A 95,042-nucleotide genomic window follows, 5' to 3' on the forward strand; every position below is an offset into this window, starting at 1 on the left:
CCTCGGGCCAGGGCTGCGGGGCCGCCGGGGAGGGTCGGGTCCGGGGACAGCGCCGGGGAATCCGTGCCGGCTCTCGTGGCCATGCCGGTGAACAGGTCCTTCAGGGCGGTCACCGAGTCGATCGCCGGGGCCCAGCCGAGTTCGGTCTCGGCACGGTGGCTGGACATCAGCGGCACGTTCAACGCCAGGTCGACCCAGCCGGTGTCGACCGGTTGCAGCCGCGCCCGCCAGGTCAGCGCCGCCGCCGCGCGCAGCACCGGCGTCGCCACCGGCACCGTCCAGCCGTGGAAGTGCCGGGCCACCAGCTCCGGCGTCAGCACCGGGTCGGCCGCCACGTTGAAGGCGCCGCTCGCATCCCCCAGAACCGCCCGGGCGTACGCGTCGGCCACGTCGTCGGCGTGCACCGCCTGCATCCGCAGTCGCTTGTTCGATGGCACCAGCGGAATGCGGCCGTACCGGAGAAGGCGCACCGGCGCCAGCGGGCCGAGGAAGTAGCGGCTGATCTCCGTACCGGCCTCCCGCTGGAAGATAAGCCCCGGGCGCAGCCGTACCACCCGGAGCTTCGGGTGCTCCCGCTGTACGCCGTCGAGCAGCGCCTCCACCTCCGCCTTGTCCCGGCTGTACGACGACGTCTCCACCCCGGTCGCCGGCCAGTTCTCGCTGACCGGATGGTTCTTCGGGCCGGGCGCGTAGGTGCCGACCGATGAGGCGTACACCAGGGCCGGAACGCCGACCCGGACGGCGGCCTCGATCACCGCGCGGCTGCCGCCGACGTTGGTCCGGTAGAGCGTGCGGCGGTCGTGGCTGGGCTGGATCTGCCAGGCCAGATGCACCACCGCCCGCGCCCCGGCGAAGATCCGCACGAGCTGGTCGGCCGCGCCGGGCGCGCCGATGTCGCAGGAATGCCACTCCACGTCGGCGTACGGCTCACCGGCGTCCGGCCCGGGCAGCCGGCGCGCGACGCCCACCAGTTCCGCTTCCGCCTCCCGCCGCAGCCGGCGCAGCACGGCCGTCCCCACGTTGCCGGTCGCTCCCACGATCACGATGCGCATGTCCGGTGCGGTACCCGCTGAACCGGGCAGCAACCGCTCACGGACGGGGGTTCGTACGCACCCAGCCCTTCTCCCGATCTCGGCGACCCGACGTGGCGGCCAGGCAGCGCGGGCAGACCCAGCCCTCCGGGTCGGCCTCGGTGAGGACGTCGGTGCCGGAGTAGTCGAACGGCACGTGCGGGAAGCGGCGCAGGCGGGTACGGCTCAGCGGCAGCCCGCACAGCGTCTGGTTCTGGCCCGGCAGCCAGGCGTGCACCTCGCCGCCGGGCCGGCGTACGCCGTCGGCGCCGGGGACATCGCGGGAGGCCGCGACGGCGGCGGTGCTGGTCACTCGCATGGTTGCCTCGGTTCCCCAGGCGGGGAGGTTCACGCCTCGCGTCTGGCGCGTCACCTGGTTCGGGAATGAAGATCGACAGGCGGCGGAAGCCGCGAGCTTAGGGCGGGTGGGTTCCGGTAACCTGAGCGGGCGGGCCGCTAGCTCAATGGCAGAGCTGTGGACTTTTAATCCATAGGTTCAGGGTTCGAGTCCCTGGCGGCCCACTCCGTTCCAGCCAGCGGCCCTCTACTGGGTCGCTGCTGGTGATTCCGGCCGGTACAGCAGCGGAGTACAGCGGCGGCCCATCGTGAATCGCGCGCTTTCGGCTCGGTCGCCGGTCCACGCTAGGTGCGGATAGGCAGGCCCACACCGCGATAGCGACGGCCAACCACAGGCGCGGGCTCAACTCCAACTGGGACGTCCCTAGGCGATCCCGTCACGAGTTGTGTCGGATTGATGACGCTGCATCACCGGAGATGGCAGAATGATCTTCGTCTCGCCTATCGTTCAACCCGATCGATCGGCGCGAAAGAAGGAAGATTGCATGGATTTGAGCGAGTTAGCGCAGGCTGGAGCGGCGACCGTTGTAGCGGCGATGACCACCGATGCTTGGGGGCAGGTGCGGCTGCGGTTGGCCCGTCTACTGGCCGGCGGTGACGACCAACGCCAGCATGAGGCCGCTGCGGATCTCAGCCAGGCCCGCGAACGCCTCATTGGGCTCGACGATGATGAGCGAACCGCCGCAGGGGTAGAAGCAGAACTGCGTGGCCAGCTGCGAGAGCGGCTGCGTAGCGACCCGAACTTTGCAGCTGAATTCGCAGTATTGGTCGAAGAAATTGGGCGCCATATTCCAGCAGCTGCACCCTCTACCATTAATCAGCGCGGCGTCGCCAGCCGAGGAGGAACGGTGATACAGGCCGGCAGGGATGTTAATGGGATCCCCCCGAGATAGGCCCAAGGCCAGGCCGGTGACCCAATCCCAGCCCTCACATCAAGTGCATTTATAGCCACTCTCGGGAGGACGAAACCCTTGCACGACCAGCCGCATGGCCAGTGGCCCATACAGCAGGTACCGGCCTCGACCGACACTCCGGTGATTCCTCCCGACCCCCCGCAGAGCTCGCCTATCAGGCAAGAAGCCGAGGTTGCATATCCCGAACCTGTAGGCGTATTCGCGAAGCCGTTCACGCCTAACGATGCGAGACCTCCTTACCAGTCGGCTCAGGTACACGGCTCACATTCCCGCCTTTATCAGGCCGGCAGAGATGTTAACCTCACTGAACAGAAATTGCGCTGGTTGCCGCTGGTCCCGATTGGCGAGGAGGTGGAGTCCTGCACTACAGCCTTTTACCCACCACGACGCTATGACGAGGCAGCCAGAATATTCGCGCGTTCTGAATGCGGTGTGACGGTACTGTCTGGCCGACCCGGCACCGGCAGGCGCAGCAGCGCCCTGACGCTCTTGTCAGACAACGGCGCACAATACGTGCACGAGTGCCTGACTGATTGGACTCCAATACCGCGCACTGACGTGTTACCTAAAGAGCCCGAAGGTCGCTACCTACTCGACCTAACTAACGAGCCGACCGAGATACCGGAGCAGTTCGGCCGAACTCTGATGGCTTATGGGCGCGTACTAGCGGAACTGAACGCCCGAATGGTGATTTTGGTAACCAATAAGCTATGGCAGGCGTGCGCGAGCGACACTGTGAGCATCACGGTCGAATTGGCACCGCCGTCAGTACGAGGCGTCTTGAACGCACACCTGCAAGCTTTTGGCGACCACCTTAAGTGGCTCGACGACGACGCAACGTTGCGAGGGCTCGTCGATGAGCTCGAAGTTGGCGAGTCCGGCCCGCGAAGGGTGGCCGAGCTAGCAGCGATCGTAAGCCGCTACACTCCTTTTGATGAGCCGGCCGTAGATCAGATTCGGGAAGCGTTCCGTCACTGGAAGCACTATCTCGACCGGCAGTTTGCCGAGTACCGAGATGCAAGGGGCGTAGATGCTGGCGCCCTTCAGGCTCAGCAGATGGGGGCCGCTCGGGCCCGAGCGCTGCTAATCGCTGTTGCAGTCCTGGATGGAGCCCCTTCGGAGGTAGTGCTGGACGCATGCGATGAGCTACTGAAGAAACTCAGGGCGAATCCCTCCGCTCGGGATATCCTTATCGGGCCGGAACTTCAGGATCTTATCGACAGGATCGACGCTGAACTTGTCGGAGACACGATCACCATCACACGCAAGTCTCCCGGGCTCGATAAGGCGGTGCTCGAACGCGTCTGGCAACAACGCCCACAATTGCGTACCCCGATCCGTAGTTGGCTGGAGTCGATCACGACCACGGGCGCCGTCGCCAACGACCACCTCGATCGCGTGGCGGATGTGCTGGTCCGGCTGGCTGCTGACCTAGGGTCGTTGGAAACCCTGGATATCGTTCAGAAGTGGTTGACTCAAAAGTCCCGGCATCGCACCTTAGCTATCACCATTCTCGAACGTTTGGCGATCAGCAACGAGGTCGGCTCAGTTGTCCGCAGGCGTCTCTATGATTGGGCAAGCCGGAAGAGCGGCGTGGACATCCTCACAGGAGTCGCAGAGGTTTGCGCGGGGCAGCTCGCCCACCACAGCGTTAAGGCCGCCCTGTCTCGACTGCGACTGCTAATCGGCCATGAGGTTATCGCCGCCCGTCCTGCGGCGGCTCAGGCGCTCAGGCAGCTTGCCGTCAACGACGAGTTGGGGGACGAGGTCGTGACAGTGGTGTTCGACTGGTTCGAACGCCAAGACCGCCGAGCTGGGGCCCTCGGCCTGCTCGCCCTGATTGACCCGGAACTTGAGCCGTCTACAACGGAGCTAATCCGATCTATCGCTTCAGCCCCAGAGCGCGCACAAGCCTTGCGGGATGCATGGTCTGCTTTGATCTCCGACAGGGCCACCGGGGCAGCGGCGATGACCGTTGCGGAGAACTGGTTTGCTGCTGCCGACGCCGGTGCACTCGACCCTGAGGTCGTAATAGCAATTCTAGCTCCCATCATCCGGAACAATCTCTCCAGCGACAGCTTTAAAGATTTCGTCACCCAGGGAAGCTCTTCGGAAACCCGCAAGAACCTGATCGTGTCGCTTGTCATGGGCTCCTCACCGTCTATCATCGACGCAAGCGCAAACAAACAGTGATATTCAAGCGACCATGGTGGCGAACAGCAGGGCGCTGGCGCACCCATCACTTCGCCACGTGCCTGCGCTCCGACTTGCCCGGCGCCGTGTTTCATGCAAGGTTTATCACCAGTTGGCACGCGGGTGGCGACGCTATGCGTCTTATCGCCGAGCCGTTCCTACGTAATCAGATCAGCACTACGGCCGCAGCCGTCGCTCGCCGCTACTCGGTTGATCAACACTCGGCCGCTTTAGACGAGATTCAACTTGCTGTGGGAATCCTCCACCTACAAGACGATCGCCTTGGCACGGTCGAGGCCGAGACAGTTGTGAAACTAACCGTCGACGACGAGAGTAGAAAGCTTCAAGAAACTCGCCTCTCTCAACAGCGCCTACACCAATTACGCGTCGAACTAGAAAAAGCTTACTCGGCGGCCTTACGCGATGAAATATTTACCGACGGCCACACAGCCCTCTCTTGGCTAGTTATCCGGTTTCCAGAACTGGCCACCGTCGGACCTGGTGAGGTCATCTCGACCATAATTGAAGAAGCAAGGTTGAACGGTCGACAGCCCGAAAATTCATCCGCCGACGAGCGCCAACAGGCAATGGCCGATCTCGTCACCTGGCTGGCCAGCAACGACACAGATGGCCCGCGTACTGCACTTGGCGCCCTCGACTTCGTGCTAGAGAAACTAGGAGAAGACCGATTACGCCAAAGATTAAGGGCGTTGAGAAACCAAAACTCCGGCAACGTTGAGCCCGGCGACCAGTATAATCTGGGAAGGACGACGACGCCTGAATGAGCAATCGAGGCATGATGCTCTGTGAGCCCAGCCTCTCCAAGTAGCGATCCTGGCTACTGCAAGCTGCGGTCGCCATGTTCTGGTTGGAGTAGCGGTCATCAGCAGCCCTGCTCGGCGCCGACCCGCGACTGCTGGAAACGGCCAGCCATCTGCACGCCAGCGGTTCAGCGGCGAGCGCAGAGCAAAGGTGCACGGTCAGCGGTCGAGTGCCTTGCCGAGCCGCTTGAGGGCGCCGCGAGTAGCCGCCGAGGAGACCACCGTGTAGATCTCCAGGGTGATGACGAACTGGGCATGCCGGAGGATCTGCACCGCCACCCGGGGGTCCGCGTCCAGGTCCGCCAGGAGCGAGGCACAGGTACGCCGGGCATCCCGCACTGTTATCCGTCGGACTCCCGCCGCATCGCACCGCTGCTCCCAGAAGCGGTTGAAGTTGCGCGGCTCAACCGGCCTTCCGTAGCGGGTGGTGAAGATCAGGTCCGACGGCTGCCAGGCCGGGCCGGCGGCGTCCCGGGCGGTGGGCTGGGCGGCGCAGCGGCCGCCGAGCGCCACGGTGCAGATGCCCGGCAGCGGCCGGGTGGCATCCGAGGCGGCAGTCTTCGTTTCCCGGTGCAGCAGCTCGGCACCGACCCGCTGGAGCTGCCGATCGATGGTCAATTCTCCCTCGTCGAGTCGACATCTCAGGTAAACCCCAACATCTCGCCCTTGCGCAGACCGAGCGCCAGGACCAGGACGTACGCGGCGTAGGGCGGGTCGTCGTCGACGCGGGCCGACTCCAGAAACCGTCGCGCCTCATCGCTCGGCCATGCCTTCCGCGTGCGCTTGCGTACCGGCGGCAAGCTTCACCAGGGACGCGACGTTTCGGCTGATCAGCCCTTCGTGATCGTTGGGCACAAGCTGGCCACAGTTGACGCTGACAAGGGCTGTCAACCGCTACAAGGCAACGACAAACCTCCCCCAGGTCAGGACACCGATCCGCCCGATCTGAGATGATCCATCGACCACCGGAGGGGTTTAGGGTTCAAGTCCCTGGCGGCCCACTCCCTTGCAGCTCAACGGCCCCATTATGTGGGCTCGATCTTGGCTCAGCGGTTCGCCCAGGACGAGGCGCGGTCCATTTGCTCTGGAGGTGGTCATGCGGACCGTCAACTTCACCCAGCTAAGGCTGAACCTGGCCGCTGAACTCGACAGCGTCATCAACGACGCCGAGGAAGTGGTGGTGACCCGCTCGGGCCACGAACCGGTGGTCATCGTCCCGCTTGCCGAGTACGAAGCGATGAAGGAAACCGAGTACCTCTTTCGCAGCCCGGCCAACGCCGCCGCGCTGCGCCGTTCGATGGAGGAGCTCGAGAAGGGCGATGCGGCTGACTAGAACCAGTACCTCAGCCACACGGGCCAAAAGCTGGTCGAGCTCATCAACGACCTCATCGCGGACGTGATGCAAGGTTCGAAGCCCTGCCGGCCCACCACATACCGTCTCCCGGGTCCTCCGGGGTCGAGCCGAGTCACGGGCGCCGCGGTCCGCGGCCCGGTACCGCTGGTCGGATACTGGCCGTGTGACGGAGGAACTGGCTAGCAGGTCGACGCGCTGGACGATTCACAGCGAGCGGGTAGTGGACGGCAGCCGGCGCTCCCGGTTGAGCATCGCCGACGTGGAGTTGCCGGACGGGGTCCGCTTCGAGCAGTACGTGATCCGGGCGCCCAGGTCGGCCATGGTTGCCGTGCTCGACGGCCAGGAGCGCCTGTTGCTGATGCGGCGGCACCGGTTCGTGTTCGACCGATGGGTGTGGGAGCTACCTGGCGGCTACGTCGATGAGGGCGAGGACGCGGCGACCTGCGCGATCCGCGAGGTCGAGGAGGAAACCGGCTGGCGCCCGGGCGCCGTGGAGCCCTTGGTGTCGTTTCAGCCTTGGGTGGCGACCGCAGACGCGGAGAACTTGCTGTTCCTTGCCCGAAATGCGGAGTACACCGGCGCTCCGGTTGACGTCAACGAGACCGAGCGCGTGGCCTGGGTTCCGCTGGAGGAGACGCGGCAACTCGTGTCCGAGGGTGAGATCGTTGGTGCCGGAACGGTGATCGCCGTGTTGGAGCTGATGGCGCGCAAGGCTCGGGGTGAGCTGTAGTCAGCGCCGCTGGCCGAGCGCCGCGTCGACCCGGGTAATGAACTGCCGTACTGCCGGCTTGCGGCGGTGGGGCGCCAGACCGGTCTGCAGATCGCGCAGGTAGCGGACGGCGCGAGCCGACCGTAGTTGGGTGGTCAGGGTCAGGGCTTCCGCGCCGACGGCACTCGCACGTTCCGGCTCGCCGTGGCGAGCGTGGACGCTGGCCAGCAGGGCGAGGTTGAAGGCTTTGCCGCGTACGTAGCGCTCGTCCATCTTGAGTGAGCGAGCGGCGAAGCGCTCGGCTCGGCGGTGTTGACCGAGCGCGTGGAAGCAGTGGCCGAACTTGGCCGACAGGTACGCCTCGTCGAAGTAGCCGAGCCACTGAGGATCGCTGCTGCGGTCCGCTCGGTCGAGGGTTCGCTCCGCTTGGTGAAGCGCGGTCGCGCAGTCGCGTTCGTGAAGGGCGACAGCGTGGGCATGCGCTTCCATGACCAGCGCTTCGGCAGTCAGCGCGGTGAGGCCGGCGCGTTGTGCTGTCTGCCGGGCGGCCCGGGCGAGGTCGACCCCGGTGGCGGCGTGCCCGAGGTAGGTGGCTTGATGGCTCATCGCGGCGAGGATCTCGGCACCAAGGCCGGCGTCGGCGGCCGTTCGGGCGAGGTCCAGGGCATGCGTGAGGTACCGCTGGGCGAGGCCGTGTTCGGCCATGTCGTACGCCTGCCACCCGGCGAGCTGGGTCAGTTCGGCAGCCGCGGCGAGCAGTCTGCGGCCGGTCGCCGGGTCGTACCGGCCCTCGGTCACCAGGGGCGCCACCTCGTGGTGCAGGAAGCGGGTGACGTTGTCGCGGGCATGCCCGCCGCCGTACTGGTTGTCGAGTCGCCGATAAGTGGCGGTCATCTGCCGGATCGTGTCGATGTCGGGTTGACCGACCGTTCGTCGGCCCTCTTGCTCGACGGGCTGCGCCGTGGTGGCGGTGAACCAGCGTAGGGCGGGCAAGGTGTACGCGGTGGAGCTGAACACTGTCTGGCGAAGCAGTTCTCGACGGTTCACATCGCCTTCCCATAGCTGCGCGGCGGCCCGGACGTCCTCGCGCCAGGACCGGTTGGCCGGCACGTCACTGTGCCGACCGCGGGAGTGATCCGCCATGGCCGGGCGATATGACCGCAGGCAGGGCGCGAGGCCCAGCGTCATTCGAGCTTCGTCGGGCATGCCGCAGCCGTCGGCGATCCGCTCCAGCACGTCGATCGAGGTCACCCGTCGGCCGGCGATGATCCGGCTGATGTAGCCCTGCTCCAGGCCGACAGCCGCGCCGATGCGAGTTTGGCTCGCGCCGGTGTGCCGAGCGAGCAGCCGGAACACGGCACCGATGTCGCGGGCCGCCAGAGCCTTGTGCATGTCCTCGCGCGACCAGAGGTCGTCGGGTATCCGGAGATTTTCCAGCAGCACAACGGCTCCCAGCGTCGTCAGACGACTACCCATGGTGGTCAGTCAGGAGCCTACGGTCGGTGTACGGGCAGGGTCGAGTCCGCTCATGTCACCGTGACATGACCAGTCGACATGGTCACCGCACCCCACTCGGCGGGACCGTCTCCGGCATGGACTTCGACGTCGACGACTCGCCGGGCGGGATGTTCGTCTACGGCTCTGAGCCGCCGGTCAGGCTCGCCTTCCCGACCCTGCACGACAGGACGGGCTCGTGACTATCCGGGGTCGCCTGCGTCCGTTGGTGCGATGGCTGTTCCGGCAACCCGATCCGGCACCACCGTCCGGAACAGGGCAGCGGTACCAGGACGCCGAGCGCGCGGCAGCGCGGCAGCGCCTACTCGACCTGGCAGCGCAGCTAGGGCGACCGGAAGGCAACCGTGAGCCGGCGCAGGACGCGGCAGAGCAGCGATGAGCCGAAGGGCGGCCCGGACGACTCCGAGCAGACGACACGTCTCGTACGAGGACTACCTGGTCGCGACGGCACTCACTCTCGCCCGGAGGCACCGCCCTGTCTGGTGCTGGCGGAAGTGGCGACGGATCTGCCGCTGCGGAGCGGATCTGCCCTGCCGCGCCAGGCACCGAATCCCTATCAATCGTGGCCACTGGCCGGGAGAGGACGCGTCGTGAAGGACGACCTGGAGCAGGCGATCCTGGCTGTGCATGTCCGTGGGTACGACGGCATGTGCACCGGCTGCCGCGCCTGGTGGTCGCGGCTGTCGCCGTACCCCTGCTGGCAGGTGGAATGGGCGACCAGCCGACAGGCACGGACGATCACCGCCCGTTTCCTCGAGGGTGTGCGGTGACCACCCACGGCCCGGTCATGCCGGTCTGGAGCTGCGGAGGTTGCGATCTGCCCTGGCCCTGCCCGACACGGAAACGCGAGCTGCGCGCGGAGTATGACCGCGCTCCCGTGTCGCTCGCCCTCTACCTCGGCGCCTACCTGGTCCAAGCCACCGAGGACATGCCGTGGACGCCGGCCGGGGTGTTGCACCGCCGATTTCTCGGCTGGACGAGACAGGCCGACTAGGCCCGGCCGGCTGACGCCGATCGTGGCGTTGTCCTGGAAGAACAACGACAGTCAGCCGACCCCATCGCATGGATTCCCCTCGCTACGATGACGCCGCCGGCGTCGATAGAGGCGCCGCCACGGGGGAGGTAAGCGTCCACATGACACGCGTAAGAGCTGCTGTCCCGATCACCGTCCTCGCCGTCGTCGCCGCCGGGCTCACCGTCGGCTCTCCGGCCTCAGCCGCCACTTCCTACGATGTTCCGCTGAAGAGTTGGGCCTATCTCGACTCGCAGAGCCCCAGGGCGAAGTTCGTCGACGCGGACGTGAACCCGCCGGTCGGCACGTCCCGCGACGCGGCCGGCCGGACGCACACCTACCGCTCCTACTTCACGTACGACCTGAGCAACTTGAAGGGCACTGTCGTCCACGACTCGTACCTGTGGACCGTCGAGAAGACGGTCGCCGACTGCTCCGCCCCGGCGACCATCGAGGTGTGGCGGACCCGCCCGGTCACTGACAGCACCACCTGGCTGCGTCCGCCGGCCGAGGTCGAGAAGCTGCTGACCACCACGCGGGGGGCCGGCGCCTCCTGCCCGGCCTACCTGGGCCTGGACATGGTGGCCACGCTCAATGCGGCGCTGAGCCGGCGCGACAAGAGCATCACCGTGGAGATTCGGGTCGCCGCCGCTCAGGAGGCCGACGTGCGGACCGGTCGCACCTTCGCCAAGCCGGTGCTCAGTGCCACGGCGAACCATCCGCCCACCATCACGAGCCTGCAGCTGAAGTCCCCGGACCGGCCGTGCGGAACGCCGGCCAAGCCGTCGCCCGCGGCGCGGAACACGGTGTTCGCGGCCACCGCCAGCGATCGGGACGAGGGCGACTACACCACCGTGCTGTACGCGATCTGGCCGGTCGACCATCCCGATCAGCGTCGCGAGTTCCACGACTACTACGGCACGGACCTGAGCCAGTACGCCGACGGCACAGTCCTCGCCTGGCAGGCCCGGGCCAGCGACTACGACGACGAGGGCCCGTGGAGCAAGACCTGCTACATCGTCATGGACGTGACCGCTCCGGCGAATCCGCCGCAGGTCTCGTCGCGGACGTATCCGGAGGGCGACTCCCCGGGCGGTGGCACGGGCATCGAGGGGACGTTCCGCTTCGACGGGGCCGGCGACCGTGACGTGGTCTCGTTCGCCTGGCGTGACTCCTCGGGGTATTCCGGGCAGGTTCCCGCCCGGCGTCCGGGCGGCACGGGGATCCTGAAGTACACCCCGAAGCTGCGGTTCAGCACCGACCTCTACGTCGCGTCCGTCGACGCGGCGGGCAACCGCGGGCCCGAGAAGAACTACCGGTTCCGGGTCGCCGAGACCACGCCGTACGCCGAGGTCGTGGTGAACGGCGTCGGCCTGCCGAGCACGATCACGTTTGTCGCGTCGAAGCCCGAGACCACCGTGTTCGGGTATCAGCTCAAGGACGCCGCTGAGGTCCGTCTCCCGGCGGTCGACGGCAAGGCCACCGGTCCGATCACGTTCACCACAACGGGCCAGATCGAGATGGCTGTCCGCAGCTACGCCCGGAACAAGCTGATCGGGCAGGAGACGCTGAACGTCTGGGTCACCGACGCCCCCGGTGTCGAGTCGGCGGAGTTCAACCTGGACACCGACCAGGTCGCGGGCAAGGTCGGCACGTTCCGCTTCACCCCGCGCAACAGCGACGTCGTCGCTTACCAGTACTACCTAGACGACGAGTGGAAGACCATTTCGGCGGCCGAGGACGACACCGCCGTGCTGTCGTGGACGGCGACGCCGGGCTGGCACTCGATGGTCGTCCGGTCGGTGAAGGCGGACGGTTCCACGTCGATGGAGACCCAATATCAGTTCTTCATCATCGACGCGCGCCCGACCGCCTACGCGCACGACCTCTCCAGCTGGCCGCGCCGGGACGGGGTCGGCGTGCCGTTGAGCATCGAGTTCGGGAGCCAGCTGCCGAACCTGACCGGGTTCGTCTACCGGTTCGACGGCGGCGCCGAGCAGACCGTATCCAGCGAGGGCAACCCGTACGCCTACGTCACTGTCACGCCGCAGCACTCCGGCGACAACACAGTGGTCGTTCAGGCGGTGTTGTCGGACGGCACCCGATCGCCCGCCACCACCTACACGTTCCGCATCTGGTCCGGGCCTGTGGTCACACAGACGCCGGAGGGCGATGCCGTTGTCGGCCGGCCCGTGACGTTCACGTTCCGTCCGGGGCTGCCGGATGTCGTCTCGTACCGCTATCTGCTGAGGGGCGCCGAGGAGCAGACGATCGCGGCCGGTCCCGACGGCACCGCGACTGTCACGTACACGCCGGGTTCGTGGGGCTACGACGACGTCCGGGTCACGAGTGTCGGTGCGGACGGCACCGAGTCGGAGCTGCGGATCGCGGCCTTCAGCGTCCGGGACAACATGGTCAGCGTGTACAGCACCTACGACTGGTCGCGGAAGGGGATCGGCTGGACCGGTTACTTCTACTTCCACACGCAGCTGTTCGGCGAGGTGACCGAGTACCACTACCGCGTCAACGACGGCCCGGAGCAGGTCCTTCCGGCGAGCACCGAGGGCACGTCGACGCGGGTCGCGGTGCCGTTCGAACGCAACGGCACCAACACGATCCACGTGCGGAGCCGTACGGCGGACGGCGAGCTCTCGCCGGTGACGGCCTTCGAGTTCACCGTCGGCAACGCGCCGTACGTCGTGAGCGCTCAGTATCCGGACGGCACCTGGTCGGGCGGCGCCGGTGTTCCCGGCACCTTCGAGTTCAGCGGCGGCACCCCGGGAATCGTCTCCTTCACCTGGCAGATCGACGACGGACCGTCGACGGACGTGCCGGCGGACAGCCAGGGGAAGGCGTCGATCACCTACACGCCGACGCAGAACTACCAGACGTACACCTTGTCGGTGACCGGTCACAAGGCGGACGGCACCGACACCGATGTCACCCGCTACTACATCTACGTCGCCAACGGCGGCTGACGACGACGCGGTACGCGGCCGGCCCTTCTGGCGTCAGAGATCAGGACGCCAGAAGGGCCGGCACTGTCTGTCGATCGAGTGCCCCCACGCTAACGCTCGTTAGGTCTATGGTCAGCGACCATGATGAATGCGAATCGCAATCTGGGGCTGGGGCACGGCAGCGCGTTCGGCGAGCGTGGGGTGGCGAAGAGGCTCGGCACATTGGGCCGGCACACATCGCTGACCGGCCGGCGATTACTGGAGATCGGCTGCGGGGACGGCACGTACACGATGCGGCTGGTCGACGCGTTCGCGCAGATCGAGGCCGTCGACATCCAGCAGGATCGGCTGAAACTGTTCCGGGAACGGCTGGCCGGCGATCCGGCGGCGGCCCGGAAGATCAACGTACGGGAGTTGTCCGCCACCGAGCTGGACTACCCGGACGGCAGCTTCGACCTAGTCACCGCCATCGAGGTGGTGGAGCACATCGACGACCTGGATGCCGCCCTGCGGCAGGTCCACCGCGTGCTCGTGCCCGGCGGCCGGTTCGCGCTGACGACGCCCAACCGGTGGTTCCCGTTCGAGACGCACGGCTTCCTGATCCGGGGCCGGCGGTACCGGCCGGCGCGGGGCCCGTTCCTGCCGTGGATCGTGCCGCTACACCGTCGGCTCGCCGACGCCCGTTCCTTCACCGCCCGTGGCTTGTCCGCGCAGTTGCGGCGGGCCGGGCTGGAGCCGATGGCGGTGGACTACATCATGCCGCCGTTCGACAGGTCCCGCTTCGGGCGTCGCATCCGGCCGGTGACCGACGCGATCGAACGCTCGCCGTTGAAGTTCTTCGGCATGGCCCTGGCGGTGGTGGCTCGCCGACCGGCATGACGACGAGCGCCCCAGGTTTAGCGGGACTCTCGGTGGCTATGAGGGGAATCGATCCGCAGACCGACGATCGAGGAGAGAGCCGATGGCCAGCGGTGCGATCCCGTCCGACGATCCGACCCGCACCCTCGTCCACGCCCGGCCCGACGACCCCGGCCTCGCGCACCTCGCCATCGCGGGCGGCACCTACACGATCCTGGTCACCGGCGAGCAGACGGCCGGCCGGTACTGCCTGATCGACATGCGGGTTCCGCCGGGTGGTGGGCCGCCTCCGCACCGGCACGACTTCGAGGAGATGTTCACGGTGCTCGACGGGGCGGTGGAGTTCACGTTCCGGGGCGAGCAGACCGTCGCGCGGGCCGGGGAGACGGTGAACATTCCGGCGAACGCGCCGCACTTCTTCCGCAACTCCTTCGACCAGCCGGCGCGGCTGCTGTGCATGTGCACGCCGGCCGGGCAGGACGAGTATTTCCTGCGCGTCGGCGACCGGGTGGACGGCCCCACTTCGCCGCCGCCGGCTCTCACCGAGGAGGAGCAGACCGAGCGCCGGAACCGGGCCGCCGCGCTGGCCGCCGACTACCGCACGGAGTTGCTGATCGGCTGACACCGGCAGCACGCGAGCACCACGAAAGCAGCTCACCGCCGTGGCCGAGACCACGACGGTGAGCCGTTTCCGTACGCGAAGGTCAGCTCGCCGCGACGAGCTGGAACCGCTGGTTGGCCTGGCCGTTGCAGTCGTAGATCTGCACCTGCTGGCCGTTACCGGTGCCCCAGACGTCGAGGCAGCGGCCGGACTGGACTCCGCTGATGGTGCCGTTGGAGTTGACGTTCCACTGCTGGTTCGTCTGGCCGTTGCAGCTGTAGATCTGGACCGCCGAGCCGTTGCCGGAGCCGGCGGCGTCCAGGCACATCGAGCCGTACACGGTCAGCTGCCGGCTGGAGGTGTAGGTCCACCGCTGGTTGGTCTGGCCGTGGCAGTCGTAGAGCTGCACCCGGGTGCCGTTGCTCTGCGAGGAGTTCGGCACGTCGATGCACCGGCCGGACTGGTTGCCGACGATCCGGCTCGCGCCGGTGGTCGGCGGCGGCGTGGTCGGTCCGCCGGTCGGCCCGGCGGTCGGGGACACGGTCGGCGACACGGTCGCGGTCGGCGTGGGGTTGGGCGACGCGGAGTTGAGGACGTTGAGGACCGAGTTGTACGCGGCCTTCTTGTTGCCTCCGCCGTCGAACAGCAGCGGGCTCTCGTTGGAACGCCACGAGTCGCTGTCACGCACGCCCCACACCGTGATGCCGATGCAGCGCGGCACGTTGATGCACGCCTGCGTCAGACCGGCGTACTGGCTGGTCGAGGAGTTGGTGACGTCGACCTCGGTCAGCGCCACGTCCACACCGAGCGCGGCGAAGTTCTGCAGCGTGGTCTGGAAGTTGCCCGGCAGCGAGCTGCCGCCGGTGAAGTGGGTCTGCAGACCGACGCAGTCGATCGGCACGCCACGGGACTTGAAGTCCCGGATCATGTTGTAGACGCCCTGCGTCTTGCCGTACGACCAGTTCTCGATGTTGTAGTCGTTGTAGCACAGCTTCGTCGACGGGTCGGCCGCGCGAGCGGTGCGGAACGCGACCTCGATCCAGTCGTTGCCGGTGCCCTGGAGGTTGGAGCTGCGGCGGCTGCCGTCCTCGTTGAACGCCTCGTTCACCACGTCCCACGCGGCCAGCTTGCCCTTGTAGTGGGCCATCACACCGTTGATGTGGTCGATCATCGCCTGACGCAGGTTGCTGCCGTTCAGGCTCTGCATCCAGCCCGGCTGCTGCGCGTGCCACGCGAGGGTGTGGCCACGGACCTGGAGACCGCGCTGGGTGGCCCAGTTGTAGATCTGGTCGCCGGAGGAGAAGTTGAACTGGCCCCGGTTGGGCTGGAGCGCTTCCGGCTTCATCTCGTTCTCGGCGGTGATCATGTTGAACTCACGCGCCGCGATGGTGCTGTACGTCGAGTCGTTCAGCCGGTTCGCCGCGATGGCGGTGCCGAAGTAGCGGCCCGACTGTGCCGCGGCGGCACCGAGCGTGCTTGCCGCCGCCTGGGCCATGGTGGGCACCACGAGCGCGGCGCCGGCGAGAGCCAGCGCGCTGCTGACGGCGGCCAGCACCACACGGTGGCTGCGCCTCGGTAGATGTTTCATGACACTCCTCTGCATATCGGACGATGATGCGCTGGCGATGCCCCGCTTGACGCGGGCGGGAGCCGGGGGTGCGCCCGGTCCCGCGTCACTGCCCTGAAACTTTTCGAAGATGTACCGGTAACTTCCCTGGGAAGATATCCGCGACGGCACGATCGGTCAATGTCGATGTCGACGCGAACATGGACTCAACCGGCTGATCAGCGCGGGAGTCCATGGATGACCGTGCGAGCGAAGGGCGCCGAGAAGCGCGAGCACGACCGAAAGTTTCGGGGATCCGGTCAGTGACCGGCGGCGTCGTACCGCTCGCGGTTGGCGTGCACCTCGTCCATGTGCGCCTCGGCCCACAGCTTCATGCCGTACATCAGCTGGTGCAGCGACTGACCGAGGTCGGTCAGCTCGTAGGTGACAGTCACCGGCACGCTCGGCGTCACGGTCCGGGTGACAAGGCCGTCGCGTTCCAGTGAGCGCAACGTCTGGGTGAGCATCTTCTGGCTGACCCCGGCCAACCGCCGCGACAGCTCGGAGTAGCGCATGACCCGGGGTTCCGCGTTGCGGTCGGGCCCGTCGCGGCCGAGCGCGGCCAGGATCAGCGCCACCCACTTGTCGGAGATCCGGTCCAGGAGTTGCCGGCTCGGGCAGCCGGCGAGGAACGCGTCGTACTCCTCCCGCGCCTGCGCCCGCCGCTGCGCCGCCGTCTGCGTCGGCATCGTCCGCGCCTCCTACCCGGGGGTACCCAACGCACTCCGAAGTGCGTACTTCCCGATGGAAAGTTACCCCTCCATCGTGGAGCAGGGCATCCCTCACGACCAAGGAGACAGAACCATGGGTACGCGTACCTTCCGCACCGCAGTCGTCCGCACCCCGGGCGGACCCGAGGCCATCGAGATCATCGACGTTCCGCAGCGCGAGCCGGGACCCGGCGAGGTCCGGGTGGACGTCGCGGCGGCACCGGTCAACCCGGCCGACCTCGGCGTCGTCGGCGGCTTCTTCCACTCGCTGGGGCTCATCCACCAGCCGCACCACACCGGCCTGGGCTGGGACTTCGCCGGTGTCGTCGCCGCGGCCGGGCCGGGCGTCGATTTCGCCGTCGGCACCCCTGTCGCCGGGCTGGTCGGCGGGTTCGACCGCGACTTCGGCACGTACGCCGAGCAACTCGTCGTACCAGTGGCCGACCTGGCCGTCGTACCCGATGATCTGGACCTGGTGGCGGCGGCGACAGTGCCGCTCAACGGCCTGACCGCGGCGCAGATCGTCGACCTGCTCGGCGACCCGCCCGCCGGCGGCCGGCTGCTGGTCACCGGCGCGGCCGGCGCGGTCGGCGGCTACGTCGTGCCGCTCGCCCGGGACCGGGGATGGCGGGTTACCGGCCTGGCGCGGGCCGGGGACGAGAAGTTCGTGCGCGGGCTCGGCGCCGACTTCACCACCGCCGCCGAGCCGGGCTGGGACGCGGTCGCCGACGCCGCGGCGCTCCAGGACCGAGGGCTCGCGCTGGTGGGCGACGGCGGCGTGTTCGGCCGAACGCCCACCCGGCCGCCGAACGCGGTGTCACGGTGCGCGCGGTCGAGGTGCACGCCGACGGGACACGCCTGGCCGACCTGCTCGCCCGCACCGCCGCCGGTGAGCTGCCGGCGCGGGTGCACGCGGTGGTGCCGCTGGACCGGGTGGCGGACGCCCACCGGGCGGCGGCCGAGGGCGGGGTACGCGGACGCTACGTGCTGCGCCCCTGATCAGCAGCGCACCGCCACCCGAGCGACCGCACGGTCCGCGGCCTCGGGTGGCAGGTCGCTCCGGCCGTCGACGTCCAACGCCAGCAGGCCCTGATCCAGACCGACGAGCAACGTTCCGTCGACAGTGCAGCACGTCAGCGCCGGGTGATAGACGGGGATGGTGTGCAGCGCCCGTCCGGTGGACGGGTCCCAGATCCGCACCGTCCGGTCCCGGCTGGTCGAGGCGAGCAGATCCCGCCCGCCGACCCGCACCAGGCTCAGCCCGGTTACGGCAGCCGTGTGGCCGGTGAACACGTCCACGGGCTCACCCCACTCGGCGTCCCACAGACGGATCGTGTGGTCGGCGCTGGCCGACGCCAGCATCCGGCGACCCGCCACGACCAGGCCGCAGAGCGCGGTGACCGCGTCCTGATGTCCCTGCCGGGTCCAGACCGGCGTGTCACCACCGCCCCACAGCATCACCGTGCCGCTCTTGTCGGCCGAGGCGAGCGCCTCCACCTCGGGCCACCGAACCGTCGCGAGGGCCGTCACCCAGGCACGGGTGACGTGCCCGAGCAGGACCGCCCGCACGGTGCCGGTCTGCGGGTGCCAGAGCCGGATGGCCTGGTCGTCGCCGGCCGACGCGACGAGCGTCTCACCGCCGATGACGATCGGGCAGACCGCCGCCACCGGAGCGTGATGCTCGGTCATCTCCCCCACCAAGGCGCTGTGCCGCACACTCCAGGTTCCGACCGTGTTGTCGTCCTGGGCGGTGACGAGCAGCGGCTCCTCGACGTCGGCGACCGCGCACATCGCGTTCACCGGCCCGCCGGGTGTCGGGATCTCCCGCAGCCGCTCGCCCGTGGCGGCGTCCCAGATCCGCACCCGGCCGTCGGCACCGCCGGAGGCGACCAGGCCCGGTCGCTCGTCAGGGACCGCGCAGAGGCTGTGCACGGGCCCGAGCCGGTCCCGCTCGGCGACCGTGTCGGGTCGGCCGCCGGCCGGGTCCCACAGCCGCACGGTGCCGTCGTCACCCGCCGTCGCCAGCATCCGGTCCTTCGCCGTACGCAGCTCGCAGACCGCACGGATCCAGCTCGCGTGCCCCCGCAGGCTCGGCCGGCTCGTCCACGTCGGCACGTCCCAGACCCGGATGAGCCCGTCCTCACCCGTCGACACGAGCAGACAGCCCTCGTCGACCTCGACCGTGCACAGATCCGTGACCGGTCCACCGGTGGCAAGGACGTGGACGCATTCGCCGCTCTGCGGGTCCCAGAGCCGGACCGTGCCGTCGTAGCCGGCCGAGGCGAGCAACGTGCCACCCGGCGCTCGAACGGCGTAGAGCGTGGTCACCCAGCCGACATGTCCGGTGAGGGTCAGCGTCGGGCGCGTGTCGGCCGTCGGCTCCCAGACCCGGACCACGCCGTCGAAGCCGGTGGAGGCGAGCAGGTGCCGGCCGTCCGACGGGACGTACGTCACGGCCGTCACCCAGCCCGAGTGTCCGGTCAACGCGTAGCGCTGCGTCCCGGTCACCGGATCCCAGATCCGGACCGTCCGGTCGTCGCCGGCCGAGGCGAGCAGGTCGCCGTCCGGCAGTGGAATGACGCAGATGTTGCGGACCCAGTCGTCGTGCCCGCTCAGTTCGTGCCGACGCTGGCCGGTCCGGGGATCCCACAGGCCGACGGTCCCGTCGTGGCTGGCGGTGGCGATCAGCGTCTCGCCGCCGCCGGTACGGACAGCGCACAGCCCGCGGATCGTGTCGTTGTGACACGGGAAGACTCCCACGGCCTGGTTGGTCATCGGGTCCCAGAGCCGGACCGTGCCGTCGTCACCGGCGGAGGCGAGCAACCACCGATCGTCCAGCTCGACGGCCGCCACGTCGTAGACGGCCTGCGAGTGCCCGTCCAGCACGCTGCGCTCCTGCCGGGGCGGGGTGTGCGCCCAGCGCGCGCGGTACGGCGCGCCGTCGGCCTCGATCCCGCTGCCCAGTCCGTCGAGCCGGTCGACGACCGAGAAGAGGGCGGCGCGCTCGGCCGGTGCCGCCGCGACCGCGAGCGGCGTCCGGTGCAGCAGCCGCACCCGTGATCGGGACAGCGGCTCCAGCGGTCTCTCCATGTCGACGACCGAGAGCAACCGCTCCAGGTGCGCGTGCAGGAGGTAGCCCTCGTCGGCGAGGAGCCGCTCCACGAGCCCGGCGCGGGAGGCGTGCTGGGGCAGGGAGCGCCGTAGGTAGTCGGGCACCGAGGCCCATCCCACCTCGGCCGCCAGGTCCGCCCAGGCGGCGACCAGCCGTCGCTGGTCGTCCCGGCGTGACGCGCCGTCCAACAACGCGTCGTTGAGGGCCTGGTGGAACAGGCGGTACGCGGGCCGGCTGCCGCCACCGGTCTCGACCAGGAAGTTCGCCGCCGACGTACGGGCGAACGCGAGGAGTTCGTCCTCGGTGACCGTGCCGCCGAGCGCGGTCACCGCGATCCGCCAGAGCGACAGCGGCAGACCCGGCGTCTCGGCGTACGCCAGGGCGGTGAGGGCGAGCCGGGCGGAGGCCGAGCCGGCAGCCGGCAGCCCGGCCAGATAGGAGTCGAGCGCATGGGCCACTGTCGCGCTGAACGACACCGACGCCGGGTCGACGGGCTCGATGTCGCGCAGCGCGTGTGCCCGTGCGACGAGACCGGCCACCAGGAAGTTTCCCTTCGCCAGCTCGGCGATCCGGCGCGCCAGCGGGACAGCCGCCGCCGAGTCGCTGTACGGGTTGCCCGGTCGTTCCGCGCCGAGCAGTCGCAGGGTCGCCAGGGCGTAGTTCACCAGATCGGCCCCGGCGAAGTACTCCGGTGTGTCCAGATCCACCAGCTCGACCGGATCACCGAAGCAGGCGATCAGGTCACCCCGGTCGTCGCCGCGCCGGGTGCCGACAACCACCCGCACGCCGTACCGGCCGCACTCCCGGGCCAGCGGCAGCAGGACGTCGTCGATGACCTGCCGGGCCTGACCGGGGTCGGCCGTCTCGTCCAGCGCATCGATGACGAGCGCGAAGCGAGCCGGACGCCGCGCCAGCCGGTCCCGCACGGCCGGCATCAGATCGGCCGGCGCACCGGGCAGGTCGACGGCGGCCGCCCGGGCGATCTCGAGCGCCACCTCCAGCGCGGTCTTGCCCTTGGCGTGCACGGCGCAGGACACCGAGCCGACAGTGGCCCGTACGGCGGTGTCGCCGCCCGGCAGGCTGTCCCGGATCTGCTGGTCGGCCGTGGTCACCACGCGGCCCAGGACGGCGGACTTGCCGACGCCTGGCGAACCCGTGACGATCAGCGGCCGGGTGGCGGGCGCCTTCCCGTCGATGAAGTCGACGATCCGCCGGAGCGCGGCCGTACGACCCCGGAACCGCGCGCCGCCCTCGGTGTCCACGGCGACGCCCCGCGCCCGGGGCAGCCAGTGCCGGCCGGCCTCACCGTCGGTGCTCAACGTCCACCCCCAGGCCGATAGCGCGGCGTCGTCGGCGTCCTCGACCCGCCAGGCCGACAACGCGCCCAACGTCATCGCCGGCACCTGCTCGTCGACGTGGTGCAGCGTCACCGCCTGCCCCTTGCCCTTGCCGTCGGCCGTGACGACGACGCCGACCACCGCCTGGTACTCCGGGGACCACAACGCGCCCCCGCTGAACCCCTTGCTGAGCGGCCCGGCAGCGCCGCTGTCGATGGTGACGCGGCCGTACCCGCCGTCTTCGACGACGGAACCGGTCGCCTGCAGGCCGCCGACCACCCCGGCCGGGAAGCCGTACGCCCAGAAGGGGCGGTCGAGCAGCGGCTTGGGGGCGAGGCAGCGCAGCCGCGCCGGGGTGACGGTCGCCGGCACCGGCTCGACGAGTTCGAGCACCACCACGTCGACGTGCGCCGCCGGCATGCCGTCGTGCCGGCACCGGCGGACCTTGCGCCGGTCGAAGTAGGCGACCTTGGGCGCGCGCGGGAAGGCGACAGTGAGATCGGGGCGGAGGGTGCCGTCGGCGGCGAACGCCACGTGGTGGCAGGTGAGCACCAGGTTGGCGGCGATGACGATGCCGGTGCCGAGTGCCGTGTGCGGGTCCGCCTCACGGTGCAGGGCAACCGCCCACGCGCTCTCGTCCGGGGCCGTTGTCACGGGCCGAGCCGTCCGTCAGCGCCGTGGACCGGCACCGCGATCGGTGGGGCCGTCCGGCTGCCAGGCGAGGGTGACCTCGAAGTTCGCCTCTCCGGTCGCCTTCGCCACCACCCAGCTCGCCGTGCCGGTGGCCTTGATCCCGAAGCGCACCTCCACCGCGTCGGGAGAGACGGTCTTGACCTGTTCCAGCAATTCCCGGGCGGCGGCGACCGCCGGTGCCGCGGATTCGCGTACCCAGCCGGCGACGTCGCCGAAGCCTGCGGGCTGGAAACCGGGTGTCGGCTCGACTTCGATCAAGGCAACCGTTTCGTCGTCGACCTGGTAGCGGACCACCTCAGACTGCACGGTCACCTCCGTGACGTATTTCTGGAGAACAGGCAGGAGGGTTCGCGGCGGAGCAGAACTCCGGCCCTCTCGCCGGTCTGCCATGCTGCCCGCTGTCCTTGTCATTTCGCAATGGTCGGGTCGACCGACCGCGCCGAAGCCGCCGAACAGGCGTTTCAATCGAGGCGTCCACGCAGGACCGTTGGAGATCCACTACGCGGCCCTGTCGGCTTTCGTCAGCGAGATCGGTGACCTTGCGCGAGTCCGGCGCCGTCGGCAGAATCGGCCCGTGCGCCGGGGCCGTCCCCGTTGCCCACCTCGATCATGGCCACCCCTTCCGAGCCTTCGATCACACCGTCGACGCGGTGGGAGCTCGTGCCGCAGAGGAGCATCCGCATGCCGGAAAAGGAACTGACCCTCGTCGACCGGTGCATTCTTGTCACGCTGATGGTGAAGGCGGCACCTCTGCCGCAGGCTTACCTCAGAAATGTCGCCGGGATCGGTCTGAAGCCGGAGCACCGCCGTCGACTTGAAGCACTCGGCCTGATCGAGGTCACCGAGAAGCCGCGGATTGTTCTAGCTCTCACTGACGAAGGGTGGGAGCGGGCCACCGAGGAGTTGGGCGCAGAGCCGCCGAAGCGCGCAGGCACGGCGGGCGGAACGCTCTACGTGGCGCTCGACTTCCTGCGCCGGCTGATCGACCATTCCGGGACCCGCGCCGACGACCTGTTCCGGATGCAGATCAACCGGGACGAGGTCGTCGCGCCGCCGCCGGTGGCGTCGTCGGCGTCCCCGGCCGCGGACGCGGTCACGCTGATCCGGCAGGCGTACCACGAGCTGGCCGCCAAGCCCGGCGACTACGTCATGCTGGCCGATCTTCGCGACGCCCTCTCCGACCTGCCCCGCCCCGAGTTCGACGCCGCGCTCGTGACGCTCAACCGGGAGCGCGGCGTGCACCTGGTGCCCGAGTCCAACCAGAAGGTGCTGAAGCCGCAGGAGCGGGCGGCGGCGGTGACCATCGGCAACCAGGACAAGCATCTGGTCGCCATCTCGTCATGATCGGTGACGAGCAACGCCGTGCCCTGGCGGCGCTGAGGTTCAACTGGGCTCCGACCCCGGACGACGTCTGGAAACCCACACCGTTCCACGTGGAGGGTCTGCACCACGACGTCGTCACGACGGTGCTGGACAGCTTCGCGGAGGCTCAGGCCAGCACCGACTCCAGTCCGGTGGGCGTGGCCATCCTCGGCCAGCGCGGCACCGGCAAGACCCACCTCATCGGCACGGTCCGCCAGCAGGTGCAGGGACGCGGCGGCTTCTTCTTCCTGGTCGAACTGCTCGAAGCCCGGACGTTCTGGCAACGCACCGCGATCTCGATGCTGGAGGGCCTGGTCCGTCCGATGCCGGACGAGACGACCCAGCTACGGGCGTTCCTGCGCCGGCTGGCCGACGCGGTGGGTGCGCCCCGGACGGTACGGCGCGCGGTCGCCGGTGAGACCGAACTCAGCCGTCCGGCGCTCGACGCCTTCGTCGACCTGATCCGCAAGAAGGACCGGCAGATCGGCACGGAGTGCCAGGACACCGCGCGGGCCCTGGTGCTCTACGCGGCCGAGCAGTCAGCCGTGCAGGACATCGGCTACGACTTCCTCTCCTCGATGGACGAGGAGGAGCCCGGCCAACGGGCCGGGTGGGGGCTGCGGCGCAATCGTCGTGCGCCCCAGGAGGTGGTCCGGGACATCTCCCGGCTGCTCGCCGTCGTCGGCCCGACCGTGATCGCGGTGGACCAGATCGACCTGATGATCGCCCAGTCCGTGAAGGCCACGAACCAGGACGCCCGGGGCGAGGCCGACTGGCAGACCTCGCTCCTGCTCGAACAGGTCGCCAGCGGTCTGATGGCGCTGCGCGAGACCACTCGCCGGACGCTGTCCGTCGTCTCGTGCCTGCCGCACACCTGGTACAGCATCCGGCAGCAGGCGACGGACACCGTCCAGGACCGGTTCCGGGAGGCCGCCCCGCTCAAGGAGATCCCCTCCGTCGAGGTGGGCCGCGAGCTGGTCGAGAAGCGGTTCGCGGTGCTTTTCGAGGGACTCGGGTTCACCCCGCCGCACCCCACCTGGCCGGTCCACCCGGACGCGTTCCAGGAGGTTGTCGGCTTCACCCCTCGTGAGCTGCTACGGCGGATCGACACGCACGTCCGGGCCTGCCTGGCCGACGGCGAGGCGCGGGAACTGCGGCACCTGCTGCACACGAGCGGCGAGCGCGTCGCCGGGGATATCGCGCCCGCCACGGTCACCGGGCCGCCACCGGAGAGCCGGACGAACGGATTCGGCAAGCTCGACGCCCGGTACGCGGAGCTGGTCGCCGCCGCCGACACCGCCCTGTCCCCGCAGACGGAGGACGCCCGCGTCCCGCGCCTGCTCGAAGCCGGCCTGACCGCGTGGATCGCCGCGCAGGGCGCGGCAGTCGACGCGTTCAGCCTCGACCCGATCCCCGCCGGAACCAAGCCGGCGCTGCACGCCCGGCTACGGCACAGCCTGAGCGAGGACAGCGAGGACGAGGAGCACTGGTCGTTCCGGGCGATCTCCGCGCCGCACCACATCGCCGTGCTCAACCGGATCCGCAACGCGATCACGACCGCCGGACTCACCGAGGGGGTCGCCAAACGACGGCTCTTCCTGCTGCGCAGCGCGGAGTGGTCGGCCGGTGCCCGTACCCGTGAGGTGCTTGACGCGTTCGAGCGGGCCGGCGGTCGGCGGCTTCCCCTGGACGCGCCGGACGTCGCCCGGCTGGCCGCGCTCGAACAACTCATCCAGGACTACGGGCGGGAGACGCTGCGGCCCTGGTTCGCCGATCGCCGGCCGGCGTCCCACATCACCTGCCTACGGGAGGCACTGGGCGACTGGCCGGGTGCGCCGGAAGCCGTCCGGACCGAGGAGCGGCCAGAGGAGGCGCCGGACCGACCCCCGGTCGGGACGCCACCGCCGGTCACCGCTGCACCGCGCTCCGCCGGTCCCGTCCCGACGCCGCGCTCCGCCGGGCTCGACCCGGCGCCGCCGGTGGTCGCTCCCCTGCCACCGGTGGCGGGCATCGACCCGGAGCGGATGGAGATCGGCACTGTCACCGGGCGGCCCGAACCGGTCGGCCTCGACCTGGAAGCGCTGCGCCGGCACACAGTCATCTTCGCCGGCTCCGGTTCCGGCAAGACCGTACTGATCCGCCGCCTGGTCGAGGAGTGCGCCCTGCGCGGCGTGTCGGCCATCGTGCTCGACCCCAACAACGACCTGGCCCGGCTCGGCGAGACCTGGCCCGCCGCACCGCCGGGCTGGGGCGCGGACGACGCCCGCCGCGCGGCGGAATATCTGGCCGGCACCGACGTGGTCGTCTGGACGCCGGGACGGCAGGCCGGTCGGCCGTTGAGCTTCCAGCCGTTGCCGGCCTTCGCCGACGTGCTCGACGACCCGGACGGGTTCACCTCGGCCGTCAACGCCGCCGTCGCCACGCTCGCCCCGCACGCCCGGGTGGACGGCGGCACCGACAAGGCCCGGCTCGGCCGGGCCGTGCTGCGCGAGGCGCTGATCGGCTACGCCCGCAGCGGCGCGAGTGACCTGCGTGAGTTCACCGACGTCCTCAACGATTTACCGGACGGGGTGAGTCAGCTCGACAGCGCGCCCAAGCTGGCCGCCGGCATGGCCCAGCTGCTCAAGGCCGCCCTGATCAACGATCCGCTCCTGGGCGGCGTCGGAACGCCTGTCGACCCGGGCGAGCTGCTCACCCCGCCCCCCGGTCGCCGCGCCCGGGTCTCGGTGATCAACCTCGCCGGGTTGCCCGAGGACAATCAGCGGCAGAGCTTCGTCAACCAGTTGCAGCTCGCCCTGTTCACCTGGATCAAGCGTCATCCGGCCGGGGACCGGCCACTCGGTGGACTCTTCGTCATGGACGAGGCGCAGACGCTGGCCCCGTCCGGCGCCGTGACCGCCTGCACCCAGAGCACGCTCGCGCTGACCTCGCAGGCCCGCAAGTACGGGCTGGGGCTGGTCTTCGCCACCCAGGCGCCGAAGGCGTTGCACAACCAGATCCCCGGCAACGCCGCCACGCAGTTCTTCGGCCTGCTCACCGTGCCGGTGCAGATCGAGGCGGCCCGGGATGTGGCCAGGGCGAAGGGCACCGACGTCCCGGACATCGGCAAGCTGCGTACCGGCCAGTTCTACGCCGCGGTCGAGGGGGCCCGGTTCGTCAAGATGCAAGCTCCCATGTGCCTGACCTACCATCCCCGCAGCCCGCTGACCGCTGAGGAGATCGTCCGGCTCGCGACGCTCAGGTGATGTCGCGGCGCATCGGGACGACCACGGCGATCGCGGCTGCGGCGAGCGCGTACCCGGTCAGCAGCAGTGCGCCGGCCGCCGGCGGCAGGAGCGCGACGGCGTCGCTGCCGAGCTGCGCGGACATCGCGTCGGCGACGTACGTGAAGTCGGTGAGCGCGGCGGTGGCGCCGCCGGGCAGGAGCGGGTAGAGCGCGTTGACGCCGGGGATCATCATCAGTACGGGCTCGGCCAGGTACAGGTAACCGACCACGACGCACACGGCCGCGACCTGGTTACGGAGCAGCGCGCCCACGCCGGTGCCGACGAGCAGGTACACCGCCATCGCGACGCCGATGCGGGCGAGCAACGCCAGCACCGTGGGAGCGGGCAGGCCCAGCGACACGCCACGCGCGGCGGCGACTGTGAAAAGGGCCGCCGCGGCGGCGACGGCGAGCACGAGGCCGTAGGCGAGGCCGACGATCGCGTGGGTGGCGAGTTTGGCGGCCAGCACCCGCCCTCGGCGCGGCGCGAACATGAACGTGACGGCGGCGGTGCCGTGCCGGTGCTCGGACGTGGCCGCGAGGGCGCCGGCGGCGGCCGGCACGAAGGCGGTGAAGCCGAGGATGCCGAGGATGGACCGCAGGCCCTCCTCGGTGTGCAGGCCGGGCATCGGCGGGTCGAAGTTCTCCGGCCCGACGAGCGCCATGAGCCCGACCAGGCCGCCGCCCAGCGCGACGGCCGCGAGCAGCAGCCCGGTCCACATGCGGGTGGCCAGGACCCGGCGTAGTTCCGCTCTGATCAGGTTCATCGGGCCTCCGCCGTCTCGGTGGTCAGGTCGAGGAAGAGCTGTTCGAGGCTTGTGGTCTCGGTGACCAGCTCGTGGACCCGCACGCGATGGGCCGCGGCCAGGTCGGCGACGCGCGGCGCGTCCAGTCCGCGTACCCGCAGGCGGTCGGGCCCGGCGGCCTCGACGGACCCGGCGGCGGCCGCCAGCGCGGCGGCCAGGGCTGTCGTGTCCGGCGAGGTGACGAGCACCGTCGGCGGGCCGGTGAGCCGCGACCACGGCCCGGCGGCGACGAGTTCGCCGCGCCGGATCACCACCACGTCGTCGACCACCTGCTGGACCTCGTGCAGGACGTGGCTGGAGACCAGTACGGTGCGGCCCTCGTCGGCGAGGCGGCGCAGCAGCCCGCGCAGCCACGACATGCCTTCCGGGTCCAGGCCGTTCGACGGTTCGTCGAGCAGCAGGACGCGCGGGTCGCCGAGCAGCGCCGTGGCGAGGCTGAGCCGTTGCCGCATGCCGGTGGAGAACCCCCGGGTACGACGGTCGGCGGCCTGCGCGAGGCCGAGCAGATCCAGCAGTTCCGCGACCCGGCTGTCCGGGCAGCCGGCCATCGCGGCGTAGACGCCCAGGTGGTCACGGGCGGTGTGGCCGGGGTGGAACGCGTTGCCGTCGAACACCGCGCCGACGGTCCGTGCCGGCTGGGCCAGCCGGCCGTAGGGCTGCCCGCCGATCGTGGCGGTGCCGCTGGTGGGCGTCACCAGCCCGGTCAGCATGCGCATCGTGGTGGTCTTGCCGGCGCCGTTCGGGCCGAGGAAGCCGGTGACCGCGCCGGGTCGTACGGTGAAGGTCAGGTCGCGTACGGCGGTGACGTCGCCGTAGCGTTTGGTCAGGCCTGACGCCTCGATCGCCAGGTGGTCGCCGGTCATGGCCGGCCCCGCGTCGCACGCCCGATCGTCTCGGCGAGGCCCGGCGCGGCCGGGTCGGAGACCACCACCTCGTCGAACTCGCCGCCGGCCGCCGCGCGGTCCAGCACCAGGTGCAGGCCGGGCTGACCGCGCCGGGCCGCCACGAGCTGCCGGGGACCGCCGAACAGACCCCAGACGCCGATCTTGGCGAAGCCGGACACGGCGTACCCGCGCCGGGCGCCCCGGGCCAGCCGGATCGGCTCGTCCACCGGGGCGGCGTGCCGCACGGCGGCCAGGCGCAGCGCGAACCGCTCCCGCCCGACCCACATCCGCTCCCATCCGGTGAACCGGATGTCGATCACATCGCCGTTGAGCATTACGGAGGCCATCAGTCGTCGCCCTTCGTCGTGTCGGAGTCGTGCGCTGACGTGTGCGTGTCGCCGGGGGTCGCCGGGCGATCGGCGGGCATCAGGACGGTCGCCAGCAGCCGGGGGATCCGGCCGTCGCCGGGCCCTCTGGCGAGCAACGGGCCGACCAGCGCGTTGAGCCCGGCCGCGAACTCGTGCAGCTCGGCGTCGGTCAGGTGCAGTACGAGCTGCTGGTATCCGACCCCGTCGGCGACGAAGTCGACGCGGTCGCGGGCGAGGTAGCGGGAGAACTCGGACAGCAGGCTCGACACGAACGCGGTGAAGTAGCGCGCGTGGTCCTCCGGCGTGGCCGTGGCCAGGGCCGCCGGGTCCAGCGCCGCGCCGTGCGCGGGCAGCGCATACACCCGCTCGACGGCGCCGCGCACCTTGCGCTCCTGCACCACGTCGAGCATCCCGGCCTTCACGAGCGTCGCCAGGTGCCGGTAGAGCGTGGCGTGCGGGACGTCGGGCAGCAGCTCGGCCAGGTCGTGAGTGGTCACCCGGGTGCCCGCCACGGCACGCAGGACGCGGAGCCGCACCGGGTGCAGCGCCACCTCCGCCCACCGCTCCATCGACATCGCCATGACCGAACCGTATCACTATCGATAGTGATATAGGTAGGGAGTGGGGCGACCGGGCGCGAAAGCCGGACGATCAGACGGACGGACGGGTGTGGTGGGCCAGCACCCGAGCAAGGAGCCGGGTCAGGTCCGCCCGCTCGTCCGGCGTCAGCGGCGCGAGCAGGTCGTCCTGCACCTCGGCGAGTCGCTTCTCCAGCCGCCGCAACTGCCGCCGCCCCGCCGCGGTGATGGTGACGACGTTGCGCCGCCGGTCGGACGGGTCCGGGGCGCGGACCACGAACTCCCGCTCGGCGAGCTCGTTGAGGGCCGCCACCACGTCGCTGACGTGGATGCCGCTACGCCTGCCGAGCGCCGCCTGACTGGCCGGACCGAACTCGTCGAGCGTGGCGAGCAGCCGGAAGTGGTAGCCCCGCGCGTCGACCGCCGCCAGCCCGTCGCTCACCAGCCGGCCGGCGCGTACGGCGGTCTGGGTGATCAGCCAGCTCGGCAGGCCGGCCAGGCGGGTGGGTACGACGTCCGGCTCCGGGTTCTCCACATGCCCAGCCTACCCAAAAACGTTGGCACCCCCAACGATCTGCGCTATCGTTCGTCGCACAAACGTTAGTGACACCAACGATCGGAGCTACCGTGATCGAGCCGTTCCGTATCCACGTCCCCCAGGCCGACCTCGACGACCTGGCCGACCGCCTGGCCCGCACCCGCTGGCCCGACGAGCTACCAGGCGCCGGGTGGGACTACGGCATCCCGCTGGCCCGCGTACGCGAGCTGGCCGCGCGCTGGCGCACCGCGTACGACTGGCGGGCGGCAGAAGCCGAGCTGAACCGGTATCCGCAGTTCACCACCACCATCGACGGGCAGAACATCCACTTCCTGCACGTACGGGCCGCCGACCCGGACGCGCTGCCACTGATCCTCACGCACGGCTGGCCCGGCTCGGTCGTGGAGTTCCTCGACGTGATCGGCCCGCTGTCCGAGCAGTTCCACCTGGTCGTACCGTCGATCCCCGGTTTCGGCTTCTCCGGCCCGACCCGGGAACGTGGCTGGGACGTCGACCGCGTCGCCCGCGCCTGGGCCGAGCTGATGCGCCGGCTCGGCTACCGGCGGTACGGCGCCCAGGGCGGCGACTGGGGCTCGGTGATCTCCACCCGGCTCGGCGGCATCGACCCGGAACACGTCGTCGGCGTGCACCTCAACTACCTGCCCACGCCCCCGCCGCCCGGCTGGACCGGCGAGGCCGGACTGTCCGGCGAGGACCGGGACCGGCTCGCCCGGATCATGCGACTCAAGACGCAGCGGCACCCGCACCAGGTGCTCTACGCCAGCCGCCCGCAGACCGTGTCGTACGCGCTCAACGACTCACCCGTCGGTCAGCTCGCGTGGATCGCGGAGAAGTTCACCGAGTGGACCGACCCGGGATCGGCCGTCAGCGTGGACCGCATCCTCACCGACGTCTCGGTCTACTGGTTCACCGGCACCGCCGCCTCGTCCGCGCGGCTGGTGCGGGAGAGCGCGTTCGGTGGCCCGCCCGCGCCCTGCCCGCCCCCGCTCGGAGTCGCCGTGTTCGCGCACGACATCACCCGGTCCGTACGCCCGATCGCCGAGCTGACGTACACGATCCGGCACTGGAGCGAGTTCGACCGGGGCGGTCACTTCGCCGCGCTCGAGGTGCCGGACCTGTTCGTCGACGACGTCCGGTCGTTCTTCTGGAACCTGCGATGACGCCTGGGACGAGTCGCGGAAGTCCCCTGTCCCACCCTCACCGTCGTGGATCTGCACCTGGTGGTGGGCCGTGCCCTGTGCGCCGTCACCTGTGTCCTGTGCTGGGCATGCGTTGTGTGCCGGGGAGTCGAACCCCTGCGCCTGCCCTCGGCGCGCCAGGAGTGAGCCGGATTGCCCGCCGGCTCTCGGGGGCGTGCACGCCTCCACGTCGGCTACCTGCTCCGCGACTCGTCAGTCCAGCAGGTCGACCTCCCAGTTCGTCCGCTGGATCGTGGTGTCCACCTCGCGGATCTGCCGGGCCAGCTCGTCGGCCTGCCGGCGCAGCTCCGCCACCGGCAACGCCGGAACCATCTTCAGCTCCGACCGGAGCTGACGGTAGCCGCGCTGGCCCTCGCCCGCGGCGGCGTCCGCTGCCGCTGTGACCACGCCGTGCCGCAGGCGCAGCACGTCGCGACGCGCGAGCGCGTCGGTCAGGGTGCCACCGTCCACGACAGTCGCGGCGTTCGTCCGGTTGATCCGCCGGATCAGCGTCTCCAGCTCACCGAGCACCCCGGCCGCCTCGACGAGCAGCGCCGAGGCGTCCTCGGCGGGCGTCTCGCCCTCCTGGTAGCGGGCGCTCGCGGTGATGCGGGCACGGAGCTGTTCGGCGCGTCGCGCCGCATCCGCCCGCAGCGCAAGGGCCTCCGCAATCTTCATGGCGAGCAGTATGGCCACAGGGGATCACGGGTGTCGCCGCGTTTTCCGGGGGCGGTCCGGCCCGGGACGACCGGGCCGGACCGCCGCCGCGGCGTTCAGCTCATCGCCGCCGCGAACATCCCCGGCTCGTACGAGCCGCCGCGCTGGTGCACGAGCACCGCGAACCGGTTCGCCGCGTTGATCAGCCCGAGCAGGCACACCAGCGCGGCGATCTGGTCGTCGTCGTAGTGCTCGCGTACCCGCGCCCACGTCTCGTCGGACACGCCCTGATGCGCGTCGGCCAACCGGGTGCCCTCCTCGGCGAACGCCAGCGCCGCGCGCTCGGCCTCGGTGAACACTGTCGACTCGCGCCAGGCGGCGACCAGGTTCAGCCGGACCGCGCTCTCACCCCCGGCCACCGCCTCCTTGGTGTGCATGTCGATGCACCAGCCGCAGCCGTTGATCTGGCTGGCCCGCAGCGACACCAGCTCCTGGACGGTGCGCGGCAACGTCGACTGGTGGATCGCCAGGCCCGCGCCGGCGAAACGCTTCATGAACGCCGCCGAGACCGGGTTCTCGAACAGGTTGAATCGGGTCTGCATGGGTTGCGCCCTCTCTGCTTCGGTGGTGTCGGACGAACACGAGATGCCGGAGACCGCTCCGGCGTGACGGCGCCGGCGGGTGAGGACCACCACAGCGACCCGATGTCACACGGCGGTCGCGGGCGGCGTCTGGTGGGGAGCGCAGCCGGACAGCGGAGGAGCCAGTCATGGCGGACCAGGCCACCGAGGACTTCCTCGCGCACCGCAACCTGCTCTTCACCGTCGCGTACGAGATGCTCGGCTCCGCCGCCGACGCGGAGGACGTGGTGCAGGAGACCTGGCTGCGCTGGGCCGGCGTCGACCTCGGCGAGGTGCGGGACCGGCGCGCCTACCTGGTGCGCATCACCACCCGCCAGGCGCTGACCCGGCTGCGCACGCTCGGGCGGCGCAAGGAGTCGTACGTCGGGTCGTGGCTGCCCGAGCCGCTGCTCACCGCGCCCGACGTGGCGGACGACGTGGCGCTGGCCGACAGCGTGTCGATGGCGATGCTGCTGGTGCTGGAGACGCTGACGCCGACCGAGCGGGCCGTGTTCGTGCTGCGTGAGGTGTTCGACGTCGGCTACGACGAGATCGCCGAGACGGTCGAGCGGACGCCCGTCGCCGTGCGGCAGATCGCGCACCGGGCGCGCGCCCACGTCGCGGCGCGCCGCCCCCGGCGTACCGTCCCGGCGGCCGAGGCCCGCGACGCCCTCGACGCGTTCCGGCGGGCGGTCGAGACCGGCGACCTGGACGGGCTGCTCCGCGTCCTGGCCCCGGACGCGGTGCTGGTCGGCGACGGCGGCGGGATCAAGCAGGCGCTCGCCCGCCCGGTCACCGGCGGCGACAAGGTGGCCCGGCGGCTGGTCGGCGGCTGGTCCCGGATCGCCGCCGTGGCGTCGATGGAACCGGCGCAGGTGAACGGCTACCCGGCACTGTTGGTACGCCTCGACGGCGAGCTGGACACTGTCGTCGCGGTACGCCTCGACGACGGCCGGATCAGCGGCCTCTACGCGGTGCGCAACCCGGAAAAGCTGTCCCGCATGACCCGGGAGACCGCGCTGCGCCGGTGAGCGGGAATCCGCCGTCGCACGGCGGCCTGGACTGACTCCCGCCTCAGCGGCGCACGCCCACCCCGCCGTAGCCGTGCGACACCGCGGCCTGCGGCTCGCCGTCGGGCCGCCAGTCCGCCACCTTGACCAGGCCCGGATCGACGAGCTCGTACCCGTCGAGGAAGCGGGCCACCTCGTCGCGGGTGCGGGGCACCAGCGGGGAGCTGCTGCGGCGGTAGATCGCGGTGCCCTGCTCGGTGGGCAGCGTCGGCAGGCCGTCCAGCGTGAGGTGGGACAGCGCGAGCACGCTGCCCGGCACTGTGGCGTCGCGCAGCGTCGCCACCGCCGCGTACGGGTCGTCGGCGTCCGGCACGAAGTGCAGCACCGCCAACAGCAGCACCGCCACCGGCTCGCTCAGGTCGATGGTGGCCCGCAGCGTCGGGTCGGCCAGCAACTCGCCGGGCCGCCGCAGGTCACCCCGGAGCACCACGGTGCGGCCGTCGGTGGGCAGCAACCGCCGGGCGTACGCGACCGCCACCTCGTCGTGGTCGACGTAGACCACCCGGGCGTCGGGGCGGATCGCGCGCACCACCTCGTGCACGTTGCCCTGCGTGGGCAGGCCGGCGCCGATGTCGAGGAACTGGCGAATGCCCTGCTCGGCGGCCCAGCGCACGACCCGGCGCAGGAACGCGCGGTTGCTCTGCGCGGCGACGCCGGTGTCCGGGAAGATCCTCAGGACCTCCTCGGCGGCGGCCCGGTCGGCGGCGAAGTTGTGGCAGCCGCCCAGGTAGTAGTCGTACATCCGGGCGACATTGGGTCGGTTCTCAGCCTCCGTCACGCCTCGATGTCTAGCACTCTGCGCGACACACCGCTGACCCGTCGTGTCGACGATCCGGCCGATCCCGCCGTCCACCTGGTACGACGGTGGGACACGCCGTCGCGAGGAGGTACCGATGACAGGTGGACGGGAGACAGTGGAGGTCGAGCCGGCGGTGTTCCGCGCCGTCTACGACTCGCCCGCGTCGCTGCCCGGGCGGCACCGCTGGACCACCCCGGAGGCGGACGTACGCCGGCTGGAGAAGCTGCTGAACATGCCGGCGCGCAGCATCGGCGCCCCGCTGTGGGTCAGCGGCGACGAGCCGGACTGCCCGAAGTGCGGGCGGCGGCCGACCTGGTACGACATCGTCGCGTCCGCGCTGCACGGCGTGCACGACCGCACGATGATCGCCCGGGTGATCCTCGGCGAACGCAAGTACGTGAACACCGAGGTCCCGGACGCGATCCCGGGCGTCCACTGTGCCGACTGCCGCACCCCGATCACCGGGTTGCGCAGCTTCAAGTGCCACAACTGGGCGTACGCGTTCGAGGCGCTGGAGGAGGTCGTCGCCCGGATGTCCGGCCTGCCGGCTCAGTCGTCGCCGCCCGCCGCCTCCTGAGCGCGCCGTTCCGGACGGCGGCCGGGCGGAGCCTGCGGCTCCGGGCCGGGGTCGGGCACCGGCGGCATCGGCCGGTTCATCGGCCTGTCGCCGGTGACGCGGAGCTGTTCGCCGTGGTGCCACAGCTCGACCGCGTCGCCCGGACCGGCGTCCGGCAGCTCGTAGCGGGCCTCCCGCGGCGTGAGCGTGACCCGCAGCCGGTGCCCGTGCCGGCGCAGGTGGAACACCAGCCGGGTGATCCGCCCCGGTAGCCGCGGCTCGAACGCGAGCACGCCCCGGTCGTCGCGCAGCCCGCCGAAGCCCTGCGCCACCACCAGCCAGGCGCCGGCCAGGGACGCCAGGTGCAGCCCGTCGGCGGTCTTGTCGCCCAGGTCGGCGAGGTCCTGCAACGCGGTCTCGGCGAACAGGTCGTACGCCAGGTCGAGGTGCCCGACCTCGGCGGCGAGGATCGCCTGCGCGGACGCCGACAGCGACGAGTCCCGGACGGTCCGCGCCTCGTAGTAGGCGACGTTGCGCGTCTTCTCCTCGGCGGTGAACTCCCCCGGGCAGCGCAGCATGGCCAGCACCAGATCGGCCTGCTTGACCACCTGCTTGCGGTACAGCTCCTGGTAGGGGAAGTGCAGCAGCAGCGGATAGTCGTCCTCGCCGGTGCCGGCGAAGTCCCACTCCGGCTGCGCGGTGAACCCGGCCGACTGCTCGTGCACGCCGCGCTTGCCGTCGTACGGGACGAACATGGCGTCGGCGGCGGCGCGCCAGCCGGCCACCTCGGCGGCGTCGACACCGAGCCGGGCGGCCACCTCGGGCCAGTCCTCGGCGGCGTCGGCGGCGCCGCGCAGGTTGCGCCGGGCCATCAGGTTCGTGAAGACGTTGTCGTCGACCAGCGCGGAATACTCGTCCGGCCCGGTGACGCCGGTCAGGTGGAACGCGCCGGCGTCGTCGAAGTGGCCGTAGCCGTGCCACAGCCGGGCAGTCTCGATCAGCACCTCGGCACCGCACTCGGCGAGGAACGCGGTGTCGCCGGTGGCCGCGACGTACCGCAGGATCGCGTCCGCGATGTCCGCGTTGACGTGCAGGCCCGCGCTGCCGGCCGGCCAGTAGCCGGAGCACTCCCGGCCGCTGAGCGTCCGCCACGGATAGGTGGCGCCGGCCAGGCGCAGCTCGGCCGCACGCTCGCGGGCCTCGGGCAGGTGGGCGTGCCGCCAGCGCAGCGCCGAGCGGGCCAGTTCCGGCGCCAGGTACGTCAGCACCGGCAGCACGTAGCCCTCGGTGTCCCAGAGCACGTGCCCGTCGTAGCCGTTGCCGGTCAGCCCCTTCGCCGGGATGGTCCGGGCCCCGTCGGCGCGCCCCGACTGGAGCAGGTGGAACACCGAGAACCGCACCGCGAGCTGCAGCTCCGGGTCACCGTCCAGCTCGACGTCGGCGGTGGCCCACGCGGCATCCAGCGCCGCGCGCTGCTCGGCGAGCAGGGCGTCGAACCCGTCGGCCCGGGCCGCGTCCGCCTCCGCGACGACCAGGTCGGCCAGCTCACCGGGCGGGGTGCCGTCGACCTCCGCCCACTCGTACGCGGCGAACCGGGTGACCCGGATCCGCTCGCCGGGGCGTACCGGACCGGACAGCGCCAGCCGGAACCGGTCGGCGGTCAGCTCGGTGCCGGTGGCGATCTCGTCGGGTGCCTCGACCCGGTGCGCGACGGCGACGGCGACCCGCTGGCCGCTGCGCCCGGTCCGGTGCACGAGCACCCCGTCCAGGCCGTCGTCGCGGCGGATCTCGCCGGTGAGCGGGTCGTGGATCACCGAGGCGGCCCGGGGGTCGTCGGCACGTTCCGGCACCCGCTGGTTGGCGAGCAGGTCGGCGCCGATCCGCAGCCGTACCGGCTCGTCCAGCGGTTCGACAGCCCAGTCGACGGCGGCGACCGGACGGCGGGTCAGCGAGACCAGGCGGGTGCTGCGGATCCGGACACCCCGGCCACCCGGCGAGACCCATTCGGTCTCCCGCCGGACCACCCCGGCGCGCAGGTCCAGCTCCTGGTGGTGCCGCCGGATCGTGCCGGTGCGCAGGTCCAGCGGCTCGTCGCCCACCCAGAGCCGGATCAGGGCGGCGTTGGGCGCGCTGATCACGGTGTCGCTGCGTTCCGGGAACGCGTACCCGCTCTCCGGGTAGCTCAGCTCGTGCTGCTCGTGGAACCCGTTGAGGTAACTGCCCGGCATGCCGCACGGCTCGCCCTCGTCGAGCGTCCCGCGCCAGCCCACCCAGCCGTTGGCGAGCGCGAAGACCGACTCGGTCTCGCCCAGCCGGTCCAGGTCCGCGCTGGTACGCCGGATCCGCCAACCGTCGTCGCCGTGCGACACGTGCCCTCCCGAGTCCGAAGCCTGGACCGCCACCGAACCAGACCCGGCTGGGAGGCGGCTGGGACCCCGATACCCGTGGCGACCCCGCCCGCACCTGCGGGTGGCCGATCACACGGTGACGAGCACCAGCGTGGCGGCGGTGCCGAGCACCAGGAACGGCCCGAACGGCAGGTGCCCGGACCAGCGGACCCGCCGGGCGGCGAGCAGCGCCACCCCGGTCGCCCCGGCGAGGAGGAGCGCGAGCACCAGCCCGGCCACCAGCACCGGCCAGCCGTACCAGCCGAGCAGCGCGCCCGCGCCGAGCGCCAGCTTGGCGTCGCCGAGGCCGAAACCACGCCGCCCGAGCAGCAGCGTGGTCGCGGCGAAGCCGCCGCCGAGCGCCAGAGCGGCGACTGTGGCGCGGATCCACGGGTCCGCGCCCGTGCCGGTCAGCGCGGCCACCCCGAGCAGCGCCCACGCGCCGGCCGCGGCCGGCCAGGTGAGCCGGTCGGGCAGCCGGTGCGCCATCGCGTCCACGACCGTCATCGGCACCGCCCAGAGCAGCCACCAGGCGAGCGCCAGGCGCGCGGCGGGCACGCCGCCGGCAAGCACCGGCACGGCGACCGCCACGAGCAGCGCCACCTCGACCACGGCCGGGGCCGCACCGATCCGGGCCCGGCAGACCGGGCAGCGGGCTCCGGGCCCGAGCGCCGGCAGTGGCCGGTCCAGCCCGATCGGGGCGGAGCAGCCGTCGCACGCCGTCCGGTCCGGACAATCCGGGGGTACGGCGTAACGCGCCACCGCCAGCCGGAGCAGCGGTACGACCGCGAGGGCGGCCAGCAGCCGGACGACCGGACGGCTGGCCTCGGCCACCGGTCCGGTACGCCGTACCCGTTCAGTGGTCACGCCGGCTCCCCCGTCCGGTCGCCGCATGTTCCATGGTGGAGCACGCAGAGTGATTTCTCGTTCGCGCTGATGTGACGGGGGAGCCCGCAGCGGCGTGCGGCGCGACGCGCGACCGGCCGGGACCGGCCGCGGCGTGAGCCCTATCGAACCGGCGGGACGGATCGGACGAGCGGCCCGCTCCCCACCCATACCGGCGGCTCGTCGCCACCGCCACGGCGGGTACGGGTGAGCACACGCCCGCCGGCCCGGAGCCCACCGGAAGCCCGCTCGTCATCGTGACGACACACACCGGCCACCACCTCCCGTCTTCACTCACCGTGTTCACGTGAATTGCCTCTGTTGCATCGGCGGACGTGAGCTTATGCTCGCCCCTTGGGTACGACGCAACCCCCGATCAATTGGCGTCGGAGGAGTCAGGGCACAGAATCCGCAGCTATCAGTACAGGTCAATACGAGTGGCGGCGACGGGGGCCCGGAGCGACAGTTCCGGGTGCGCTTCCGCATGCCCGGAGCGGGTCGGCGTGATCGCCCCGGGCCGGCACCGAGGAGGGATCGGCGTTGCGCACACGGCAATCCCGCCGATGGGAAATCTACCTGCTCAGCCTCGCGCTGGCGGTCGGCGCGGCCGGCTGCGGCACCGAGCCGGAGGCGGCCAACCGACCGCTCACCGGCCGCGCCGCCGCCCCCGCCACCCATTCCGCCGAGGCGGAGAAGGAAGCCGAAAAGGCGGCGCTTGCCGCGTATTCCGGCTATCTCGACGCGTCCCGGGCGGCGAGCGCCCGAAGCGATCCGTCCCATCCCGCTCTGGCCCGTTTTCTGGCTGATCCGCTGCTGACCCGGGTGCGAATGGCAATTCTCGACGCGAAGGAGCACGGCGCGATGCGTACCGGGAAACTGGTCTCCGACCCCACAGTGGTCTCGGTCGACCTGACCGCCCGCCCACCCACCGTCGAGATCCAGGACTGCCTGGACGCGAGCGGCTACCGGCTCGTCTACGCCAAGGACCGCAAGGCCGTGCCGGGCACCCGCGGCGGGCGCTACCTCGCCACCGCCACAGCGGCCCGCTTCCCGGACGGCCGGTGGCTGATCAACGGCGGCGCCGCACATCAGGACCAGCCGTGCTGACCTGGGGAGGAAGGGGTGTCCCGGCCCGCCCGCCCCGGGCCGGGACGCTCCGCCGGGTGCAGCTCGCCGCCGGCCTCGCCGCGCTGCTGACGCTCACCGGCGCGCCCGCGCGTGCCGCCGACCCCGGTGGCTCGTGCCCGCCGGAACAGACCGACTGCGACGTGTGGGACGACGACCCCGGCACCCCGGGCGGCCCGGGCGGGCCGGGCGGCGGGGACAACGGCGGCGGCGGCAACGGCGGCGGCGCGCCGAAGTGCCAGTGGAACGGCCGCGTCATCCCCTGCTACAACGAAACGCTCGGCTGGTTCAACAACGCCGACGGCTGCTACTACAAGCTCGCCGAGCCGCAGAACGAGGCGCCCCCCGGCAAGCAGTGGTACCAGCTCACCTGCAACGGCGGCGACACCAGCCCGGGCAGCATGCGCCAGGAACTCCTGGACGCCCCGCCGCCCGGCTACGGCGCCCCGCCGGACCCGGAGGAGCTGGCCCGGCGCGCGCTGGCCTCGATCTCGCTGCTCCCGCCCCGGGCCTCGGTCGCGCCCCGGCGCAGTCAGGGACCCGGCCTGGTCGGGCTGCCGGTCTGGATGTGGGCCAGCCCGGGCGAGGCGTACTTCGGGCCGCTGTCCGCCGCCGCCTCCGACCGCGGGCTGACCGTGAGGATCACGGCGAAGGTGGACCGGATCGTCTGGCACATGTCCGACGACATCGACGTCACCTGCCACGGACCGGGCACGCCGTACCGGGCCGACGGGCCACGGGCCGGCTTGACCTCGCCCGACTGCGGTCTCGACGCCGGCTATCCGAAGGCCGACACCTACCAGGTCAGCGCCACCACGTTCTGGACCGTCGAGTGGTCCGGCGGCGGGGAGAGCGGCGTGATCGCCCAGAGCCGGTCCAGCGGCGTCATCCCGGTACAGATCAACGAGCTTCAGGTGGTGACCCGATGAGTGTGGTGGCAGCCCGCAACGGAACCCCGATGGAGGCGCCGGTCGCGCCGCCGAAGGTGGTCCGGCAGCGACGTGTCCGGCCCGGCCTGCTCGGCCTGGCGATCCTGCTGATCGCCCTCGGCGGGCTCGGCGCGGCGTTCGCGGTCACCTCGGTGCGCTCCACCGGCACGTACCTGGCCGTGGCCCGGCCGGTCGACGTGGGCCGGCAACTCACAGCCGACGACCTGGTGCCGGTGCGCGTCTCCGGCGGGCGGGAACTCCAGCCGGTGCCGGCCGACCGGATGGACGAGGTGCTGGGACTGCGGGCGGCCGTCCGGCTCACCCCGGGCACGCTGCTCACCGAGGCGCAGCTCACCGAGGCCCCGCTGCTCGGCGCCGGCCAGCAGCAGATCGCTCTCGGGCTGGAACCCGAGCAGGTGCCGGCCCGCAAGCTGAACCCCGGCGACAAGGTGCTGCTGGTCAGCACGCCGAGCAACGCCACGAACGGCTCCGACGCGTCCCGTGCCGGCGGAACCCGGTTCGAGGGCACCGTGATCGACACCGCCACGCCGCAGAACGGCGACGTGGTGGTCTACCTGGCGCTGACCGTGCGGGACGTGCCGGCGGTCGTGGCGCTCGCCGCCGCCGACCGGATCGCGCTCGTGCTCACCGAGGCGGCCTGATGGCGATCATCGCCCTGGTCTCGGCGAAGGGATCGCCGGGCGTCACCACCGCGGCGCTCGCCGCCGCGCTGAGCTGGCACCGGCGGCTCGTGCTGGCCGAGTGCGACCCGGCGGGCGGCTCGATCCTCGCCGGCTACCTCGGCGGGGCCCTGGACGGCCCGCGCGGCATCGGTGAGCTGGCGGTGGGCGAGCTGCGCGACGGCAGCCTGGAGCACACGTTCTGGTCCCAGCTGGTCGACCTGGACGCGCCCCGGCGCGAGCGGCTGCTGCTGCCCGGCGTGGTGGACCCGGCCCAGGCCGGCAGCGTGATCCCGCTGTGGCAGCGCTTCGCCGACTACTTCACCGGGCTGGAGCGCGGCGAACCGCCGTACGACGTGCTCGTCGACTGTGGCCGGCTCGCCGTCGGCGGTCCACCGTGGCCGCTGCTGCGGGCCGCCACCGTGGTGCTGCTGGTCACCCGGGCGACCCTGCCCGACCTCTCCGCCACCCGGGCCACCGCCCGGGCGATCGAACGGGACCTCACCGAGCACCGCGTACCGCCGGGCACGCTGCGGCTGCTCGTGGTCGGGGACGGGCACGGCACCAGCGAGATCAGCAAGGCGCTGCGGCTGCCGGTGATCGCCCGCCTGCCGCACGACCCGCGTACCGCCGAGGTGCTCGCACACGGCGGCACCGTACGCGCGAACCGGCCGTTGATGCGCGCGGCCGGCGCCCTGGAGGTGCCGGTCCGGGCGCTGCTGGACCGGCGGCGGGCCCGGCTCGCCTGGCCGGGCGCGACCACACCGCGCGCGGTGACCGCCCCGAGCGTGCCGGGGGTGTCCGGTGCGGTTTGAGCCGGTCTCCCACGACCCGCGCGGGCAGCAGCCCGGTGTCGTCTCCACGGTTCCGCCGCTGGCGCCGCCGAACGGGCGGCACCACGTGCCCGGCCCGCTCCCCGCCGCGCCCCCGCCACCGCCCCGCCCCCGGATCGACTTCGCCGTGGTCCGCGAGCTGCGCCGGGAACTGAGCGAACGGCTCACCCACTGGCAGCGCGGCCGCGAGTTCGACGCCGACGCCGAGGAGGTCGAGCGCGCCCGGCTGGCGGTCACCGTGGTCTCCGCGTACGCCGACTCGGTACGCCGGTCCGGCACGCCGATGGCGGCGGACGAGGAACGGCTGCTGCTCGACCAGGTGACAGCCGAACTCGTCGGGCTGGGCCGGCTCCAGACGCTGCTCGTCGACGACAGCATCGAGGAGGTGCACATCCTCGGCTGCGACCAGGTACGCATCACCCGGCACGGCGGCGGCGTCGACTGGGCCGAGCCGATCGCCGAGACCGACGACGAGCTGGTGGAGATCCTCCAGGCGGCGGCCCGCCGGGCGGGTGCCACCGAACGGTCGCTGTCCACCTCGAAGCCCACGCTCGACCTGCAACTGCCCGACGGCAGCCGCCTCGCCGCCGTGTTCCTGGTCAGCCACCGCCCGTACGCGGTGATCCGCAAGCACAACACGCTCGCGGTGAGCCTCGAGGACATCGCGGGCGGCCGGCCCGACCTGGACGAGATGATCGACCCGCTGCTGCGCGACTTCCTGCGCGCGTCCATGCGCGCCGGGCTGAACATCATGGTCGCCGGGCTCGCCGGGGCCGGGAAGACCACTGTCATCCGGGCGCTGATGGACGAGATCCCGGCCGACGAGCCGTACGTGCTGCTGGAGGAGAGCCGGGAACTGCTGCCGGCCCGGCGTGGGCACAAGCACCGGGCGGTGATGAGCTTCGAGTCCCGGGAGGGGCACGGCGAGCGCGGCGCGGACGGACGGCCGGCGGGTGAGGTCAGCATCGCCGACCTGATCCCGGTGTCGCTGCGGATGGGCGTGCTGCGGATCATCGTCGGCGAGGTGCGGTCCCGGGAGATCGTGCCGATGCTCCAGGCGATGACCACCAGCCGCGGGTCGATGTGCACCATCCACGCGCGTACCCCCTCGGGGGTGAGCGAACGCATCATCGAGCTGGCGCTGTCGCACGGCCGGGAGATGACAGTCGACCAGGCCCGCCGGATGGCCGGCAACGCGCTCGACCTGATCGTCTACGTGACTGTCGAGGACGAGACCGCGATCGGCGGGCGCAAGCACCGCTTCGTCTCGCACGTCGAGGAGGTCATCGGCGTCGGCGAAGGCAACCGGATCACCACCACGACCGTCTTCGGCCCCGGGCCGGACGGCCGCGCGGTCCCCCGCCACCTGCCCGAACGCATCCGCGAGCAGTTGCTGCGCGTCGGCTACGACGCCCGGCTGCTCACCCGGTTCGTCGAGGCCGGCGTGGGCGCGTGGCGGCGGCCCCGGCACACCCGCCTCGGGGCACGGCCGAACGGAGGCCCGGCGTGACGCAGATCGAACTGATCGCCCTGGTCTCCGGCGCGGCCTGCGTGGCCGGGCTGGTGCTGGCGGTGGTCGCGCTCGTCGGCACCCGCCGCCCACCGGGCCCGGCCCCGGGCACCGGGCCCGGCCTGAGCCGACTCTGGACCGGTTCCGGCGCAAGCCGCGCCGACCAGCGCCGCTACCAGCTCCTGCTCGGCGCCGCGGTGGTCGCCGGGGCGGCGGCGTTCCTGCTCACCGGGCTGCCGGTGGTCGGCCTGCTGGTGGCGCTCGCGGTGCCGGGCGTGCCGTGGCTGTTCGCGGTGGGCCGGGCCGAGCAGCGGGCCATCGCCCGGGTCGAAGCCGTAGGCGAGTGGACCCGCCGGCTCAAGGACATCTCGGCCACCGGCCAGGGGCTCCAGCAGGCGATCATCGGCACCATCGCCACCGCGCCGGAGGAGATCCAGGAGGAGGTACGCACGCTCGCCGCCCGCCTCCAGGCCGGCTGGCTGGCCCGCTCCGCGCTGCTCGCCTTCGCCGACGAGATCGCCGACCCGGTCGCCGACCAGGTGGTGGCCGCGCTGATCCTGCACCTCACCGACCGGGGTGAGCGCCTCGGCGACGTGCTCGGCTCGATCGCCACCGCCGCCTCGGCCGAGGTGGCGACGCGGCGCGAGGTCGAGGCCAAACGCACCCAGCCCCGGTTCGCGGTCCGCTTCCTCACCGGCATGACGCTGGCGACCCTGGCGTACGGGCTGGTGAACAGCGACTACATCCGTCCCTACGGGACGCTCACCGGTCAGCTCGTGATGGCGGTGCTCGGCGCGGCGTTCGTCGGCCTGCTGGTCTGGGTGCGGTCGATGAGCCAGCCGCCCCGGCCCGCGCGCTTCCTCCCGGCGCCCGATCCGGAGGAGGCAATCGCGTGATCCTCAACTGGCAGATGGCGATCGCGGTCCTCGGCGGGTGCGCGGTCGGGCTCGGGCTGTTCCTGGTGGTACGCGAGGCGCTGCCGGCCACCCCGGCGCTCGGCCCGGCGCTGCGCCGGCTGCACCAGCCGCCCGGCCAGGCCCCGGCCGCCGGCGCCGGACCGGACTGGCTCGGCGGGTTCGCCCGCTGGCTGCGCCCGCCGCACCGGCAGCTCGCGCTGCTCGACCGCACCCCCGAGCAGTACGCGCTGTCGGTGCTGCTCTCCGCGCTCGTCGGGTTCGCCACCCCGGCGGTCGCCTCGGCGGTGCTCTTCGTCGGCGGGGTGGCGCTGCCGCTGGCCGTGCCGGTGGTGGCCAGCCTGGGTCTGGCGCTCGGCGCCGGACTGCTCGGGCACCGCTCGGTCCTCGCCAAGGCCGACGCCGCCCGGGACGAGTTCCGGCAGGCGGTCTGCACCTACCTCGACCTGGTGGCGCTGCAGCTGTCCGCCGCGCACGGCCCGGTGCAGTCGCTGGAACGCGCGGCGGCGGTCTGCGACGGCTGGGTCTTCGACCGGATCCGGGAGGCGCTGCGGCTCGCCCAGCTCCAGATGCACTCGCCCTGGGACGAGTTGCAGGAGCTGGCCGACCGGATCGGCATCCCGGAACTGGGCGACGTGGGCGCGATCATGCGCTCCTCCGGCAGCGAGGGCGCCCAGGTGCACGAGACGTTGCGGTCCCGTGCCGACTCGCTGCGCGACCAGATCCGTACCGACAACCTGGCCCGGGCCGAGGGGGTCACCAGCAAGTTGGACATCCCCGGCTCGCTGCTGGTGTTCGTCCTGCTCGGCTTCGCCGTCTATCCGTTCCTCGCCCGTCTGTGAACCCCATCGAGAAGGAGACGACCATGCACCTCTACGCCTACCTGTACGTGGCGGTGAGCACCCGCCTCGCCGAGCTGCGCCGGGACTCCGAGCGCGGCGACAGCCCGGTGCCGACCGCGGTGATCATCTTCGGCCTGGTCGCGGTGGCCATGGCGGTCACCGGGCTCGCGCTGGCCAAGGCGAACAACTGGATGAACGCCATCCCGAACAACACGGCGCCGCAGGCCCCGTGATGCCCCGCCCCGCCCGTACGGTCCGGAGCCGGCCGGCGCCCGCCGGCCGGCCCGCCGGTCCGCCCGGTCCGGGGCGGATCGCCGCTGCTCTGCGCGCCCGTCTGGCCGAGGGCGAGCGGGGCGCCAATCCGGTCGAGCTGGCCGTGGTGATGCCGGTGATCCTGGTGATGCTGTTCGGCTCGATCCAGGTCGCCGTCTGGTTCGTGGCCCGGTCCACGGCGCTCAACGCCGCGCAGACCGGTGTGAACGCCCAGCGCACGATCGACGCCGGGCCGGACGCCGGCCGGGAGCGGGCGATCAGCTTCCTGCAGCAGTCCGGGGACTGGCTGGTCGACTGGGAGCAGACCGGCCCGACGTGCGTCGAGAGCGCCACCGCCGTCACCTGCACGGTGCAGGGGCGCTCCCTGTCGGTCATCCCGGGTGTCTCGTTCGCGGTCACGCAGACCGCGCACGGCCCGGCCGAACGCTGGACCACCGGATGAGCGCCGGGCCGCGGCGGGACCGGGGTTCCGTCTCGATCGAGGTGGCGGTGCTCGCGCCCGCCTTCATCGGGCTGATGGTGCTGGCCGGGGTCGCCGGGCGGACCGCGATCGCGGACGAGGCGGTGGAGTCGGCCGCGCACGACGCCGCCCGGGCCGCCTCGCTCGCCCGCAACGCCGACGACGGCGCGGAGGCCGCCGAGGAGGCGGCCCGGAACCAGCTCGGCTGGGCGGGGCTCAACTGCTCCGGTCCACCCCAGCTCGACCTCGCGGGCTCGGTGGCCGGTACGACGACGAGCTTCGCCGCCGCGTACGCAAGCGCCGCAGGCGTGCCGGCGACCGTGACGGTCACTGTGACCTGCACCGTCTCCTTCGACGACCTGAGCGCGCCCGGCCTGCCCGGCGTGCCGGGCGGCAAGACCGTCTCGGCGAGGTTCACCTCGCCGCTGGACACCTACCGGAGTCGCGGATGACCGGGCGGCGCGCGGCGGAGAACGGCCGGGTGAGTCTCTTCCTGGCCGTGGCGATGACCGGCGTACTGGCGATCATCAGCCTCGCCTACGACGGCGCCGGCCAACTGCGCACGCTCCAGCGCGCGGACAACCTGGCCGCCGAGGCGGCCCGCGCCGGCGGCCAGATGATCGACCGCGCGCGGGCCATCGAGGGCGGCCCGAAGCAGATCGACCAGGTCGCCGCCCGCGCCGCTGTCGCCGCCTACCTCGACGCGGCGGGCGGCGTCCAGGACCACGAGGTCGACTTCCCCGTGGTCGGCGCCGAGACCCAGATCCGGGTGAGCGTGCAGATCACCTACAGCCGGGACCTGCTGAGTCTGTTCGGCGTGCAGAACTCCGCCACCGTCACCGGTGAGGCCACCGCTCGGGCACTCACCGGCCCACCGTAGGAAGGGAAGGCCGCCATGGGCGCACCCCGACGCTCCCCCGTCCGCCGCGCCGGCCAGGTTCTCACCGGCCTCGGCGCCCTCGTCGTGCTCGTCGGCGTGCTGGCCGGCGGGCCGGTCGCGCTGCTGGCGTTCGCCGGCAACCCGCTGCCGGATCACCTGCCCACGTTCGCCGAGATCGGTACGACGTTGACCAGCCGCGACGACGGTCAACTGTTCCTGCGCGCGCTGGCGGTGGTGGGCTGGTTCGGCTGGGCCACGTTCGCGTTCTCCGTCGTGGTGGAGCTGCTCGCGGCTGCGGTACGCCGGCCGGCGCCGAAGCTGCCCGGCATGCACCGCCAGCAGAAGGCCGCAGCCGCGCTCGTCGGTTCGGTCGCGCTGATCCTGGCCGCGAGCCCGGCCGCGGCGAGCGCCGCCGCCCTGACCGCCCCGCAGCCGGCGGTCGCCGCTTCTGCCGTCACCGCGCCGAGCCGGGTCGCGCCGCCGGCCCCGGTCGCGTCGAAGGCGGACGACCCGGCCGTGTACCGGGTGGCGAAGGGCGACTACCTGGGCGAGGTGGCCGACCGCTACCTGGACGGCTTCGACAGGTACAAGGAGCTGGCCCGGCTGAACCGGCTCGCCGACCCGGACCGGATCCGCCCCGGCCAGCTCATCACGCTGCCGGACGGCGCGACGGACTCCGGCGCCCGGCGGCACGCCACCGGGCGGCTGGTGGTGACCAAGCCGGCCCAGACCGCACCGGTCAAGCCGGGTGGCGGCGGCGCGTCGTCGAGCGCGCCGAAGGCGAAGCCGAAGCCCACCCCGCGGGACGCGACGCCCACCGTGGAGGCGCCGGTCGGTCAGCCGCCGGCCATGTCGGCGGGCGCGTCCCGGCCCACCGCCGAGGAGGGCATCAACCGTCCGCTCGCCATCTCGGCGGTGCTGGCGGTCGCGAGCATCGTGGGCGCGCAGATCGGCGCGCTGCTGGGGTTGCGCAAGCGGCCGGTGGCCGCCCGCGCGGGTTCCAGCGGGCGGCACCGGCGGGACTGAGTCAGGGCAGCCGGGCCTCGACCCGGCCGGACACCACGCGGGTGGGTAGCACGATCTGGTCGTTCGCGGCCGGGCCGTGCACCACCTCGCCGCCGTTGAGCCGGAACGCGCTGCCGTGCCAGGGGCAGACCACGCAGGCGTGGCCGTCGATCTGCTGCACAGTGCCCTCGCCGAGCGGGCCGCTCTGGTGCGGGCAGCGCTCCAGCATCACCGTGACGTCGTCGCCGTCCCGGTAGAGGATCACCGAGACGTCGTCGATCTTCTTGGTGACCAGCTCGTGCCGGGGCAGGCTGCCCAGGTCGCCGACCCGGTGCCAGCCGTCGCTGATCAGGTGCAGCTCGGAGACGCTCTGGCTGGCCTGGGCACCCTGCTTGTACGCGAGGTGCCCACCCAGGTACGCCCCACCGCTGGCGGCGGACAGACCGAGGTAGGACAGCGCCCGGCCGAGGCCGTGCCGCCCGTTGAGGCGGGCCGCCAGCGAGCCGGCGTACAGCGCCAGGCCGACCGTGTTGGCGGCGGCGTGCACCAGGCCGATCCGGCGCTGGTCGCGGGAGAGCGTGGCCCAGTCGTTGAGCCCGGCGACCGCCGCCGGGAGCGCGCTGACCGTACCGAGGCCCACCAGCGCGGTGGCGGCCCGGCGTTGGCCGGGCAGCAGGTCCACCACGGCGGCGGAGATCCACGCGCCGACCGGCACCTGCACCATCGCGGGGTGCAGCGGATGGCCGAGCCACACGCCGTGCAGCGCGTCGCGTACCCGCTGGGAACGCAGCGTGCCCTGGACGGCGCGCTGCAACCGGTCACCCACCCGGTCGAGACCGGTGGCCTGTTCGATCTTCGTCAGTAGTTCGCGCACCCGTTCCGACTTCCCGGCAGGAGAGCCCCCAAACCGGACGCCCCGGAATTCCCTCCCAGGTGCGTCGCGGGCATGCTGAGCCCATGGGGGTACGCGTCGAGCACGCCGGTGCCGTGACCACTGTGATCCTGGACCGGCCCGAGGCCCGTAACGCCGTTGACGGGCCGACCGCACGAGCGCTGGCCGACGCGTTCCGCGCGTTCGACGCCGACCCGGACGCGGCGGTCGCGGTGCTCTGGGGCGCGGGCGGCACGTTCTGCTCCGGCGCCGATCTGAAGGCCGTCGGCACGCCGCGCGGCAACCGCGTCGAGCCCGAGGGGGACGGACCGATGGGCCCCACCCGGATGCGGCTGTCCAAGCCGGTGATCGCGGCGATCTCCGGGTACGCGGTGGCGGGCGGGCTGGAGCTGGCGCTCTGGTGCGACCTGCGTATCGCCGAGTCGGACGCGACGCTCGGCGTGTTCTGCCGCCGGTGGGGCGTACCGCTGATCGACGGCGGGACGGTCCGGCTGCCCCGGCTGATCGGCGAGAGCCGGGCGATGGACCTGATCCTCACCGGACGCCCGGTCGGCGCCGACGAGGCGTACGCGATGGGTCTGGTCAACCGGCTGGTCGCGCCGGGTGGGGCCCGCGCGGCGGCCGAGGAGCTGGCCGCCGCGATCGCCGGGCATCCGCGGACGTGCCTGCGCAACGACCGGGCGGCGGTGCTGGACGGCGCGGGGCGGCCGGAGGCGGAGGCGATGGCCACCGAGCTGGCCTACGGCATGGAGTCGCTGGCGGTGGACGGGGTACGCGGCGCCGGCCGGTTCGCCGCCGGGGCCGGCCGGCACGGTGCGCCGGCCGGCTGAGGCGTCACTTCAGCGCGCGCAGCGCGTCGGAGATGGCCCGGTGGAACGTCGGGTACGCGTAGATCATGTGCCGGAGCTGGCTGATCGGCACCGCCGCGTGCACCGCCACGACGAGCGCGGAGAGCACCTCGCCGCCGGCCGGTCCGGCCGAGGTGGCCCCGATGAGCACGCCCTGGTCGGCGTCGGCGACCAGCTTGATGAACCCGGCGTTGCCGGTCTTGTGGATCCAGCCCCGGGCCGACGAGGTGAGATCGGCGTATCCGACCTGGACGTTGACGCCGCGCTCGCGGGCCTGCTGCTCGGTGAGGCCGACCGCGCCGACCTCGGGGTCGGTGAACGTGACCCGGGGCAGCGCCCGGTAGTCGGCGACCGGGACGGTGCCCGGCGCGACGCTCGATCCGCCCGCGCTCATCGCGCCGCCGACCGAGCTGACCACACCGGCCGCGCCGCCGACCACGCTCGCGGTGCCGCTGGCGTCCGGGCCGCCCTTGGTACGCCGCATGTGGTCGAGGACGTCGGCCACCACGATGCCGGCCTGGTACATGGCGATGTGGGTGAACGCGCCCTCGCCGGTGAGGTCACCGACCGCCCAGATCCCGTCGGTGACGTGCATCCGGTCGTTCACCGGCAGGTAGCGCTGCCCGGCGTCCACCCCGACCGTGTCCAGGCCCAACTCCTCCAGGTGCGCCTTGCGGCCGGTCACCACGAGCAGCTTCTCGCCGGTGAACTCGGCGCCGTCGGCGTACACGGTGAACGCGCCGCCGTCGTGGCCGACCCGGCCGGCCTTGACCCCGGTGTGGATCTCCACTCCGTCGGCGCGCAGCGCGTCGGCGGCGAGCGCTGACGCCTCCGGCTCCTCGACGGCGAGTACCCGGTCGGCCGCTTCGATCACCGTCACCCGGACGCCGAACCGGGCGAAGACCTGCGCGAGTTCCAGCCCGATCGCGCCGCCGCCGAGCACCAGCAGCGACGCGGGCAGTTCCTCCACCTCGATGGCCTGGTGATTCGTCCAGTACGGCGTGTCGGCCAGCCCGTCGATCGGCGGGACCGAGGGCCGGGTGCCGGTGCCGAGGACCACGCCGTACCGGGCCTGGAACACCTGGTCGCCGACGCGTACCCGGTTCGGGCCGTCGAGCCGCCCGCTGCCCCGGACGAACCGGCCGCCCTTGCCGGTGAAGCGGTCCACCGCCACCTTGTCGTCCCAGGTGTCGGTGGCCTCGGCCCGGATCCGCTTCGCCACCGGCGCCCAGTCCGGCCGCACCTGGGCGGACCCGGCCAGCTCGTTGACCCGGTGCGCCTCGGCCAGCGCGTTCGCCGCCCGGATCATCATCTTGCTCGGCACGCACCCCCAGTAGGGGCACTCGCCGCCGACCAGGTCCCGTTCGATGCCGACCACTGTGAGGCCGACCTCGGCGAGCCGTCCGGCCACCTCCTCGCCGCCGACGCCGAGCCCGACCACTACTACGTCAACCTGTTCCGGCTCCGCCATTCCGCAAGCATTCCGTACCTTCGGGACACCGGCCACCGCACCGGCCCCGAATTCCCGCGCTCGTCACGAACGCGACCGCCTACCGTGGCCGCATGCACACGCGCTTCACCCCGGTCCGGGACTGCTTCCACGACCTGTTCGTCACCGGCCGGGAGACCGGCGCGTCGCTGGCGGTGTGGCACGACGGCGTACCGGTGATCGAGCTGATGGGCGGCACGGCGGCGGCGGTCCCGCCCAGTGCGGTCGTGCCGATGGCAGGGGCGGACCGCGCGTGGCGTCCGGACACGCTCGTGGACGTCTACTCGACCGGCAAGCCGGTGGTGGCGCTCTGTCTGCTGCTGCTCGTCGACCGGGGCCGGGTCGACCTGGACGCGCCGGTGTCGGCGTACTGGCCGGAGTTCCGCACCCCGGCGACCGTCCGGCAGGTCCTCGCCCACACCGCCGGGCTGCCCGCCTTCCCGGTGCCCCGGCCCGCCGCGGCCATCGCCGACTGGGGCCTGCTCTGCGCCGACCTGGCGGCGGCCGAGCCGGAGTGGGACCCGGGCGCCGTCGCGGGCGAGCACGCCTGGACGTACGGGCACCTGGTGGGCGAGTTGGTCCGCCGGGTGGACGGGCGGCCGGTGGGCCGGTTCCTGGCCGAGGAGATCGCCGGTCCGTGGCGCCTGGACCTGGCCTTCGGGCTGGGTGAGGCCGACCGGCGGCGGTGCGCCGACCTGTCGTACGCCGATCCGGCCTGGCCGGACGCGATGCGCGGCGAGCCGGGTTCGTTGCGGGCGCGGGCGCTGGACAACCCGCCCGGCGGGCGCGACGTCGCGATGGTGAACAGCGACCTCTGGCGGGCCGCCGAGATCCCGGCGGTGAACCTGCACGCCACCGCCGCCGGGCTCGCCCGGCTGTACGCGGGCCTGCTCGCCGGCGGCGCCCTGGACGGGGTACGCCTGTTCAGCCCGGAGCTGGTCGCCGAGGCGACGCGGGTGCAGTATTCCGGGCCGGACCTGCTGCTGGACCGGCCGGTGGACTGGACGCTCGGCATGCAGTGGGAGCCGGACGGCAGCTGGGGCATGGGCGGGATCGGCGGCAGCAGCGCCTGGGCCGACCCGGAGCGGGGCTACACCTTCGCGTACGCGACCGCCCGGCTGGCCGACCACGATCGGGTGGAGGAGCTGGTCGAGGCGCTGCACTCCTGCCTCTGACGGTCAGTCACGTTCTGTGATTCCGGCGCGTCGTCACGCAGCGCATTCGGCCGGCAGTCGCGCCTGGCTTCCCCTTTCCCGACTTTGCTCTGCACCCATTGGCGCAGCACCGAGTTGAGCAGCGGATTTCCGCTAGGTCCGAAATCCGCGAGAGGCCCGCACGGTCACGTTCCGCAACGGGTGCGGATATGGCTGCAGAGCAAAGTCGGCGGAGGTGGATGGCGCGGGCTAGAGGTGCAGTCACCCGCAGTAATCGTGGGCGCCGTGCTGCGGCCCGCGCGGGCCGCCAGCGACGTTGGGCTCGTGTGACGTTCGCGCTCGTGCGCGGGCGGCGAGGGGCGAGGGCGTCAGCGGAGCCAGACCGGGTCGGCGCCGGGCACCTCCAGCGGCGGCGGGTAGTCGAGCGTGCGACGCACAGCGTCGGGCAGCCGCCACGGCTGGTGCACCGCCTTGCCCGCCACCGATTCCAGCTCCGGCACCCACCGCCGCACGTACGCGCCGCCGGGGTCGTAGCGCTCGGCCTGCCGTACCGGGTTGAAGCCGCGGTACGGCCGGGTGTCGTTGCCGGTGCCGGCCACCCACTGCCAGTTGCCCGAGTTGTTGACCCGGTCGCCGTCGAGCAACCACCGGAAGAAGACTTCCAGGCCGGGCCGCCAGTCCAGCCCGAGGTGCTTGGTCAGGTAGCCGGCGGTGATCAGGCGGGCCCGGTTGTGCATCCAGCCCTCGGCGCGCATCTGACGCATGCCGGCGTCCACGATCGGCATGCCGGTCCGTCCCTCGGTCCAGGCGTCGAGCGCGTGCTGGTCGTACCGCCAGTCCTCCCGGGCGCCCCGCCGGTAGGCGGCCGTGGACAGGTCCGGGAATCCGGCGACGACCTGGTGGTAGAAGTCGCGCCAGCAGAGCTGCCGGACGAACGGGCCGTCGCGGTCGCCGGCCCGGGTCGCCACCGCCAGCGGGGAGACGCAGCCGAAGCGCAGGTACGGGCTGAGCCGGGAGGTCTCGTCGCCGGCCATGTCGTCGTGGATGTCGTCGTACCGATGGAGGGTGGGCAGCCAGGCGGTGAGCCGGCGGCGGGCGGCGTTCTCCCCGCCCACGGCGGCGGCCGGGCTGTCGCCCTTCGGCGGGTCGGGCAGGCGGCCCGGGTCGACGCCGTCGGGCAGCCGGACCCGCTTCGGCGCGGCCAGTTCGTCCCGCCACCTGGTGCCCTGCCAGGCGCGGAAGTAGGGGCTGAACACGCGGTAGTGGTCGCCGCCGCTCGGGCGCAGCGCGCCCGGCTCGACGATCGTCAGGCCGGGGAACAGCCGCAGGAACATGCGGTGCCGGTCGCACTCGGCGCGCAGGCGGCGTTCCCGGCTGCGGGCGTAGTGGCTGACGTCGGCGGAGAGCCCGACGCCCTCGGCGCCCACCTTCCGGGCCAGCTTCACCGTCTCGGCCACCGGGTCGCCGTGCCTGATCACCAGGTCGCCGCCGCGCTTGCGCAGCGCCTCGCGCAGGTCGGCCAGGCTCTGGTGCAGGAAGCGGGTGCGGTTCGGCGAGAGCTGCTGCAACTCCGGGTCGAGCACGTAGAGCGGCACCACCCGCTCGAACGCGGAACAGGCGGCCGCCAGCGCCGGGTGGTCGTGCACCCGCAGGTCGCGGGTGAACAGCACGACCGCCGTCCGGCCGGTCATCCGGCCAGGGCCGGTTCCAGCGCCGGGCCGGGCACCTGAACCGGCGTGCCGGGCGGGGTGAGCAGCGCCCGCGCGGCCACCGCCATCCGGCGCCGCTGCGGCACCAGGGCCCGGCGGACGAAGACGTCGTAGTCCTGCGCGGCGACCTCGTCCAGGATGCCGCCGTAGAGCGCGTACGCGGTGCGCATGCACGCCTGCGAGGCGGGGTTGAGCAGCGGGATGCCCGGCGCGGCGGCGAGGTAGTGGGCCTGCGCGCGGGTCAACTCGTACTCGATCAGCTCGCGGATGCGCGGCGTGGTGCGACCGGCGGCCTTGGCCGCGACGAGGTCGGCGCGGGTGACGTCGAACTTGGCCAGATCCTCGTCGGGCAGGTAGGTCCGGCCCCGGTCGAGGTCCTCGGCGACGTCCCGGATGAAGTTGGTGAGCTGGAAGGCGAAGCCGAGCTGGCGGGCGGGCTCCCGGGCGGCGGCCGGGTCGGAGCTGCCCAGGATCGGCAGCATCATGGTGCCGATGACGGCGGCCGAGCCCTCCATGTAGTCGAGCAGGTCGTCGTAGGTCGGGTACGACATCACCGTCAGGTCCATCGCCATGCTGCGCAGGAACGACGCGAAGTCGTCGCGGTCCAGGTCGAACACGGCGATGGTGTGCAGCACGGCGGGGAGCAGCGGGTCGTCGACCGACGCGCCGTGCAGCCCGGCCACGAATCGATCCGACCACTCGCGCAGCCGGGCCGCGCGCTCGGCGGGCGGCAGGTCCTCGGTGCGGTCGACGATCTCGTCCGCGTAGCGGGTGAATCCGTACAAGGCGTGCACATGTCGCCGTTTCCAGGCGGGGAGCAGCCGGGTGGCGAGATAGTAGGTACGGCCGTGACGCCGGTGCAGCTCGCGGCAACGGTCATAGGCGGCGGCCAGATCCACGTCCATCGGCCCTCCTCAGTTTCGACGCAGCAATCGACGCAACTCGTAACCCTAGGGTACGCTCGCCCACATGGCCAACGACGCAGTTGCGGGTAATGCGCTCCGCGTCGCGCCGGCTCAGGCCGGGGCGACGGACGATCCGGTCCGCGGCGTACTGGCCGCGTTCACGAAAGACCTGATCAAAGGGGTCGATGAGACGCTGGTGGCGTTCCTGGCCGCGGAAGTCGATTCGCTGACCGAGATCGACGCAGCGATGGGTGCATTCGCCGCAACCGCGCGCGACTGCGTGCTGGCCGGCGGCAAACGGGTCCGGCCCACGTTCGCGTACTGGGGATGGCGGGGCGCTGTCGGCGGGGAGGAACCGATGTGTTCGGTGCTCCCGGCCCTGTCCGCCCTCGAACTGCTGCACACGTTCGCGCTCGTGCACGACGACGTGATGGACGCCTCCGACACCCGACGCGGGCTGCCGACCGCGCACCGGGCCGCCGCCGCCCGGCACCGCGCCGCCGGGCACGCGGGCGACCCCGACCGGTACGGCGAAGCGGTCGCCGTCCTCATCGGCGACCTCTGCATGGTGTGGGCCGACCGGCTCATGGGCCACGCGGCGGTCCCCGCCGAGCGGCTGCTCGACGTGCGCCGCTGCTACGACCAGATGCGGGTGGAGACGGTCGCCGGGCAGTTCCTGGACGTGCTCGGCGAGAACGACGCGGGGAACTGGACGGTCGACCGGGCGCTACGGGTGGCCCGGTACAAGACCGCCAGCTACACGGTCCAGCGGCCGCTGCTCTTCGGCGCCTGCCTGGCCGGCACCGACCCGGACGACCCGCTCATCGCCGCGTACACCCGGTACGGGCTGGCCGTCGGCGAGGCGTTCCAGCTCCGCGACGACCTGCTCGGCGTCTACGGCGACCCGGAGACCACCGGCAAGCCGGCCGGGGACGACCTGCGTACCGGCAAGCCGACCGCGCTGCTGATGCTGGCCCGGCAACTCGCCGACCCGGCGCAGCGCCGGGCGCTGGACCGGGCCGGCTCGGTCACCACGGCACGCGACGTGGACCGGCTTGCCGACGTGGTCCGCCGCAGCGGCGCCACCGCCCGGGTGGAACGGATGATCGCCGACCGGGTAACCGAGGCGCTCGCCGCGCTCGGCACCGCACCGATCGACGAGACCGCGCGCACCGCGCTGACGGGTCTCGCCACCGCCGCCACCGCGCGGCGGGCATGATGAGCAACTTCGCGAGCAAGGGGGCCGGAATGCGTACCGTCAAGGGACGGACCGACCGGGTGGTGGTGGTCGGCGCCGGGCTGGGTGGACTGGCGTGCGCGCTGCACCTGGCCGGCAGCGGCCGGCAGGTGACGGTGCTGGAGCGCGAGCCGGTGCCCGGCGGGCGCGCCGGGCGGCTCAGCGTCGACGGGTACGAGTTCGACACCGGCCCGACCGTCCTCACCATGCCCGACCTGATCGCCGAGGCGCTCGGCGCGGTCGGCGAGGAGCTGACCGACTGGCTCGACCTGAGCCCGCTCGACCCGGCGTACCGCGCCTACTACCCGGACGGGTCGACGCTCGACGTCATCACCGACACCACCCGGATGGCGGCCGAGATCGCGCGTGTCTGCGGCCCCCGGGAGGCGGACGGCTACCTGCGTTTCGTCGACTACGCCCGCAACCTGTGGCAGTGGGAACGGGCCGACTTCATCGAGCGCAATCTCGACGCGCCGACCGACCTGCTCACCGGCAACCTGCTGAAGTTGTTCGCCAACGGCGCGTTCCGGCGGCTCCAGACGAAGATCAACCAGTTCTTCCGCGACCCGCGGACCCAGCGGATCTTCTCCTTCCAGGCCATGTACGCGGGCCTGTCGCCGCACGACGCGCTGGCGATCTACGCGGTCATCGCGTACCTCGACTCGGTGGCCGGTGTCTGCTTCCCGCGCGGCGGCATCCACGCGGTCTCCCGCGGGATGGCCGGCGCGGCCGAGAAGCACGGCGTGCAGTTCCGGTACGGCACCACGGTGGCCCGGGTGGAGACCGCCAACGGCCGCGCCACCGGCGTGATCACCTCCGACGGCGACTTCGTCCCCGCCGACACGGTGGTGCTCAACCCCGACCTGCCGGTCGCCTACGAGGACCTGCTGCCGCCCAGCCGGCAACGCAAGCTCACCTACTCGCCGTCCTGCGTGGTGCTGCACATCGGTTCGACGCAGGGCTATGGCAAGATCGCCCACCACAACATCCACTTCGGGCGCTCCTGGAAGGGGACGTTCGACGAGGTGATCCGCCGAGGCGAGCTGATGACCGACCCGTCGCTGCTGGTGACGAACCCGAGCCGCACCGACCCGTCGGTGGCGCCGGCCGGGAAGCACACCTACTACGTGCTGGCGCCGGTGCCGAACCTGGAGCGGGCGCCGTTCGACTGGACGGGCGACCTCACCCAGCGGTACGCCGACCAGCTCGTAGGCACGCTGGAGGAACGCGGATACGTCGGCTTCGGCGACGGCATCGAGGTGATGCGGGCCGTCACCCCGGCCGACTGGGCGGCACAGGGCATGGCCGCCGGCACGCCGTTCGCCGCCGCGCACAGCCTCTTCCAGACCGGGCCGTTCCGCCCCTCCAACCTGCACCGGAAGCTGGACAACGTGGTCTTCGTCGGCTCCGGCACGCAGCCGGGCGTGGGGGTACCGATGGTGCTGATCAGCGGCAAGCTCGCGGCGGCCCGGATCACCGGGGCGACGGCATGAGCGAGCGGGAGGAACACCTGGTCGAGCTGGTCGGCGACGACGGGCAGGTGCTCGGCGAGACCACCGTGGCGACCGCCCACCAGCCACCCGGCCGGCTGCACCGGGCCTTCTCGGTGCTCCTGGTCGACCCGCAGGGGCGGGTGCTGCTGCAGCAGCGGGCTGCGGTGAAGACGCGGTTCCCGCTGCGCTGGGCGAACTCCTGCTGCGGGCACCCGCTGCCGGGCCAGTCGCTGACCGAGGCCGCCAACCGGCGGCTCGGCGAGGAACTCGGCGTCGGCCCGGTCGAGCTCACCGAGGTGGGCGTCTACATCTACTACGCCGAGGACCCGGCGACCGGCCGCGTCGAGTTCGAGTACGACCACGTGCTGCGCGCCGACGTACCCGCCAACCTGGTGACGCGGCCCGATCCGGACGAGGTGGCCGAGCTGCGCTGGGCCGACCCCGGCGCGGTGGTGGCCGACCTGGACGCCGACCCCCGCGCGTACGCCCCGTGGCTGGGCGGCGTGGTCAACCGGCTGCTGCATCCGGCGGGCCCGGCCCGGCCGGGCGTCGCGGCCTCCGAGGCACCGGAGCGGTCGGGTGGCCGATGAGGCGCTGAGCGCGGGGGCCGTGGCACGCCGGTTGGGTGTGGCGGTCACCACGCTGCGCACCTGGCACCAGCGGTACGGCCTCGGTCCCAGCGAGCACGTGCCGGGCCACCACCGGCGCTACACGCCCGCCGACCTCGCCCGCCTGGAGATCATGCGCCGGCTGACCACCGAGGGGGTGGCGCCCGCCGAGGCGGCCCGCTGGGCCCGGCAGGCCCCGGCCGTGCCGCCGCCGGACCGGCTCGCGCTCAAGGCACGGACCTCGGCGGTACGCGACGGCGGCGGCACGACCATCCCGGTCGGCCGGGCCGGCCCCGCCGCACGGGGGCTGGCCCGTGCCGCGATGCGCCTGGACTCGGTGACCATCGCGCGGACCATCGCCGAGGCGCTCGCCGCCGACGGGGTGGTGGCGACCTGGGAGGGGCTGCTCCGGCCGGTGCTCACCGGGATCGGGGAACGGCACGCCGCCACCGCCGGCCTGATCGAGGTGGAACACCTGATGTCCCGGTGCGTCTCGGTGGCGTTCGCCACGGTGATCCGGGCCCACCCGAACGGCGGACCGCCCCGGATCCTGCTCTCCTGCGCCGACGAGGAACAGCACTCGTTGCCGCTGGAGGCGCTCGCCGCCGCGCTCGCGGAGGCCGGTGTGAGCTGTCGCATGCTCGGCGCCCGGGTACCGTTGCCCGCCCTGGTGGAGGCGGTCAACCGGACCGGGCCGGCGGCCGTGGTCCTCTGGTCGCACACCCGCGCGACCGCCGACCCGTGCCAGCTCACCGCGCTGCTGACCGTCCCCCGCCGGCCGCTGCTGGTGCTCGCCGCCGGGCCCGGCTGGCGGGCCGACTCGCTGCCGGCCGGGGTGGTCCGGCCGGTGGATCTGGCCGAGGCGCTCTCCCTCGCCCTGGCGGTACGGGACTCGCTGGACCAGTCGACGAAGGGCTGACGGCCCTTTTCGCTCCGGGGCGCGTCCACTACGGTCGGAAAGTCCGTCTGACCCCGACCCCTCCGGGAGCGACGAATGCGTCCACGCGCCCTGCCGGCGCTCGCCCTGGGCCTGGTGCTCCTCGTCACCGCCTGCGGCGAAGCCGGCAAGTCACCCGATCAGGCGGCGGCCTCGCCGTCGGTCTCGGCGTCGCCGTCGCCCGTGACGAAGCCCTCACCGACCCCGACCGTCACCCCCAGGAAGCCGAAGCTGCGCCCGGTGCCCAAGAAGCTCCCGGCGGGCCTGCACCGGGCCAGCGGGAGCAGCGGGGTGGCGCTCACCTTCGACGACGGGCCGGACCCCCGCTACACCCCGCAGATCCTGGCCCAGCTCCGGGCGGCCCGGGTCACCGCGACGTTCTGCGTGGTCGGCCAGCAGGCCAAGCGCTACCCGGAGCTGGTGGCCCGGATCGTCCGCGAGGGTCACCAGCTCTGCAACCACAGCTGGCACCACGACGTGAACCTCGGCCGGCGGTCGGCCACCGAGATCCGGGCCGACCTGGAACGGACCAACGACGCCATCCGCGCCGCCGCGCCCAAGGCGCCGATCACCTGGTTCCGCCAGCCCGGCGGCCGGTGGACCGCCGAGGAGATCGTGGTGGCCCGGCAGATGGGCCTGCGCCCGCTGCACTGGAGCGTGGACCCGCAGGACTGGGACCACCCGCCGGCGAAGACGATCATCAAGCGGGTGAAGGGCGCCACCCGGAACGGCTCGATCGTGCTGATGCACGACGCGGGCGGTGACCGGGCCCAGACGATGGCCGCGTGCCGGCACCTGATCCCGGACCTGAAGCGGCGGTACGGGATCGCGCGGCTACCCTGACCTGCGGTTTTGCCCGGCGTCGCGGCCATGCCCATACCGGTTTGGCCGTCCGTGCAGACATGACATATGCTTCTCCTGCCTCCGGCGGGGCCGGATGGGAGCAAGTCCGCTTGAAGTTGCGAGTGTGCAATGATGGCGGGGCCGCCCTCATCGTCTAGCGGCCCAGGACGCCGCCCTTTCAAGGCGGTAGCACGGGTTCGAATCCCGTTGGGGGCACGGTCCGGCTCGCGCCGGATGCAACACCAGCCAGGTCCTGTGGAGCAGTTGGAGTGCTCGCCGCCCTGTCAAGGCGGAGGTCGCGGGTTCAAGTCCCGTCAGGACCGCAAGCGCTGACGCCGCGCAGCTCAATGCGCGGCGTTCTGCGTATCGGCTCATGCGGTAGCATGTGCCGAGCACCACGGCCAGGTAGCTCAGTTGGTACGAGCGTCCGACTGAAAATCGGAAGGTCGGCGGTTCGACCCCGCCCCTGGCCACATAGCCTTTCGCCGGGCTACAGGAACGCCGACCAGCGGATACGCAGGTCGGCGTTCTGCTTTTCAGCCCAGGTGGGCCGCCTCCGCCCGCAGGTGCTCCAGGAAATGCGTGACCGCCGGCGGCGGCGTCCTGCCCCGCACGGTCGCCGCGAATATCTGCCGTACCGACTCGTCGTCCGGGTGCAGGCGCAGCAGGGCGATGTCCGGCGGGGTTCCGCGTACCGCCAGGGCCGGAACCAGGGCCACCCCCAACCCGGCGGCGACGCATCCCAGCTTGCCGGTCCACTCGGCCGCGACGATGTCGATGCGCGGCGAGAAACCGCTGGGCAGGCTTGCGCGGAGCAGGCTGTTCTCCGCGGTGGCCGAGCCCACGACGAACGCTTCCGGGGCGAGGTCCGCCAGGCGCACCGAGCGGCGGCGCGCCAGCCGGTGGTCACGCGCGACCGCGACCAGGAGCCGCTCGTCGAGCAGGTGTCGCAGGTCGAATCGTTCGCGGTCCAGCTCGCCCGTGGGCGAGGTGCTGACCACTGCCACATCCGCCTCCTCGGCGAGCAGGCGCTCCAGCAGCCGCGGCGTCACGCCCTCGACCAGCGAAAGCGAGACCTCCGGGTAGGCCGAGCGGAACGACGCCATCGCCCGGGGCACGAGGGCCGCGACAGCGGTCGGGAAGGCGCCCACACGCAGCCGCCCTCGGCCGAGCCCACGCAGGTCGTCGAGGTCACGCCGGGCCGCGGCGAGCCGGTCGAGGACCGCCTCGGCGTGCGGGAGCAGCTCTCGTCCCTCCTCGGTGAGGGCGACGCCGCGGGGCAGCCGGTCGAAGAGCCGGGCGCCGATGTCGGCCTCGAGCGCGGCTATCTGCCGGGAGACAGCCGACTGGGTGAAGCTGAGGGCGCGCGCGGCGGTGGTGATCGAGCCGTGCCGCGCGACGGTGCGGAACACCTCCAGCAGCTGAGTCTCCATGGGCAGGCATGGTAATCACGCATGGCAGGCATGCAAGACATTCGTTTGTCGCATTACCCTCACCGGCCTAGCGTTACCGCGTGAAGATCATCGCGGTCCTCGGGACCGGGCACATGGGTACGCCGATCGCGCGCCGCCTCCTGACCGGCGGCAACCGGGTCAGAGTGTGGAACCGCAGCCCGGAGCGTTCGGAGCCGCTCGCGGCGGTCGGCGCGACGGTGGCCGCGAGCCCGTCCGCCGCGGTCGACGGAGCCGAGGTCGTCGTCGTCATGCTCGCCGCCCCCGGCGCGGTCGAGACGGTGCTGTTCGGGCCGGACGGCGCCGCCACCGCGCTCCGACCCGGGACGGTCGTGGTGCAGATGTCGACGATCGGGCCGGACGAGGTCCGAGCGGTGGCCGGCCGGCTTCCGGCGGGCGTCTCCCTCCTCGACGCCCCCGTCGGCGGCAGCGTCAACGCCGCCGAGGCCGGCACGCTGGTGATCTTCGCGGGCGGCCCTGCCGATGCCGTGGAGAGGGTGGCTCCGGTGCTGGGGCAACTCGGGACGGTCCGCCACTGCGGTCCGATCGGCGCAGGTGCCGCCGTCAAACTCGTCGCGAACACGGGCCTGGTGACGGCTGTCGCCGCGCTGCACGACGCGCTGGCTGTCGCCGCAGCGCTCGGTGTCGACAGGCAGACCGCCCTCGACGTGCTCGACCGTGGGGCCCTCGGCGGCGCGGTCGGACGGGCCACAGCCTCGGGCGCCTCGTTCGCAGTCACGATGGCGGCGAAGGATGCCCGGCTGGCGCTGCGCCGCCCGGTGCCGGCCCCCGTGCTGGAGGCCGCCCTCGACCTGATGCGGGCCGCGCCGGACCAGGACGCCGATCTCTCCTCCCTCGTCTCCCCCGACTTCTGCGAAGGGACGCTGATGCGCCTCACCCTGGACAACCCCGAATCCGTCGCGGCCCCGTTCGGCGACCGCTTCGCGCACGTCGCCCGGATCGATGTCGGCGGCGGCGCGCTGCTGATGCTCGCCGGACAGGTCGCCGTCGACGACGACGGCGAGGTGGTGGCCCCCGGAGACGCCGGCGCCCAGGCCGAACGGATCTTCGAGATCGTGGGCGGCGTGCTCGCGGCGCACGGCGCGAGCTTCGACGACGTGCTGCACGTCCGCACGTTCATGACGGACCTGGCTGACCTGTCGGCGTACGCGGCCGTCCGGCGACGGCTCTTCACTGGCACACCGCCGCCGGCGAGCACGACTGTCGAGATCAGCAAGCTCTTCCTGCCGGGCGCTGTGCTCGAGGTCGAGGTCACGGCCGTGGTCCGGTCCCGCTAGGTGTCGCGACGATTGGGCTTCCCGGCCGACGGGCCGTATCCACGGCCGGCACAGGTCGCCACCCTGAGTACCTAACGGGTGTACGGTCCCCGGCAACGGCGGCGGCGCCTACGGTGAGCCCGCTGAGTGACGGACGGAATGAGGCAGGTGAGCACCAGAAGGTCGCGTGTGCGGACGCTGCGTACGGCTCTGACGTCGGTCCTCGTACTGGTCGTGATCCTGGTGGGCGGGTGCGGCCGGATCTCGGGGCTCCTGGATTCCGTCTCCCTGTTCCATCCGGTGTGGGCCGCCGACGGCTGGGTCTACTACCTGCGGGAGGTGACCTCGACCTCGGGCTCGGGAGTAGCCGAGGTGTGGCGGCAGCGGCCCGACGGGAGCGGCGAGGAAGCCGTTCTCACGCGCGCCCCGGCGGTGCCCGCCTGCGAAGCGGGCTTGTTCAGCTTCTTGTTCGCCGACCCCGACGGCGACCTCGGGGTGGCCCTCGAATGCGGCTGGGACGGAACGGAGCTGCTCACCTACTCGCCGGCCGACAAGACGTTCGAGCCTCTGGCGTCGACGCGCTTCCTCGCCGGTGCCGCACTCGTGAACGGTGACGGCAGAGGATATGTGCAGGCGCGCCGGAAGTGCGGGCCGGGGGGAATCCAGCTGCTCGCTGACGGGAAGGCGTCTGAGTTCCCCTCTCCGGTGACGGTCGACGGGACAACCTTCAACCTCAGTGGCAGTGATACGGGTTGCGAGTCCATGGTGCTGGTGCGGTCGCCGGCAACCATGGGTGAGCGGCTGTTCTTCATCACCGCACCCGACACCCTCGGCAGGTTGCCGCTGCCCGTCGAGGTGTATCCGTCTGACTTCACCTGGCACCTGACCGAGTGGGACGTCGGATCGGCCACGGCCAGGTTCCTCGCGGAGCTTCCCGGGCTCGCCGACCTGGCGGTGTCGCCGGACGGCAGGTCGGTGATCGCCGCCGTCGCGTCGGATCACGTGGGCGGCGTGTGGTCGGTCGACGTCGACACCGGGAAGAAGACGCGGATCGCCGACGGTGAGCGCGCGTACCACCCGAGCTTCTCTCCGGACGGCAAGCGGTTCGTCTACGTCGAGGCCTTCAGGCGGCTGAGGTTCGCCGAGGCACGGTAGTCGCCGGCCGGCTCACGCCGCGAGGGACGCCCCGCGCCTCGGCCGCGCGATATGTTGCACGCTGTGACAGGGCCTGAGATCACCGTTGCGACGCCGGAAGACCGTGGCAGCGTGGTCACGTCGCTGGTCGCGGCCTTCACCAAGGATCCGGTCCTGCGGCACCTGTTCCCCGACGAGGCGACCTATGCGCGTTATGCAGCCGCCTTCTTCGGGCACCTGTTCGACAAGCGGGTGCACAAGGAGACGATCTGGACGATCGGCCACGGCGCGTCGGTGGCGATCTGGGAGCCACCGGCATCCGGGAGCGCACCGCCGGACGACGATCTCGCCGCCCAGCTTCCCGCCGACGTGTTGAACCGCGTACGCGCCTACGACGAGGCGGTGCACGCCGCGCTGCCGGCGGCACCGTTCTGGTACCTGGGGGTGCTGGGTACGCACCCGGACCACGCCGGCCGCAGGTGGGGCCACGCCGTGATGCGGGTGGGGCTGGACCGGGCCGCCGCGGACGGCCTGCCGGCGATTCTGGAGACCAGCAACCCGGACAACGTCGAGGTGTACCGGCGCGCCGGCTGGGAGGTGGTGCACGCCTTCGCGGAGCCGCTGCCCACCTGGGTCATGCGGAATCGCCGCACCTGACCGTGCGACAGAGATCCCCACCGGCGGAGACGCCGGTGGGGATCCGCCGTTCAGACGCCGGCGGGCTGCTCCGCGGTGTCCGAGGCGCAGCAGGCGCTCTCGGTCACCTTCTCCAGCTGCGGCGAGTCGGCCTTGACCGTGTAGACCTCCCACGGCTCGTCGCCGGGGCCGCGCACCCAGACCTTGTCCTGGAGCGCGTAGCAGCACTCGGTGTCGTTCTCCTCCAGCGTGATCAGGCCGGACTCGGTGAGCCGGCTGGTCGCGGCGTTCACCTCGCCGGTGGTGGCCACCTCGACCCCGAGGTGGTCCATCACCGTCGGCAGGCCGGGCTCACCTTCGAGGAGTACGAGCTTCAGCGGCGGGTTCTCCACCGCGAAGTTGGCGTAGCCGGGGCGGCGCTTGGCCGGCTCGACGCCGAACAGCTTGCTGTAGAAGGCGACGGAGCCTTCGAGGTCGGAGACGCGCAGGGCGAGCTGGACGCGGGACATGTGAACTCCCTGTCTAGATGTTTATCGAAGCAGACTCCACCCTGCCCTCTGCTTTGAAGTCTGTCAACCTAGAGAAATGTCGAAACAAGCGCTGCCGGCGCCTCGGCGTCGGAGATCTGCGTCTGGCTCCGAGCGGCGCGGCACCTGGGCCTGGTACCGGGTACGCCCCGAGGCGTTCCGCCAACTCGGCGCGCCTGTCCCACCACACAGCGCTGTCGTGGAGCGGCGTTCCCGGTGTCCGGAAGCGGGCGCAACGGAAGCTGCGCACCGAGACATGAGCCGGTATGGTCCGGACCTATGGGACAGGAGATGGCCGATCCGGATGAGGTCCGGCAGGAATCCGACCGCTTCTCCCTCCGCAGCAACCTGTTCGTCCCGGCGTCGGCCGAGCGGGCGTACGCCGTGTTCACCGAATCGCTCGCCGACTGGTGGGTACGCGAGTACACCTGGTCCGGCCCGCAGGCGCTCGCCGCGCTCGGCATCGAACCCCGGGCCGGCGGCATGCTCTACGAGATCGGCCCGTACGGCTTCCGCAACGACTGGGGCCGCGTGCTGACCTGGGATCCGCCTAGGCGTCTGGTCTTCACCTGGCAGATCGGCCCGGACCGGGTGCCGGTGCCGGACCCGGCCGGCGCCAGCGAGGTGGAGGTCCTGTTCCACCCCGAGGGCCCGGAACTGACCCGGGTCGAGGTCGAGCACCGCTACTTCGACCGGCACGGCGCCGCGGCCGAGGGCTACCGCGAGGCGCTCACGGCCGGCTGGCACGAGTTGCTCTGCCGCTACCTGGCGACGGTCGCCCGCACCGCCTGACCCGTACCCGATGGGCCCGGTCAGCCGGTGATGCCCGGCGTCGCCGCGGCGCCGGGCACGCCGGTGCCGCCGAGGTCGGCGCGGCGGCCGGCGTCCGCGCCCGGCGCGAAACCACCGCCCGCGAGGCGCCGTCGCGGCGCGGTGCGCAACCTGGGGTACGCCTCGGCGACCCGGCGCTGGACGCGGTCGGAACGGTCGGCGAGTACCAGGGCCGTCGAGGGACCGCCCGCCTCGGCCACCGCGTTCTCCTCGGCTGCGCGCAGCCGCTGCGCGACGACGTACGCGAAGCCGGCCAGCCAGGTACGCCGGAACGCGGCCGGGTGCTCCCCGTCCGGCACGGCGGCTCCCGCCAGTCCGTGCGCGGCCTGCACCAGCAGCGACGTGAACAGCAACTCGACTCGTTCCAGGTCGCTGGCGAAGCCGAACAGGTGCATGGCGAAACCGTTGCCCTGCCGTCGGCGTACGCAGCGGCAGCGCAACGGTTCGGCGACCGCAGCCAGCAGTCCGGCCTTGTCCCGGGCGTACGGCGCGACCACCTCGACCGTCCGGTCGCCCACCGGGTCGAGGGCCGGGTCGCGTGCCGCGAGCAGCGCCCGGTCGACGCCGTAACGGGCGATCAGCTCGGTGGCCTTGGCCATGAACGCGGCCGACTCGGCGGGCGTGCAGGCCGGGTCCTCGGCCTGGGCGAGCAGCTTGCGCACCTTGCTGAGCATCGCCTCGGACATGACCCAGAGCTATCACAGCCGGCGCGCGTCGCGGCGCGGCGGGCTCAGTCGGACCGGCTGCGCAGCGTGGCGATGGTCGAGCCGGCGAGGGTGAGCAGGCAGTCGGGCAGCAGCCCGTCGGCGGCGGCCGCGCCGAACAGCGCCTCACCGGTGTCAGCGTCGTCGTTGGCGCACGCGCTGACGAAGCGGGCCACCCAGCGGGTGTCGTAGTCGGCCTGGTCGATGCCGGGGAAGTCGAGGGCGGCCCCGCCGGCCGGCGCGTCGTCGCCGAGCATGGTGGCGGCCAGGCACCATGCCACCCCGTACGCCCCGGCCAGGCCGGAGCGGTCCACCACCGCGTCGAACGTGCCCACCACCCCGGCGCCGTCGCCGGCGAGGGCGGAACGGAGCACGGCGGTCGCGTCGTCCAGCGTCTGCTGTGCTTCGTTGTTCACCCGCGGAACAGTAGCGCCGGGGGTCAAGCCGTGACCCGGAAATCGCTCGATGAACACGCAGCGTGATTCCCGCAGTCGGGGTGCCGACGGAGCCGACTCCACAGTCCCGCCTACCGCGTGGGCACGCTAAGGTGCGCAGCGGACCTTCGCCGGAGGAAGGACGACCATGCTGAGAACACGCACGTCGCGCGCGGCCCTGTCCATGGCCTGCGCGGCGCTCCTGCTCGCCACGAGCGCCTGCGGGAGCGACGAGCCGGAAGAAGCGCCCGCCACCCAGGTGCGCCTCTACGGCACCGACGGCAACATGCTCAATTCATACCCAGCCGAGCTGAAGGATCGGGCGGATCTGGTGAACGGGATGAAGGGCACCACGCCCCTCACTCCGCTGCCCGAGAGCTTCAAGGAACGACTACTCGCCGTAGACGCGAAGCTCGGTGACTTCCTCTACTCCGCCGAGTCCTACGACGCGGTCGTGATCAGCGCGCTGGCCGCCCAGCTCGCCGGCACCACCGCGCCGGGCGAGATCGCCAAGCAGATCGTCGGGGTCACCACCGGCGGCGAGCGCTGCGACGAGGTGGCGACCTGCCTCCAGCTCGCCCGCGCCGGTCAGGACATCCAGTACCGGGGCGTGTCGCTCACCCGGGCCGGGTTCACCGACAACGGCGAGCCGGCCACCGCCAGCTACGGCACCATGCACTTCGACAACCAGAAGATCGACGACAGCAAGACCGAGTTCGTCGGCGCCGGTGAGGAGTCCGGGGCGAGCAGCAAGACGCCGCCGCGCGGTCGCAAGCTGCGCGACGGGAAGGCGAAGGACGCGCCGCTGGTCCTCGGCGGCCTCCTGCCGAAGACCGGTGACCTGGCGCTGGCGTACCCGCCGTTGGCCGCCGGCGCCGCGCTCGCGCTCCGCGAGGTCAACGCCGCCGGTGGTGTGCTCGGTGAGCCGGTGAGGTGGGTCGAGGGCGACGACGGCACCAACCCGGCGGTCGCGAAGGCCACTGTCGCCTCGCACGTCCGGGAGGGCGTCCACGTCATCATCGGCGCCGGTGGTTCCGGCATCTCCCGGGCGGTGCTGCCGGACGTGGTGGCCGCCGGGCGGATCCTGTTCTCGCCGTCGAACACCGACGCGGGGCTGAGCGCGGTGGACGACAACGGCCTCTACTTCCGTACCGCCCCGCCGGACAGCCTCCAGGGTCGCGCGCTGGCCGACGTGATGCTCCGGGACGGGCCGCGCAAGATCGCGATCCTGGCCCGTAAGGACTCCTACGGCGAGGGCCTCCAGGAGAACGTCCGTTCGGAGCTGGAGAAGGCCGGCATCGGCGCGGACCGGGTCAAGCTGCTGACCTACGAGCCGCCGGAGGACCCGAAGACCCCCGTCGACTTCTCCGGCATCGCCCAGGAGATCAAGGCGTACGGGCCGGAGGCGCTGCTGCTCATCGGCTTCGCCGAGTCCGCGCCGGCGATCCCGGCCCTGGCGGACGCCGGAGTCCAGATCAGACGCTGAGAAGCGCCGACGACGAGGGCCGCACCGGGAACACCGGCGCGGCCCTCGTCGTGTTCCGGCTCAGCGCGCCTTTCGCCGGTCCAGGAACTCGGTCATCCGCCGGTGTTTCTCCTCGTCCTCGAAGAGCACCGCCTGGCTGAGCAGGTCGAGCTGCGGGTGCGCGGCCGCCGGGGCGTCCACCGCCAGCTTGGTCAGCCGCAGCGCCAGCGCGGAGCCCTTCGCCATCTCGTCGAGCAGGCCGTGCGCGGTGGGCAGCAGTTCGTCCGGTTCGGCCACCACCCGGTTCACCAGCCCGATCCGCAGCGCCTCCGCGGCGTCCACCCGCCGGCCGGTGAAGAGCAGCTCCTTGGCGCGGGCCTCACCGATCAACGCCGGCAGCCGGTAGGTCGCGCCCGCGCCGGCCAGGATGCCCAGCCGCACCTCGGGCTGACCGAAGACCGCGCGGTCCGTGCACACCCGCAGATCGCAGGCGTACGCGAGTTCGTCGCCGCCGCCCAGCGCCGGCCCGTCGATCGCGGCCACGGTGGGCATCGGGAGCGCCCGGATGCGGGCGAAGACGCCCTGGTTGATGGCGGCCAGCGCGTCCAGCCGGCCACGCTCGCGCAGCTGGGCGATGTCGGCGCCGCCGGCGAAGATGCCCGCCGTCCCGCCGGTGAGCAGCAGCAGCCGGGGGCGTGCCTCCAGGTCGGCGCAGACCGCGTGCAGCTCGGCCACCAGGTCGGCGTCGATCGCGTTGCGTTTCTCCGGCCGGTCCAGCGTCACGACCAGCCGGTCCGGCAGCTCCTCGATCCGCAGCCCGCTCATTTCTTCTGGCCGTCCTTCCAGGTGTAGAAGCCCTGCCCGGACTTCTTGCCGAGCTTCCCGGCGGCCACCATCTCGACCAGCAGCGGCGGCGGCGCGAAGCGGTCCCCGTACGCGGCCTGGAGCGTACGCGCGATGTCGAGCCGCACGTCCAGTCCGACCAGGTCGGTCAGCTCCAGCGGTCCGATCGGGTGCCGGTAGCCGAGCACCATCGCCTTGTCGATGTCGGCCGGGCTCGCCACCTCGTCGGCCACCATCCGGATCGCCTCCAGGCCGAGCGTGACGCCGAGGCGGGAGGTGGCGAAGCCGGGCATGTCGCGTACGACGACGGGGTCCTTGCCCAGCCGGGCGGCGAGCGCGACGGCCGCCTCGGTGGTCTGCGGCGCGGTGGCCGGGCCGACCACGACCTCCAGCAACGCCATCGCCCAGACCGGGTTGAAGAAGTGCAGTCCGACGAAGTCGGCCGGGCGGTCCAGCCCGGCGGCCAGTTCGGCGATCGGGATGCTGGACGTGTTGCTGCCCAGCAGCGCGGGGCGACGGCTCTCCGCCTCGCGCAGCACGGCGCGCTTCAGGTCGAGCCGCTCGGGCACCGCCTCCACGATCACGTCGGCGCCCTCGGGCACCTCGGTGAGCCCGGCCCGCAACGTGACGCGCCCGCGGTTGGCGGTGGCGGCCTCCTCGGTCAGCTTGCCGCGCTGCACGCCCCGGTCCCACAGCTCGCCGAGCCGGCGGACGGCCTCGGCGCCCCGCGCGGGGTCGACCTCGACCAGTTCGACCGCGTACCCGGCGCCGGCCGCCACGTACGCGATGCCGAGGCCCATGGTGCCGGCCCCGACGACCACAAAACGACCACTCATCGGTGTCCCCTCGCCGCGGCGGGGGCGCGCGGGGTCTCCGCCGCCGGGCCCGTCCGCTCGCTCGTTCCTGCATGCGACCCTATGCAGGGCCGGGCCGCCGGGATGAGTGGGGGCGGAGCGGACGGGGTAAGGACGGCCGTCAACGTCGAAGGAAGGAACGAGATGAGCCAGGCACCGGAGAGCGCGGAGAACACCGAGACGGTCGAGACCCGCGGCGACGAGCGGGTGGACCTGCTCCGCGCGGACACCAACAACGACGGCAAGACCGACGTGTGGGTGGTGGACACCGACGGCGACGGCAAGGCCGACCTGTTCCAGTTCGACACCGACGGTGACGGCAAGGTGGACATCACCATGGTGGACATCGACGAGGACGGCACGCCGGACGAGGTGGTCGACGGCGACGGCGGACTGCCCCCGGAGCAGACCACCCCCACCGTCCAGGTCTGAGCATGTAAGGAAGGGCCCCTTGTTAACGCCTGGGCGCTTGAAAGGGGCCCTTCCTAACGCCGCAGCTCCAGCGTGGCGAGGTAGTACGGGTGGTCGGTGTCGTCCACGTCGGCCAGTCGCCACGGCGAGCCGTGGACCAGCTCGGCGAACTCCTCGGGCGAGCAGACCAGGTAGTCGAACCACCCGGTGCCGAGCAGCCGGTAGCGCAGCCGCAGCCGCAGTTGCCCGCCGATCCGGCCCCGCTGCCGGTTGCGCTCGTGATAGGCGGTGTGCACCGGGTCGGTGGTGCCGTACGGGTCGGTACCGTGGGCGATCACCCGGGCGCCGGGGCGGGCCAGGGCGGCGAGCGCGGCCAGCATCGCGGGCGCCCGTTCCCGCCCCTCGAACAGCCCGAGGTTGTTGCCGAGCAGCAGGAACGTGTCGTAGCGCGGCCCGTCGGCGGTGTGCTCGTCGACGGTGCCGTGGACGAGGTCGCGTACGCCCCGGTGCCGGCTGACCCGCAGCGCGCCCAGCGAGGTGTCCAGGCCGGTGACGGGCACGCCGCGCTCCTGGAGTTCCAGCGCGATCCGTCCGGCGCCGACGCCGACGTCGAGCACGTGTCCGCGTACCCGGTCCACCGCCCGGTGGTCGTGCGGCTGCCACAGCTGCGGCGGGTCCAGGTAGTGCCCGGCGGGCGCGCCGTTGATCAGCCCGTCGTCCCGCTCGATGATCTCGATGACCGGCCGGGGCAGGCGTCCACCGGCCATCGGCCGGGGTCCGATCCCGGTGGCGACCGCGTACGCGTCGCGGATCATCTCGCCGAACACGTCGCCGATCTCGGGTTCCCCGGTCATGCCCGCAACGCTATCCGGGGGTCGGCGGCGCCGTGGCCGCCGTATCCTGGGCGGCGTGACCGACCTGGACCGCCTGGCGGCGGAGAAGTACGTCCTGCTCACCACGTTCCGCAAGGACGGCCGGGCGGTGGCGACACCGGTGTGGGCGGTACGCGACGGTGACTCGCTGGCGGTGTGGACGGTGTCCGACTCCGGCAAGGTGAAGCGGATCCGGCGCGACGGCCGGGTCACTGTGGCGCCGTGCGACGTGCGCGGGCGACCGCACGGCGAGGCGGTGCCGGCACACGCGACGATCGCCGATCCGGAGAGCACCCGGCGGGTGCGGGGCCTGCTCAAGCAGAAGTACCGGCTGATCGGGCGGCTGAGCCTGCTCGGCAGCCGGCTGCGCCGGGGCGAGGGGGGCACGGTGGGGCTGCGGATCGTGCTGGACGGCGCGGCCCCGGGACACGATTGAGCCCGGGCACGATTAAGGGCGGCGCCGCGACGGCACCGCCCCTGATCGGAACGCCGGAGAACGCCGGTTCGTCAGTCTCCCTGGCGCTGCTGGGGGATCTGCCCCTGCAGTAGCGCCCGAACCTCTGACTCACGGTAGCGGCGGTGGCCGCCAAGGGTCCGGATGGCGCTGAGCTTGCCAGCCTTGGCCCACCGGGTCACCGTCTTCGGGTCGACACGGAACATCGACGCCACCTCGGCCGGTGTGAGTAGCGGCTCAGGTTCGTGCGTTCGCGATGCCATCGGGGTCACTCCTCCACATGTATAGACATCGGCCGGGGTCCCGCCGGCCGACGCGTCTCCCATGGTCCGGCTAGTCCCCGATGTCCGACATGGGCCGAACGGCTGAAGGTCCCTAGACGGACGGATGAAGCATGCCCGATTTTTACGACTTTTATGCCGCAGAAACTACCTTATTAGGACTCATGATCACGGTTCGTGACGCATCAACTACGAGACACTCTCGTGTCCAAGACCACTTATCGGGGTAAACCGGGCGTCAGTTGCAGCGCTCCAACAGCTGCACCGCGCGCCAGCGGGCGACCAGCTTGTCGTACGCGGCGGACGCCTCCTCGGCCTCGCCCCGGCCCAGTCCGGACAGTCCGGTGGCCACTAGATCGGTCGAGTCGTCGGCTTCGAGCGTCTCGTCCGGCAGCAGTTGCACCAGGCCGCCGTAGTCCAGCTCGACCACCGAGCGCGGGTGGAACTCCTCCAGCCACCGGGCCGCCTCCTCGACCGCCTCGGTGATCGGCGCCTCGCCGATCGACTTGCGCAGCACCGACAGCGCCCGCGACGCGCGGCGGCGCGCCTTGGAGATCTCGGTGCGGTAGCGCAGCGCGCGCCGCTCCGGCTCGGTGACCAGGTGCCGCTCGCCCGCCTCGAACAGCACGAACCAGCGCAGCGGCACGCCCCAGGTGGCGATCTGCTCGTGCACCCGGGGCACGCCGTGCTCCAGCACCCGGGCGCCGCTGCGCCAGTCCTCCACCACGGCCTTGGCCTGCCCGGCGAGCACCGGCGGCACGAACGCGTCGGCCAGCACCGAGGGCACGCCGTCGCGGGCGCTCAGCGCCGCCTCGGCGACCCGGATGCGCAGGTTCCAGGGGCAGACCAGCAACGAGTCGTCCGACTCCAGGACGTACGCCTCGTCGGGCAGGTCGGGCAGCCGGGTCCAGCCCGCGCCCAGCGCCTCGATCACGGCGGTCCGTTGTCGTACCGGCCCTTCCAGCGGGGCGATCGCCCGGCCCTCGCTGACGTACCGGCGCCAGTAGGACTGCCGGTCCCGGTCGAAGGCGGTCAGCGGCTCGTACACGCGCAGGTATGAAGCGAAGAGCGACGGCACGGCGCGATCCTCCCACGAGACGGGACCGCCCGTCGCCGCCCGTGAGCCCGTGGCGTGACGTGCGCGACAGTACGGTTCGGGCCGATATTAGGCTCAGAGACACCGGCAGCATCCCGCCGGCGTGCCACCAGGTTCCGCTCCCCACAAGGGCGCTCACCGACACAGGAGTCAGCCATGGGCGTATTCGCCAGCACCGACGACCCCGTTTCCACGGGGCATGAGCAGGTCGTGTTCTGCCAGGACAAGCAGTCCGGCCTGAAGGCGATCATCGGGATCTACTCCACCGCGCTGGGCCCCGCGCTCGGCGGGACCCGGTTCTACCCGTACGCCACGGAGGCCGACGCCCTCGCCGACGTGCTCGACCTCTCCCGCGGCATGGCCTACAAGAACGCGCTGGCGAACCTCGACCTCGGTGGCGGCAAGGCGGTCATCTGGGGCGACCCCGAGCAGATCAAGAACGAGGCGCTGCTGCGCGCGTACGGCCGCTTCGTCGAGTCGCTCAACGGCCGCTACTACACCGCCTGTGACGTCGGCACGTACGTCGCGGACATGGACGTGATCGCGCGCGAGACCCGGTACGTCACCGGCCGCAGCGTGGAGCACGGCGGCGCGGGCGACTCCTCGATCCTCACCGCGTGGGGCGTGTTCCAGGGCATGCGGGCCGCCGCCGAGCACGTCTGGGGCAGCCCGACGCTGGCCGGCCGCCGGGTCGGCGTGGCCGGGCTGGGCAAGGTCGGCAAGTACCTGACCGCCCACCTGCTCGACGACGGCGCCGAGGTCGTGGCGACCGACGTGAACCCGCGCGCCCTGGAGTGGGCGCGCACCACCCACCCGCAGGTCACCCTGGTCGACGACACCGCGGCGCTGGTCGCCTCCGACATCGACGTGTACGCCCCGTGCGCGCTCGGCGGCGCGCTGAACGACGAGACCGTGCCGGTGCTGCGGGCGAAGGTCGTCACCGGAGCGGCGAACAACCAGCTCGCCCACTCGGGCATCGAGAAGGTGCTCGCCGACCGGGGCATCCTCTACACCCCGGACTACGTGGTGAACGCGGGCGGCGTGATCCAGGTGGCCGACGAGATCGAGGGCTTCAACTTCGAGCGCGCCAAGCTGCGCGCCACCCGGATCTTCGACACCACCCGGCAGATCCTCCAGCTCGCCGACGACGAGGGCGTACCCCCGGCGGTGGCCGCGGACCGGCTCGCCGAGCGGCGGATGGCCGAGGTCGGCCGGCTGCGCGCGATCCATCTGCGGTGAAGCTCACCTCCGGGGGCGGAGCGGCGACTCCACCCCCGGAGGCCGTGCGCGTTAAGCTGAGCCTCGGGCCCGTTCGTACCCATTTGTCCGCTGTCACGGCCAGCCCCGGACCTTACCCCTTACCCGGTACACTTGGTGACGGCTGGACCACTGCGACGCGCAGGTCCGGTCGACGGTGACCCGAGGTGCCGAACGATGGCATCCCCATGTACCGTAAGAGCCACGAGAGATGCCTGACGTCATCGGGGCCCGCCTTCGGGCTGCCCCGCATTCTGTGCGAGGGGGTCGAGCCATGGGGCGCGGCCGTGCTAAGGCCAAGCAGACGAAGGTGGCGCGGGAGTTGAAGTATCACTCCCCGAACACCGACCTAACCGCCTTGCAGCGCGAACTGGCGGGTAGTGGGAAGTCTGAGCACAACTTCGACGACGACTACAAAGAGTATGTCGACGACGATGACGAGGACCACGCGGACGACGACCCGGACACCTGGGCTCGTCCGACCCGCTGACCTCCGGTCACATCTGAGCACGCGGTAACCCCCGCGTGCTCACGCATGTGCTCTGCTGAGCCGGCGTACGACCGACGATCAGGGACCTGCCGTGCCGGGGTGCCGCCCCGACTCGCCGGCAGGTCCCTGATCGCGGAACCGAGCCCTCAGCGCGGCCGGTTGTTCCAGTTGTAGAACGTCGGGATGTTCTCGAAGTGGTTCCAGGCGCAGACCGCGTTGGCGCCGTCGCCGCCCGACACCTCCGCCCGCAGCAGCCGCGCCGCCTCCGCCTCACGGAGCAGAGCGGTAAGCCCCGCAGCGGCGTCCCGCACCCGGTCGGCCACTGCCCCCCGGTCGGTGTCACTGATGGTCTCGGGCATGCTCCAACACTCCCTCCAGTAGGCGGATCTTGCTGTTCCGGCAGTGCTCGGTCTCCGTACCGTCGAAACGCCCCAGCTCGAAGTAGCGGTTGGCGGCGTGCCCACCCCCACAGAAGCCGAAGTACGCGCAGGACGTCCGGCACGCCTCCACGCCGGTGAGGAACTCGCCCACCCAGGGCGTGCCGGCCGCGTCGGCGAGGATCTCGCCCAGCGGGGTGGTGAGCACGTTCCCGCTGGTGAAGTCGCCGTAGTGCGGGTCCGTGAAGCCGGCCAGCTCCGGCGAGAGCACCACCACCGAACCGTCGTGCCCGACCGTCGGGATCGGGTCGAGGCGGCGGGGCAGCAGGGCGTCGGCGGTGCCGGCCAGCACCGCGCCCGCGTACCGCAGCGACCACTCCACCTCGCGCAGGTGAATCCGGGGATCGCGGCGCCACGCCGCCACCAGCTCCGCCCAGAACCCGGTGACCGCGCCCGCGTCCCGGGCGTTCGTCCGGGTGTTGACGCCCTCGGTCTCTTCGATGTTGACGCCGAGCACGTCGCAGCCCAGGTCGAGGAAGTAGTCGTACAGCTCGGTCGCCAGGCCCGGCTCCGGCCGGGACACCACAGCCAGCGCCGAGAACGGCACGCCGTGGCGGCGCAGCGCCGCCACCCCGGCCACAATCCGGTCGTACGCGGGCCGCCCGCCCCGGGTGACCCGCTCGGCGTTGCGGGCCCGTGGCCCGTCCACGCTGACGCTGACCCGCACCCGGTGCTCGGCGAAGAACGCGCACCAGGCGTCGTCGATCAGCGTGGCGTTCGTCTGCACGTGGTGCTCGACGTCCGGCCCGAACGGCGCCAGCAGCGCGGCCAGATGCTCCCGGCCGGCCGCGAGCGGCTCGCCGCCGTGCCAGACCACGGAGAAGCGACCACCCGTCGCCCACGGGTTCACCGACGCCGCCACCGCCTCGGCGACGGCCACCGGCATCCGCCGATCGGCCGCCCGAAGCGGCAGGTAGCAGTAGGCGCAGTCGAGGTTGCACAGGGTGGTCGGCTGCATCACCACGTACGACGGGACGGCGGCGATACCCCGCATCCCTTCGGGCGCACGTGCGGCCATCAGCACCTCCCCCGCCTGCCTGAAAACCGAACCTCCAGGCTAGGCCGCGGCGACCGCTCGGGTGAACCCCCGATCAGGTGCCCGGCCGATCGGCGCAGGGTGATCAGCCCCGGGTGTGCTGCCCGACCATCTGCACGTTGCCGGACCCCTCGATGATCTCGCCCGCCTGCCAGGCGTCCACGCCCCGGCCGGTCAGGGTGGCCAGCGCGCGGTCGGCGTCCTCGGCGGAGACGATCGCGAACATGCCGACGCCCATGTTGAACGTCGCCTCCATCTCCGGGTCCTCGATCCGGCCCTTGGTCTGGATCAGATCGAAGATCGGCTGCGGCTTCCAGGTGGAACGGTTGACCACGGCGTCGACGTGCTCCGGCAGCACCCGGACCAGGTTGCCGGGGATGCCGCCGCCGGTGACGTGGGCCAGCGCCCGCACCTCGGCCTCGGCGATCAGCTTGAGGCAGTCCTGCGCGTAGATCTTGGTCGGGGTGAGCAGCTCCTCGCCGAGCGTCCGCTGGCGGCCGAAGTCGTCGATCACCACGTCCAGCCGCATCCGGCCGGCGCCCAGCAGCACGTGCCGGACCAGGGAGTAGCCGTTGGAGTGCAGGCCGGAGGAGCGCATGGCGATCACCACGTCACCCACCTCCACCCGCTCCGGGGTGAGGATCTCGCTCTCCTCCACCACGCCGACGCCGGTGGCGGAGATGTCGTACTCGTCGGGGCGCAGCACGCCCGGGTGCTCGGCGGTCTCGCCACCCAGCAGCGCGCAGCCGGCGTACCGGCAGCCGTCCGCGATGCCCGCGCCGATCTCGGCGACCTTGTCCGGCACGACCTCGCCGGTGGCGATGTAGTCGAGCAGGAACAGCGGCTCGGCGCCGCAGGCGACCAGGTCGTCGACGACCATGGCGACCAGGTCGATGCCGACCGTGTCGTGGATGTCGAGCTGCTGCGCGATCACCAGCTTGGTGCCGACGCCGTCGGTCGAGGAGGCCAGGATCGGATTCTTGTACTTCTTCGTGTCCAGCCGGAACAGGCCGGCGAAGCCGCCCAGGTCACCCAGGACCTCCGGGCGCCGGGTCTCCTTGACCTTGGACTTGAGCAGCTCGACCGCGCGGTCGCCCGCCTCGATCGACACCCCGGCGTCGGCGTACGAGACCGAGCGTTTGCGCTGCGTCCGGCCGGACCCCGCCGACCAGGGCTGGCGGTCGCCGCCGGCGCCCGTCGGGCTGGATCCTGCGCCGCTGCGCTCGGACACGTGCGTCACGGTTCTCCCCTTTGTGGTTCCCGCGAGCCCGGAGCGGCCGGACCCGCGTCGGTGGTGCTACGGGTGGTGGGTCGGTGTGGCGACGAGCGGACCGGTCGGCCCGGCCGCCTCGGCGGCGACCCGGCGTCCCACTCCTTCGAGCACGTGCTTGCCGATCAGGTTCCCGGCCGGCAGTTCGATCGGATACTCCCCATCGAAGCACGCCCGGCAGAGCCGGCTCTTCGGCTGCTCGGTCGCGGCGATGAGACCGGGCAGCGATACGTACCCGAGCGTGTCGGCGCCGATCGAGCGCCGGATGCCCTCGTTGTCCAGCCCGTTGGCCAGCAGTTCGGCCCGGGTGGCGAAGTCGATGCCGTAGAAGCAGGGCCAGCTCACCGGCGGCGAGGAGATCCGGACATGGACCTCCAGGGCGCCCGCCTCGCGCAGCAACCGGACGATCGCCCGCTGGGTGGTGCCGCGGACGATCGAGTCGTCCACCACCACCAGGCGCTTGCCGCGTACGTTCTGCCGCAGCGGGTTCAGCTTCAGCCGGACGCCGAGCGCGCGCAGCGTCTGCGAGGGCTGGATGAAGGTGCGCCCGACGTACGGGTTCTTCATCAGGCCCTGGCCGTAGGTGATGCCTGATTCCTCGGCGTAGCCGATCGCGGCCGGCGTGCCGGACTCCGGCACCGGGATCACCAGGTCGGCCTCGACCGGGTGCTCCTTGGCGAGCTGACGGCCGATCTGCACCCGCGCGGCGTGCACGTTACGGCCGGCGATGGTGGCGTCCGGCCGGGCGATGTACACGTACTCGAAGAGGCAGCCCTTGGGCTCGGGCGCGGCGAACCGGCTGGAGCGCAGCCCGTTCTCGTCGATGGCGATCAGCTCGCCCGGCTCGACCTCGCGGACCACGCTCGCGCCGACGATGTCCAGCGCGGCGGTCTCGCTGGCCACCACCCAGCCGCGTTCGAGCCGGCCGAGCACCAGCGGGCGTACGCCGTGCGCGTCGCGCGCCGCGTAGAGCGTCGACTCATCCATGAAAACGAAGCTGAACGCGCCGCGCAGTTGCGGCAGCACCTCCAGCGCCGCCGCCTCGACCGACAGGTCGGGCCGGCTGGCCAGCAGCATCGTCACCAGCGAGGTGTCGTTCGTCGAGCCGTCCGGGTCGAGCCCGCGCACTGCGGCCTCGCGCTGCAGCTCGGCGGTGTTGACCAGGTTGCCGTTGTGCGCCAGCGCGATGGTGGTGCCGGCGCTGGTGGCGCGGATCGTCGGCTGGGCGTTCTCCCAGGTCGAGCCGCCGGTGGTGGAGTAGCGCGCGTGCCCGATCGCGACGTGCCCGCGCAGGCTCGCCAGCGTCGGCTCGTCGAACACCTGGGCGACCAGGCCGAGATCCTTGTAGACCACGACGCCGGAACCGTCGCTCACTGCGATGCCCGCGGCCTCCTGGCCCCGGTGCTGGAGGGCGTAGAGCCCGAAGTAGGTGAGGTTGGCGACCTCTTCCCCGGGGGCCCAGACGCCGAAGACGCCGCACGCGTCCTGGGGGCCGGGTCGCTCGGGGTCAAGGTCGTGGCTCAGCCGGCCATCGCCTCGGGGCACCTGCCGCTCCCTCTTGGTGGGGTCTGGACTGGCCTGGCGGAGTCGGGGGTCAGCTCCGCACGCTATGGGCCGGGACCGTCGTCGGGTCTCAGTGTACGCGAACAGCAGTCGATACCGACAGTCACGGAGTCCCCGCTCAGGGTGAGTGCGGGTTGCGGCCGCCCGCCGGCTAAATCGGGAGGTACGCGGAAAGGTCGGCCCGGTTCCCCGACACCCGTACGCGACCGTCGGTGACCGCTCGCGCCCAGTCGAGGCGTCCGGTGGCGAGCGCCAGCCACGTCGGCGGGTCCATCTCCACCACGTTCGGGGGCGTGCCGCGGGTGTGTCGTGGACCACTCACGCACTGCACCGCACCGTAGGGTGGGACGCGCACCTCCACCGATCGGCCGGGGGCGCGATCCGTGAGGGCAGCCAAGAGGGTCCGGACCGCCTCCCGGAGGACCGGCCGTTCGGGCGTACGCCCCTCGTCCAGCGCCGCCAGGGCGGCGAGTACCGCTTCGGAATAAGCGTGCGGAGAGGACACGACGGGACGATACGACCCGGCAGAACGCCGCCCTGCGGCGGCCCTGGGTAGAGATGATCCGGTCAGACAAGGCATAGTTGCCGACGGCGTTATTCGTACCGTGAGTGATCAACCTCGGCCGAGCGGCCGGCGGAGAGATCAGACCCGGAAGGCGGTGGACGTGTCAACACACCGACGTGCCTGGAAGCAGCGGGCCGGTGTGGTCGTAGCGCTGGTCTTCGGCGCCCTGCTCACCGTCCCCGCCACCCCCGTCCTGGCCGCACAGATCGTCACCGCGACTAACTCCGTGACGATCGAGGCCGGCCGAAGCAGCGCAGTCACGGTCACGGTTCGCCCGAACAACGGTGAGACCTCTGCCGATATCGACGTGCAGGACCTGCCCGACGGCGTCAACTGCGGAGGCTGCGGCCGGGTCGATTTCAACGGCGAGCAGGACCAGACGGTCACGCTGAACCTGTCGGCTGCCGCCAACGCTCCCGCCAATAACGCCTCAGCACGAATCACGGTGAGCGGCGGGGGCGCGCGTCCGCTCCGTGTCACCGTCAGGGCGGCCGCGCCGCCCACGCCGCAGCAGCCGCAGACCGTCAAGACGGTGTCCGGCAAGGTGGTAAACGCCGACGGCGACCCGATCGAAGGCGCCCTCGTCATGCTGCGCGACAGCGCGGGCAAGGAGCGCCGTACCAACACCAGCGGCAACGGCAACTTCAGCTTCAGCGGCTCCGACTCCAACCCGATCGCGCCCGGCCGGATCGAGGTGGGTGCCTCGACCGACGGCGCCACCCCGGTCGCCAGGTCGATAAACGCCAGCGCCGGCCAGTCCGTGACCGGCGTCCGGCTCAGCATTCAGCTGCGGGCGTCGGCGAGCCCGAGCGCCACCCCGTCGGCGAGTGAGTCCGCCCCGCCGTCGGACGAGCCGCTCGAGGAGGACCCGGCCGACACCCCGGCCACCGACGCGCCGGCCGCCCAGGAGCCGACCGCGAACGAGGACTCCGGGGGCATGGGCTCCTGGCTGCTGATCCTGCTCGGTGGCCTGTTCGTCGCCGTCGGTGTGGGCACCATCGTGCTGCTCTACATGCGGCGCAAGAACGAGGGCGACGACGGTGACGGCGACGGCCCGGGTGGACCGGTCGGTCCGGGTGGCCCCGGCGGCGCCGCCGCGGCCGGCGCGATCCCCGCGGCCCGGGGCGCCTACCACGGCACCGACGACCAGACCCGCGTCGTGAACGGCATGGGCGCCGGACCGGCGGCGACGATGGTCGGCGGCCCGTCGATCAGCGACGCCCCCACCATGCTCCAGCGGCCGGTCGTGGACGACGTCCCACCGGACCCGTACGGCGCACCGCCCGGACCGGCGTACGGCGTCGGCGCGGGACAGGCCGGGTACGGCTACGGCGACGACGCGCCCGGTCAGGGCGGCTACGGCGCCGGCAACGGCTACGGCGACGCGCCCGCCTCCGGCGGCGGATACGGCACCGCCCCCTCCTCGGGCGGCGGCTACGGCAACGGTCCGTCCTCCGGGGCCGGCTACGGCAGCCCGGACTACGCCGCGGGCGCCGCGGCCGGCGCGGCCGGATACGCGGCCCAGGGCGGCGGCTACGGCAACGAGCGCTTCGACGAGCCCACCGGCCGCTACACCGGCGACAGCACGCAGTACGCGCCGGCGGCCGACCCGTACCCGACCAGCACCTACCAGCCGGAGCAGGACCGCGGGTACGACCAGTCCGGCCCGGCCGGGTACGGCCGCGACGCGGAGCAGGGTGACGGCTACCGCTCCGGCGGCGGGTACGGCGCAGCCTCGGGTGGCTACGACAACGCGCCCACCGGCGGCTACGACAGCGGCCGCCAGCAGGGCGGTTACGGCGACGCCCCGGCGGGCGGCTACGGCGGCGCCGGTGGCTACGGCGACGCCCCGGCCGGCGGGTACGGCGACGCGGGCTACGGCGGTGGCCGGGCCACCGGTGGATACGGCGACGCCCCGGCCGGTGGCTACGACAGCGCGCCCGCAGGCGGGTACGACGCCCCGGCCGGTGGCTACGACGCCGGCCGCCAGCAGGGCGGCTACGGCGACGCTCCGGCCGGTGGATACGACAGCCCGGCCGGTGGCTACGACGCCGGCCGCCAGCAGGGCGGCTACGACAACGCCCCGGCCGGTGGCGGCTACGGCAGCACCGGCGGATACGACGGCGGGCACCAGGCGGGCGGATACGGCCAGCAGGGCGGCGGATACGGCGACGGCTACAGCCAGTCCCCGCAGGGTGGCTACGGCCAGCAGGGTGGTTACGGCCAGGAGCCGCCGCAGCAGCGCGGTGGCGGCTACGACAACGCCTACCCCAACGACCCGGCGCAGGCCGGTCGCGCCCGCCCGGACGCGCAGGGGGACCGCGGCGGCCGGCGTCTCGACTGGCTGGACGACTGACAGGCACCAGCACGCATGACTGTGGCCGCCCGCGTTCGCGGGCGGCCACAGTCGTTGGTTGATACCCCGTCGCGCGGGTGGTGGAGCCGGTGACTCAGGCGGCGGCGAAGTAGTCCTGGCGCAGCACCGGCACCACGTCGGAGACGCCGACCTCGGTCGCGACGTCGACGTCCTCGGCGAAGCCACCCTCGGCGAGTTCCCGGCCGGACACGCACCCCCGCACCGCCGCCGGCACATCAGGGGTGCTGGCGAGCGCGGCCAGCGCCATCGCTGCCTCCACCGAAAGTCCGCCGGGCACCCCGGCGAGCGCGTCGAGCACGCAGGCCGCGCCGAGCTGGTCCTCCACGCAGGGCCGCAGTGACCCGTCGGGCCAGCGCTCCCCGGCCGCCACCACACCCACGGGAGCGTCGGTCGAGCCGTACCCCTGGGTGCGGAGCCAGCGCCCGACGGCGCGCGCGTTGCGCAGGCAGGCCGCGACCACCGGCACTCCGGTGGCGCTCGCGGCGACGCTGATCGCCGAGCCGTTCGGCGACGGCAGCACCAGGTCGGCGACGACGGGCGCGGCCCGCAGCGCCGCCGGGGAGAGCGACCACGGGTGCTCCGCTGTCGTCCTCCGGCGGCCCACCGCGGCTACGGCGCCGACCCGGCGGGCGTAGTCGGCGGCCTGCTCGCCCCACGGGAACGGGTGCACCCGCATGCCGCGGCTCACCGCCACCTCCACGGCGGTGGTGAACGACAGCACGTCCACCACCACCAGGGCGGCGCAGACCCGGCCGAGCTCCGCCGCCCCGGTCAGTCCCCAGTCGAAGCGGGCACCGGCGCCGGGCTGGGCGAAAACGGCCAAGGCCGGGGCCTCAGCGCCGGTCCGGCGCCGGCTCACCGGGAGCCGGGCCGTCGGACCCGTCGGCAGGCGCCGAAGCGTCCTGCGCCGGGGTCGCGTCGGCGGCCGGCGCGGTCTCGTCGGAATCCGCGTCGGACGCGGCCGGAGCGGAGTCGGTGGCGGCCGGCGCGGGCGCCTCGGCCGGCGAGGCGTCCGTGCCCGTCTCGGCGATCGGCTCGGAGGCGACCTCGGCCGGGTCCACGCCGACCGGCTGCTCGGCGGTGGCCGGAAGCACGGTGGTGGTCCCGGTACGGGTCGCCGCCACCTCCACCCGCGCCGCCTCGGCCGCGCCGAACAGGCGCGGCAGCGTGCCGCTGTGCGCCTCGCGCAGCTCGTCCAGGCCGATCCGGAACTGGCCGTGCACCTCCAGCGCGCCGGAGGCCGGGTCGGTGACGCCGATGAACTCCCACGGCACGCCGCGCTCGGCGCAGAGGGCGGTGAACGCCTTCTCGTGCCCGCGCGGCACCGACACCAGCGCCCGGCCGGCGGACTCGCTGAACAGGAACACGAACGGCATCGAGCCACCGGCGAAGTGCTCCGGCACCACGACCCGGGCGCCGACGCCGCGGCGCAGGGCCGACTCGACCAGGCTCTGCGCCAGGCCGCCGTCGGAGAGGTCGTGCGCCGAGCTGAGGTGACCGACGCGGGCCGCCTCGGCCAGCAGCTCGGCGAGCTGCCGCTCACGGGCCAGGTCGACCTGCGGCGGGATGCCGCCCAGGTGCTCGTGGGTCACCCAGGCCCACTCCGAGCCGGACAGCTCGACGTGCGTCTCGCCCAGCAGGAAGAGCTGGTCGTGGTCGCCGGCCGCGCGGGGCACGAAGCCCATCGGCACCCGGTTCGCCACGTCGTCGAGCACGCCGAGCACGCCGACCACCGGGGTCGGGTGGATGGCCGCGGCGCCGGTCTGGTTGTAGAAGCTGACGTTGCCGCCGGTCACCGGGATGCCCAGCTCCAGGCAGCCGTCCGCCAGGCCGCGTACGGCCTCGGCGAACTGCCACATCACGCCCGGGTCCTCCGGCGAGCCGAAGTTCAGGCAGTTGGTGACCGCGATCGGCTTCGCGCCGGTCACCGCCACGTTCCGGTACGCCTCGGCCAGCGCCAGCTTCGTGCCGTGGTACGGGTCGAGGCGGGCGTACCGGCCGTTGCCGTCGACGGAGAGCGCGACGCCGAGGCCGCTGCGCTCGTCGATCCGGATCACGCCGGAGTCCTCCGGCTGGGCGAGCACGGTGTTGCCGAGCACGTAGCGGTCGTACTGCTCGGTGATCCAGGTCTTGTCGGCCAGGTTGGGCGACGCGATCATGCGCAGCACGGTCTCCCGGAGCGCCTCCGGGGTGTTCGGCCGGGGCAGCGTCTCGGCGCGGTCGGCCTGGAGCAGGATCAGGTCGGCCGGCTCGCGCATCGGCCGGGCGTAGACCGGGCCGTCGTCGACGAGCGAGCCCGGCGGCACGTCCACCACGAGCTGGTCACGCCAGGTGACGACCAGGCGGCCCGGCTGGCCGTCCGGGGACGGCGCGGTGACCTCGCCGATGGCGGTGGCCCAGACGCCCCACTTCTCGGCGGTCTTGAGGACCGCGTCGAGCTTGTCCGGCGACACGACGAGCAGCATCCGCTCCTGGGACTCGCTGGCCAGGATCTCGTGCGGCTCCATCGACGGCTCGCGCAGCGGCACCCGCTCCAGCCACACCCGCATGCCGGTGCCGGCGGAGGCGGCGGTCTCGGTGAGCGCGCAGGTCAGGCCGGCGCCGCCGAGGTCCTGGATGCCGACGACCAGTTCGGCGTCGTACAGCTCCAGGCACGCCTCGATGAGCAGCTTCTCCATGAAGGGGTCGCCGACCTGCACGGACGGGCGGCGCTGCTCGCTGCCCTCGTCGAAGGTGGCGCTGGCCAGCACCGACACGCCGCCGATGCCGTCGCGGCCGGTCTTGGCGCCCACCAGGACCACGATGTTGCCGGGGCCGGTGGCGTCCTTCTTCTGCAGGCGGTCGACCGGCAGCACGCCCAGGCAGAGCGCGTTGACCAGCGGGTTGCCCTGGTAGCAGGGGTCGAAGACGACCTCGCCGCCGATGTTGGGCAGGCCGAGGCAGTTGCCGTAGCCACCGACGCCGGCGACCACGCCGGGCAGCACCCGGGCGGTGTCCGGGTGGTCGGCCGCGCCGAAGCGCAGCGGGTCCATCACGGCGACCGGGCGCGCGCCCATGGCGAGGATGTCGCGGACGATGCCGCCGACGCCGGTCGCCGCGCCCTGGTACGGCTCGACGAAGCTCGGGTGGTTGTGCGACTCGACCTTGAAGGTCACCGCCAGCTCGTCGGAGACCTGGACCACGCCGGCGTTCTCCCCGATGCCGGCGAGCAGCCGGTCGCTCGGCGGGGCCTTCTCGCCGAACTGGCGCAGGTGCACCTTGCTCGACTTGTAGGAGCAGTGCTCGCTCCACATGATCGAGTACATGGCCAGCTCGGCCTGGGTGGGCCGGCGGCCGAGGATGTGCCGGATCCGGTCGTACTCGTCGTCGCGGAGGCCCAGCTCGGCGTACGGCTGAAGCTCTTCCGGCGTCTCGGCGGCCCGGGGGACGGTGTCCACGCCCGGCGCCCACTCGTCGGTCGGGCCGCCCTGCGGCTCCCGCAGGGCCGGGTCCGGATGGGTGGTCATGACGTCTCCTTGTTGCGCTCGCCGCCCGTGCGGCGGGTGAGCCGACCGATGATCACGGCCACCATCACGCCGGCGCTCCCACCAGGTGCTTGAGCACCGAGGTGAAGAAGCCGAGGCCGTCCAGGGACGGGCCGGTGAGCGCCTCCACCGCGTGCTCGGGGTGCGGCATGATGCCGACCACGTTGCCGGCCTCGTTGGTGATCGCGGCGATGTCGCGCAGCGATCCGTTGGGGTTGCCGCCGACGTAGCGGGCGACGACGCGGCGCTGGATCTCCAGCCGGTCGAGCGTCGCGGCGTCCGCGACGTAGCAGCCCTCGCCGTTCTTGACCGGGACGAGCACCTCCTGGCCCGGCTGGAACGCGTTGGTCCAGGCGGTGCCGGTGGCCTCGATCCGCAGGACCTGGTCCCGGTTGCGGAAGTGCAGGTGCTGGTTGCGGGTGAGCGCGCCGGGCAGCAGGTGCGCCTCGCAGAGGATCTGGAAGCCGTTGCAGATGCCGAGGACCGGCAGGCCACCTCGCGCGGCCTGGACGATCGTCTCCATCACCGGGGCGAACCGGGCGATGGCGCCGCAGCGCAGGTAGTCACCGTAGGAGAAGCCGCCGGGCAGGACGACGGCGTCCACCCCGTGCAGGTCCGGGTCGCCGTGCCAGAGCCGGACCGCCTCGGCGCCGGCGATCCGCACGGCGCGGGCCGCGTCCCCGTCGTCGAGCGAGCCGGGGAAGGTCACCACACCGACCCGGGCGGTCACGACTGCGCGCCCGCGGTCTCGTCGGTGTTTACCACGCGGACGGTGAAGTCCTCGATGACCGGGTTGGCCAGCAGCTTGTCGGCGATCTCGCGGGCCCGGTCCAGGTCCGGTTCGCCGGTGAACTCGATCTCGATCCGCCTGCCGATCCGAACCGAGGCGACGTCGCTGACGCCGAGCCGGGGCAGCGCGTTCGCGACGGCCTGGCCCTGCGGATCGAGGATCTCGGGCTTGAGCATGACGTCGACTACGACGCGAGGCACGGGGCACTCCTGACTGTGTACGCAGTTGGGTGCCGGCCCACTATCGGGCGAGCGCAGCCAGCCTACCTGGCAGATACCGCCCGGCCCGAACCGGCCGGGGGCAGTTCCGGCAGTGCCGGGCGGGACCGGCGACGCCGGCCGGGCACCGTTGCCCGTTCGTTGCTGCGTCGATGCGAATTCGTTGCGCTCGGTGCCTGTGGGTGACCCTCCGCACCCCCCTCTACCAGGCATTCTGCTGCGAAACGCCCCAGCTTGGACAGGTATCCGACACCACGTCGACGCGACACGCGGCGGACGTCACGCCATCGGCGTTTTTCGATTCATCTCTTGTGACACCGCGAGGCACGCCCGTAGCATGCATCGTCAGATGTCGATGCACCCGATCGACGTCTCTCGCCGGCTCCCCCGTCCGGCGGGTGTCATTCTGCCCGGCAACCCCGGGCGTCGCGCAGAAGGAGCCCCGACATGCGCCTCCGTCCCCTGCTCGCCGTGCTGACCACCGCGCTGGCCGGTGTCCTGGCCACCGCCTCCGGCGCCGCCGCCGCGCCGGCCGGCCCGCAGCCGATCATCGGTGGCGGCACCGTCTCGTCCGCGCCCTGGGCCGCCGCCGTCTTCAGCAACGGCTCGTTCACCTGCTCCGGCAGCGTGATCGCGCCCCAGTGGGTGCTCACCGCCCGGCACTGCGTCAGCGGCACCATGTCCGTGCGGGTCGGCAGCGTCTACTACGCCTCGGGTGGCGTCACCCGCACCGTGAGCGCCTCCTACACCCGCTACGACCTGGCCCTGCTGCGCCTGTCCAGCACGGTGAGCACCTCCGCCGTCTCGCTCGCCAGCAGCAACCCGCCGGTCGGCTCCACGAACACCATCTACGGCTGGGGCATGACCTGCTACAGCGGTTGCGGCGCGTCGCCCCAGCTCAAGACCGCGAGCGTACGGGTGACCAGCACCAGCGTCACCGACGCGTACGGCGGCCAGGCGATCCGGAGCACCCGGGTCAACGGCAACGCCTGGCGGGGCGACTCGGGTGGCCCGCAGTTCTACAACGGCCAGCAGGTCGGCGTGGCCTCCACCGCCGACGGCCAGAGCATCCAGAACTACGGCAGTGTCGCGTACAACCGGTCCTGGATCGCCTCGACGGCCGGTGTCTGACGGTTGATGCCGATGCGGCGCGGATCGGCCGGGAGCAGCCCGGCCGTCCGCGCCGCGTCGTTTTTCAGCATGCGATCAGCTGAACACGGCTCCCGAACCACCCGGCCGGGGGCTGACAGCATCGGAAACGTGCTGGTCGTGACGACGGATCAACTGCCTGGCTACGAGATCCGCCAGATCCTCGGCGAAGTGGTCTCGTCGATGGCGAGGACCCGCAACCCGTACCGCGAGGGGGTCAAGAACCTGCGCGGTGGCGCATACGACCCGCTGGCGCCGGACAACCTGACCCGGTGGCGTACCGACTCGGTGGCCCGGCTCGGCGAGGAGCAGGGCGGCCTCGGCGCGAACGCGGTGATCGGCATGCGCTTCGACAGCCGCGACTGCGGCGAGATGTGGATGGAGATCTGCGCGTACGGCACGGCGGTGATCGTCGCGCCCAAGATGCCGGACGTCATGCCGCCGGACCAGCCGGCGATCGCGGCCGAGACCGCCCACGACCCGGAGATCGCCTCCGCCCCGGGCGGCATCGCCGAACCGGCCAGCGCCCCCAACCTGAGTTCCGCAGCCGAAACCCCCACCGGCCCCTGACCCCTCGCTTTGCGGCGTCGATCATGAGGTTGACGGCAGGAATGATCTCCCTGAGTGCCGCCAACTTCATGATCGCCGGGGAAAGAGCCTGGGTCAGAGGATGGGGGGTGGGGAGTAGGTGGCGGCCTGGGGGTGGGTCTCCACGACCTTGGTGATCCTCGCGGTCACGCGGTTGACCTGGTCGGCGGCGGCACCAACGAAGGCGTTGCGGTCGGCCACCAGGGTGTCGATCTCGGCCCGGGTCAGGCCCAGCCGGCCGTCGGCGGCCAGGCGGTCGAACAGGTCGTTCTCCGCCGCGCCCTTCTCCCGCATGGCCAGCGCCACGGCGACCGCGTGCTCCTTGATCACCTCGTGCGCGACCTCCCGGCCGACACCCCGGCGTACGGCTGCCACCAGGATCTTCGTGGTGGCGAGGAACGGCAGGAAGCGCTCCAGCTCCCGATTGATCACCGCCGGGTACGGACCGAACTCGTCCAGCACGGTGAGGAACGTCTGGAACAGCCCGTCGGCGGCGAAGAAGGCGTCCGGCAGCGCCACCCGGCGCACCACCGAGCAGGAGACGTCGCCCTCGTTCCACTGGTCACCGGCCAGCTCGCCGACCATCGACAGGTAACCCCTGATGATCACCGCGAAGCCGTTCACCCGCTCCGACGAGCGCGTGTTCATCTTGTGCGGCATGGCGCTGGACCCGACCTGGCCCGGCTTGAAGCCCTCGGTGACCAGCTCCTGGCCCACCATCAGCCGGATCGTGGTGGCCAGCGACGACGGCGCGGCGGCCACCTGGGCCAGCGCGGAGAGCACGTCGAAGTCCAGCGAACGCGGGTAGACCTGGCCGACGCTGTCCAGCACCCGGCTGAAGCCCAGGTGCCCGGCCACCCGCTGCTCCAGCTCGGCCACCTTCCCGGCGTCGCCGTCGAACAGGTCGAGCTGGTCGGCGGCGGTGCCCACCGGCCCCTTGATCCCCCGCAGCGGGTAGCGGCCGATCAGGTCCTCCAGCCGCTCGTACGCGATCAGCAGCTCCTCCGCGGCGGACGCGAAGCGCTTGCCGAGCGTGGTGGCCTGCGCGGCGACGTTGTGCGACCGGCCGGTCATCACCAGCGCCGAGTACTCGCCCGCGTGCCAGCCCAGCCGGGCCAGCGTGGCGACCACCCGGTCCCGGATCAGCTCCAGCGAGGCACGGATCTGGAGCTGCTCGACGTTCTCGGTGAGGTCCCGGGAGGTCATCCCCTTGTGCACGTGCTCGTGCCCGGCGAGCGCGCTGAACTCCTCGATCCGGGCCTTCACGTCGTGCCGGGTGACCCGCTCCCGCGCCGCGATCGAGGCCAGGTCGACGTCGTCGACCACCCGCTCGTACGCCTCGACCACGCCGTCCGGCACCGGCACGCCGAGATCACGCTGGGCCTTGAGCACCGCCAGCCAGAGCCGGCGCTCCATCCGGACCTTCTCCTCCGGCGACCAGAGGGCGACCAGTTCGGGCGAGGCGTACCGGTTGGCGAGCACGTTCGGGATCGTCGTCACGGCCCTCATTCTCGCGTACGGGCTCGCGCCGCCACCGGTCGGCCCGCTGGTGGCGGACGCCCTGGACCGGTCCGGCCCGGGGCGTCCGTCTTATCCGGTCAGGGCAACAGGTTGATCAGATCCGGGTGACCGGCAAGCGCCGTGACCTGCTCCAGAGTGAGCGGCGGGGTCGCGCCACCCTTGACGCCCTTCGGCCAGCGACGCCCGAAGTCTCCGTCCGTCGGCATGTCCGAGGCGCCTCCGGTGTTGGGCCGGTTGTCGATCACCACCTCGACCGTGCCGCGGTCGGGTCGCTGGACGAACACGCTGTAGACCACCGACCCGGCCGGACGGGAGACGATCGTGACGACCCGGTTCCCGTCCGGGCGGGTCGACTCGGTGCACTCGCCGTCATGCGCGTGCGCCCGGTGCGTCGCGGGCGGGAGCGCCCCGACCGTGGCGCAGCTCAGCACCAGCGCCGCGCGGCGCTCCACGATGATCTCCCCGTCGCCGGCCAGCCCGCCTCGCTGCACCATGAAGTTGTACGACAGCGAAGTTGGGCCGTTTAGCCCGAGGCCTCCTTGCTGGAAGGGCAGCAGGTAAATCATCCCGTCCGGTGAGATGGCGTCGAGCGCGGCCATGGGCGCATCCGACGTAGCGCCGTGATTCTCCCACCCGCGGGAATCGAAGGTCTGCGCAGTGGCGGTTCCCGCCGGTGGCCGGGGGGCCAGGACGAGCGACGGCTCCCGTGCAATCTCGATCGTCTGTTCCATCGAGAGCGCCGGCTTGTCCTGCGTGAGATAGAGGCGGACCAGCGTGCCGTCCGGGCGAAGCGACTCGATCAGGTAGCTGTTGCTTCCCGTCGGCCGTGCCGAGTCGGGGCGCGAGCCGAAACCGGTGAGCATCCGCCGGGCTCGCAGGCGCTCGCCACCAGGGAACTCGGTCACCGTGCAGTAGCGGGCGGCGAGCGCGGCGGTCGGGCAGGGCGGCGCGAGCGACCAGGCGAGCTCGCCGTCGCGCACCAACTGAAGGGTGACCTGCGCGGCCCGCTTTCCGACCCGAAACGTGGCGGCATACAGCACCGGTGCGTCGACGTTCAGCCGGCCCTTGGGCTCGAATCCGACCGGGGTCGGGCTGCTCTCCCCGCCCCATCTGGTCAGCCACGTGAAGTCGGATGCCTGCCGGCGCAGGGCGCTGGTCAGAGCAGCGTCGAGACGCGCCGCGTCCGCGGCGGTGCCCGCGACAGTGGTCACGGTGGAAATGGCCGTCGGTGTGGGGGACGGCTCCGGCGCGAGAACGACGGCCCGGTCGACCACGACCGGGATCAGTTGCACGACGGCGACCGGGAGCTTGTCCTCGGCAGTGACGGTCCTGAGGCTCAGGTTCAGAAACGTGCCGTCCCGACGCAGTGCTGTCACACCAGCGCTCTCTGTCCGGCTCGACATCTGATCCCGGAGCTGCGGAGGTACCTCCTGCTCCCAGACCGACCGGTGGTACCTGATCTTCTCGCCGTCCGGACCCGTCTGCTCGCCGCACTCGACGGCGTTCTTGGAACATCCGCGAGCCGCCTCGGCCTGCCAGCTCTTCGCGCCGTCAGGAGTGATCTGCAGGCTCGCGACCAGGTCCACCCCGTCCGCCCGGAAGCTGCCGTTTCCCCGGTAACCGAGGGAGCCGGGGCCCATCACGTTGGAAGCCCACGCGGGGGTGTCAATCACCGGCCCGTCCTTGACCGCCCAGGCCAGGCGCGGCACCGCGCGGGTCAACGCCGCGATCACCGCGGCGTCGATCCGGTCCAGGTCCTGATCGCTGCCGGGAATCGTCGTGACGGCCGGTGCCGGCTTGGCCGGCTGGGCATGCGGCTTGCCGATGAGCGTCGTGGTGCCGACCAGCACTGCCGCCACCACAGCGGCAACAGCCGTCATGCCGCCCCCGATCCGCAGCCGCCGGGCCCGGCGCTGTCCGCTGATCACCCGGTCGACATCCACCGTGGAGACCGGCGGCTCGCCGATCAGGTCGTCGAACAACTGTCGGTACGTCATGACAGCTCCCCTCGGGTCGACGGGATGCCGCCCAGTAGCAGGCGCAACGCCTCCAGGCCGCGTGCGGACTGGCTCTTGACCGTGCCGGTACTGATACCCATGACGTCGGCGGTCTCCTCCACCGACAGGTCGCAGTAGTAGCGGAGCACCAGCACGGCGCGCCGCCGGGGCGGTAGCTGGCCGAGCAGGGCGAGCAGCATGTCGCGTTCGGCGAGCGTGGGCTCCGGCAGGATCATGTCGGCGGTCTCCGGCACCGTGTCGGTGCTGTGCTCGCGCCGCCAGGGCCGCCGCCGCTCGTCCAGCCAGGCGTTTGTGAGCATTCCGCGCACGTACGCGTCGATGTTCTCCGCCGCGCGGACCCGGCGCCAGTGCCGGTAGAGCTTGCCGATCGTGATGGAGACCAGGTCGTCGGCGGTGTGCCACTCGCGGCAGAGGAGGTACGCGGTGCGGCGCAACGACTCCAGCCGGGCGGTGACGAACTGCCGGTACTCGTCTTCCTCGGCCCGGTTCACGTCCCGGAGCCTCTCGTACGCCTCATGCCCAGGTGACGCGGCCGAGCCGCCCTCGGGTTGCTCCGGGCGCCGACGGGAACGTGGAGCAGGGCTGCGGCCGGGACCGCAGCCCTGCCGGAGGCTGTCAGCGCTCCAGGATGGCTGTCACGCCCTGCCCACCGGCCGCGCAGATGGAGATCAGGCCGCGCCCGCTCCCCTTCTGATCAAGCAGCTTGGCCAGCGTGGCGACGATCCGGCCGCCGGTGGCGGCGAACGGGTGCCCGGCCGCCAGCGAGGAGCCGTTGACGTTGAGCTTCTCCCGGTCGATCGAGCCGAGCGGCGCGTCCAGGCCGAGGCGCTCCTTGCAGAACTCCGGCGACTCCCAGGCGGCGAGGGTGGCCAGCACCTGGGAGGCGAACGCCTCGTGGATCTCGTAGAAGTCGAAGTCCTGGAGGCTGAGCCCGGCCCGGGCCAGCATCCGGGGCACCGCGTACGTGGGGGCCATCAGCAGCCCCTCGTCGCCGTGCACGAAGTCGACGGCGGCGGTCTCGGACCAGGAGAACCAGGCGAGCACCGGCAGGTTGTGCGCCTTGGCCCACTCCTCGGACGCGAGCAGGACGGTCGACGCGCCGTCGGTGAGCGGCGAGGAGTTGCCGGCGGTCATGGTGGCCCGCTCGGCGTCCGCGCCGGAGGCGCCGAAGACCGGCTTGAGCGAGCCGAGCTTCTCCAGGCTGGTGTCCGGCCGCAGGTTCTGGTCGCGGGTCAGCCCCAGGTAGGGGGTCATCAGGTCGTCGAAGAACCCCTTGTCGTACGCGGCGGCGAGCCGCTGGTGCGAGCGCAGCGCGAGTTCGTCCTGCGTGGTCCGGTCGACGTTCCAGCGCAGCGCCGTCCGGGCCGCGTGCTCACCCATGGACAGTCCGGTACGCGGCTCGGCGTTGCGCGGGATCTCCGGCTTGAACGGCTGGTGCGGGCGCAGCTTCGCCGCGATCTTGAGCCGTTCGCCGAGCGTACGGGCGGAGTTGAGCTGGAGCAGGGTGCGCCGCATGTCCTCGTTGACGGCGAGTGGCGCGTCCGAGGTGGTGTCGACGCCACCGGCGATGCCGACCTCGATCTGCCCGAGGGCGATCTTGTTGGCGACCAGGATGGCGGCTTCCAGTCCGGTGCCGCATGCCTGCTGGATGTCGTACGCGGGGGTGTGCGGGTCGAGCCGGGAGCCGAGCACCACCTCACGGGTGAGGTTGAAGTCGCGGGAGTGCTTGAGCACCGCGCCGGCCACCACTTCGCCGACCCGCTCGCCGGCCAGCCCGAACCGGGCGACCAGCCCGTCGAGCGCCGCGCCGAGCATGTCGGCGTTCGACGCGTGCGCGTAGCGCGAGTTGGACCGGGCGAAGGGGATGCGGTTGCCCCCGATGACCGCGACCCGCCGGACACTCTGCACGATCGGCCTCCCTCGAAACTGTTGCCCGAACCCTACTCGCCAGTAGGCTACGCCTATGACCGACAGGTACGCGAGCTTCGTCCAGACGGGGGCCGGTCGCGCGCTGGTCAAGCGCCTCGGGCTGCCCGATCCGCCTCGACTGCGCCGGCACACGCCGGGCGACCCGCTCGTTCCCGGGCCGGTCCTGCTCGGCTCCTCGACCGGAGGCCGGATCGCCGAGCCGACCGGCAAGATCCTGACCGCCGCCGGGGTCGAGCTGGCCGATCCGGTCGCCGCCCACGACGCCGACCGCCGCTTCGCGGCCCTGGTGTACGACGCCAGCGGCATCACCGACTCCACCGGGCTGCGCCAGCTGTACGACTTCTTCCACCCGCAGGCCCGCTCGCTGGTGCCGAGCGGCCGGGTGATCGTGCTGGGCACGCCGCCGGCCGAGTGCGGCTCCCCTCGGGAGGCTACCGCCCAGCGCGCGCTGGAGGGCCTGACCCGCAGCATCGGCAAGGAGTTCGGCCGGGGCGTCACGGCCCAACTGGTCTACGTGACACGCGAGGGTGACGCCGGTACCCCGGTGAGCCTGGAGTCCACGCTCCGGTTCCTGCTCTCCGGCCGGTCCGCGTACGTCTCGGGCCAGGTGATCCGGGTCGGCGCCGGCACCGCCGTCGCGCCGGCCGACTGGGACCGGCCGCTGGACGGGCAGGTGGTGCTGGTGACCGGCGCGGCGCGGGGCATCGGCGCGGCGCTGGCGAAGGTGCTGGCCCGCGACGGCGCGCAGGTGGTGGCGCTGGACATCCCCGCGGCCGGGGACGAGCTGGCCGCCGTCGCCAACGACATCGGCGGCAGCGCGGTGCAGCTCGACCTGACCGCGCCGGATGCGCCGACCCGGCTGGCGGAGCACCTGGCGTCCCGGCACGGGCGGGTCGACGTGGTGGTGCACAACGCGGGCATCACCCGGGACAAGACGCTGGGCCGGATGGACGCCGACCGGTGGGACTCGGTGATCGACGTGAACCTGTCCAGCCAGGAGCGGATCAACGACGTACTGCTGGAACGCGACCTGATCCCGGCCGGCGGCCGGATCGTCTCGGTCTCGTCGATCGCCGGGATCGCCGGCAACCGGGGGCAGACCAACTACGCGACCAGCAAGGCCGGCGTGATCGGCCTGGTCGACTCGCTCTCCCCGGTGCTGCGCGAGCGCGGGATCAGCCTGAACGCGGTGGCGCCGGGCTTCATCGAGACGCGGCTGACCGCGCGTATCCCGTTGACCATCCGCGAGGCGGGACGGCGGATGAACAGCATGGCCCAGGGCGGCCTGCCGGTGGACGTGGCCGAGACGATCGGCTGGCTCTCCTGGCCGGCGAGCGGCGCGGTCAGCGGCAACGTGGTCCGGGTCTGCGGCCAGAGCCTCCTGGGGGCGTGATGGCACCCCGTGACCACGAGGACGACGACCTGACCCTGCACGACCTGATCGAGGGCCCCACCCGCGACCTCACGGCCGCCCGAGCCGCCGCCCTGGCCCGCACCAACGCCGCCACCCGCCCCACCTCCGACGATCATGAAGTTGACGGCACTTCTGGAGATCCACAAGGCAGCCAACCTCATGATCGACGGGGTGAAGGAGCGGTGGGGCGGCGGCGGGTGGAGTTGGACGGGCTGCCTGCCAGTGGGGCGCTTTATCGGCGGGCGCTACTCGGGGTCGTTCCGGGGG

Annotated in this window: 91 protein-coding genes, 4 tRNA genes and 2 pseudogenes; 53 read left to right on the forward strand and 44 right to left on the reverse strand. The window is 72.0% G+C overall.

Features of this window, described 5'->3' with window-relative positions; all coding sequences use genetic code 11:
- Positions 1-1,052, reverse strand: a 1,052-nt coding sequence (locus BAW75_RS10760) for an NAD-dependent epimerase/dehydratase family protein (RefSeq protein WP_104113481.1), incomplete at its 3' end; no start/stop codon positions are given.
- A 37-nt stretch (positions 1,053-1,089) separates the two neighbouring features.
- Positions 1,090-1,389 (reverse strand): hypothetical protein, encoded by a 300-nt coding sequence (locus BAW75_RS10765; RefSeq protein WP_104113482.1) that lies wholly within the window; start codon positions 1,387-1,389, stop codon positions 1,090-1,092.
- A gap of 131 nt (positions 1,390-1,520) precedes the next feature.
- Here BAW75_RS10765 and BAW75_RS10770 point away from each other — a divergent pair.
- The 4 genes from BAW75_RS10770 to BAW75_RS32035 all read left to right on the forward strand — a co-directional run bounded on the left by BAW75_RS10770 (position 1,521) and on the right by BAW75_RS32035 (position 5,319).
- Positions 1,521-1,592 (forward strand) — tRNA-Lys (locus BAW75_RS10770).
- A 260-nt stretch (positions 1,593-1,852) separates the two neighbouring features.
- Positions 1,853-2,320: a hypothetical protein gene (locus BAW75_RS32030; protein ID WP_146074829.1), complete on the forward strand. Its 468-nt coding sequence runs from the start codon at positions 1,853-1,855 to the stop codon at positions 2,318-2,320.
- A gap of 756 nt (positions 2,321-3,076) precedes the next feature.
- A complete protein-coding gene (locus tag BAW75_RS10780) occupies positions 3,077-4,534 on the forward strand; it encodes a hypothetical protein (RefSeq protein ID WP_146074830.1) in 1,458 nt (485 codons plus the stop codon).
- 134 nt (positions 4,535-4,668) lie between these two features.
- The gene (locus tag BAW75_RS32035; protein ID WP_146074831.1) at positions 4,669-5,319 is read left to right on the forward strand and encodes a hypothetical protein; all 651 of its coding nucleotides are present in this window, start codon (positions 4,669-4,671) and stop codon (positions 5,317-5,319) included.
- Between the two features lie 195 nt (positions 5,320-5,514).
- On the opposite strand, the pseudogene BAW75_RS10785 reads toward BAW75_RS32035, so the two are convergent.
- A pseudogene (locus BAW75_RS10785) lies at positions 5,515-6,195 on the reverse strand (tyrosine-type recombinase/integrase); the annotation flags it as partial.
- A gap of 256 nt (positions 6,196-6,451) precedes the next feature.
- On the opposite strand from BAW75_RS10785, the gene BAW75_RS10790 reads away from it, so the two are divergent.
- Together BAW75_RS10790 and BAW75_RS10795 are read left to right on the forward strand one after the other, a co-directional pair.
- Positions 6,452-6,688 (forward strand): type II toxin-antitoxin system Phd/YefM family antitoxin, encoded by a 237-nt coding sequence (locus tag BAW75_RS10790; protein ID WP_104113531.1) that lies wholly within the window; start codon positions 6,452-6,454, stop codon positions 6,686-6,688.
- A gap of 184 nt (positions 6,689-6,872) precedes the next feature.
- Positions 6,873-7,439, forward strand: a complete 567-nt coding sequence (locus BAW75_RS10795) for an NUDIX hydrolase (protein WP_104113485.1) — start codon at positions 6,873-6,875, stop codon at positions 7,437-7,439.
- Here BAW75_RS10795 and BAW75_RS10800 read toward each other — a convergent pair whose 3' ends face one another.
- Positions 7,440-8,861 carry a helix-turn-helix domain-containing protein gene (locus BAW75_RS10800; RefSeq protein ID WP_104113486.1) on the reverse strand — a complete coding sequence of 474 codons (1,422 nt, stop codon included), beginning with the start codon at positions 8,859-8,861 and terminating at the stop codon, positions 7,440-7,442. It lies immediately after the preceding gene.
- Positions 8,862-9,277: 416 nt separating this feature from the next.
- Between BAW75_RS10800 and BAW75_RS33320 the strand changes: the two genes are divergently transcribed.
- The 5 genes from BAW75_RS33320 to BAW75_RS10830 all read left to right on the forward strand — a co-directional run bounded on the left by BAW75_RS33320 (position 9,278) and on the right by BAW75_RS10830 (position 14,382).
- Positions 9,278-9,703, forward strand: a complete 426-nt coding sequence (locus BAW75_RS33320; protein ID WP_420914998.1) for a hypothetical protein — start codon at positions 9,278-9,280, stop codon at positions 9,701-9,703.
- Positions 9,700-9,927, forward strand: a complete 228-nt coding sequence (locus BAW75_RS10815) for a hypothetical protein (RefSeq protein WP_043327471.1) — start codon at positions 9,700-9,702, stop codon at positions 9,925-9,927. Before BAW75_RS33320 ends, BAW75_RS10815 begins: the two co-directional genes overlap by 4 nt.
- 68 nt (positions 9,928-9,995) lie before the next feature.
- Positions 9,996-12,923, forward strand: coding sequence for a hypothetical protein (locus BAW75_RS10820; RefSeq protein WP_146074832.1), 2,928 nt, complete (start codon positions 9,996-9,998; stop codon positions 12,921-12,923).
- 120 nt (positions 12,924-13,043) lie between these two features.
- On the forward strand, positions 13,044-13,781 hold the full coding sequence (locus BAW75_RS10825) for a class I SAM-dependent methyltransferase (RefSeq protein WP_104113490.1): 738 nt from the start codon (positions 13,044-13,046) through the stop codon (positions 13,779-13,781).
- An 82-nt stretch (positions 13,782-13,863) separates the two neighbouring features.
- On the forward strand, positions 13,864-14,382 hold the full coding sequence (locus BAW75_RS10830; RefSeq protein WP_104113491.1) for a cupin domain-containing protein: 519 nt from the start codon (positions 13,864-13,866) through the stop codon (positions 14,380-14,382).
- 82 nt (positions 14,383-14,464) lie between these two features.
- Here BAW75_RS10830 and BAW75_RS10835 read toward each other — a convergent pair whose 3' ends face one another.
- Complete coding sequence (locus tag BAW75_RS10835; RefSeq protein WP_104113492.1) at positions 14,465-15,949, reverse strand: endo-1,4-beta-xylanase; 1,485 nt, start codon at positions 15,947-15,949, stop codon at positions 14,465-14,467.
- A gap of 278 nt (positions 15,950-16,227) precedes the next feature.
- Entirely contained in the window at positions 16,228-16,656 is a 429-nt protein-coding gene (locus BAW75_RS10840; protein WP_104113493.1) for a winged helix-turn-helix transcriptional regulator, read from the reverse strand.
- A 115-nt stretch (positions 16,657-16,771) separates the two neighbouring features.
- Here BAW75_RS10840 and BAW75_RS33460 point away from each other — a divergent pair.
- Positions 16,772-17,080 (forward strand): annotated as a pseudogene (locus BAW75_RS33460) (alcohol dehydrogenase catalytic domain-containing protein); the annotation flags it as partial.
- A gap of 221 nt (positions 17,081-17,301) precedes the next feature.
- Positions 17,302-17,676, forward strand: coding sequence for a zinc-binding dehydrogenase (locus BAW75_RS32860; protein ID WP_244206080.1), 375 nt, complete (start codon positions 17,302-17,304; stop codon positions 17,674-17,676).
- Here BAW75_RS32860 and BAW75_RS10850 read toward each other — a convergent pair whose 3' ends face one another.
- Both BAW75_RS10850 and BAW75_RS10855 read right to left on the reverse strand, forming a co-directional pair.
- Positions 17,677-21,780 carry an NACHT and WD repeat domain-containing protein gene (locus BAW75_RS10850; protein ID WP_104113494.1) on the reverse strand — a complete coding sequence of 1,368 codons (4,104 nt, stop codon included), beginning with the start codon at positions 21,778-21,780 and terminating at the stop codon, positions 17,677-17,679. It abuts the gene before it with no gap.
- A gap of 15 nt (positions 21,781-21,795) precedes the next feature.
- Positions 21,796-22,284, reverse strand: a complete 489-nt coding sequence (locus BAW75_RS10855; RefSeq protein WP_231915636.1) for a CU044_2847 family protein — start codon at positions 22,282-22,284, stop codon at positions 21,796-21,798.
- Positions 22,285-22,413: 129 nt separating this feature from the next.
- Between BAW75_RS10855 and BAW75_RS10860 the strand changes: the two genes are divergently transcribed.
- Entirely contained in the window at positions 22,414-23,163 is a 750-nt protein-coding gene (locus BAW75_RS10860) for a hypothetical protein (protein ID WP_244206081.1), read from the forward strand.
- Positions 23,160-26,426, forward strand: a complete 3,267-nt coding sequence (locus BAW75_RS10865; protein WP_104113497.1) for a helicase HerA domain-containing protein — start codon at positions 23,160-23,162, stop codon at positions 26,424-26,426. Before BAW75_RS10860 ends, BAW75_RS10865 begins: the two co-directional genes overlap by 4 nt.
- Here the strand turns inward: BAW75_RS10865 and BAW75_RS10870 are convergent.
- The 5 genes from BAW75_RS10870 to BAW75_RS10890 form a co-directional block, all read right to left on the reverse strand.
- Complete coding sequence (locus BAW75_RS10870; protein WP_064448370.1) at positions 26,419-27,213, reverse strand: ABC transporter permease; 795 nt, start codon at positions 27,211-27,213, stop codon at positions 26,419-26,421. The genes BAW75_RS10865 and BAW75_RS10870 overlap by 8 nt on opposite strands.
- Positions 27,210-28,115, reverse strand: a complete 906-nt coding sequence (locus tag BAW75_RS10875) for an ABC transporter ATP-binding protein (RefSeq protein WP_104113498.1) — start codon at positions 28,113-28,115, stop codon at positions 27,210-27,212. The genes BAW75_RS10870 and BAW75_RS10875 overlap by 4 nt, the downstream gene beginning before the upstream one ends.
- Positions 28,112-28,483 carry a hypothetical protein gene (locus BAW75_RS10880; RefSeq protein ID WP_064448368.1) on the reverse strand — a complete coding sequence of 124 codons (372 nt, stop codon included), beginning with the start codon at positions 28,481-28,483 and terminating at the stop codon, positions 28,112-28,114. The genes BAW75_RS10875 and BAW75_RS10880 overlap by 4 nt, the downstream gene beginning before the upstream one ends.
- The gene (locus BAW75_RS10885; protein WP_167435554.1) at positions 28,483-29,085 is read right to left on the reverse strand and encodes a helix-turn-helix domain-containing protein; all 603 of its coding nucleotides are present in this window, start codon (positions 29,083-29,085) and stop codon (positions 28,483-28,485) included. The genes BAW75_RS10880 and BAW75_RS10885 overlap by 1 nt, the downstream gene beginning before the upstream one ends.
- Before the next feature lie 70 nt (positions 29,086-29,155).
- Positions 29,156-29,617 (reverse strand): MarR family winged helix-turn-helix transcriptional regulator, encoded by a 462-nt coding sequence (locus tag BAW75_RS10890; protein ID WP_104113499.1) that lies wholly within the window; start codon positions 29,615-29,617, stop codon positions 29,156-29,158.
- A gap of 92 nt (positions 29,618-29,709) precedes the next feature.
- On the opposite strand from BAW75_RS10890, the gene BAW75_RS10895 reads away from it, so the two are divergent.
- Entirely contained in the window at positions 29,710-30,801 is a 1,092-nt protein-coding gene (locus BAW75_RS10895) for an epoxide hydrolase family protein (RefSeq protein ID WP_104113500.1), read from the forward strand.
- Positions 30,802-31,032: 231 nt separating this feature from the next.
- Here BAW75_RS10895 and BAW75_RS10900 read toward each other — a convergent pair whose 3' ends face one another.
- Positions 31,033-31,497, reverse strand: coding sequence for a DIP1984 family protein (locus tag BAW75_RS10900; protein WP_064448468.1), 465 nt, complete (start codon positions 31,495-31,497; stop codon positions 31,033-31,035).
- 95 nt (positions 31,498-31,592) lie between these two features.
- Entirely contained in the window at positions 31,593-32,078 is a 486-nt protein-coding gene (locus BAW75_RS10905) for a carboxymuconolactone decarboxylase family protein (protein WP_043327495.1), read from the reverse strand.
- A gap of 167 nt (positions 32,079-32,245) precedes the next feature.
- Between BAW75_RS10905 and BAW75_RS10910 the strand changes: the two genes are divergently transcribed.
- Positions 32,246-33,127, forward strand: a complete 882-nt coding sequence (locus BAW75_RS10910) for an RNA polymerase sigma-70 factor (RefSeq protein ID WP_104113501.1) — start codon at positions 32,246-32,248, stop codon at positions 33,125-33,127.
- 43 nt (positions 33,128-33,170) lie between these two features.
- Here the strand turns inward: BAW75_RS10910 and BAW75_RS10915 are convergent, their stop codons facing one another.
- A complete protein-coding gene (locus tag BAW75_RS10915; protein WP_064448364.1) occupies positions 33,171-33,944 on the reverse strand; it encodes an SAM-dependent methyltransferase in 774 nt (257 codons plus the stop codon).
- A 115-nt stretch (positions 33,945-34,059) separates the two neighbouring features.
- Here BAW75_RS10915 and BAW75_RS10920 point away from each other — a divergent pair, with 115 nt between their 5' ends.
- Positions 34,060-34,542, forward strand: a complete 483-nt coding sequence (locus BAW75_RS10920; RefSeq protein ID WP_043330744.1) for a hypothetical protein — start codon at positions 34,060-34,062, stop codon at positions 34,540-34,542.
- Here BAW75_RS10920 and BAW75_RS10925 read toward each other — a convergent pair.
- Positions 34,515-36,890: a glycoside hydrolase family 65 protein gene (locus BAW75_RS10925; RefSeq protein WP_104113502.1), complete on the reverse strand. Its 2,376-nt coding sequence runs from the start codon at positions 36,888-36,890 to the stop codon at positions 34,515-34,517. The genes BAW75_RS10920 and BAW75_RS10925 overlap by 28 nt on opposite strands.
- Positions 36,891-36,998: 108 nt before the next feature.
- Positions 36,999-37,802, reverse strand: coding sequence for a prepilin peptidase (locus BAW75_RS10930; RefSeq protein WP_208635226.1), 804 nt, complete (start codon positions 37,800-37,802; stop codon positions 36,999-37,001).
- A gap of 531 nt (positions 37,803-38,333) precedes the next feature.
- Between BAW75_RS10930 and BAW75_RS10935 the strand changes: the two genes are divergently transcribed.
- From BAW75_RS10935 to BAW75_RS10990, 12 genes are read left to right on the forward strand one after another with little or no spacing between them, the layout of a single operon-like run.
- Positions 38,334-38,900: a hypothetical protein gene (locus tag BAW75_RS10935; RefSeq protein WP_043327504.1), complete on the forward strand. Its 567-nt coding sequence runs from the start codon at positions 38,334-38,336 to the stop codon at positions 38,898-38,900.
- On the forward strand, positions 38,894-39,847 hold the full coding sequence (locus BAW75_RS10940; protein ID WP_104113504.1) for a hypothetical protein: 954 nt from the start codon (positions 38,894-38,896) through the stop codon (positions 39,845-39,847). The genes BAW75_RS10935 and BAW75_RS10940 overlap by 7 nt, the downstream gene beginning before the upstream one ends.
- Positions 39,844-40,509 carry an SAF domain-containing protein gene (locus tag BAW75_RS10945; RefSeq protein WP_043327506.1) on the forward strand — a complete coding sequence of 222 codons (666 nt, stop codon included), beginning with the start codon at positions 39,844-39,846 and terminating at the stop codon, positions 40,507-40,509. The genes BAW75_RS10940 and BAW75_RS10945 overlap by 4 nt, the downstream gene beginning before the upstream one ends.
- On the forward strand, positions 40,509-41,342 hold the full coding sequence (locus BAW75_RS10950) for a CpaE/TadZ family protein (RefSeq protein WP_043327507.1): 834 nt from the start codon (positions 40,509-40,511) through the stop codon (positions 41,340-41,342). The genes BAW75_RS10945 and BAW75_RS10950 overlap by 1 nt, the downstream gene beginning before the upstream one ends.
- Positions 41,332-42,870 (forward strand): TadA family conjugal transfer-associated ATPase, encoded by a 1,539-nt coding sequence (locus BAW75_RS10955; RefSeq protein ID WP_030500636.1) that lies wholly within the window; start codon positions 41,332-41,334, stop codon positions 42,868-42,870. The genes BAW75_RS10950 and BAW75_RS10955 overlap by 11 nt, the downstream gene beginning before the upstream one ends.
- Positions 42,813-43,766 (forward strand): type II secretion system F family protein, encoded by a 954-nt coding sequence (locus tag BAW75_RS10960; RefSeq protein WP_374226032.1) that lies wholly within the window; start codon positions 42,813-42,815, stop codon positions 43,764-43,766. The genes BAW75_RS10955 and BAW75_RS10960 overlap by 58 nt, the downstream gene beginning before the upstream one ends.
- 14 nt (positions 43,767-43,780) lie before the next feature.
- Positions 43,781-44,626 carry a type II secretion system F family protein gene (locus BAW75_RS10965; protein WP_104113533.1) on the forward strand — a complete coding sequence of 282 codons (846 nt, stop codon included), beginning with the start codon at positions 43,781-43,783 and terminating at the stop codon, positions 44,624-44,626.
- Between the two features lie 23 nt (positions 44,627-44,649).
- Entirely contained in the window at positions 44,650-44,859 is a 210-nt protein-coding gene (locus tag BAW75_RS10970; RefSeq protein ID WP_013283462.1) for a hypothetical protein, read from the forward strand.
- Positions 44,859-45,341, forward strand: a complete 483-nt coding sequence (locus BAW75_RS10975; protein ID WP_104113534.1) for a TadE family protein — start codon at positions 44,859-44,861, stop codon at positions 45,339-45,341. The genes BAW75_RS10970 and BAW75_RS10975 overlap by 1 nt, the downstream gene beginning before the upstream one ends.
- A complete protein-coding gene (locus BAW75_RS10980; RefSeq protein ID WP_043327510.1) occupies positions 45,338-45,811 on the forward strand; it encodes a TadE/TadG family type IV pilus assembly protein in 474 nt (157 codons plus the stop codon). The genes BAW75_RS10975 and BAW75_RS10980 overlap by 4 nt, the downstream gene beginning before the upstream one ends.
- Entirely contained in the window at positions 45,808-46,239 is a 432-nt protein-coding gene (locus BAW75_RS10985; RefSeq protein WP_104113505.1) for a hypothetical protein, read from the forward strand. Before BAW75_RS10980 ends, BAW75_RS10985 begins: the two co-directional genes overlap by 4 nt.
- A gap of 15 nt (positions 46,240-46,254) precedes the next feature.
- A complete protein-coding gene (locus BAW75_RS10990) occupies positions 46,255-47,265 on the forward strand; it encodes a LysM peptidoglycan-binding domain-containing protein (RefSeq protein ID WP_104113506.1) in 1,011 nt (336 codons plus the stop codon).
- A gap of 1 nt (position 47,266) precedes the next feature.
- Here the strand turns inward: BAW75_RS10990 and BAW75_RS10995 are convergent, their stop codons facing one another.
- Positions 47,267-48,118 (reverse strand): Rieske (2Fe-2S) protein, encoded by an 852-nt coding sequence (locus tag BAW75_RS10995; protein ID WP_104113507.1) that lies wholly within the window; start codon positions 48,116-48,118, stop codon positions 47,267-47,269.
- Between the two features lie 83 nt (positions 48,119-48,201).
- Between BAW75_RS10995 and BAW75_RS11000 the strand changes: the two genes are divergently transcribed.
- Positions 48,202-48,966 carry a crotonase/enoyl-CoA hydratase family protein gene (locus tag BAW75_RS11000; protein WP_104113508.1) on the forward strand — a complete coding sequence of 255 codons (765 nt, stop codon included), beginning with the start codon at positions 48,202-48,204 and terminating at the stop codon, positions 48,964-48,966.
- A gap of 4 nt (positions 48,967-48,970) precedes the next feature.
- On the opposite strand, the gene BAW75_RS11005 is transcribed toward BAW75_RS11000, so the two are convergent.
- On the reverse strand, positions 48,971-50,455 hold the full coding sequence (locus BAW75_RS11005) for a dihydrolipoyl dehydrogenase family protein (RefSeq protein WP_104113509.1): 1,485 nt from the start codon (positions 50,453-50,455) through the stop codon (positions 48,971-48,973).
- Between the two features lie 92 nt (positions 50,456-50,547).
- On the opposite strand from BAW75_RS11005, the gene BAW75_RS11010 reads away from it, so the two are divergent.
- Positions 50,548-51,648 carry a serine hydrolase domain-containing protein gene (locus BAW75_RS11010; RefSeq protein WP_104113510.1) on the forward strand — a complete coding sequence of 367 codons (1,101 nt, stop codon included), beginning with the start codon at positions 50,548-50,550 and terminating at the stop codon, positions 51,646-51,648.
- A 347-nt stretch (positions 51,649-51,995) separates the two neighbouring features.
- On the opposite strand, the gene BAW75_RS11015 is transcribed toward BAW75_RS11010, so the two are convergent.
- Positions 51,996-53,318 (reverse strand): cryptochrome/photolyase family protein, encoded by a 1,323-nt coding sequence (locus tag BAW75_RS11015; RefSeq protein ID WP_104113511.1) that lies wholly within the window; start codon positions 53,316-53,318, stop codon positions 51,996-51,998.
- The gene (locus tag BAW75_RS11020) at positions 53,315-54,241 is read right to left on the reverse strand and encodes a phytoene/squalene synthase family protein (RefSeq protein ID WP_104113512.1); all 927 of its coding nucleotides are present in this window, start codon (positions 54,239-54,241) and stop codon (positions 53,315-53,317) included. Before BAW75_RS11020 ends, BAW75_RS11015 begins: the two co-directional genes overlap by 4 nt.
- Positions 54,242-54,305: 64 nt before the next feature.
- Between BAW75_RS11020 and BAW75_RS11025 the strand changes: the two genes are divergently transcribed.
- From BAW75_RS11025 to BAW75_RS11060, 8 genes are all read left to right on the forward strand, one after another.
- Entirely contained in the window at positions 54,306-55,460 is a 1,155-nt protein-coding gene (locus BAW75_RS11025; RefSeq protein WP_104113513.1) for a polyprenyl synthetase family protein, read from the forward strand.
- Between the two features lie 29 nt (positions 55,461-55,489).
- A complete protein-coding gene (gene crtI, locus BAW75_RS11030) occupies positions 55,490-56,971 on the forward strand; it encodes a phytoene desaturase family protein (protein WP_208635227.1) in 1,482 nt (493 codons plus the stop codon).
- Complete coding sequence (gene idi, locus BAW75_RS11035; RefSeq protein ID WP_104113515.1) at positions 56,968-57,561, forward strand: isopentenyl-diphosphate Delta-isomerase; 594 nt, start codon at positions 56,968-56,970, stop codon at positions 57,559-57,561. The genes crtI and idi overlap by 4 nt, the downstream gene beginning before the upstream one ends.
- The gene (locus BAW75_RS11040) at positions 57,551-58,498 is read left to right on the forward strand and encodes a MerR family transcriptional regulator (protein ID WP_064448346.1); all 948 of its coding nucleotides are present in this window, start codon (positions 57,551-57,553) and stop codon (positions 58,496-58,498) included. Before idi ends, BAW75_RS11040 begins: the two co-directional genes overlap by 11 nt.
- Before the next feature lie 75 nt (positions 58,499-58,573).
- Entirely contained in the window at positions 58,574-59,359 is a 786-nt protein-coding gene (locus BAW75_RS11045; protein WP_104113516.1) for a polysaccharide deacetylase family protein, read from the forward strand.
- A 143-nt stretch (positions 59,360-59,502) separates the two neighbouring features.
- A tRNA-Glu gene (locus BAW75_RS11050) sits at positions 59,503-59,575 on the forward strand.
- Between the two features lie 33 nt (positions 59,576-59,608).
- Positions 59,609-59,682 (forward strand) — tRNA-Asp (locus BAW75_RS11055).
- 76 nt (positions 59,683-59,758) lie between these two features.
- Positions 59,759-59,832: transfer RNA gene (locus BAW75_RS11060), tRNA-Phe, on the forward strand.
- A 63-nt stretch (positions 59,833-59,895) separates the two neighbouring features.
- Here BAW75_RS11060 and BAW75_RS11065 read toward each other — a convergent pair.
- Complete coding sequence (locus BAW75_RS11065; protein WP_043327524.1) at positions 59,896-60,792, reverse strand: LysR family transcriptional regulator; 897 nt, start codon at positions 60,790-60,792, stop codon at positions 59,896-59,898.
- A gap of 80 nt (positions 60,793-60,872) precedes the next feature.
- On the opposite strand from BAW75_RS11065, the gene BAW75_RS32580 reads away from it, so the two are divergent.
- From BAW75_RS32580 to BAW75_RS11080, 3 genes are all read left to right on the forward strand, one after another.
- Positions 60,873-62,108 carry an NAD(P)-binding domain-containing protein gene (locus tag BAW75_RS32580; protein ID WP_208635228.1) on the forward strand — a complete coding sequence of 412 codons (1,236 nt, stop codon included), beginning with the start codon at positions 60,873-60,875 and terminating at the stop codon, positions 62,106-62,108.
- A gap of 168 nt (positions 62,109-62,276) precedes the next feature.
- Positions 62,277-63,242, forward strand: a complete 966-nt coding sequence (locus BAW75_RS11075) for a TolB-like translocation protein (RefSeq protein ID WP_104113536.1) — start codon at positions 62,277-62,279, stop codon at positions 63,240-63,242.
- 51 nt (positions 63,243-63,293) lie between these two features.
- The gene (locus BAW75_RS11080) at positions 63,294-63,878 is read left to right on the forward strand and encodes a GNAT family N-acetyltransferase (RefSeq protein ID WP_104113517.1); all 585 of its coding nucleotides are present in this window, start codon (positions 63,294-63,296) and stop codon (positions 63,876-63,878) included.
- Positions 63,879-63,928: 50 nt separating this feature from the next.
- Here the strand turns inward: BAW75_RS11080 and BAW75_RS11085 are convergent, their stop codons facing one another.
- Positions 63,929-64,366, reverse strand: coding sequence for an ArsI/CadI family heavy metal resistance metalloenzyme (locus BAW75_RS11085; protein WP_043327526.1), 438 nt, complete (start codon positions 64,364-64,366; stop codon positions 63,929-63,931).
- A gap of 297 nt (positions 64,367-64,663) precedes the next feature.
- Between BAW75_RS11085 and BAW75_RS11090 the strand changes: the two genes are divergently transcribed.
- Positions 64,664-65,176, forward strand: a complete 513-nt coding sequence (locus BAW75_RS11090; protein WP_167435555.1) for an SRPBCC family protein — start codon at positions 64,664-64,666, stop codon at positions 65,174-65,176.
- Between the two features lie 20 nt (positions 65,177-65,196).
- Here BAW75_RS11090 and BAW75_RS11095 read toward each other — a convergent pair whose 3' ends face one another.
- Together BAW75_RS11095 and BAW75_RS11100 are read right to left on the reverse strand one after the other, a co-directional pair.
- Entirely contained in the window at positions 65,197-65,901 is a 705-nt protein-coding gene (locus tag BAW75_RS11095; protein ID WP_104113519.1) for a DUF2786 domain-containing protein, read from the reverse strand.
- 44 nt (positions 65,902-65,945) lie between these two features.
- The gene (locus BAW75_RS11100; RefSeq protein ID WP_104113520.1) at positions 65,946-66,335 is read right to left on the reverse strand and encodes a hypothetical protein; all 390 of its coding nucleotides are present in this window, start codon (positions 66,333-66,335) and stop codon (positions 65,946-65,948) included.
- 166 nt (positions 66,336-66,501) lie between these two features.
- Between BAW75_RS11100 and BAW75_RS11105 the strand changes: the two genes are divergently transcribed.
- Complete coding sequence (locus tag BAW75_RS11105) at positions 66,502-67,839, forward strand: ABC transporter substrate-binding protein (protein ID WP_043327530.1); 1,338 nt, start codon at positions 66,502-66,504, stop codon at positions 67,837-67,839.
- A gap of 60 nt (positions 67,840-67,899) precedes the next feature.
- Here the strand turns inward: BAW75_RS11105 and BAW75_RS11110 are convergent, their stop codons facing one another.
- Both BAW75_RS11110 and BAW75_RS11115 read right to left on the reverse strand, forming a co-directional pair.
- The gene (locus BAW75_RS11110; RefSeq protein ID WP_104113521.1) at positions 67,900-68,643 is read right to left on the reverse strand and encodes an enoyl-CoA hydratase/isomerase family protein; all 744 of its coding nucleotides are present in this window, start codon (positions 68,641-68,643) and stop codon (positions 67,900-67,902) included.
- On the reverse strand, positions 68,640-69,497 hold the full coding sequence (locus tag BAW75_RS11115) for a 3-hydroxyacyl-CoA dehydrogenase family protein (RefSeq protein WP_043327532.1): 858 nt from the start codon (positions 69,495-69,497) through the stop codon (positions 68,640-68,642). Before BAW75_RS11115 ends, BAW75_RS11110 begins: the two co-directional genes overlap by 4 nt.
- Positions 69,498-69,659: 162 nt before the next feature.
- Between BAW75_RS11115 and BAW75_RS11120 the strand changes: the two genes are divergently transcribed.
- Positions 69,660-69,947, forward strand: coding sequence for a hypothetical protein (locus BAW75_RS11120; protein ID WP_043327533.1), 288 nt, complete (start codon positions 69,660-69,662; stop codon positions 69,945-69,947).
- A 53-nt stretch (positions 69,948-70,000) separates the two neighbouring features.
- Here BAW75_RS11120 and BAW75_RS11125 read toward each other — a convergent pair whose 3' ends face one another.
- On the reverse strand, positions 70,001-70,780 hold the full coding sequence (locus BAW75_RS11125; protein ID WP_104113522.1) for a class I SAM-dependent methyltransferase: 780 nt from the start codon (positions 70,778-70,780) through the stop codon (positions 70,001-70,003).
- A 55-nt stretch (positions 70,781-70,835) separates the two neighbouring features.
- Between BAW75_RS11125 and BAW75_RS11130 the strand changes: the two genes are divergently transcribed.
- Positions 70,836-71,234, forward strand: coding sequence for a PPOX class F420-dependent oxidoreductase (locus BAW75_RS11130; RefSeq protein ID WP_064448338.1), 399 nt, complete (start codon positions 70,836-70,838; stop codon positions 71,232-71,234).
- Between the two features lie 71 nt (positions 71,235-71,305).
- Here BAW75_RS11130 and BAW75_RS11135 read toward each other — a convergent pair whose 3' ends face one another.
- Both BAW75_RS11135 and BAW75_RS11140 read right to left on the reverse strand, forming a co-directional pair.
- The gene (locus BAW75_RS11135; protein WP_007073996.1) at positions 71,306-71,515 is read right to left on the reverse strand and encodes a BldC family transcriptional regulator; all 210 of its coding nucleotides are present in this window, start codon (positions 71,513-71,515) and stop codon (positions 71,306-71,308) included.
- Positions 71,516-71,771: 256 nt separating this feature from the next.
- On the reverse strand, positions 71,772-72,611 hold the full coding sequence (locus tag BAW75_RS11140) for a DUF8083 family protein (protein ID WP_030500602.1): 840 nt from the start codon (positions 72,609-72,611) through the stop codon (positions 71,772-71,774).
- A 174-nt stretch (positions 72,612-72,785) separates the two neighbouring features.
- On the opposite strand from BAW75_RS11140, the gene BAW75_RS11145 reads away from it, so the two are divergent.
- Entirely contained in the window at positions 72,786-73,868 is a 1,083-nt protein-coding gene (locus BAW75_RS11145) for a Glu/Leu/Phe/Val family dehydrogenase (protein ID WP_104113523.1), read from the forward strand.
- A 292-nt stretch (positions 73,869-74,160) separates the two neighbouring features.
- Positions 74,161-74,376 carry a DUF3073 domain-containing protein gene (locus BAW75_RS11150; protein WP_013283429.1) on the forward strand — a complete coding sequence of 72 codons (216 nt, stop codon included), beginning with the start codon at positions 74,161-74,163 and terminating at the stop codon, positions 74,374-74,376.
- A 146-nt stretch (positions 74,377-74,522) separates the two neighbouring features.
- On the opposite strand, the gene amcA is transcribed toward BAW75_RS11150, so the two are convergent.
- From amcA to BAW75_RS11175, 5 genes are all read right to left on the reverse strand, one after another.
- Positions 74,523-74,735 (reverse strand): multiple cyclophane-containing RiPP AmcA, encoded by a 213-nt coding sequence (amcA, locus tag BAW75_RS11155; RefSeq protein WP_030500600.1) that lies wholly within the window; start codon positions 74,733-74,735, stop codon positions 74,523-74,525.
- A complete protein-coding gene (gene amcB, locus BAW75_RS11160; protein WP_208635231.1) occupies positions 74,716-75,807 on the reverse strand; it encodes a cyclophane-forming radical SAM peptide maturase AmcB in 1,092 nt (363 codons plus the stop codon). The genes amcA and amcB overlap by 20 nt, the downstream gene beginning before the upstream one ends.
- A 127-nt stretch (positions 75,808-75,934) precedes the next feature.
- Positions 75,935-77,089 carry a phosphoribosylformylglycinamidine cyclo-ligase gene (gene purM, locus BAW75_RS11165; RefSeq protein WP_043327537.1) on the reverse strand — a complete coding sequence of 385 codons (1,155 nt, stop codon included), beginning with the start codon at positions 77,087-77,089 and terminating at the stop codon, positions 75,935-75,937.
- A 57-nt stretch (positions 77,090-77,146) separates the two neighbouring features.
- The gene (purF, locus tag BAW75_RS11170; protein ID WP_043330756.1) at positions 77,147-78,664 is read right to left on the reverse strand and encodes an amidophosphoribosyltransferase; all 1,518 of its coding nucleotides are present in this window, start codon (positions 78,662-78,664) and stop codon (positions 77,147-77,149) included.
- A gap of 169 nt (positions 78,665-78,833) precedes the next feature.
- The gene (locus BAW75_RS11175; RefSeq protein ID WP_043327538.1) at positions 78,834-79,187 is read right to left on the reverse strand and encodes a sterol carrier family protein; all 354 of its coding nucleotides are present in this window, start codon (positions 79,185-79,187) and stop codon (positions 78,834-78,836) included.
- A 160-nt stretch (positions 79,188-79,347) separates the two neighbouring features.
- On the opposite strand from BAW75_RS11175, the gene BAW75_RS11180 reads away from it, so the two are divergent.
- Positions 79,348-81,603: a carboxypeptidase-like regulatory domain-containing protein gene (locus BAW75_RS11180; RefSeq protein WP_104113538.1), complete on the forward strand. Its 2,256-nt coding sequence runs from the start codon at positions 79,348-79,350 to the stop codon at positions 81,601-81,603.
- Between the two features lie 94 nt (positions 81,604-81,697).
- Here BAW75_RS11180 and BAW75_RS11185 read toward each other — a convergent pair whose 3' ends face one another.
- The 4 genes from BAW75_RS11185 to purS form a co-directional block, all read right to left on the reverse strand.
- A complete protein-coding gene (locus BAW75_RS11185; RefSeq protein WP_104113539.1) occupies positions 81,698-82,447 on the reverse strand; it encodes a 2-phosphosulfolactate phosphatase in 750 nt (249 codons plus the stop codon).
- 10 nt (positions 82,448-82,457) lie between these two features.
- Complete coding sequence (gene purL / locus BAW75_RS11190) at positions 82,458-85,130, reverse strand: phosphoribosylformylglycinamidine synthase subunit PurL (protein ID WP_104113524.1); 2,673 nt, start codon at positions 85,128-85,130, stop codon at positions 82,458-82,460.
- 64 nt (positions 85,131-85,194) lie between these two features.
- Positions 85,195-85,878 (reverse strand): phosphoribosylformylglycinamidine synthase subunit PurQ, encoded by a 684-nt coding sequence (purQ, locus tag BAW75_RS11195; RefSeq protein WP_104113525.1) that lies wholly within the window; start codon positions 85,876-85,878, stop codon positions 85,195-85,197.
- Positions 85,875-86,138, reverse strand: coding sequence for a phosphoribosylformylglycinamidine synthase subunit PurS (purS, locus tag BAW75_RS11200; RefSeq protein WP_043327541.1), 264 nt, complete (start codon positions 86,136-86,138; stop codon positions 85,875-85,877). Before purS ends, purQ begins: the two co-directional genes overlap by 4 nt.
- 465 nt (positions 86,139-86,603) lie before the next feature.
- Here purS and BAW75_RS11205 point away from each other — a divergent pair, with 465 nt between their 5' ends.
- Both BAW75_RS11205 and BAW75_RS11210 read left to right on the forward strand, forming a co-directional pair.
- Positions 86,604-87,287 carry a S1 family peptidase gene (locus BAW75_RS11205; RefSeq protein WP_043327542.1) on the forward strand — a complete coding sequence of 228 codons (684 nt, stop codon included), beginning with the start codon at positions 86,604-86,606 and terminating at the stop codon, positions 87,285-87,287.
- A 12-nt stretch (positions 87,288-87,299) separates the two neighbouring features.
- Positions 87,300-87,875 carry a YbjQ family protein gene (locus BAW75_RS11210; RefSeq protein WP_208635229.1) on the forward strand — a complete coding sequence of 192 codons (576 nt, stop codon included), beginning with the start codon at positions 87,300-87,302 and terminating at the stop codon, positions 87,873-87,875.
- A 93-nt stretch (positions 87,876-87,968) separates the two neighbouring features.
- On the opposite strand, the gene purB is transcribed toward BAW75_RS11210, so the two are convergent.
- From purB to BAW75_RS11230, 4 genes are all read right to left on the reverse strand, one after another.
- Positions 87,969-89,393 carry an adenylosuccinate lyase gene (purB, locus tag BAW75_RS11215; RefSeq protein ID WP_104113526.1) on the reverse strand — a complete coding sequence of 475 codons (1,425 nt, stop codon included), beginning with the start codon at positions 89,391-89,393 and terminating at the stop codon, positions 87,969-87,971.
- Positions 89,394-89,491: 98 nt separating this feature from the next.
- The gene (locus tag BAW75_RS11220; protein ID WP_104113527.1) at positions 89,492-91,411 is read right to left on the reverse strand and encodes a hypothetical protein; all 1,920 of its coding nucleotides are present in this window, start codon (positions 91,409-91,411) and stop codon (positions 89,492-89,494) included.
- Complete coding sequence (locus BAW75_RS11225) at positions 91,408-91,923, reverse strand: SigE family RNA polymerase sigma factor (protein ID WP_043327545.1); 516 nt, start codon at positions 91,921-91,923, stop codon at positions 91,408-91,410. The genes BAW75_RS11220 and BAW75_RS11225 overlap by 4 nt, the downstream gene beginning before the upstream one ends.
- A gap of 124 nt (positions 91,924-92,047) precedes the next feature.
- Positions 92,048-93,340, reverse strand: coding sequence for an acetyl-CoA C-acetyltransferase (locus BAW75_RS11230; protein WP_104113528.1), 1,293 nt, complete (start codon positions 93,338-93,340; stop codon positions 92,048-92,050).
- 55 nt (positions 93,341-93,395) lie between these two features.
- Here BAW75_RS11230 and BAW75_RS11235 point away from each other — a divergent pair, with 55 nt between their 5' ends.
- Complete coding sequence (locus BAW75_RS11235; RefSeq protein ID WP_104113529.1) at positions 93,396-94,754, forward strand: 3-oxoacyl-ACP reductase; 1,359 nt, start codon at positions 93,396-93,398, stop codon at positions 94,752-94,754.
- The last annotated feature ends 288 nt before the right edge of the window (positions 94,755-95,042 follow it).

It is taken from the genome of Micromonospora chalcea, from assembly GCF_002926165.1.
Taxonomy (GTDB): domain Bacteria; phylum Actinomycetota; class Actinomycetes; order Mycobacteriales; family Micromonosporaceae; genus Micromonospora; species Micromonospora chalcea.

Excerpts from the sequence above, each read along its gene's own strand:
- BAW75_RS10765 (WP_104113482.1), bottom strand. The coding sequence starts at position 1,389 with ATGCGAGTGACCAGCACCGCCGCCGTCGCGGCCTCCCGCGATGTCCCC.
- BAW75_RS32030 (WP_146074829.1), top strand. The coding sequence starts at position 1,853 with ATGATCTTCGTCTCGCCTATCGTTCAACCCGATCGATCGGCGCGAAAG.
- BAW75_RS32035 (WP_146074831.1), top strand. The coding sequence starts at position 4,669 with ATGCGTCTTATCGCCGAGCCGTTCCTACGTAATCAGATCAGCACTACG.
- BAW75_RS10790 (WP_104113531.1), top strand. The coding sequence starts at position 6,452 with ATGCGGACCGTCAACTTCACCCAGCTAAGGCTGAACCTGGCCGCTGAA.
- BAW75_RS10820 (WP_146074832.1), top strand. The coding sequence starts at position 9,996 with ATGGATTCCCCTCGCTACGATGACGCCGCCGGCGTCGATAGAGGCGCC.
- BAW75_RS10825 (WP_104113490.1), top strand. The coding sequence starts at position 13,044 with ATGATGAATGCGAATCGCAATCTGGGGCTGGGGCACGGCAGCGCGTTC.
- BAW75_RS10830 (WP_104113491.1), top strand. The coding sequence starts at position 13,864 with ATGGCCAGCGGTGCGATCCCGTCCGACGATCCGACCCGCACCCTCGTC.
- BAW75_RS10835 (WP_104113492.1), bottom strand. The coding sequence starts at position 15,949 with ATGAAACATCTACCGAGGCGCAGCCACCGTGTGGTGCTGGCCGCCGTC.
- BAW75_RS10840 (WP_104113493.1), bottom strand. The coding sequence starts at position 16,656 with ATGCCGACGCAGACGGCGGCGCAGCGGCGGGCGCAGGCGCGGGAGGAG.
- BAW75_RS32860 (WP_244206080.1), top strand. The coding sequence starts at position 17,302 with ATGGCGGGTTACCGGCCTGGCGCGGGCCGGGGACGAGAAGTTCGTGCG.
- BAW75_RS10865 (WP_104113497.1), top strand. The coding sequence starts at position 23,160 with ATGATCGGTGACGAGCAACGCCGTGCCCTGGCGGCGCTGAGGTTCAAC.
- BAW75_RS10870 (WP_064448370.1), bottom strand. The coding sequence starts at position 27,213 with ATGAACCTGATCAGAGCGGAACTACGCCGGGTCCTGGCCACCCGCATG.
- BAW75_RS10875 (WP_104113498.1), bottom strand. The coding sequence starts at position 28,115 with ATGACCGGCGACCACCTGGCGATCGAGGCGTCAGGCCTGACCAAACGC.
- BAW75_RS10880 (WP_064448368.1), bottom strand. The coding sequence starts at position 28,483 with ATGGCCTCCGTAATGCTCAACGGCGATGTGATCGACATCCGGTTCACC.
- BAW75_RS10885 (WP_167435554.1), bottom strand. The coding sequence starts at position 29,085 with ATGGCGATGTCGATGGAGCGGTGGGCGGAGGTGGCGCTGCACCCGGTG.
- BAW75_RS10900 (WP_064448468.1), bottom strand. The coding sequence starts at position 31,497 with ATGAAGATTGCGGAGGCCCTTGCGCTGCGGGCGGATGCGGCGCGACGC.
- BAW75_RS10905 (WP_043327495.1), bottom strand. The coding sequence starts at position 32,078 with ATGCAGACCCGATTCAACCTGTTCGAGAACCCGGTCTCGGCGGCGTTC.
- BAW75_RS10910 (WP_104113501.1), top strand. The coding sequence starts at position 32,246 with ATGGCGGACCAGGCCACCGAGGACTTCCTCGCGCACCGCAACCTGCTC.
- BAW75_RS10920 (WP_043330744.1), top strand. The coding sequence starts at position 34,060 with ATGACAGGTGGACGGGAGACAGTGGAGGTCGAGCCGGCGGTGTTCCGC.
- BAW75_RS10930 (WP_208635226.1), bottom strand. The coding sequence starts at position 37,802 with ATGCGGCGACCGGACGGGGGAGCCGGCGTGACCACTGAACGGGTACGG.
- BAW75_RS10945 (WP_043327506.1), top strand. The coding sequence starts at position 39,844 with ATGAGTGTGGTGGCAGCCCGCAACGGAACCCCGATGGAGGCGCCGGTC.
- BAW75_RS10950 (WP_043327507.1), top strand. The coding sequence starts at position 40,509 with ATGGCGATCATCGCCCTGGTCTCGGCGAAGGGATCGCCGGGCGTCACC.
- BAW75_RS10965 (WP_104113533.1), top strand. The coding sequence starts at position 43,781 with ATGGCGATCGCGGTCCTCGGCGGGTGCGCGGTCGGGCTCGGGCTGTTC.
- BAW75_RS10970 (WP_013283462.1), top strand. The coding sequence starts at position 44,650 with ATGCACCTCTACGCCTACCTGTACGTGGCGGTGAGCACCCGCCTCGCC.
- BAW75_RS10975 (WP_104113534.1), top strand. The coding sequence starts at position 44,859 with ATGCCCCGCCCCGCCCGTACGGTCCGGAGCCGGCCGGCGCCCGCCGGC.
- BAW75_RS10980 (WP_043327510.1), top strand. The coding sequence starts at position 45,338 with ATGAGCGCCGGGCCGCGGCGGGACCGGGGTTCCGTCTCGATCGAGGTG.
- BAW75_RS10985 (WP_104113505.1), top strand. The coding sequence starts at position 45,808 with ATGACCGGGCGGCGCGCGGCGGAGAACGGCCGGGTGAGTCTCTTCCTG.
- BAW75_RS10990 (WP_104113506.1), top strand. The coding sequence starts at position 46,255 with ATGGGCGCACCCCGACGCTCCCCCGTCCGCCGCGCCGGCCAGGTTCTC.
- BAW75_RS11000 (WP_104113508.1), top strand. The coding sequence starts at position 48,202 with ATGGGGGTACGCGTCGAGCACGCCGGTGCCGTGACCACTGTGATCCTG.
- BAW75_RS11005 (WP_104113509.1), bottom strand. The coding sequence starts at position 50,455 with ATGGCGGAGCCGGAACAGGTTGACGTAGTAGTGGTCGGGCTCGGCGTC.
- BAW75_RS11010 (WP_104113510.1), top strand. The coding sequence starts at position 50,548 with ATGCACACGCGCTTCACCCCGGTCCGGGACTGCTTCCACGACCTGTTC.
- BAW75_RS11015 (WP_104113511.1), bottom strand. The coding sequence starts at position 53,318 with ATGACCGGCCGGACGGCGGTCGTGCTGTTCACCCGCGACCTGCGGGTG.
- BAW75_RS11020 (WP_104113512.1), bottom strand. The coding sequence starts at position 54,241 with ATGGACGTGGATCTGGCCGCCGCCTATGACCGTTGCCGCGAGCTGCAC.
- BAW75_RS11025 (WP_104113513.1), top strand. The coding sequence starts at position 54,306 with ATGGCCAACGACGCAGTTGCGGGTAATGCGCTCCGCGTCGCGCCGGCT.
- crtI (WP_208635227.1), top strand. The coding sequence starts at position 55,490 with ATGCGTACCGTCAAGGGACGGACCGACCGGGTGGTGGTGGTCGGCGCC.
- idi (WP_104113515.1), top strand. The coding sequence starts at position 56,968 with ATGAGCGAGCGGGAGGAACACCTGGTCGAGCTGGTCGGCGACGACGGG.
- BAW75_RS11045 (WP_104113516.1), top strand. The coding sequence starts at position 58,574 with ATGCGTCCACGCGCCCTGCCGGCGCTCGCCCTGGGCCTGGTGCTCCTC.
- BAW75_RS11065 (WP_043327524.1), bottom strand. The coding sequence starts at position 60,792 with ATGGAGACTCAGCTGCTGGAGGTGTTCCGCACCGTCGCGCGGCACGGC.
- BAW75_RS11080 (WP_104113517.1), top strand. The coding sequence starts at position 63,294 with ATGTTGCACGCTGTGACAGGGCCTGAGATCACCGTTGCGACGCCGGAA.
- BAW75_RS11085 (WP_043327526.1), bottom strand. The coding sequence starts at position 64,366 with ATGTCCCGCGTCCAGCTCGCCCTGCGCGTCTCCGACCTCGAAGGCTCC.
- BAW75_RS11090 (WP_167435555.1), top strand. The coding sequence starts at position 64,664 with ATGGGACAGGAGATGGCCGATCCGGATGAGGTCCGGCAGGAATCCGAC.
- BAW75_RS11095 (WP_104113519.1), bottom strand. The coding sequence starts at position 65,901 with ATGTCCGAGGCGATGCTCAGCAAGGTGCGCAAGCTGCTCGCCCAGGCC.
- BAW75_RS11105 (WP_043327530.1), top strand. The coding sequence starts at position 66,502 with ATGCTGAGAACACGCACGTCGCGCGCGGCCCTGTCCATGGCCTGCGCG.
- BAW75_RS11110 (WP_104113521.1), bottom strand. The coding sequence starts at position 68,643 with ATGAGCGGGCTGCGGATCGAGGAGCTGCCGGACCGGCTGGTCGTGACG.
- BAW75_RS11115 (WP_043327532.1), bottom strand. The coding sequence starts at position 69,497 with ATGAGTGGTCGTTTTGTGGTCGTCGGGGCCGGCACCATGGGCCTCGGC.
- BAW75_RS11120 (WP_043327533.1), top strand. The coding sequence starts at position 69,660 with ATGAGCCAGGCACCGGAGAGCGCGGAGAACACCGAGACGGTCGAGACC.
- BAW75_RS11125 (WP_104113522.1), bottom strand. The coding sequence starts at position 70,780 with ATGACCGGGGAACCCGAGATCGGCGACGTGTTCGGCGAGATGATCCGC.
- BAW75_RS11135 (WP_007073996.1), bottom strand. The coding sequence starts at position 71,515 with ATGGCATCGCGAACGCACGAACCTGAGCCGCTACTCACACCGGCCGAG.
- BAW75_RS11145 (WP_104113523.1), top strand. The coding sequence starts at position 72,786 with ATGGGCGTATTCGCCAGCACCGACGACCCCGTTTCCACGGGGCATGAG.
- BAW75_RS11150 (WP_013283429.1), top strand. The coding sequence starts at position 74,161 with ATGGGGCGCGGCCGTGCTAAGGCCAAGCAGACGAAGGTGGCGCGGGAG.
- amcA (WP_030500600.1), bottom strand. The coding sequence starts at position 74,735 with ATGCCCGAGACCATCAGTGACACCGACCGGGGGGCAGTGGCCGACCGG.
- amcB (WP_208635231.1), bottom strand. The coding sequence starts at position 75,807 with ATGCGGGGTATCGCCGCCGTCCCGTCGTACGTGGTGATGCAGCCGACC.
- purL (WP_104113524.1), bottom strand. The coding sequence starts at position 85,130 with ATGACCACCCATCCGGACCCGGCCCTGCGGGAGCCGCAGGGCGGCCCG.
- BAW75_RS11205 (WP_043327542.1), top strand. The coding sequence starts at position 86,604 with ATGCGCCTCCGTCCCCTGCTCGCCGTGCTGACCACCGCGCTGGCCGGT.
- BAW75_RS11210 (WP_208635229.1), top strand. The coding sequence starts at position 87,300 with ATGCGGCGCGGATCGGCCGGGAGCAGCCCGGCCGTCCGCGCCGCGTCG.
- BAW75_RS11220 (WP_104113527.1), bottom strand. The coding sequence starts at position 91,411 with ATGACGTACCGACAGTTGTTCGACGACCTGATCGGCGAGCCGCCGGTC.
- BAW75_RS11235 (WP_104113529.1), top strand. The coding sequence starts at position 93,396 with ATGACCGACAGGTACGCGAGCTTCGTCCAGACGGGGGCCGGTCGCGCG.